Raw genomic sequence first — 115,343 nt, forward strand, 5'->3', positions numbered from 1 at the left:
CTCTGCCTGCGCCAGTCGAACACATTCTGGTAGGAGGCCGTGTTCGGCACCAGAGCTGGTGAATGGCTGTTCTCCTGCACCAGGCAGGTTATGGCCATGAGCTGTTCGCTGCGCGGAAAGGGCAGAGGCGCCAGCAGCACCGCGTGTACCAGGCTGAAGATGCCGGTTGTGGCGCCGATACCAAGCGCGAGCGTCAGGATGACGCTCATCGAGAACGCGGGCGTCTTGCGCAACTGGCGCAGCGCAAAGCGAAGGTCGGATGTGACGGCCACGGCTGCACCTCGAAATCAAAGAGTTCGGGGGAGTCAAAAGCACGCAGTCGGCCATCGCGCGAGCAGCAAAGTGCCTGCAAATGTGCGGCCGGCAGCCTCTACAAGTGTTCAGGGGCACTCACCGGTGTCCGAAGGTGGACAGCCGCCTCTTCAGCCCTTGGCCAGTTCGGCTTTCACGATCTCACTGACCAGCTTGCCGTCGGCGCGCTGGTCAAGAGCGGCGATCTTTGCCTGCACATCCTTGATGACCAGGCCCATCTCTTTCGGCGTGGGCCGCTTGCCCGCAGAGGCCATCTCGGCAATCGTCGTCTCGACCAGGGTGCGGACACTCGCCTCGCTCGCCTGCTGCGGCATGTAGGCTTCGATGACCACGATCTCCGCAGCCTCTTTTTCCGCAAGTTCCGGGCGATTGCCGCGCGTGAACTGCTCGATCGACTCCTTGCGCTGTTTGATCAGCGTAGTCAGCGTCTGCAGGACCTCGGCATCGGTCAGCGGCTCGCGCTTTTCAATCTCGCGATTCTTGATCGCCGTCTTGACCATGCGCAGCACTTCGAGCCGCAGCTGCTCGCGCTGCTTCATCGCGGTGATCGTGTCCTGCTGGATGCGCTCCTGGAGGGTCATCTCTTGCTCGTCTCCTCGCGTTCGCTGCTTCTGGAAGACGCAGGCGAAGGCCAACCACACAGTATAGAGAGCCGGCGTCGCGACGCCCTCCCATAGAATGAGACAACAATGATCCGCAAGACTCGCCTGTTCACACCCGGACCGACGCCTCTGCTGCCTGCCGCGCAATTCGCGATGGCCGCGGCCGACATGCACCACCGCACACCTGAGTTCCGCGCCCTCTACCAGAAGGTGCTGGAGCAAATGCGCGCCTTTATCGGCACAAAGAACGATGTGCTGCTGATGGCCTGTTCGGGCACGGGCGCCATGGAGGCCTCCGTCGCGAACATCACCTCGCCAGGCGATCGTGTGCTGGTTCTGGCCGCAGGCAAATTTGGCGAGCGCTGGACGGCGTTGGCGAAGGCCTACAACTGCGATGTCGACCTGGTGAGTGTGCCCTATGGGCAGACCTTCACGCTCGACCAGGTGAAGGCAGCGCTGCGCGTGGAGACGCGCGCGGTGTACATGCAGGGCACCGAAACTTCGACCGGCACGCGGCATGATGTGCAGGGTGTGGCGCAGCTGCTGAAGGATGTGAAGAGCGACGCGGTGCTCGTCGTCGATGGCATCACCGGCCTCGGTACGACGCACTTCGACCCGGATGGCTGGGGCGTAGACATCCTGATCGGCGGATCGCAAAAGGCGGTCATGATTCCGCCAGGTCTGGCCTACTGCTCGGTGAGCGAGAAGGCGTGGGACCTGATGGGCAACGCGCTGAACCCGCGCTACTACTTCGACCTCCGCAAGGAGCGCAAGAGCGCGGCCAAGGGCGAGTCGTCCTACACGCCCGCCACGTCCCTCATCGCGGCGCTGGGTGCCGCATTCGACTACATTGCAGCGCAGGGGAATGGCGACCTGGCGGCCGGCCGCGTGGAGCTGGTCGACAATGCAGAGACGATTGCCGCGATGACCCGCAGTGCCATGCAGGCGCTGGGGCTGAAGCTGTTCTCCTCGTCTCCAGCTGCGGCCGTCACGGCCGTGCTCCCGCCCGAGGGCATCGACTCCGGCGTGGTTGTGAAAGAGCTGAAGTCACGCTTCGGCGCGATCATCACCAACGGTCAGGGCGAGATGAAGGGCCAGCTCTTCCGCATCGCGCATCTCGGTTTCTTCGACTATCTCGATACGATTTCGCTGATCGGCGCGCTCGAACAGGTTGCCGCACGGTCACTGCATCTGCCTGGCTTCGCCTTCGGCAAGGCGCTCACCGCGGCGCAGCAGACCTTCGTCGATCGCACTCACTAGCGGCATCCGCCGCCTCGCTCATCACAGGAGCCCGACCGTGAAGATTGTGCTTGCAGAAAAGGTGTCTCCAGCCACGCTCGCCGTATTGCAGGCAGAGCCCGGCTGGACCGTCGTGACTCACGACCAGATCAAGGATGGACTGCCGCGCGAACTGGCGGACGCTGAGGGCCTGGTCGTTCGCTCGGCTGTGCAGGTCGATGATGCGCTGCTCGAACACGCGCCGAAGCTGCGTGTGATCGGCCGCGCGGGTGTGGGCGTCGACAATATTGATGCCGATGCAGCAACCCGCCGCGGCATCGTCGTTATGAATACGCCGGGTGCGAACGCGATCGCCGTGGCCGAGCTGACCCTCGCACTTATGCTTGCGCTTGCGCGCCAGCTGCCAAAGGCGAACGGGCTCCTACATCAGGGCAAGTGGGAGAAGAAGTCGCTCTCTGGCTCGGAGCTGCGCGGCAAGACGCTCGCGGTGCTCGGGTTGGGGCGGATCGGTCTCGAAGTCGCCCAGCGCGCTGCCAGCTTCGGCATGCAGCTCATCGGGCATGATCCATTCGTATCTGCTGCAGTAGCAAGAGAGCGGGGCATCGAGCTTGTCAGCATGGAGCAGCTGTTTGCCCGCGCTGACTACCTGACCCTTCACGTCGGCCTGACGCCACAGACCGCCAGCGTGATCAACGCAAAAAATCTCGCGCTGATGAAGAAGGGCGTCCGACTGGTGAACTGCGCACGCGGCGAGTTGATCGACGATGCCGCTCTGCTTGGCGCGCTCAACTCGGGCCAGGTAGCCGGTGCCGCGCTCGACGTGTTCCGCGAGGAGCCGCTGAAAGACTCGCCGTACTTCGGGCGGGATAACGTGATCCTCACGCCGCACATTGCCGGATCGACGGCCGAGGCACAAGAGGCCGTGGGCATCCAGATCGCGCGGCAGGTGCGCGAGTACCTGAAGCTCGGTGTCGTCCAGAACGCCGTCAATCTGCCCTCGCTGACGCACGAGGAGTATGTCGAACTCTCGCCGTATATCGACATGGCCGCGCGGCTCGGAGGATTTCTCTCCGCATCAACGGAAGGCAATCTGGAGAGCATCGCGCTGGTCTATCGAGGACGTCTGGCGCAGGGCAAGACGGAGCTCGTGCGCAATGCCGCGATCGAAGGTGTGCTCGGCCATGCAGAGCCGGTGAATCGGATCAACGCCGCCGCGGTTGCGGAGGAGCGAGGCATCCGCCTGCACGAGACCAAGGCAGAGGACGGTGGTCCCGCAGGTCTCACGCTCACGCTGCACACGCGCACTGGAGAGGCGACCGCGACAGCGACTGTGCTGCACGGCCGCTCGCCCCGCTTGTTGGCGAGCGATGGCATCGACATCGAAGTGCCGCTACACGGCACATTGGTCTCAATCCGCAACTACGACGTGCCGGGTGTGATTGGGCGTGTCGGCACCGTGCTCGGTGAGCACCAGGTCAACATTGCAAACTTTGCGCTTGGCCGCGGCCCTGAGCCGTCTTCCGCAAGAGAGCAGGCGCAGGCGATTGCGGTGGTGCAGGTGGATGGCGAGATCACACCGGCCGTGCTCGGTGCGCTTGAGGCCATCGAGGCGGTGCGTCGTGTCCGGCTGGTGCAACTCCCCGCGCTGGCCTAGCTGTGGCCAGCTACAATCGTCTCAGCGAGAGAAGTACCGAAGGAGTCGTGTTCCGTGCCGCTTTACGAATACCAGTGCCAGTCGTGCGGGCATCGCTTTGAAAAGATCCAGAGCTTCAGTGCGCCGGAAGAGAAGGAATGTCCCAAGTGTGGCGGCGCCGTGGAGAAGCTGATCTCCGCGCCGGCCTTCCAGTTCAAAGGCGCTGGCTGGTACGTGAACGACTACGCGGGGCGCAACAAGGCGCCATCGGGCAGCAGCGAGAGTTCTGGCAAGAGCGGCGAAGGCTCGGGCGATAGCAAGGGAACGGCTGCTACCGCAGACAGCGCAAGCAAATCCGCCAGCAACAGCGAGAGTTCCACCCCCAGCACCAAGCCCGCTTCCTCGTCTGATAGCAAATCATCCAGCTAGCGAGCGGTGTCGCTCGTGCTAAGCAGATGTCCTTGAACGGCTGCTCTTCGCGCGGGTAGTTCTGCGCCCCGTGTTCTTCTTCTGCGCGGTGCTCTTCTTGTGTCCTGCGGTCTTCCGCCCTGTGCTTTTGGAAGCACTCTTCTTAGCTGAGCTCTTCTTTGTCGAAACCTTCTTGCTCGTGGAACGGCCAGTGCTCTTCCGTGCGCCTGACCTTTTCGCTGCAGACTTCTTCGCGCCGGTTTTCTTCGCAGTGGTCTTCTTCGTCGCACTCTTCTTCTTGGCAGCGGTGCGCCCTCCCAACTTCCTGCTCGCTGCGCTGCCCGCAGGTGGTGGCGGCATTCTTGCGCCTTCCTTGCGCGCTTCGGACAGTGCAATCGCAATTGCCTGCTTCGGGTTCTTCACCTTGCGTCCGCTACCCGACTTCAGCTTCCCTTCCTTGAAGGCCTTCATTTCGCGTTCGACGGATTTGTGTGCCTTGGGACCGTACTTTGCCATAGCTGCCTCCGTTGTTTCTCCCTCGTTGTTTTCAGAGGCGGAAACGGCGCAGCTGGTTGTGACAACAACGGCAGTGACAGTCTATGTCTGCGCGAGTGCCGGCAGGATTTCGTCCACGTCCACCCACGCGGTTGGATAGTTCCCGGTGTAGCAGGCGACGCAGAACTTCGACTCGCCACCGCAAGCATCGAGCAGCCCATCCATCGAAAGATAGGCCAGCGAATCGGCCTCGATGAACCGGCAGATCTCATCCACCGTTTGGTTCGCGGCGATCAGATCCTTCTTGCTTGGCGTATCCACTCCGTAGAAGCATGGCGACGTGGTGGGCGGACAGCTGATGCGCAGATGCACTTCCTTCGCTCCCGCAGCCCTCACCATGCGCACGATCTTGCGGCTGGTGGTGCCGCGAATGATCGAGTCATCGATCAGGATGATCCGCTTGCCGGCGAGCAGATTACGCACGGGATTCAGCTTCAGCTTCACGCCGAAGTCGCGCACGCGCTGCTCCGGTTCGATGAAGGTGCGGCCGACGTAATGATTGCGGATCAGGCCGAAGTTGAACGGAATGCCGGATTCAGCGGCGTAGCCGAGCGCAGCCGTCACGCCGGAGTCGGGTACCGGGACTACGAGGTCGGCGTCGACGCCTGACTCACGCGCCAGCGCGCGGCCCATCTTCTCGCGTGATTCCTGCACCCAGCGACCGTAGATCCGGCTATCCGGTCGCGCGAAGTAGACATGCTCGAAAATGCAGCTCGTCTGCTGCACGCCGGTCGCGTATTTGCGTGACGTGATCCCGTCGGCGGAGACCATGACCAACTCGCCGGGTTCGACATCGCGGATGTACTCCGCGCGCAGCAAGTCGAAGGCGCAAGTTTCGGATGCGAACACGATGGTGTCGGGCGCGCCACCTTCTCCGACAATGCGGCCCATCGACAACGGCCGGAAGCCGCGCGGATCGCGTGCGGCGAAAATGCGATCGCGCGTCATCATCACGACGGAGAACGCTCCATCGACCTGTGAGAGTGAGTCGGCGATCGCATCGACCAGCGTCGTCGCCTCAGAGTGCGCGATAAGCTGCACGATGATCTCGGAGTCGGACGTGGTCTGGAAGTAAGCGCCCGCACGCTCAAGCCGTGTGCGGATCGTCCCCAGGTTCACCAGGTTGCCGTTGTGCGCAATCGCGATCAGGCCCTTGGTCGAATCCACGCGAATGGGCTGCGCATTCAGCAGTGCTGAGTCGCCAGTCGTCGAGTAACGCGTGTGCCCGATCGACAGATTCCCCGGCAGCTTCTGCAGCACTTCTTCCGTGAAGATGTCCGCAACCAGCCCCATGCCCTTGATGTTCGAAAGGTTCTGACCATCCGCTGTCGCGATGCCGGCCGACTCCTGCCCGCGATGCTGCAGCGCATACAGCATGAGATAGACCTGCCGCGCGGCCTCGGGGTGCCGGTAGATGGCCGCGACACCGCACTCCTCATGCAGGGTATCGCCCAGGGTGTCCGCATCCTGCTCGTGCGCGGCCACACTGGGCATGGAAGGAAGCTCTTCCGGTACGCCAGGCACGCCCTGGTAGAGGCGATGCGTCATGCGGTCACCAGGTCGGCCGCGAGCGTGGCCTGCAGCGCGCCCGCCCAGCCCGTCTTCAGATCACGCGTCGTTGCCTCGATCAGGGTGTTGTCTCCCCTGCGGATGCGGAATGTGCCGTTCGTCACCGTGCCGATCCGCCACACGCCCGGACTGCCCCCAGAGCAGATCTGCTCGATGCGCGACACCTCTTCCGGTGCACACGCAATGACCACCCGCGAGGCACTCTCGCCGAAGAGCGAGAGCACGGCCGGCTCAGCATCACTGGCCGAGAGCTGCACATCCACGCCGGTCCCGCAGGCAAAACAGCCCTCTGCGAGCGCAGCCGCCAACCCACCGTCCGAGATGTCGCGCGCCGCATGAATCAGTCCAGCCTTCGCGAGCGCGATCAGCCGCTGTTGTAGCTCGGCCTCGACCGCGAGGTCGAGCGCCGGTGGGGTTCCCCACGTTTGCCCAAGCACCACACGCGCGTATTCGGACGAGCCGAAGGAGCGCGATGCATCCGGCTCTGCTCCCGCGCTGAAGAGCAGAAGCACATCGCCCGGATGCGCGAAGTTCGCCGGAACCGCATTGTCGATCTCATCCAGAATGCCGACTACGCCAAGAACCGGTGTCGGATAAATCCCTTCGCCGCGGGTCTCGTTGTACAGCGAGACGTTGCCGCCTGTGATGGGCGTCCCGAGCGCGGTGCACGCTTCGGCGATACCGTCGATCGCTGCCGAGAGCTGCGCCATGATCTCTGGCTTTTCCGGATTGCCGAAGTTCAGGCAATTCGTCGCAGCTACGGGAAGAGCCCCCGTGCAGGCTACCTTACGGGCAGCCTCCGCTACGGCGAGCTTCGCACCCTGCTTTGGATCGAGATAGCACCAGCGACCATTCCCGTCGAGCGCCATCGCGAGTCCGCGTTGCGTGCCCTTCACGCGCATCACGCCGCCTTCGCTCCCGGGGCCCTGCACGGTGTTGGTCTGCACCATGGAGTCGTACTGCTCAAATACCCAGCGCTTCGAGCACATATTGGCGGAGGCCAGCAGTGTCTTCAAGTCCGCGGTGTAATCACGCGGCGTCTCGATCTGTGCAAGCACGTCCGCCGGCGCATCGCGTGGCAGCGGCGCCTTCCAGGTGCCGACCGGCCGGTGATACACCGGCGCATCGTCCGTAAGCGACTGGTTCGGAATATCCGCCACGATCTCGCCGTGGTGCCGGATGCGCATCTGCGAGTCGGCGATCACTTCTCCGACGATCACCCCATCGAGGCCCCACTTTTCGAAGACGCGGAGCACTTCCTCTTCGCGACCCTTCTCCGCCACCAGCAGCATGCGCTCCTGCGACTCGGACAGCATGATCTCGTAGCTGTTCATGCCGGTTTCGCGCTGCGGCACGTGATCGAGCTCGACATCGAGCCCCACGCCACCACGCGCGCCCATCTCGCATGTGGAGCAGGTCAGCCCCGCGGCGCCCATATCCTGAATGCCGACCACTGCACCCGTGTGCATCGCCTCGATGCAGGCCTCGAGCAGCAGCTTCTCCATGAACGGATCGCCGACCTGAACGTTCGGCCGCTTCTGCTCGGAGCCTTCCTTGAACTCCTCGCTCGCCATGGTGGCGCCGTGAATGCCATCCCGGCCCGTCTTCGCGCCGACGTAGATCACGGGATTGCCAACGCCAGTCGCTTTTGCGTAGAAGATCTCGTCCTTGCGCACCAGGCCCAGCGCGAACGCATTCACCAGCGGATTGCCTGAGTAGCAGGGTTCAAAGCGCGTCTCCCCGCCCAGGTTCGGCACGCCGAAGCAGTTGCCGTAGTGCGCCACGCCGGCGACAACGCCTTCCACGATCTGGTGGTTGCGTCGCACGAGCGAAGAGTCACGCTCACCCTCAGTCTGGGCCAGCGGGCCGAAGCGCAGCGAATCCATCACCGCAAGTGGTCGCGCGCCCATCGTGAAAATGTCGCGCAGGATGCCGCCGACGCCGGTGGTCGCGCCCTGGAACGGCTCGATGTAGCTGGGGTGATTGTGCGATTCGATCTTGAACGCGCATGCCCAGCCATCGCCGATATCGATGATGCCGGCGTTCTCACCCGGGCCCTGCACGACGGATCCGGGACCGCTGGTGCGCTCGCCGCGCGTGGGCAGCCGGCGCAAGTGAACGCGCGACGACTTGTAGGAGCAGTGTTCGCTCCACATTACGCTGTAAATACCCAGTTCAGTCAGGGATGGAGTGCGACCGAGCGCCTGCTCGATGCGCGCATATTCTTCGGCTGTCAGACTGTGCTGCTTCAGTAGCTCGGGGGAAATGCTGGCCGGCGCGGGCACCGCAGGGAGCGTCCTGGTTGTCATGGCGTACCTATATTGTCGCACGGTGAACGGTGCGTCAGGGTTCAACTGGCGACCGCACCCGCTACCGCCCGAATGTGATCCGGCGTGGTCCGGCAGCAGCCGCCGATCCAGTCCGCGCCTGCAGCACGCCAGGCCGCTGCCAGGGAGCCAAATCCGCCAGGATCGGAGCGCCCGGACCAGCTCCGTGTCTCACCCACCCAGGTCTCACCGGAGTTGGGGTAGACCGCAATGCGCTGTTGCGAGATCCCGCGAATGCGGCGGATCAACGGCTCAACGAACCGCGGCGCCGTGCAGTTGATCCCGATGGCAAGCACCTGCGTGAGATCGCGCACGAGCATCGCGCATTCCTCGATCGTTTCCCCATGGCCGGTGTGCCCCTCATCCTGGCAGGTGAAGCTGAGATAGGCGGCGAGCTCCGGGAATCCGGCGAGTGCCTCGACGATTGCCCTCGCCTCGTCGAGCGAAGGCAATGTCTCGAAAGCAAGGAAATCAGCCTGGGTGTACGACATCGCCGCAATCCTCTCCCGGTGAAAGGCGATCAGGTCGGCATGGCTGATGTCGTATTCGCCATGGAACTCCGCGCCATTGTGCAGCGCGGCTCCGTAAGCGCCGAGCGAACCGGCGATCCAGATCCTCCGCGGCTTGCGACCGGTGGCGCGCTCGGCCGCGTGATACTGATGCCGCGCCTCGACCGCGAGGTCGACACTCTTCCTGATTGCGGCTGCGGCGTCTCCCGCGGGCAGTCCCAGTTCGCGATAGCCGAGCGTGGAGACCTGATAGCTCGATGTCAGGATGCAATCAGCACCCGCGTCCAGGTAGCTGCGGTGGACCGCGACAATCTTCTCCGGCTGCGTGCGAAGCACCTCGCCCGACCACAGGGGGCTCGAAAGATCGCAGCCGGCCCGCTCGAGTTCAGTCGCGAGGCCGCCATCGAGCACACACAATCCGGTCAGGTCGAGCTGTTCGCGCGGAGTCATGAAGGATCTCTATTCGTCCAGCGCGGAGCTGGCAAGCTGGAACGGCGCGTCCGGACGCATCTGCTACACTCTTCCAAGTGCGTCCGCGTTGTGCGGCCGTCCCCACCAGGAGGATGGCTTCGGGCGTTTCCAACCCAAGCAGTCGGTCATCGGGGAGTGGCTCAGCCTGGTAGAGCACCTGGTTCGGGACCAGGGGGTCGGAGGTTCGAATCCTCTCTCCCCGACCATCTGCAGACGCCATTCTGGCGCAAATTCCGCGACTTACAACGAGATATTTCTTTCTAGGCAACCTCGCCTTTTTGCTGTTTGACCAGCAGGGTCGCAGCTTAGGCATCTTATCGTTTGCGCAGGCACTTTGAGCCTGCGACCGGAGGACCGATGAAACATATCTGGAAACGTGTCGCCTTCATGACGAGCCTGGCCATGCCCGCGCTCATTGTTGCCCCTGTTCTGACCACGCCCGCCATCGCCCAGGAACATCACGACGACGATGACCGTGCACGCGATCGCGCGCAAAATCAGAACAACCCGTACTACAACAACTCTTACTATCAGACGGGCAATCGCGAGGGCTACCAGGATTACCAGCGCAAGGAACGGCGCAAAGAGCACCACCATAAGTACCGCGGGGACGACGATCGCCGTGCTCATGATCGCGGCTACGAGGAGGGCTGGCAGGGACGCCAGTACCGGCCCGACAACGACCATGATCGCCACTAGGCCATAGAGGCCTGCCGTCTGAACGCCGCCGACGAGGTCACGAATAGCAGCGGGCATAACGGAGGCACACTCCTGGCGTGCCCGCTGGTTTTTCAGCGAAGGTGTCGCTCGCTTTCAGCGATCGGCATGTCATTGATGCTGGCATCGCGCCGCTGCATCAGGCCGCTCTCGGCGAACTCCCAGAGTTCCACGCCATAACTGCGAAACCAGTTGCCGGCGTCGTCGTGCCACTCGTATTCGAAGCGCACCGCCATCCGATTATTGCGGAATCCCCAAAGCTCCTTCTTCAACCGATAGTCCAGCTCGCGATTCCATTTTCGTCGCAGGAACTCCACGATCTGCTGGTGGCCCTGCAGGAACTCTGTGCGATTCCGCCACTCGGAGTCCTCTGTATAGGCGAGCGCTACTCGATCGGGATCGCGCGTATTCCAGAGATCTTCGGCGACCTGCACCTTAGCTGCTGCGGACTCGGGCGTAAACGGCGGCTTAATGATCTCGGGCATCACTCCTCCAGTAGTTGCGGCGTGCGGAGAAATTCCATTATCCGGCAAATTCATTCGTAAGCGGAGATTGCTACATCTCCGCGACGGAATCATCGGGTGACCGTCTTCACGCTGGCTTAACATGAGCCGGGGGAGCATTGGTTCATGCGCGTTCTCGTCGTTGAAGACGAACAGCGGCTGGCGGAAAACCTGGCGGCTGCCCTGCGTGAGGGGCCCGGCTTTGCTGTGGACTGCGCGGACGATGGCGAACTGGGGCTTCAATTGGCCGAACAGCGCTGTTACGACCTGCTGATCCTGGACTTGATGCTGCCCAAGCTCGACGGCCTCACTTTGTTGCGCCGGCTGCGCGCTGCGGAAGATGCAACGCCGGTGCTCATTCTGACTGCAAAGGAAGGGAAGGGCTCGACCGTCGAGCTGCTGAACGCGGGCGCGGACGACTACCTGAGCAAACCCTTCGACCTGGGTGAGCTGATCGCGCGCACCAAGGTCCTGATCCGCCGCGGCAAGGGAGCTGCACATCCCGTTCTGGCGGTGGCTGGCCTAGAGGTCAACACGCTCGAGCAGACCGTCCGACGGTCTGGCCGGCTGATCGATCTGTCACCGACAGAGTATCGTATTCTCGAGTACATGGTGCATCGCCCGCGCGCGGTCGTGTCGAAACGCGAACTGCTCGAGCATCTATACGACTACAACTGGGAGCACCACTCCAACGTGATAGAAGCCCACATTTCGAACCTGCGCCGCAAGCTCACCACCACCGGCCGCGATGGTGAGCCGCTGCCCCCAGTGCTCGAAACGCTGCGTGGTCGTGGGTACAGGCTTGCAGCGGAGCCCGGAGTTGAGGCGTGACTCGCACCCCAGCGCTCCGCTCCATCTCGCGCCGGCTGATTGTCTCCGTGCTGCTCGCCGAGTTGATCTTTGCTTTGGCGATGACGCTGCTCGCCATCGGCTATGAGCGCCATGAGCACTTCCACGCGCTCGGGATCGCGCTGATGGGCCGCACGGATTCGCTGCTCGGCGCGGTCCAGGACGCCGAAGATCCGGGCGACCACGTCATGCTGGATCGCACCGGCTTGCAACTGCCCCCTGAAGACATCTATGAAGTGCGCGACTCCGATGGACATCTACTCGGGCGCTCGCCAAACTGGTCGGGGCCAGGCAGCAACGCAGCAGAGTGGAGTGGCGACGGCTTCTACAACACCCGGATCAACGATCACGGCTACCGCATCCTGGTGCGCCATGGTTTGCGCGTGGTCGATCCTGGCCATAGCGACGGCGGCACGCCACGCCACGTCGTCATCTACTACGGTGCGCGCGTTGGTCCCGTGTGGCACGCCATCCGGCAGGCTGTCCTCTTCTTCTCACTCTCCAATCTTGCCCTGCTGGTCGGCACCGGGTGGCTGATGATGTGGCTGCTGCAGCGAGGTCTCGCACCACTCCGCGAGCTCGCCGCCAGGGCAGAGACCATCTCGATGCACCGCGCCAGCTTTCAGCCCCCGCAAGCGGCTCTTCGCACGCGAGAGTTGGCTCCGCTCGCGATCGCATTGGCAGCAGCAGTGGAGCGGCTGCAGGCCTCCTACGCCTTGCAGCAGCGCTTCACCGGCGATGCCGCGCATGAGTTGAAGACGGCGGTCGCGGTCGTGAAGTCTTCGCTGCAACTACTTAATCTGCGGCCACGCACGGCAGAAGAGTACCGCTCCGGCCTTGAGGTCACTCTGGAAGACTGCCAGCGTATGGAGGACATCGTGTTGCGCATGCTGCTGCTGGCGAGAGCAGAATCCGCCGCAGCTGATGACACGCTTTCCGCGTCAGCCGACCTGACTGCGTGCGCCGAGGCGACTGTGCGCCAGTTCCAGGCCTTCGCAACCGTGCGCAATGTGGCGCTGGTGTTTACCTCAGCCGGTGCCGCCTCCGTTCCGATCACGGCAGAGGAAGGGGCGTTGCTGTGCTCCAACCTCATCCTCAACGCTCTGCAACACAGCGCCGTTGGCACGGAGGTTCGCGTCCGTATCGAACCATCGTCCCGCTCCATTGTCTTGCTGGTCGAAGATCACGGAGATGGCATCACTCCGGAGTTGCTGCCGCATGTCTTCGAGCGCTTCTCGCGTGGTGATCCCTCGCGCAGTCGCCATACGGGCGGCACCGGACTCGGGCTCGCCATCTGTAAAGCGATTGTCGACCGCGCCGGCGGCACCATCCGCCTACAAAGCGTGCTGAATCAGGGCACCATCGCACGCGTGCAACTGCCCTGCGCACCTATGGCCAACGCCCCGATGCAAACGACTCCGCTGGAGCTTGAGAAGGTCCCTTCAGCTTGATTTAACGCGGCTATGCAAGACTCAGTATTGGCGCTGCTGCGCCGTACGGAGCCATATCGATGTCGAGTCTCTTCAGCCGGTCCGCAGTGCTCACACTCACCCTTGCTGCTGCTTTTACCGCGCCCCTGCTGGCGCAGAACTATCACGTGCTCACACAGTGGAAGGTTGGCGGTGAGGGTGGATGGGACTACGTCGCCGTCGATTCTCCCGCGCATCGGCTGTATGTCACTCATGGCACGCGCGTCGAGGTGCTCGACACGGAGAGCGGCAAGACTGTCGGCGCGATCACGGGGTTGACCGGTGTGCACGGTGTTGCGTTCGATGCCACCGGCAAGTACGGCTACATTAGCGACGGACACGCCAATACTGTTGTCGTGTTCGATCGTAAGACGCTCGCCAAGGTGACTAGCATTCCCGCGGGCAGCAACCCGGATGCTTTGCTGTTCGAGCCCTCTACCAGCACAGTCTGGGCATTCAACGGTCACAGCAGCAATGCCACTGTCATCGATACGAAATCCAACAAAGTGGTCGCCACCGTCCCTCTGCCCGGCCGGCCTGAGTTCGCAGTCGCCGATGGCCAGGGCAACATCTACAACAATCTCGAGGACAAGGGCGAGATCGCTCACATCGATGCGAAGTCGCGCAAGGTGGTCGCCACGTGGCCTCTCGGCGCGGAATCGCCCTCTGGCCTCGCAATTGACACGGCCGCTCACCACCTCTTCGCCGTCTGCGACGGCAAGAAGATGGCCGTGGTCGATGCCAACACCGGAAAGGTCCTCGCGACTCCGGCCATCGGCGACGGTCCGGATGCAGCCGGATTCGACTCCAAGCACAAGCTGGCCTTCTCCTCGAATGGTGACGGTACGCTGACCGTGATCGACGCCAGCAAGTCTGATTTCCCTGTGCTCGAGACCGTGAAGACGGAGCGTGGCGCTCGCACCATGATCTACGACGCTGCCAATGACCATATCTACCTGCCAACCGCGCAGTTCGGCTCACGTCCCGCAGCCACGGCGGAGAACCCGCGTCCACGCCCGTCCATCCAACCGGACAGCTTCACCGTCCTTGTGGTTGGCCGGTAAACGTAAACTCATCTGAAGCAAAAGGCCAGCGCATGCGCTGGCCTTTATATTTGCCCCTGTGCTTCGCGGGATTATGGCTGCAGCGGCTCGTGGTGGCGCGTCATCAGGTAGTAGATCACTGGCGTGACCAGCAAGCTGAGCACGATGGAGATTAGCAACCCGCCGATCACCGCGATTGCGAGTGGCTGCAGCATTTGCGAGCCAGAGCCCAGCGCGAATGCCAATGGCAGCATGCCGGAGATCGCAGCCACCGCGGTCATCACAATAGGGCGCAGTCGCCGCTGGGCAGCGTGCATCATCGCGTCGCGCGCAGGCGCGCCCTCCGCACGATACTTCTCATCCGCATCCAGCAGCAGGATCCCGTTCTTGGCCACGATCCCGATGATCATGATCAGGCCCATGAACGACGCAACGTTGAAGTTGGTCCGCGTGACGAGCAATGCGAGCACAACGCCGGAGATCGACAGCACGGACGACGTGAGAATGGCGACCGGTGCGGCGAAGTTGCGGAACTCTGTCAGCAGCACGCCGAACACTAACGCCAGCGCCAGGATGAGCACGCGCAGCAACTCACGGAACGACTGCTGCTGCTCCTGGTAAGTGCCGCCGTACTCCACGCGTACGCTGGCGGGCAGGTGCATCTGTTGGACCACCTGCTGCACTTTGCGGATAGCTGTGCCCAGGTCTGACCCCTCGAGACGGCCTGTGACCACCACCAACTGCTGCAGATTTTCTCGCCGGATCTCATTCTGCGGCGGCAGTTGCGTGATGCTCGCGAGCGAGCCCAGTGTCGCAAGTTTGCCAGTGGAGCTGTTGAACACCGTGTTCTCGATCGAGTCGAGTGAGCGGCGTGAGTCCGCGCCGAGCCGTACACGAATTGTGTACGGACGGCCGTTGGCGATCAGTGGTGTGGTGGCCTCCACGCCATCGAGGATGGAGGTCGCGTCCTCCGCAACCTCGGCAGGTGTGAAGCCCAGTCGCGCCGCAACCGTCGGGTTCACGTCGAAGCTTGTCGCCGGACCGCTGATCGTGTTCTCGATCCCATTCTGTACATCTACGACGCCAGGGATCTTGCCGATCGCATCGCCGATCTGCGGCCCAAGCTGGTGGAGCAGGTCTGTGTTGGTCGTGAACAGTTTTATCTGGATCGGCTCTGGCGAGTTTGACAGGTCGCCGATCATGTCCTGCAGCACCTGGGTGAACTCGACATCGAGCTCCGGCTCGGTCTTCTTCACCTCATCGCGGACGTCTGCGATTACCTCGTCGATGCCACGGCTCCGTTTGGCCTTGAGCTTCACGGTGAAGTCACCAGTGTTCGCCTCGGTCACGGCGGCAAGCCCCATCTGCAGACCGGTGCGGCGCGATGTGCTCTCGATCTCCGGTATGTCGCGCAGGATCTTCTCCACGTGATCGAGGACGCGGTTCGTCTCATTCAGCGAACTGCCGGCCGGCATGATGTAGTCGAGGACGAAGCCGCCCTCATCCATCTCCGGCAACAGATCGGAGCCGAGCTGTCCATACGCAAACCAAGCGCCCAGCGCGAGCAAGATGCAGAGCAAGCCGAGCAGCAGTGGACGGCTCAGCGCCCAGCTCAGCGCGCGTTCGTGCACCCGCATCACCCGCCCCATCATGCGGCCCGGCTTCTCATGCTCCGTCGGCGTCTGCTTATCACGATTGCGCAGGAGGACCAGGCTTAGTGCGGGCGTCCAGGTCAGCGCCAGCAAAAGCGAGGTCAATAGTGCGACAGTCATCGTGATCGCCAATGCGCGGAAGAACGACCCGGTCACCCCCGTGACTGCGACCAGCGGCAGAAAGACAACGACCGGTGTGATGGTAGAGCCGATCAGTGGTCGTGTCACCTCCGCCAGCGCCTTGCGCACCGCCTGCACCCGCGACTCACCGGAATCTCGATGCAGCACGATGTTCTCGACGACCACAATGGCGTCGTCGATCACGAGCCCCACGGCGGCGGCCAGTCCTCCCAGCGTCATGAGGTTGAAGCTCTCCCCGATAATGCGGAGGAAGATGAAGGTCACCGTTATCGTGACAGGTATGACTAGCCCTGCAATGAGCGACGAGCTCCAGTCCGAGAGGAACCAGAAAAGGATGACGCATGCCAGCAGCAGACCGATCAGGATCGCGTCACGCACGCTCTTGATGCTGTCGCGCACCAGCTGCGATTGGTCGTAGTAGGGCTCGAACTTCACGCCTGCCGGCAGTCGCTTGCGGAGTTGCGTGACTTCCTTATCGACGGCATCAGCTACCGCAACCGTGTTGCTCGTGGGCTGGCGCACGACGTTCAGCAGCACTGCCGATCTGCCGTTCGCCGTCACCACCGTGTAGACCGGCAGCACGTCATTCTGCACACTCGCGACGTCGGCAACGCGAACCGGCGCGCCATTCGGTGTCGTCTTTACGACCAGCTGACTAAGTTCCCGAGCATCGTGCACCTGCGCGCCGACCAGGCCCAGAATCAATTGGTGATTTGCCTCGTAGAGCCCCGGCGAGTCGATGATGTTCGATGTGTTGACGGCGTTCGCCAGGTCCAGGACCGTCACGCCTGCAGCCTGCATGCGCGCAAGGTCCGGCACCAGGTGATACTCCGGCACCTTGCCGCCCTGGACCGTGACCGTGCTCACGCCCTCCGTACGATTCAGCGGCGGTTTCAGCTCGTAGGTCGCCAGTTCCCACAGTGCCGTCTGCGACATGGTGTCCGATGTCAGGCTGTAGCCCAGGATCGGGAAGGTAGCAAACGTTAGCTTGTTCGTCGTGATCTTGGCCGTGGGTGGAAGCGACTGCTCCACCTTGCTCAGCGCTGCATCGACAAGCTGCAGCGTCTGATACATATCAGCGCCCCAGTTGAAGAACAGGCTCACTTCGGCCGATCCGCGGCTGGTGGTCGAGCGAACCGTCACCAGGCCGGGCACGCTGTTCACGGCGTCCTCGATCGGCTTCGTGATCACCACTTCCATCTGCTCGACCGGCATCACTCCGTTGTCGATGCCGATCACCACCCGGGGGAAATTTGTCTCCGGAAACACCGAGATCGGCACCTGCGTCGCAAGGTAAATTCCCGCGATCGCCGCAATGATGACAAAGAAGAAGATGGTGCTGCGGTAGCGCAGAAGCCAGAAGCGACGTTCGGCTGGCTGCTCTGCAGAGGCCTCAACGCTGGCCGGGGGCAGGGCGTGCGTCGTCACTTGTCGTCGTCCTTGTCTTTCGTGCCGGCCCCACTCTTCGCGCCTGCGGCCTCCTCATCGTCCGCTGCTCCCACCTTCACCTTGGTGCCCTCGTCGAGTGCGTAGTTCCCGGTCGTGATCACCATGTCGCTCGTGCTCAGACCGCTTGTGATCTGCACGTCTTTTCCATCGGTGATGCCGACTGCAACCGGCTTGCTATGGGCCGCACCATCGGGCCCGATCACCATCACGGTCCGGCTACCGTCCTGCTTCGTCAACAGCGCAGCCGTTGGCACCGTAAGCGCATGCAGCGCGCGCCGGCCCACGATGTTGGCATGCACCGGGGTGCCTACCTTCAGTGCGCTGCTCTTATTCTCGACGCGCAACCAGATCTCCACCGTGGTGCTTCCCGGATCGAGGGCCGGACTGATCAGTGACACCTTGGCGGGCACCGGATCAGCCACGCCGGGGACCGTGAGTGAAGCCGCATCGCCCAGCCTCATCTGCTGTGCGAGCTGCTGTGCCAGGTGCAGCTTCGCGAGCAACGCGGAGGTGTCCATCACCGTCAGCAACGGCGCTCCAGCCGCGGCCGTCTCACCAGCAAAGAGTGGACGGTCTGTGACCACACCAGCGATCGGGCTGCGGATCTCCGAGTACGACACCTGCGCGGCTGCGCCCAGATACTTTCCTTCAGCGGAAGTGAGCTGTCCCTTGGCTGCTTCGAGCGCGGCTTGGCGGCTCACACTCTGCATTGAGGCTAGGTGCTTGGTCGCCGCGTCAAAGGTCGCCTGCGCCTGCACTAACCCAGCCTGCGCCGTGTCCAGATCGCGCCCCGGGATGGCGCCTTCGGCGAACAGCTGCTTGCGGGCGTTCACGATGCTTTGGTTCAGGTCGAGGTTCGCTTTCGCCTGGTTCACGTCGAGCTGCGCCTTCTGGTAGTCCTCCGGTACTTGCGCCTGGGTAGCGGTCGCGTACGTTGCCTGGGCGGCGGTATAGGCGCCGCGGTTGTCAAGAGCCGCGGCACTCAGGTCACGATTCTCAAGTGTGGCCAGCAACTGTCCCGCTTTTACGTGTGCGCCTCGCTGTACATAGAAGCGCCGCACTGGCGCGCTGATCTTCGGCGCGATGGCCGACTGTGCCAGCGGCGCGAGCACCGCGTCCGCCGGAATCTGCTCTGCCAAGTCGGCGATCTCCGGATGTTCTGCTTGCACGGTCACCAGCGGTGCTGGCGTCGCTTCCTTTTTGCTACATCCGGTCAGCATGGAAGCTTGCAGCAGGGCGATGCCGAGCACGCTGCAGCCCAGCAAAAATTGTCCGGCTCTCGTCATGGTCACAGCGTTCCTGTCAGCGTCTGCAGCGTTGCCAGAGCCGTCTCGTAGCGAACCACACCATCTTCGCGCGCGTTCTCCGCACCCGTCAGCGCCGTCTGCGCGTCCACCACCTCAAGCACGGTCGCCTCACCGGCGGTGTAGCGCAGCTTCGTGAGTCGCAGGCTTTCGGCGGCTGTCTGCACACTGGTGGCGAGTGACGCAGCCTGGCGCTGTGCTTCGGCTGCTTCGGCGTAATCCTCTTCCAGCGCAGCCACAAGCCGCCGCTGCGTGTTCGTCAACACAGTCTTCGCTACATCGCGTCGGATTTCTTCCTGCTTCACGCGATGCGGCGTTGCCAGCCAATCCCAGATAGGTATATCGACGGTCGCTGTCACCGCGTAGCCGAGATTGCGGATGCCATTCGGCCCGTTTGCCGCGAACTGTGCCGCATCGATGCCATAGCTGTAGTTCAACTGCATGTCTGGCAGATACGCCGCCTGCGCCCCGAGGATGGATGCGCTGCTGCCACGCACAGAGGCGAGCGCACTCTCCAACTCAGGATTGTGCGCCGACGCTCGCGCCTCCACATCCTGCCGCTCCGGCATTCCAGGCAGTGCTGCCGCATCACTGACGGCGTAGGGCGTGCGCGGGTCCGGGAACAGCAGCACGCCCAGGTCCAGCCGCGACCGTTCAGCCGCCAGTCGTGCATCGGCCAGATCGCGCTCCCGTTGCTGCTGCTGCAGCTCTGCCTTCACCACATCCGCGTGCGCCGACTCCCGCGCGCTTTCGCGCTTCTGCGTCAAATCGGTGAAGCTTGCTGCCTCCTGTGCTGCGCGCTCCGCTACGTGTACTTTGTGCTCGCTCGCTGCGACCGTGTAGTAGAGGTTCACGACTGTCGATACAAGTCCGCGCCGTGCCACTTCCTGCTCCGCCCGCGCCCGCGCCGCCGCCGCACTCGCCAGCCGAAGATCCGCGATGCTCTTCAATCCAATCGTCTCCGTGACGGATGCTTGGCTGACGTACTCATGGACGGAGTTATTCGCGATGAAAACGACAGGCGTGGGGATCGCATTGTTCGCCGCCGTCGCCGCAGCACTTGCGCCGGTTCCTTGCGTGTAGAGAAACTGGTTGTGGTAAACCGCATTCGGCAGCAGTCCAGCGACGGCAATGGAGCGATCCAGACCCGCAATTCTGGCATCGGCACGAGCGATAGCAAAGTTAGGTTCGTTCACCTGCGCGCGCTTGATCGCGTCCTCAAGCGGAACGACATTTGCTGCGGACGCAGTTGCAGATGCTGGCGGAATCTGCGCAGGAGCGCTCAAGATTGGCAGGCACAGCACCGTGGCTGCTGCAGTGAGCGCGGACAACGCGCCGCGGCCGGATGTCCTGTAAAGCCGTTCCATCGAGATTCGACCTTAACCTAACCACATTAATTCAGCCTGAAGCCTGCCGCGTCGCTCACTGAGCGACCGACGCCGAGACGGGCTGCACATTCCAGCCCGTCAATTCGATCTGCAATTGCTTGCCGTGCGCCGACTCGAGCGCGTCAATTGTGATCTCGCGCGATTCGCCCGGCAGCAATGAGATGTAGTTATCGCTGTAATAGGCCGGCAGCACCGGCGAATCTGCTGCAGAAAGCAGCGTCACCTTGGCCGCGAGTGCCGGGGCGGTGCCGCTGTTGTGCAGTGTTACTCGCAGCGTGCCCGCCCTGTCTCCGCGCGCCGCGGCGATCGAGACTGGCGCGGCCGACATGCGTGTCATGGCCCGGTACCCGGACTCCTTTGCTGCCAGCCAATAAGTGTTTTCGGAGAGAAGGCTGCCGTCCGAGCCGCGCAGCTCCAACCGGATCAGCACCGCCGCATCTCCCATCAGCGGCGTCAGTTCGAGGGCAAAGCCCTGGGTCGCGACGTCTGCTGCGGCATCGATTTCCGCATCACGAGTCAGCAGCGCTTTGCCATCGAGGCTATACACCCGGGCCGAGAGCTTCAGGCCCGGTCTTGCCTCGGTCGTCAGATTCGCCACAGACACGGTTGCGTTTGCTGGATTGAGCTGCACATGCAGCGCTTCGCAGGCCTTCTTCGTCCCGTAGTACGAAGCCTGCGTGTCGTAGTCCGACGTATAGATCTCCCACATCGTGCTCGGCCACGCCGGATGAGTCATCCACAACAGACGTCCGCTGTTCGGCGTCCAAAGGTGCGCGCTCATACCTTCGAAGATGGCGCGATGATCGACGTAGTTCATCATCTGCGCCTTGCGCACGTAATCGTCCAGGCTCGTCGCCGCGCCGAACTGCGCCTCCATGTGTTCGTTGAAGGTGGACACGTCGCCGTTCCCCGCCTGGTGCCAGTCGTGATACGCCCAGTCATCACTGACTGGCCAGCGATCCGCCTGCGGCAGCCAACGATCAAACCACTGCCGCGTCGGCAGTGACGGCGTGCCCGTCTCGACAGAGAATCCAGCATTCAGCTTGGTGTAGTAATCGGCAGGATCCTGATAGGAGTACGGTCCGCTCTGCTGCAGGTTCACCTCGTTCGAGCTCGGCGAGTAGTAGCGAGTGCCGTCAAGCGTGTGGATCAGGTGAATCAGCCCCTCATTGATGACGGGCTGTGGCACGCCTTCGTTCCGCCCGCACCACAGCACGATCGATGGGTGATTGCGGTATCGCAAAATCGTGTCGCGCGCGTTGTCTAAGAAGAGTTCCGGGTCCTGCGCTTCGATGTTGTAGTTCTGCGTCGAGTCCCAAAAGTCGTTCCACACCATCAGCCCATATTCATCCGCGAGCTGGTAGAACGTCTCCTCCGTGCTCTGCCCCACCCAGTTCCGAATGATGTTCAGCCCGGCATCGCGATGCAGACGAAAGTAGGGCTCCAGCCGCTCTCGTGAAACTCGCTTGCGGGCATCGTCCATGCCCCAGTTGCCGCCGCGCGCCGCAATGCGCACCCCGTTCACGCGGAGAACAAGGTACGGCGCGGCAGCACGATCACTCATCTCGTGCAATGACGACGCGTCCTCTTGACCAGCAACGATCGATGCAATCCCCTGTGCCGTCCCGTGCTGGTGCGAGATCACGCGCATGCCCTCGTGCGAGACATCCACCGCTGGTCCTGCGCGGTCTGCGTCGTCTGCCGGTGTGTAGTCCACGCGGCGGATCGCGCCGTGCTCGTCGAACAGGCTCAGTTCGTAGCTCACCTCGCGCACGCCGAACTGGGATACCGTCGCGCTGCTTGCTCCGGCCTCGTCTGTAAACGTCACGCGCAAGTGATAGAGCTCTGGCTTGCCGTAACCGTTCGGCCACCATAGACGAGGGTGCTGCAGGTGAAGTTGCGGCGTGTCCTTCGCAGCAAAGCGAACTGTCTGCTCTCCGGGGCCAACGCTGACCTCGCGCGAGATCTCGGCACCTTCAAACGAAACAATCAGCCGTCCTTTGATCGTGTCGTGCCCGGCATTGTGCAGCGGCACCGTGATCGCAAGGTCCGCTTGCGTGGTGTCCAGCGCGCCTGTGGCCAGCCGCGGCAATCGCGTGATCACCTGGGGATCGCGGACTTCGACAGCGCCGCTTGGCAGGAGCCGCACGTCCTGCCACAGCCCGGTGTCGCGGTCCCGCTCTGCCGGGATCCAGTCCCAGCCTTCGGTCGCGACGAACGTCGGCCCGTCCAGGCACATCGCGCCGCCGTTCTCACCCGGTCCGCCGAGGATCGATTGCTCCTGCGGAATGCCGGGGTGCGGCGGAGGCGAAATGCGAATCGCCAGAGCGTTGGCTCCGCCGTCATGCAGCACGTCGGTGACGTCGAAGATGCCACGCTCGAACGCGCCAGTGACTTGCCCAACGCGCTTCCCGTTCAGCCAGACCTCGGCGTGATAGTTGATGCCCTCGAGCACCAGCGTGCGCCGCTCGCCTTTCACCTGCTTCGGCGCAGTGAACTCGCTGCGATACCAGTAGTCCTGCTTGTTCAGCGACTCGGGAATCGCGAGATTGTTCAACCCGTAGTCAGGGTCCGGATACACCCCGCGATCGACCATCGTCGTCAGCACCGTACCGGGCACAGTGGCGGCCCACCACTCACCCGCGTGGAAGCCGGGCTGCGCGATCTGCTCTGCCGCTGCGCTCACCTTCGGTGCAGGCGTCAGGCGCCATCCGCCTTCGAACGTCCATCCGCCATCGCCATCTTTTCGCAGTGTCGTATGCGCAGGCGGCTCCGGCGCAACATGCGGTTCCGAGTACGGAGCGGCGCTGCGCGGCAGCGTCGCTGCATCCTGGGGCGCACTATAGCCAGCCTGTCCGCGCGTCTGCAACGGCCATGGCTTCGACGCCTCTTCGAATCCGATGAGCGATGCATCCGGCGCATGCTGCGCCATCGCGCGCATCTCGTCCGCACTCCTGGCGCCACGTGCGAGCGTCAGCAGCGCGATTCGGCCGCCATACATGCCACCGCCCGGCAGGTCGGCGCCGTTGGGCGCGAGCACCATCTCTGGCGCGAAGCGTCCGTACAGCAGCGTGCCCTTCGCCACCTCAGCGCCATCGCAGTAGAGCCGCACCAGCGTTCCATCGAACGTCGCCGCCAGCAGATGCCATGCGCCCGCACCAATCGATGTTGTCGCGGTGAGCTGGTTGTCCTTGCCTGCCCACATCCCGGCGTGGCCATCGACCAACGCGAGATAGCGCGACTCCACGCCGAACGGGTCGCCCACGCCGCCCACCAGCACAGTTCTGCCTGCGGATGCAGTCGTGTCCACCCACGCAGAGAGCGTCCACGGCGTGGTTGCGCGCAGCAGAGGATCGCTCTCGGGCAAGGCCTTCACCACATCGGCGCCGCCTGCGAGTACATGCGCGCTGTAGGGGCCGTACTCCGGTGGCAGCACCTGGTACTGCGCTGTCCCGTGCTGCGCGTGAGTCGGGAATGCGGCAGCGGAGAGGATTGTCAGCATGAGCGCAGAAGCGATCCGGCGTGATCTCGAAAGCATGGTGCTCCTTGGCCCGGTGGGCGAACAGGGGATGTGTGAGGCTAGCGCGCTGGAGGTGCCGGAACGAGCTCGGAACTGAACGTGGAGGCGGGCAGCCCGGCGCTGTCCGTCAGGTTCGCGTCCGGAGCATTGCTCCACGCGTAGCGTACGTAGCGAGCCTCAGCCAGGGTTTCACTCTCCACCAGCACGCTGTTGCCGTCCGGCGCAATTGTCGCTGTTGCAGGCACGAATGTGTGGTCCGGTCCTGCCAACTCGAACCCCCGCAGTGCGCCATCCTTAGCCGTGAGCTTGCCCTCCGCACTTTCAAACCAGATGCGCAGACCATGCGGCTCCTGCGTGGCCTCGCGGAAGAGCGGCCCGCTCCAGTGCACGCGCTCGCCGTACACGCGCGCCTTGGCAGCAAGGGCCAGCCGATGCCCCACCGTCTGCTTGTCTGCGGGATGCACGTTGCCCGGGTCGCCCACATCGAGCGTCACTGCCATGGCCGTGTTGGTGACCGACAGAGTGCGCCGCTGCGCATCGCGCAGCGTGCCCCAGTCCTCGCGCGGCGAGGAGCGAAAGCTCGAGATCTGTGCGAAGAGAAAAGGGAAGTCGCCCTCCGCGAACTGGCGTCGCCAGTCACCGATCATCGCGGCGAACAGGTGATGGTAGAGCGGCGCGCGTCCCAGCATGCTGTTCGACTCGCCCTGGTACCAGATCACGCCGCGTATGGTGAGCGGCGTCAGCGGAGCGATCATGCCGTTGTAGAGCGAGGATGCAGCCCATGGCTCGACCGGCGGATGCCATGCGTGCTGCGGTGGTGTACGGCCGGCTGCCTTCGCGGCCTCATCCTCCTGCTTCTCGCGCGCAACGATCGGCTCCAGATCCGCCTGCTGGTCCATTTCTGCCGCGCGCTCGGCGAACACCGGCATGAGAGCGGCATCACTGCCGAGCGTATCGAGGCTCGTCCACGCCTCGGCCAGGGTTCCGCCCCAGTCCGCCTCGATTACGCCGATTGGCACCTTCTGGTCATCGTGTATCTCGCGCGCGAAGAAGTAAGCCACCGCGCTGAAGCTGGCGGCTGTCTCCGGCGTGCAGAGCTCCCAGCTTGCCGGCTGGTCGTCCACCGGGAACATCGAGGTCCGCTTCGGCTCATGCAGGATGCGAATCTCCGGATGGTTCGCGTTGCGGATCTCTTCCGGCCCGTTCTTCAGCACGGCAGAGTTGGGGAAGCCGGCAAGCGGCATCTCCATATTCGACTGGCCGCTCGCGACCCACACATCGCCCAGCAGGAGGTCGCTGACAGTGAGTGTGTTCGTGCCCTGCACCGCCAGCGTATATGGGCCGCCCCCGGCTGCATGCGGCGGCAGGGCCAACCGCCAGTGTCCGAGCGGATCGGTGGTCGCGCTCGCCGTGCCCGCACTTCCATTGCGCGGATCGCGCAACGTCACGGTCACGTGCTCCCCCGGCGCGCCCCAGCCCCACACCCGGATCGGCTGATCGCGCTGCAGCACCGCGTGATCGCTCCAAAGCTTCGGCAGCCGGACCTCGGCGTGGGCGAGCGAAGCGGCGGATCCGCATAGCAGAAGCAGGCAAACCGAACAGAGGCGAGCGCGAGTCCGTAGAGCAGCGAAAGAGCGTGGCAGCATCATGGGCTCCCAAGATGCCACAACCGCGGCCCGCTCCCAAAATCGGGGGCGTCCGGCGGTGCTTCGCTTAGGCAGGTTGACGTCCGATTCACCCACGAAGCCGACGTGAGCCTTGCGCTCACCGCACGAGGAGCTGAGTTAGTCCCTGGCGCTAACGGGTCAGTGCAGAGGATTCAGCCGGGTGGCTGCGCGCCGGATCGGCCACGGGCGCGCTGCGGCTGACAGTCGCCGCGCTCGGCGGCACCACGATCGTGTTCGCGACGGTGGGATCGTCGCGCAGACGCAGGTAGAGCTCGCCCGTCGCGGGACGCGGCACCGCCAGCGTCGGATTCGTGTAGCCATCCGGCACAGAGACGCTGTGGGTGAACTGCGGATCCGAGGCGATCGAGTCGATCAGGAAGAGAGAGGATCCGTTCAGCGTGCATTGCGCGTTCGGATCATTGGCCGGAGGTGGCGTCGCAGCATCTACCTCCGGCGCCGGACCGTGGCCTTCGCTTGTCTCCGGGGCCTCTGGCGCAGTGGCAGCGCGTGCTGCCGCGGCAGCAGTGGACGCACCTGCCCTTGTCGCGCGCTGGCACTTCACCGAGGCGACCTGCGGCAGCCGAACCAGCGTGCCCAGCGGCACCCAGTCACCCGGTGCGCCGCTCGCGTCGACGGCTCGCAACTGCAGCCTGCCGAACGCGGATGGCCCGAATAGCTTCAGCGGGTCGAAGGTACCCAGCATCGTGGTCGCGTCCTGCAGCACCAGGCCATTGCTGATATCGAGCGACGCATGCAGCGTCTGGTCTTCCGACGCGATATCGACCTTGTCCGCGCGCGTGAAGCCCGGTTGCGCGCCGGTCTTCAGCACAAATTTCACCTTGCTGCCGACTGGCAGCTCGTTGGGATCAATCAAATGCACCAGGTTGGCGGAGTCCGGGTCGCCATCGATGCCTCGGCTGGCCAGCAGCACCTGCGGGCGATGCCCGCTTACAGTGTTCTGCAACTCCAGTGTGCGGCCATCCTTCAGCAGCACATGCGCGGTCGCGTGCAGGTTCACCGGCAGAGCCTCGGCCGCTTTCGCGTCGACGGCCTGCAACGTCAGCGTGTCCTTGTCGCCGGCATGGGTCAGCGTTCCTGGCTTGAAGCGCACTTCATCCATGTCGACCGCCGCAACCTCGTCAAGGCGCGTCCCGACCAGCGATGCCGTGTTGTCGCCCGCGTGGAAGTGCAGTGCGTCCAGGTGACCCGCCTGCGCATAGGCCTGGATCGCGACCTGGTCCGGCGACTCCAGCCCGCGCTGGCGGATCAGCAGGCCCGCATCGCCACTGGCTGCTGCCGTCATCGGCACCTTCACTTGGAGCTCGTCCGGCTTCACCATGTGGAAGTCGGCCCGCGTCTCCTTACCCCTCGCATCGCGCAGTTGGATCTCCGCCACGCACGCCGCACCATCGCCATGGAGCCGGACTTCGTCATCGCGCCCCACCACCAGCGAGTTCGCGTCGGCCTTATCCAGCGTCCAGGTAGTCGGGTGCGGCACGTTCAGGTTGAACGACGGCCCATCCAGCCGCTCGAATCCCCACATGCCGACGATCTTGCCCACCACGCGCGGCTCCAGCTTCGCCTGTGCCACTGCCGAGGCATCCACCACCATGCCGCCCTTGGCCGCCATCGGTCGCACCGGCAGATCGATGCCGTGGCCCGACTTGCCCTCCACATGCAGCGACAGGGAATGCGCGTAGCCGGTCGAATAGACAAGCGGTGCGCCCTCCACCGGCAGCACGACACTGGGCCCTTGCAGACAGCTCACCTGCTTCGTGTCGATCGCATGCAGCGGCGGCAGCTTTGCCGTCTGCACCGGCGGCAGCGCCACCACGATCACCGACTTCGGATTGTGAAAGGACGGCGGATTGTTCAGCTTCAGTTCGAGGTTGTCGTCCTTTGCGGACGTCAGTGCCGGGATGTACTGATACTCCGCCGTGTGCAGCCCTTCGAGCAGGCGCGCCACATCGAAGATCGCGCCGACGTACGCGCTGTAGTAGCCGCCACCCGCCGTTGGCGTGTATGCCAGGTCCTTGACGAGATCGTTGCCTGCGCCAGTCGTCAGCGCCGCAACCGTGGACTGACTGTGCCCGTCATTCAGCACCAGCGAGTCGCTATTTTGGGTCAGGCACTGCTCCTGCTCCGTGGTCGGCCGCTCAAAGCAGTCCTGATTTACCTTCACGACCAGGCTGCGCGCGAGCAGCTTCGAGGTCGGTTCCAGGTCGGTTGGATTGGTCTCCGACGTCTCCCGCACGCTGTTGATGTAGCTCTGCAGGCGTGAGCGGTCCAGGCTCACCTGGTTCAGGTCCTGCGACGCACGCACAAACGATCCAGGCCGCCCGCGGACAGCATTGCGCAGAGTCCGAAAGTCGCCACCAGTCTCGGGCGCGAGAAACAGCAGGGTCTGTTGCGCATCGGGCGGCACAGTGAAGTGCATGCCCTCATCGGCCTTCTTCTGCCAGGTGGCTTCCTTCAGGAACCAGTCTTCCGGGGGCGGATTGGTCGCACCCCGCAGGAACGCAACCACCAGCAGGTAATGCGCTGCCTGGGACGAGGGCATCTCCGCATGCACCCAGACCTTGTCCCCGGGTTGCAGATTTGGCACCGCCGCGATGGGCAGCGTCTGGTTGCCGCGGGTGACCCGCATCTCGATGCGAGGACCCGTCAGGTCAAAGGGCGCCGTATTGGGCTGCGCATGTGCACGACCTGCCGCACCCAGCAGAAGGCCGGCCAGACACGCGCCCAGGCTCAGCGAAAAGCGCAACGTGATCCCTCGTCGTCTGTCGTCAACGCAGTCATTGTAATGAGGCTGTGTGACACAGATGTTCAGCGCTGGTGGAAAGGTTGGTGCGACTGGGAACGTTATCCGGTGACAGATGGAATCCCGGGCTCTGCCGGGAAGAGACCCTCTCTCGAAGCATTCTCATTTGGCACCCGACTCTTCCGGCTTGCAAGGGGCCCATGCACCTGCAGCGCTACATATTCGTGTGGCCCTGCCGCATCTCTTCGTTGAACTCCGGCTTGGTCAGCAACAGTCCGTGAGTCATCTTCGCCCGGAACTCCTCGCCCCGCTCGGCGAGCACAGATGTCGCAGCGGCGAAGTCGCCGTCCAGTGTCAGCAAGCCCTCAGCCGCCAGCGCCGTAGCCGCCTTCTGCAACTCTTCTGGTGTCGTGTTCAGGTACTGCGCGTCGTAAGGATCGGCGATCCACACCGGCTGATCTCCGCCCGTGGCATGCGACAGCCAGAACACCTTGCTGGCCAGGAAGTCATGCCGCATCGCCTCGTCCGAGTCGGTGAACACGAAGCGTTTGCCCCAGCGGCTCCAGTACCGGGTGGTCACCGGCACGGGCTGGCGATTGCCAGACTTCAGCATCTCCAACTGACCGTAGTCGAGCGTCTTGCGCACCGCGTTATAGACGAATGCCTCGGCATACGGCTGCTCCGGCGCCGCAACCACCTCGGCAAAGGTGACCGTCATGCTAGCCGAAACCTTGGCATGGAGTGGTGAGCCGGTGCCGTCTTGGATCCCGACCACACCGTGGACCAGGTACGTGTCCGCGCCGGAGGTCGACAGGTGAAACGGCCAGCGGAAGTCCCGAAAGCTGAGCGGTAAGCCGGCCACCGACACAGCCGCGTGCGGGTGGGGGTTGCGCAGCCGCTTCGCCGCCGCGGCCAGGTACTCGGCCAGACCCGTCTGCTGCTCCGGCGTAGCCGGGGCAAAACTATTGCTTAGCTCAACGGCAATGGTGCGCTCCGCTGGGGCGTCCGCGGCCAGCCCGATCCGGAAGACCGACGTAGGAAGGCCCTGAAAATCGTTGCCCGGCGTGGTCGAAAGCAGAAGAACGCCGGCGGTCCTGGCCGCCTGCTCCATAGCGCTTGCAAGGGTCTGCGGTGTAGCGAGGGTCATGCGGTACCTGTGGATAGAAGTTGTTGTCCCATTGTAACGGGACGGTGCGAAGGTCCTGTCGCCCAGCCGCGGCTGTCGCCACTCCCCTGGTCCGCCGAGATTGAGCTGCTGAGCCTCAACGGAGAAGGATCTGCAGTTTCCGGCGCAACCGCCAGAACCACATCCTTCCCCGGGCTCAGGTGGCCCCGGGAACGACCCAGACCATGGCCTTGTCGTCCCCGCTCCTGTCCTCGACCTCTGCCCCGCCAGGCCCTTAGGCCTGAGCGAAGTGTGCTGCGCCGTCACCCTGTCCGGGGAAGGGAAAGCCCCAGCTCTGGACCGGTTTCCCCGCGCGCACCTTGCGCTGCGTGATCAGGCGCTCCACGATCCGCAACTCTGCCTCCGCGGGGTTGCGATCTGCCGCCCAGCGCGCCGCCTCACGGAGATGATCCCGGGCCTGCTCCAGCCGGCCCGCCTTGCGTTCCAGCGCCGCCAGCAGAAACAGTGCGTCGCTGTGCCGCGGATCGAGCGCGAGCACTTCGTCATAAAGTGCCCTGGCATCAGCGAAGCGGCCGAAGCGGTGGTGTTCAGCAGCAATCTGGACAATCGCGGTCAACAACTGTGTGACTGGAATGTAGGAAGTGGGAAGAGCGCTGGTCATCGGATCACCTTGGGCAGAAGAATGAATCAGGGTTGCTGGCAAGAACTTACCTCGGGAAGGAGCGACCTTCACCAAATATTCGCGTCTCCTTTGGTTCGCTTTCCGCTGCCGGGAAGACCATCCTTCGCTGAAACTTCGCCCTGACGAAAGTTTGCCCACCCATTACTTTCCGATTGCCTATGGGTACTGAAACCCCCATCGGCTCCAGCTACCATGGACCCAATGTCCATGACCAAAGCCAAGCGCGCCTCCTCACAGGGCGCCCCTGCCGCCACGCCCCTCCTGCTTGCCGGTCATCTGCGCAACAACGAAGCGACCCAGGAGGTCCGTAACCCGTACAACGGCCAGATCGTGGCGAACGTTTGCCAAGCCACTGCCGTGGATGCCGTCGAGGCCATGAAGGCGGCGACTCACGCCTTTGCCGAGACGCGCGCCCTCCCCGCCTGGCGACGTGCCGACATCCTGACCCATATCGCCCGGCGCCTCGAACATGAGGCGCTCGACCTGGCTCGTGGCATCGCGCTCGAGGCTGGTAAGCCCATCTCCGCTGCCCGCACCGAGGTGACGCGTGCGGTCGAGACCTTCCGCGTCGCTGCCGAAGAGGCCCGCCGCATCGGGGGAGCGCTCTTGCCGCTCGATTGGACGAGCGGCACGGATGGCCGCGCCGGATTGATCCGCCGCTTTCCGATCGGCCCCATCCTCGGCATCACGCCGTTCAACTTCCCGCTGAACCTGGTCGCGCACAAACTCGCACCGGCGATCGCCTCGGGCAATCCGATCATCATCAAGCCCGCGCCGCAGACCCCGCTCACCGCGCTCCGCCTCGGCGAGATGGTGGTCGATGCCGGATGGCCGCGCGGAGCCATCAGCGTGCTGCCCTGCGCCAACGAGGTAGCGGCGAGCCTGCTCACCGACGAGCGCCTGCGCATGCTCACGTTCACCGGCAGCGCCGAGGTGGGCTGGACGCTGAAGGCGATGGTCCCGCGCCTGCGCTGCACACTCGAGCTCGGCGGCAACGCCGGCATGATCATCCATGACGACGCCGATCTCGACCAGGCCGTGCAGGCCATCCTGACCGGGGGCTTTAGCTACTCCGGGCAGAGCTGCATCTCCGTCCAGCGCGTCTTCGTGCACAAGACGCGCTGGCAGACGCTGGCTCAGCGCGTGACCGAGGGCATCGAGCAGATGATCGCGGGCGACCCTCTCTCCGAGACCACGCAGATCGGGCCCATGATCTCGACGGCTGCCGCCGAGCGCGCGGCCTCTTGGATCGAACGTGCCGTCGACGCCGGCGCTCGGCTGATCACGGGTGGAGAGCGTCGTGGCGCGCATCTCTCGCCCACCCTGCTGGCCAAGGTGCCGACCAACACCCCACTGTTCCAGGAAGAGGCCTTCGCGCCCATTGTGCTGCTGAACCCCTACGAAGATTTTGAGGAGGCCATCACCGCCGTGAACGACTCGCGCTACGGATTGCAGGCGGCGGTGTTCACGCGGGACTGGAACCGCATCATGCGCGCCTTCCACGAGATTGAAGCGGGCGCTGTGCTGGTCAACGAAAGCACCGCCTGGCGCGCCGAGCACATGCCCTACGGCGGCGTCAAGCAGAGCGGCTTCGGCCGCGAAGGCATCCGGTCAGCGATCGAGTCGATGACCGAAGAGAAGATGCTGGTCGCCCGCTTCTAGCGAGCTGGCACCGTTTGTGCCGCATCCTGACGCGCGCGCAGGATGGTCTTTCCTGCGTGTGCTCCGTGAGTAGAAGCAGCCAGTACGTTCCCGGAACGGATCAATCCACCACTCCCGTGCTACCCGTATCCACTTCCGGGGAATCCGTTTCTCGCCGCCAGCCGATCCATTCTTAAAGGAGCATGCGCGGTATCGATTGGCGTGATCGCGGCGAGCCAGCGCATGAAGACTACAGATGAACACCTTGTCTGCTGCTGTGCCTTCTGCCTCTTCTGTTCGCTGTCTCTTGCGAGCCTTGGTTCTCACCTTTACCGGCGTGCTCCTGCTCAGCTCCGCCGCGCATGCGCAGCGCCTGATCGTCCGCATCCTGAATGCGGAAACCGGCCTCCCCATGAGCCACCAGAACGTACTGGTGCAATGGGACGCGGATGCCGAGGAGTCGATCGTCTACGTAGGCGGCAGGGGCCGGGGTGAGCTGGCCCCGCTCGCCGGCAGCAGTACGTTCACTCTTCGTCCCGCCTTCAAGGATTACGGCGATCCGAACCGTCTCGCCTACTTCAGTTGCTCCGGCCCCGTGATCGCGGTCGATGTCACGACCGCGATCCGCTCCGGCTTCGTCGCGCATAACGAGTGCACCAGTCGCGCCCTCATCGCCGCGCCAGGCGAGATTGTCTTCTGGGCAAAGCCACTGCCACTCTGGAAGCCCGACTTCCAGTAGATAGCGCTTCCGTAAACGTGGAGGGCGCCGGCATTTGCTCACACGAGACTTACACGCGGGAGCGCTGCCGCCAGTATGGGCCAGTACCTAGCGCGCGGGGAGGATCGTGCCGCGGCACTCGCCGAAGCCGATGCGCCGCACGCCGCCGCGCTCGCAGGCTCCGCGCAGGATTACCGTGTCCCCGTCTTCGAGGAAGCGCCGCGTCTCGCCATTGCGCAGCACCACCGGTTGTGCGCCTCGCGCGGTGATCTCGAGCAGGCAGCCGCGCGCCGTGGTCGCGGATCCGGTCACCGTACCGGTCCCCATCAGGTCGCCAGTGCGCAGGTTGCAGCCATTGCTGGTGTGGTGAGCCAGCAACTGGGAGAGCGTCCAGTAGAGCTCGCGCAGGTTGCTCCGGCTCAGCAGAAACGGCGCCTCACCGGCCTGGTGCATGCGCGGCGTTTCGAGCAGCACCTCCAGGTGCACATCGAAGCCGCCGCGCTGCTGATCGTCACTGCTGGTGAGGTAGGGCAGCGGCGTGGGATCGTCGGACGCTCGCGTAGCAGCCGCCGTGCGGAACGGCTCCAGCGCGTCCAGCGTCACGACCCAGGGCGACACGGTTGTCGCGAAGCTCTTGCCCAGGAACGGCCCCAATGGCTGATACTCCCAAGCCTGGATGTCGCGCGCAGACCAGTCGTTCAGCAGGCACAGCCCGAAGATGTGCTCGCGCGCTTCTTCGATCCCGACCGGCTCGCCGAGCGGATTTCCTTGTCCCACATACGCACCTACTTCGAGTTCATAGTCGAGCAGGCGGCTGGCCACAAAGCTGGGCGGCTCATTCGTTCCGCCCGCCACCTGGCCACGTGGGCGCCGCACGGCGGTGCCGCTGGCGACGATCGAGGACGCGCGCCCGTGATAGCCGATCGGCACGTATTTGTAATTTGGCAGGAGCGGATTGTCTGGCCGGAAGAGCTTGCCCACGTTCGTCGCGTGATAGATCGACGCATAGAAATCGGTGTAGTCGCCGATCTTTGCCGGGACCAGCAACTCGATCTCTTGCTGCGCCACCAGGGCTGCTTCCATGGCAGTGCGAAAGCGCAATGCATCCACGCGTGCGGCTTCGAGCAATGCACTCAGCCGCTCACGCAATGTGCGCAGAGCGCTGCGCGGTTGCGCCATCAATGCGTTCAGGGTGCTCGCGCTACACGCGGCGGCCACTGCCTCAGGCACGCCGGTGAGCGCTCCCGCTGCTGCCACAGCATTTAGGTCGAGCGCACGATCCCCGATCGCCACCACGATGCGCGGCTCTGCCACGCCCGGGATTCGTGCCACGCCGAACGGAAGATTCTGGATGGGAAAGTCTGTGTCCGCCGACTGCGCCGATTTCACCCAACTCACCAGGCTCGGGTCGGTCGTGTTCACAGCCATCCCAGCGTCCTCAGGTCCTCAATCGGCTCCGTGAACGAGCAGGAGCCAAATGAAATGGCGAACTCCTGCCGCGCACGCCGAATCTGCTCTGCGCTCAGCACCACGCCACTGTTGTGCCAGGTGATCTCGTTGTCGCTCATAGTGATGGTGTCGGGGTCGCGTTCGTCCAGCAGCCATGCGGCTTCCTGCGCCTGCTTTGGCTCGTGCCACAGCAGGGCTGCGGCGCAGAAGACGTTCAGGAAGCCGTGCATCGTCGCACTCGCGCTGTCCGGCTTGTACGTAAGACGCTGCGAGCCGCGCAAGGGATGATGCAGGCCGGCAGTTGCCTTGAACGGGAGCCGGCGCTCACTCGCAGTGCGCAGAAAGCCGAGCACACGCGCTGACTCTGGAATGGCCTGCGGCACCTCGCCGCCGGTCCGCATCTTCGCTCGAGCACGCGCAACACCAATCGCGGGCAACAGCGAGGGCGCCTTCTCAAGCGGCACTTCGAAGTAGAGCTGGTATCTGCCGCCGAACGCCGGTGCCAGGTCCTGAATGTCGCGCGAGCTGTTCGCGCGCAATTCAAGTACATCGATGCTGCCGCAGCCGCCTCCGCCAGTTTCATCCGCACCGGTGTTGAAGCCCGCCAGCCGTTCCACGTCGTTCGGGCCGGCGAGCAAACTCAGGCTCCATGCGCTTGCATCGATGCCTGCGTTGCGTACCGCATCCTCGTATTCGGGCAGCCGAGCGGCCGGCACGATGAACCGGCCCAGCATCCATTGCTCGCTGCTGTTCCGGTAGCTATCGTAGTTACGAACAGCCGCATCCATTTCCAGACCCGCAGGTGGAAACAGTCCGGCATAGTCGATCAGCCCGGTGAGCAGATATTCGAGCGCCGTCATGCTCGCCCGGGCGGGGTGAAGCGGCGATTCAGGCCCTGCCAGCATTCGAAGTAGTTGCGCTGCAGCGTCGTGCTCTCGAGCGCATGCTTCGTCGTCTGGAGTGTGAAGCGCATCTCGAACATGAACGCCAGCGTGTTGTCCAGGTACACCGGCTTCAGCTCCGCGTTCGTGGCGCGCTCATATGTATCCGCGTCCGGTCCATGGCCGCTCATGCAGTTGTGCAGACTGCAGCCGCCGGGCACAAAGCCCTCGGCCTTCGCGTCGTACTGGCCGAAGATCAGCCCCATGAATTCGTTCATCACGTTGCGGTGAAACCAGGGCGGACGGAATGTGTGCTCGGCCACCATCCAGCGCGGCGGGAAGATCACGAAGTCGATGTTCGCGGTGCCGGGGATCTCGCTCGGGGCCGTCAGCACGGTAAAGATAGATGGATCCGGGTGATCGAAGCTCACCGTATTGATCGTGTTGAAGCGCGATAGGTCGTATTTGTACGGTGCGTAGTTGCCATGCCAGCCCACCACGTTCAGCGGTGAGTGCTCCATGCCGCTGCACCAGAGCACGCCGTTGTACTTTGCGATGACCTCGACATGCTCCTGCAGGTCTTCATAGGCCGCGACGGGGGTAAGGAAGTCACGCGGATTCGCCAGCCCGTTCGCCCCGATCGGCCCCAGGTCCGGCAGCCGAAACTGCGGCCCGTAGTTCTCACACACGTAGCCGCGTGCTTCACGCTCCAGCAGCTCGACTTGAAATTTGATGCCGCGCGGCAGCACGCAAATCTCACCCGGCGCGACCTCCAGTTTGCCGAGCTCGGTGAAGATCAGCAGCTTTCCAAGCTGCGGCACCACGAGAAGTTCGCCGTCTGCGTTCCAGAAGAAGCGCTTCTGCATGGAGCGCGTCGCGACATAGACGTGGATCGCTCCACCTGACTGCATCGACGCGTCGCCATTGCCGGCCATGGTCATCAGGCCGTCGACGAAATCGACCCCACCATGCGGGATCGGCTCCGGATTCCAGCGCAGCTGGTTTGGCGAGCTTAACGCCTCCGGACACGGCCACCCGCGGATCAACCGCTGCGAACGCGCCGGAGTGTACGGCTTGTGTACCGTCGATGGGCGGATGCGGTACAGCCACGATCGGCGGTTCTGCCCACGCGGTGCGGTGAACGGCGTCCCGCTGAACTGCTCCGCGTACAGGCCAAGAGGATGCCGCTGCGGCGCATTCTGCCCTACCGGCAGTGCGCCCGGCTCCGCCTCGGTCGCAAACTCGTTCAGGAACCCGGACTGGTAGCGCAACTCGGCCATGCCTCTCCTCCAAAACACACGTTTATACAGGAAAGGCCGTGCACACCGTCAGGCACATGGAGATAAGCGAGGCAGTAGCGTTCCTCCTGCTTCTGCCTCGCTCTCGCGCTCTGTCAGCTAGTCGTTGTCGCCGTCCCCATCGCTGTCGCGGCCCGCGGGCATCAAGCGGAAGGCGCGCGATCGTCCCTGGAACAGGCCGTAGCCCACGATCTCGCCGCGATCGTTGATCGCCGTTGCCGCCGTCAGGACCCAACCGGAACCCGGCTCGATCAGATCATTCAGATCCCACAGGTGCCCGTGCCAGTACAGAAACGGACGACTGCTGTAGCCGACCACCTCGCCGCGGTCGTTCAGCCCGGCGGCGGCGCTCTCGGTCGCGCCCGGCAGCACCCCAAGGTCAACGAAGCGCCCGAGCCGGTAGAGGAACGCATGCCTCGCTCCGCTCGCGTTCACCGTAGCGTCCCCGGCGATCTCTTCGTGGTTATTGATTGCCATGCCGACCGCATACGCGCCCGGACCGGTATACGGCGCACCCAGATCGTGTAGTTCCCGGTTGCGGTAGAGGTAGACATGTGTCCCGGATGGCGTCTGGATCCCGCCAGTAATCGCACCCTCGTTGTTGATGGCACTCCCAGTGCTCGACACATAGTGAACATTCGCCAGCGTGTTCAGGCTTTCGATCGTGCCGTTCTCGTCGAGGAAAGCCTGCATCTCGCCTGCCACATACACGTAGCCAGTGATCTGCCCGCGATCATTGATCGCTCTCGGCAGCGGATCATTCCCATCGAGAGGGGGCAACCGGGTGATGCTGTCGTCGGAGTAGTCGTAAAAGAAGCTTCCGCTCGCAGTCCGATAGCCGCCGATGAAAAAGCCGACGACGTCATCCTTGTTGTTGATTCCTGTCCCCTCGCTGTAAACGATCCTCGGAAACGATTCGATCAGCGCGCCGACGTCGGTGAGGTCGTTGGCACGTGCAACAAACGCATGCCCCAGAGTGAACGATTCGCCAGAGTAGCCGGAGATGCCTGTCGTGTCGCCACGCCCATTGATCGCCAGCGCCACATTATCCAGCCCACCCGGAAGCGGACTGATCGCGCTGACGGAGTAATGCGGCGCGTGTTGAGCCTGTGCCCAGGGCAGCGCACAGGTCAGGCAGAGCATCGAGAGCAGGGCGGAGCGGAGCCGTGCAGCAGAGTGGAGAGAGCGATCTGCCGACGCAGGCAGACTCAGAGAGGCCGGTAAGTTCGTCACGGGAGAACCTCGCATTTGTGGTGAGGGTCCACGCGGGCTGCTGTCGGCAGGGCGCGCACGGTCTGTGGGTGGGGGGTCCAGCGCGCACCATCATGAGCAAATGCATTTGGGCGGGCAAGCCGTTTCTGCGCCTATGTCGCGGCGAATCGAAAGCCTTGCCAACCATCCCGATGCAAAGAACGGTCTCGGTCTGTGTCGATGATGGTTCGCGGCGCAAACCGAAACACCTGTGGGAACCGCCACTTCCGCGTCCTTGCTGCACAATGGGCAGGTGCTCCGCGCCCGCTCCGCTCGTCCGTTCACCAGCCTGCGTCTGCAATGGCTGGTCATCGCCCTCCTCGCGCTGGCCCCGGGTTCGCTCGCGCAGTCGAGCGCGCACCTCAGGCTCATCCCCATGCCGCGCGAGGTCCGCGACGGACGCGTGCTGCCGATCGACCATGGGTTGCGCGTCAGCACGGTATCTCTCGATCGGGAAGACCGCTTCACTGCAGAGGATCTGCGCGCCGCCATCGAAGAACGTGGAGTGGCTACACAGCGTGGCGTCACCACGATTGAACTAGTTCGCAGCAACACCGCGGCGGCCCGCACTATGCTCGTCGCCGCGCACATCATCTTCGATCCCGCAATGCACGACGAGGGCTACGTTATTCTGCCGCGCCCGCATGGGCTTGCCGTGATCGCCGCCACCAGCGCGGGCCTCTTCTACGGTGCGCAAACCGCGAAGCAACTCATCCTGCCGCGCACCTCGACACAGGCTGCGGTTCTCACCACGCCGACCATCCGGGACTGGCCCGCGCTCGCGCATCGCGGCCTGAGCGACGATCTGTCGCGCGGCCCGGTGCCGACGTTGGCCTTCCAGAAACGCCAGATCCGCACCCTGGCCGCATATAAGCTCAACATCTACTCGCCGTACTTTGAGCAGTCACTCGCCTACTCAGCCTCACCCCTCGCGGCGCCGCCCGGTGGCTCCATGTCAGCAGCCGATGTCGCAGAACTGGTCCGCTACGCCGCGCGGTTTCACATCACCGTCATTCCTGAGCAGGAGGCATTCGGGCATCTGCACCATGTCCTCAAGTATCAGCAGTTCTCGCAGCTTGCAGAGACGCCGCACGGCCACGTGCTCTCGCCCGTCGAGCCCGGCTCGCTTGCGCTGATCCGGCAGTGGTTCACGCAGATCGCGCAGCAATTCCCATCGCCCTGGATCCACATCGGTGCGGATGAAACTGTCGAACTCGGCAAAGGACAGGCCGGCGAGTTAGTTGCGCAGCGCGGACTGGATGCGGTCTACGTCGACTTTCTGCGACAGATTCACGAGGCGCTACAACCCACCGGGAAGCGCATCCTCTTCTGGGGTGACCTCGCGTGGAACAAGCCAGAACTCGTTGCTTCCTTGCCGAAGGACATGATCGGCGTCCCCTGGCAGTACGACGCGCTGCCGGAGTTTGATCGCTACATCGAGCCGTTCACGCGTGCGGGCATGGAGGTCTGGGTCGCGCCCGGCGTGAATAACTGGAAGCGCGTCTACCCGGATGCGAACGTCGGCCTCATCAACATCCAGCACTTCGTGCGTGACGGTCAGCGCCTCGGCGCGCGCGGCATGCTCAACACCGTTTGGAACGACGATGGTGAAGGCATCTTCGACGAAGACTGGTACGGCGTTCTGTTCGGTGCCGCTGCTGCATGGCAGCCGGGCGAGAGCTCGATCCCTGACTTCGAAGAGAGCTACGGCGCGGTCTTCCACGGCGATGCCACCGGAAAGTTGAATGAGGCGGAGCGTCAGCTCATGGCCGCGCACCGCCTGCTCACGGTGCCGGGCAATCGCTTCGGCGCGTCGAACGCGCTGTTCTGGGAAGACCCGTGGAGCGCCGCGGGCCAGCAGCATGCCGCGCAACTGCGGCCAGTGCTCGACGAAGTGCGCCTGCATGCGGAGAAAGCGATCACGCTGGTCAAAGAGGCGCGCGCGGCCGCCCCTTTGCGCGAGACTGAGGCTCTCGATGCACTCGAACTCGGTGCCCGGCGCATCGATTTCATTGGAATGAAGTTTCAGTTCGCGGACGAGATGGCTCGCACGTACGCTGACGCCTACGCAGAGCGCTCCGTCTCACCGCACTCGCGTACGTTCTCCGATCTGGTGGACATCTCGAACGCGAACGGCCGCTGTCAGGACCTCCGCGATGGCTACACGTTGACTCGCGAACTCTTTGCAGCAGCGTGGCTGCGCGACAACCGGCCTTACTGGCTGGGCAACGTGCTCGCCGAGTTCGACATGGGAACCCAGCTCTGGATCGGCCGCGCGCGCCAGTTCGACACACTGCGCGCCCAGTGGCAGAAGACCCGCACGCTGCCACCACCAGAGGAGATCGGCGTGCCCCCTGCACCTGCTGTCCCCACTCCGCTGTCCCCATCCCACCACTCCGTTGATAATGAGCAGAAAGGATCCTGATGCGCTGCCTTCTCACCGCAGCCGCGCTTCTCACCGGGAAGCAGGCGCTGCCCGACCCGTGGCTGCTGATTGAAGACGGCCAGGTCCATAGCTTCGGCTCACAGAGTGCTGGCCTTCCCGATCACGAGGAGCGGCACGATCTCGGTTCCGCGCTGATTGCGCCGGCGATGCTCGACATTCACGTCCACGGCGCAGCCGGCCACGATGTTATGGAAGGCGCGGAGAGCGTCACCGCCGTCGCCTGCTATCTTGCGACTCGTGGTGTGGGCGCATTCCTGCCGACCACTGTCACTGCTCCTGTTGACGACACACTGCGCGCGCTGGACGTCATCGCCAGCAGCATCGAGCAAGCGGCGGGACAACCGCTCGCAGCAGACGGTGCAATCCCCTTGGGCATCCACCTTGAGGGACCGTTCCTGTCCCACGCGAAGCGAGGCGTGCATCCGCCATCGCTGCTGCAGCCAGCATCCGTAGAACTGTTCAAGCGCTTTTGGCAGGCCGCGCGCGGCACCATCCGCCTTCTCACCATCGCGCCAGAACTGCCCGGTGCACTCGAATTAATTCAGCACGCAACTGCGCGCGGAGTGCGGGTCAGTGTTGGTCACAGCGACGCCACGGCTGCCGAGACACGTGCCGGCATCGCTGCGGGCGCACGCTCCGCCACCCACACCTTCAACGCCATGCGCGGTCTCGATCATCGCGAGCCGGGGATGCTCGGCGTCGTGCTCGACGATCAGGACCTCTACGCCGAGCTTATTTGCGATGGCATCCACGTCGATCCCACGGCGGTGCGCTTGTTCGCCAGGCTCAAGGGGGCGGAGCGAGCCATCCTGATCACGGACGGTATGAGCGCTACCGGCATGCCCGAAGGCCGCTACAAGCTGGGCGGCTTCGATGTGGATGTGGCGAACGGGCGTGCCATGCGCGATGGCGTGCTCGCCGGCAGCATCCTCACCATGGATCGCGCCGTCGCGAACTATGCGCGCTTCACCGGGCTCTCGATCGCAGACGTCATGCCGCTTGCGACGCGCAACCCCGCGGCACTCACCGGGCTCGCAGAGCACGTCGTCATCGCGCCGGGCCATCGCGCCGATCTCGTCGCGCTCTCGCCTGTGGGCCAGCTCGTCGCTACCTGCATTGCGGGCCGGTTCGAGCGGCGCGCATGACCATGCTGCACATAGCAGGGTCGAACACGACGGGGGCGCGATGATAGACCAGCGCACGGTCGTCATCATTGGCGCGGGCCCCGCCGGACTCACCGCTGCCCTGGAATTGCTGCGCCGTGGCGGCACACTCCCCGACGGCCGCCCTGCGATCCAGCCCGTCGTGCTGGAAGCGGGCGAGGATGTCGGCGGAATCTCCCGCACCATCGAGTACAAGGGCAACCGTATGGACATCGGCGGTCACCGCTTCTTCTCGAAGTCGGACCGCGTCATGCAGTGGTGGCTCGACCTGATGCCGATTGCCGACGAAGGCGCGGGTCACGCCGTGATCTCGTACCAGAATCGTCACCGCACGCTGCACACTCTTCACACTGACACGCAGGCGGATGCCGATCCGGACCTGGTCATGCTGGTCCGTCCGCGCCGCAGTCGCATCTACTTCCTGCGCCGCTTCTTCGACTACCCGATCACGCTTACCTCCAGCACAGTCAGCAAGCTGGGCATGGCGCGAACGGCCCGTATCGGCGCAAGCTACCTCACGTCGCGCGTGCGCCAACGCAGTCCGGAAAAGACGCTAGAAGACTTCCTGATCAATCGCTTCGGCACGCAGCTCTACCGAACCTTCTTCCAGTCCTACACCGAGAAGGTGTGGGGCGTGCGCTGCGATCAGATCAGTGCGGAGTGGGGCGCGCAACGCATCAAGGGACTTTCGCTGACCACTGCGGCCGCACACTTCCTGCGCCGCACCTTTTCGTCGCGGCCGCGCGGCACCGACCTCTCTCAGAAGCACACTGAGACATCGCTCATCGAGCAGTTCCTCTACCCGAAGCACGGACCCGGCCAGTTGTGGCAGCACGTTGCTTCGCTTGTTCGCCGGCAGGGCGGCGAGGTCGCGACCGGCTGGCGTGTCGACCGCGTTCACACGGAGGAGAATCGCGTCACCGCCGTGGAAGCACTGAGCGCCACTGGCGAGCGCCGCTCTGTGACTGCAGATTACTGCTTCTCGACCATGCCGGTCACGGAGCTGGTCCGCGCCCTCGGCCCGACGCTGAGGCCGCCTCCAAATGTGCGCGAGGTGGTGGACGGTCTGATGTACCGCGACTTCATCACGGTTGGGCTGCTCGTCGATCGGCTGCTGGTCACCGAGCCGGAAGGCTCGCCCCTCAAGGACACCTGGATCTACATCCAGGAGCCCGATGTGCTCTTAGGGCGGTTACAGATATTCAACAACTGGAGCCCCGCCATGGTTGCCGATCCGACCAAGGTCTGGATCGGGCTTGAGTATTTCTGCTATCAGAGCGATCCACTGTGGCAGATGCCAGACGATGAGATTCGTAAGTTCGCAATCAGTGAGCTCGCGTCCATCGGCATCATCTGTGCTGACGAGGTGCGCGACGGGCACGTGGTGCGTGTGCCCAAGACCTACCCTGCGTACTTCGGCACCTATGACCGCTTCGATGAAGTGCGCGCGTGGCTCGACCCCATTGAGAATTTGTTCATGGTCGGCCGCAATGGCATGCATAAGTACAACAACCAGGACCACTCGATGCTGACCGCCATGACGGCGGTGGACAACCTCCTGGCTGGCATCACCGACAAGCAGAGCCTCTGGGACATCAACACCGAGCAGGACTATCACGAAGAGAAGCAGCACGAAGAGAGACCGCACTCACCGGAACTGACCAGGCAGGAGTAGCCACGTTCGCGCGGCTGACACAGACACGGCGTATGCTCAGGAGCACGCCGTCTGCGCTCTGCAGTTTCGGCAGGCATCGCATGACGATTCTCACCTTCACGCTCGCGGTGCTTGCCACATCCATCGTCGCTGGCTTGCTGGGCTCTCTGACTGGCCTTGGCGGCGGCGTCGTAGTCACGCCCGTGCTTGCGCTGCTCTTCCACGTCGACCTGCGCTACGCCATCGGTGCATCGCTCGTGTCCGTCATCGCTACCTCATCCGGTGCAGCGGCGACGTATGTGCGCGAAGGCTTCTCGAACATCCGCATCGGCATGTTTCTCGAGACCGCCACCACACTTGGCGCGCTGGTCGGCGCCTGGCTCACCTCCCGCGTGTCGACGCACGCCATCGGCATTGTCTTCGGGCTCGTGCTGCTCTACTCGGCCGTATCCGCTGTGCGGCTGCGGCACGAGGGCGCAGCGCCGGTGCACAATCGTTTCGCTGAACGCCTGCGCTTGGCCGGGAACTACCCGGCCCATGACCCGGGCACACCCGGCGAACGCTGCCCCTACATCGCGCAGCGGGTGCCCGGTGGTTTCGCGACCATGTTCCTCGCGGGGGGCCTCTCCGGGCTTCTCGGCATCGGATCGGGTGCGGTCAAGGTGCTGGCCATGGACCAGATCATGCGTCTGCCCTTCAAGGTGTCCACCACCACCAGCAATTTCATGATCGGTGTGACAGCAGCAGCAAGCGCCGGAATTTACATCAGCCGTGGATACATCATCCCGTCACTCGCCATGCCGGTCATGCTCGGTGTTCTTGCGGGCTCGCTGATTGGCACCCGCATCCTGATCAATGCTCGCGTGGCGACCCTGCGCCGTGTGTTCGCGCTGGTCATTGTCGTGCTCGGCATCGAGATGATCTATTCGAGCCTGACAGGCCGGCTTTGATGACTTCGTCCCCATCCGCGCCGACGGCAGAGCAGGATCAACAGATCGAGCTTGCCATCGGCAACCTGCTGCGTGTCGGCGTGCTGCTCGCGGCGGCGCTGGTGCTCGCGGGCGGCGTGCTTCTGCTGCGTCACCCGGCTGCACCCGCGCCAGACCTTACGCACTTCCGTGCACCGGCGACGTCGCTCCTCAACCCGCTTAGCTCGATCTCCGGCGTGTTTCGCCAGCTCGCGTCTTTCAGTGCCGCCAGCATCATTGAGCTTGGCCTGCTCGTGCTCATCGCCACACCGATCGTTCGTGTGCTCTTTGCCGTGGTGGGTTTCGCCCGCGAGCGCGATCGTCTCTATGTCTGGATCAGCATCGCCGTGCTCACCATCCTGCTTCTTAGCCTGGTGCGCGGCGGCTAATTCATTGGCCGTCCACATTGCACGCAGTAACGCACGCCCGCAGTCTGCACCATGCCGCAGTGAATACAGCCGACCATCGCGGCCGGCAGTGGAAAGGCGGCCGCGCCATGGACGACTGCGTTCGCCAGCAGCGCCGCCTGCTCCGCGTTGAAGCGCTCCACCCGGCCCGGCATGAAGAAAGCTTCGATGAATCCAAGAATCGCCGGCACACCGGTCCAGAAGAACAGCAGATACACCACACCCAGCCCATTCCGTCGCAGGTAGAAGTGTTGCGCCCCGAAGCTGCCCAGCAGGATGGCGAGCAGCACCCCGAGCAGCGGGTCGCGCTGCACGCCGGGATAGAGCACGGCAAACGTGGCGCGCTGCTGATCGGTCATAGGTGGCAGGACAAACGGGATCGTCATGTGCACTCCTTCTCGTGCTGCTGCTGCGGCGGCCGCGTCTGAGACGTCCGCTTGCGTCGCCTCTGCCTGGGATTTACGCAACCGCAACGCTCCCGGTTCCCCGGGTCGGCGAAGGCCAACTCGGCAGCAGCAGAGTGATCCGAAACTCTTCGCACCCCTGCTCGAGACCCGGGCATCGTATCGAGTATGAGCACTGCACCGACGCTTTCCGCACAATCCAGTGGCACCTTTTCGCTCGGCGGCAAGACCCCGGTTCACCGCCTCGGCTACGGCGCCATGCGCATCACCGGCGAGGGCATCTGGGGTCCGCCGAAGGACCGTGAGGAAGCCATCCGCGTCCTCAAGCGCACCGTCGAACTCGGCATTGATTTCATCGACACCGCCGACTCCTACGGCCCCTACGTCAGCGAAGAGCTGATCGCCCAGGCATTGCACCCCTATCCGAAGGGCGTGGTCATCGCGACCAAGGGAGGACTGGTCCGCACCGGGCCGAACCGCTGGCTGCCGGTGGGCCGGCCGGAGTACCTGGAGCAGGAAGTGGAGATGAGCCTTCGCCGATTGAAGCTCGAGCGCATCGACCTCTGGCAGCTCCATCGCATTGACCCGAAGGTGCCGGTCGAAGAGTCGCTCGCGCCTATCAAGAAGCTGCAGCAGCAGGGCAAGATCCAGCACGTCGGCCTCTCCGAGGTCAAGCCGCACGAGATCGAGCAGGCCCGCAAAGTGCTCGACATCGTCAGCGTGCAGAACCAGTACAACCTCGGTGATCGTCAGCACGAAGACGTTGTGAATTACTGCGAGCAGCACAACATCGGCTTCATCCCCTGGTATCCGGTCGCCGCCGGCAAGCTCGCGCGCGAGGGTGGTCCGCTCGACGCCGCAGCGAAGCGTCATGGCAACACGGTGGCGCAGCTCTCCATTGCCTGGCTGCTGCATCGTTCCCCAGTCATGCTGCCCATCCCGGGCACGTCGTCTGTCAAGCACCTCGAGGAGAACGTCGCTTCGGCCAGCGTCCAGCTTAGCCCTGAGGAGTGGAAGGCGATCGAAGACGACGCGGGCAAAAAGTAACTTCTCTCCACTCAAATACAGCGTGACCAGGAGGGCAGCCCAAGGGCTGCCCTCCTTCGTTTTGGCGCGATCTGGTGAGCAGTGCTTGACAGTCATTCCCGACCTTGTGCTACAGTCCGTAACATTATGAGCGGTAGCACATCTCAACCCGCCCCTCAGACCCACGACCCCGCCGGCCTCGGCGAACTGGAGCAAGCCATCCTTCGTACTGTCTGGCAGCAGCGCGAAGCGACGGCCGAGCAGGTCCGTGAGCAGCTTCGCGCCGCTGGCCGCGCGCTCAAGGAATCGACGGTTCGCACCGTCCTGCGCCGGCTCGAGGAGAAGGGCTACCTCGCCCACACTCTCAGCCAGCGCACGTTCGTCTACCGTGCCTCCGCGGATGGCCGCTCCGTCGCGGGGCGCGCGGTGCAGGGCATCGTCGATCGCTTCTGCGGCGGATCTGTAGAGGCTCTGCTGGTCGGCATGGTCGATGCCGAGGTTCTTACCGGCCGCGAACTGGAGCGGCTGGCCGCCAAGATCGCCCGGGCTCGCGAGAAGAACGTGCGGCCCCGGTAGTTTGATACGGCGCGGCGCACAAATCGCCGCAACCTTAAGCGTAGCAACCCAGGAGTTCACCCGATGCACTTCACCCAGATCCTCGGAGAGTCTGCCGTCCGCTCGCTCGCCCTTGCTGTCGTCGTTGCGCTGTTGCTGCGCGGCCTGCGCATCGAGCACGCACGCTTTCTGAAGCGCATCTGGACCGGTGTCCTCATGTTTTCGCTCGCCATGCCGCTACTCGTGGCCTTGCACATCCCACGGCTGACGCTCACATCGCCATGGTCCACGCCGCGCATGGTGATCGCTGCACCAGCACCGGCATCAGCGCGCATTCAGTCCGCGAGCTTCGATCTGCCGGCGCCGGCTCCGGCGACGAGCCCGACGACGCCCGGCCCCACGCTCCCAACCGAGCGCGGGTCGCGCCATTCGTCGCCAGCTGGAATCTCGATCCTGCCGCAGCTTCCTTCGATCCGGCTCTGGCAGTTTGGCTTGCTGGCATACATCGCAGTGACCGTCATACTGCTCGTCCGCGTTGTGCTCGGGCTATGGATGGCAGCCGAACTCTGGCGCACGGCGCAGCCCTTTGCGACGGACGAGATCACCGCGCCGGTGCGCCTCTCCCTGCAACTGCAATCGCCGGCCACTCTCGGCAGCGGCATCCTGCTGCCCCTCGACGCGCTTGGCTGGGACGCAGCGACGCTCACCGCCACGCTCGCGCATGAGGCTGAACATGTGCGCGAGGGCGACTTCTACCTGCAACTCGCCGCAACGCTGCATCTCTGTTTCTTCTGGATCAGCCCGCTCGCCTGGTGGCTGCGCTCGAAGCTGGCACACGTCAGCGAGATGCTCTGCGACCGCGCAGCGGTCGAGCGCACCGGCGATGGCCTGCGCTATGCCGAACTCCTGCTGCGCTTCGCAAACAGCGGCCACGCGCCTGCCGGCATGGTCGCGATGGCGCATGTCTCCGGGCTGTCGGAGCGCATCGAACGGCTGCTGGCCGACCCGCAGCTCACACGCATCATCATCCTCCGCCGTGGTCGCGCGGTGAGCGTCTGCGCTGCTTTGGTCATCTGCGCTCTGGCGTCGGCAGGAACCGTGAGACTTCTTGAGCCTCAAGTGGCGGTGCTCGCCGCCCCGCAGGCCCCGCCCGCACCCCCCGCACTAGTCGCGCCGTCCGCTCCTCCAGCCACGCCAGCTGCCAAGCCACCGGCCGCTGTAGCTGCCGATCGTGACATCACCGGCACAAGTGTCCCGGCCATCGCTGCAGACAAGCTCGCCGACGATGAGGACGCAAAGTTCGCATCGCTCGACGCTGACATCGACACGGATCATGAGTTCACCATCTGCGAGCCCGAAGGCACCGTCTGCTCCTTCCACGGTCGCACGGTTCCAGGCACGCACCCTGCTGGCGCCCTGCTATTCGAGCGCGATGGCAAGACCTACCTCATCGACGATCCCGCAACCGTGAAGCGGGTGCGCGAAGCGTTCGCGCCCCTGACCGAACTCGCGAAGCAGGCGGGGGAACTCGGCGCGCGTCAGGGACTGCTCGGCGTCGATCAGGGTGAATTGGGTGCGCTCACCGCAAAGCTCGCTGCTGAACAGGCGAAGATCGCAGGCGTTGCCGCGCAGTTCCAGAACCCGATCCACATCGAGCTGCCGAAGGATTTCTCGAAGGACGTACAGGCGATGACGGATGCTCAGGTGAAGCTCTCGCTCGAGCACGACACCCTCAGCCGCGAGCAGATCACAGCACTCGAGAAGCAGGCGAAGGAAGCTCAAGAACGCTTCGACCACGATATGCAGCAGTTCCGCTTCGACCAGAAGAAGTGGGACGAAGAGTGGACGAGCCATATGCGCGAGCAGACCGAACGAATGCGCAAAGAAATGGAGCCGCTCGAAAAGCAGATTCGCGAGCAGGCCAGCAAACAGGCAGCGCTCGGTGCGAAGCAGGCCCAGTTGGGCAGCCGGCAAGCAGAACTCGGCAGGGAACTACGCGCTCGCAGCCGGCAGGCGGAGCAGACCGTACATTCGCTGCTCGATCAAGCCCTGAAAAACGGCACAGCGAAGCCACTACCGTAACTGTTTCGGTGGCTATCTCGCTGGCGGTGCGGACGTGATGGTCGCGATGTGGAGCACATCGTTCTCCATGCGCCCGGTCACCCGCACCTCTTCCGCAGCAAACCGTCTGGCCCGTGACTGCGGCTCAAGCTGGTAGACGTGGTGGCCGTACCAGAGCCCATACTTTGAGCCCTTGCGCACGCACTCGCGCACACATTGGGCATCAGGCTTCATGTCGCTGGTGCGCTGGCAGTGTGTGCCACAATGCGTGTCGGTGATGAAACCTGTCCACATCGTCGGTGTCTCCGCACGGGCCACGCGGCACAGGACAGGACAGCACAGGACAAGAGAGACCATCGCAAGCAGCGGATACGCGCGCATACCAGACCTCCGCGGTGAGCGAGTGTAGCACCCAATTACCAAAACGCGCGCCTGGGGTGGTGGGCTGGGTCGCAGCCACTTGGCTCCATCGATTTGGACTTACCCGACCCGGAGTTGCGATCCGATCGGATGGTCGCGCGCATGAGACGATGAGCCCGCGAGGTGAGCCATGGCGGGCGGGGAACGAAGCCGAATCCTGTTCGCCACCATTGGCTCGCTGGGCGACCTGCACCCCTGCCTTGGCCTCGCGCAGGAACTCGAGCAGCGTGGCCACGCCATCACCATCGCTGCCGCCTCGTTCTACCGGAGTCACATCGAGTCGCTTGGCTTCGGCTTCCGCCTGCTGCGGCCCGACTGGGACCCGACGGACAGCGAGATGATCGCCCGCTGTTCCGATCCGCGCCGCGGCTACGAAATCCTGATGCGCGAGCTCATCCTGCCGGAGCTCGCCGGTACTGCCGACGACCTGCTTCGCGCGCTCGACGATCAGGACCTGCTGATCTCCGGGGAGCTTGTCTTCGCGACGCCCCCCGTCGCTGAATCGCTGGGCGTGCCCTGGGTCTCGCTGATCCTCTCGCCCTGCTCGTTCACCTCGGTGTACGACCCGCCTCTCTACGCGAACGCACCAGAGCTCTACCGCTTCCGCAACGCTGGTCCATTTATCAATCGCGCGTTGCTCAACCTGGGCAGGGCGGCGACACGGCAGTGGTGGCAGCCCGTGCGGGCGCTGCGGCGCCAGCTTGGCGTGCGCGAACAGTGCGATCCGCTGTTTGTGGACAAGCTCGCTGCGTCGCTCGTGCTCGCGCTTTTCTCGCGGGCGCTCGCGATGCCGCAGCCAGACTGGCCAGCCGACGTCGTGCAGCCGGGCTTCGTCTTTGCGGAGGCAGCCAATGGCGTGGTGCGCGATCCGCAGATCGCGTCGTTCCTGGCTGCGGGGGAGGCGCCGCTGCTATTTACGCAAGGCTCAACTGCGGTGCATGACGCTAGAGATTTCTTCAGCGTTGCCGTTGTCGCCGCCCGCGCGCTCGGACGCCGCGCTCTGCTCATCGGGCCGAAGACACCGCGCGAAGAACCCGATGTCCTCGCCATTCCGTATGCGTCCTATGCCGAGGTGTTTCCGCACGCCGCGGTCATCGTTCACCAGGGCGGCTCCGGGACGACGGGCGAAGCGATGCGCGCAGGCAAGTCTCAGCTAATCGTGCCGTACGGATGGGATCAGTTCGACAATGCCGCGCGAATCGCTCGTCAGGGTGCCGGCCTCTGGCTTGCGCGCAATCGCTTCACAGCGGCGACTGCCGTCACCGCGCTAGCCAAACTGCTCGCCAATCCGTCCTACGCACAGGCAGCTACATCTATGGCTGAGCGAGTGCGCACCGAGCCTGGCGTTCCCGCCGCGTGTGACGCAATCGAAGCATTGCTCGCGCAAAGGAAAAGGGGCGAACCCATCGGGCTCGCCCCCTGTGCCGAACGCACGTAAGTGCGCTGACTAGACTTCCTTCACGCCATCGACGAACGCCTTCAGCCGGCGTGAACGCGACGGGTGCCGCAGCTTGCGCAGGGCCTTGGCTTCGATCTGCCGGATGCGCTCGCGCGTCACCTGGAAGCTCTGGCCCACTTCTTCCAGCGTGTGCTCGGAGCCGTCCTCGAGGCCAAACCGCATCTTGATCACGCGCTCCTCGCGCGGGGTCAGGGTACGCAGCACCTGCGAGGTGTACTCCTTCAGGTTCACGCTGATGACCGCCTCGGATGGCGAGACCGCCTGCCGGTCCTCAATGAAGTCGCCCAGGTGCGAGTCCTCCTCTTCACCGATGGGCGTCTCAAGCGAGATCGGCTCCTGCGCGATCTTGAGCACCTTGCGCACCTTGGCCACCGGGATGTCCATGCGCTTGGCGATCTCTTCGGAGGTGGGCTCGCGGCCCAGCTCCTGCACCAGCTGCCGCGACGTGCGGATCAGCTTGTTGATCGTCTCGATCATGTGCACCGGAATGCGGATGGTGCGTGCCTGGTCGGCAATAGCGCGGGTGATCGCCTGGCGAATCCACCAGGTCGCGTAGGTCGAGAACTTGTACCCGCGACGGTATTCGAATTTGTCGACCGCCTTCATCAGGCCGATGTTGCCTTCCTGAATCAGGTCAAGGAACTGCAGGCCACGGTTCGTGTACTTCTTCGCGATCGAGACGACGAGGCGCAGGTTGGCCTCGATCAGCTCTCGCTTCGCGCGCTCCGCGTCCATGTCGCCCTGGATCATCTCGCGCTGTGTGCGCTTCAGGTCCGCAATGGAGACACCGATCTCGCTCTCCAGCCGATCGAGATCCGTCTTGCAGTTCTTCTGCTGGCGGCGATACTCCTTGCGCAACTCCTCGCTCTTCGACGAGTCGTGCTTCTGGTCGAGCGACTTGATCTGCCGCTCCAGCGTGCGCATGGAGTCGACCGTCTTATTCACCTTGTCGAGCAGGCGCTTGCGCTCGGCGTTGGTGTACTTCAGCTCGCGCACGATGCGCGACACCTGCACACGCTCCCGACCCATCAGCCAGCGCGTCTTGCGGTACTCCTTGGCCTTGGTCTTCGGATTCAGCGTGTCCAGCTTCTCGAGCAGGACCTGCGCCTTCTTCTGGTGCTTGACAAGCGTGTCGATGCGAACCGCCGTCGCCTTCACGCGCGCCTGCAGCACCTCTTCGGTGATCTCTTCTTCGTCGAAGATCACCACTTCCTTGATATTGCGCACGCCGCGTTTCAGGTCTTCGCCAAGCGCGACCACTTCGCGGATCACGATCGGCGACCGCGAGATCGCCTTCAGCACGCGCAGCTGTCCGCGCTCGATGCGCTTCGCGATCTCGACCTCGCCTTCGCGGGTCAGCAGCGGCACCGTGCCCATCTCGCGCAGGTACATGCGGACGGGGTCGTTGGTCTTTTCGAGCGTCCCCGGCGTCAGGTCCAGCTCGACGTCATCGCCCTCTTCGGCGTGCTCCGCGTCGAACTTTTCGGCCCCGAACTTGGGCTCGCCCTCGAGCAGGTCAATGCCCTGGGTATTAATGGTCGTGATCAGGTCATCAAGGTCGTCCGCCGAATGCATGTTGTCCGGCAGCAGGTCGTTCACCTCACCGTAGGTGAGGTAGCCCTTCTCCTTGCCCTGATCCATCAACTTCTGGATATCGTCTTCGTACTTGTCGTCGATTGCCAAAGCGCGTTCCGTCTCCCGCGTTATCTCGCCGCTGACGCAGCCCTCTGTCGTAGGCCGCCGCAGTAATGTTTCGATCTCTATGGGTGAAGATGCGCTGTAAAGGCCACTCAGTGGCTGGTGCCCACGGTCGCAAGACCTTAGCGGGCAAATCGACGCAGTCTCCTGGACAGAGAGGGTCAGGATATCATGTGGGGCTCGTCACCCTCGGGGTATCCCGCATCCCCTACTCTCCGTTAGATGTGCTTGCCGGCAATTCGTTTCAGGGTGTTTGCGCCTGACGCAACGACGACAACAGCGGCTACGAACCGGGCGCCAGCGCCACCTGCCGCTCCGCCAGCGAGCGCAGCCGCATGTCAAGCGCCATCCGCTCCGTAACTAACGCCGTCACGGCCGCCAGGTCGCCCTTTCGCTCCGCATCCGCGATCGCCGCTCGTGCCCTCCGCTGCCGCCGCTCCAACCAGTGCTGCTCAAGCGTTAAGAGAGCCCCGTCCAACTCCTCCCGGGTCACTGGCTCAGTCTCCCGCATCAGCACTTGGGCCACCAGGGCCCGTGCTTCGGGCGCCTCAAGCGCGTCCAGCGGCGCTCCCCCGGTGCGTTGGCGCAGCAGTTCAAGCGTCGACCGCACCCCGAGCCCCTCAAAGTGCTCCGGCTCGGCCGTCAGCGCCTCGGCAGCGTGGCGGAAGGTCGCGCCGTCCACCGGCCCCGTGAGCGCTCGCACCAGCAGCCGCTCGCACTCGGACAGTCCGGACGCGGACGCCGGCACCGCGACCTGCTGCGCGCGCTTTGACGCAGCCTGTTTCAGCTCCTGTCGCAGCAGGGCCGAGTCGATGCCCAGCTTCTGCGCTGCATCCTGAGCGAACTCATCCCGGGCAATCGCATGGGGCAGCCGCCGGATGTGCGGCAGCAGGTAGTTCACCGCCTCCACCTTGCCCTGCGCCGTCCGCACCGGATAGAGCTTGCGCGCCCGTTCAATCAGGTAATCGGTATGCCGCAGTGCGCCCTTCAGCGCCTCCGCGTAGGCCTGCACCCCGCGCTCGCGCACAAAGCGATCCGGATCGAGACCGCCTTCGAGCGTCACCACCCGGACCTCGAAGCCCTCTTCCGTCAGAAGTGCAATCGACTTCTCCGCTGCGTTGGCGCCTGCCGTGTCCGGGTCGAAGTTCACCACCAGCCGCGTCGTGTACCGCCGCAGCAGACGCGCCTGGTGCTCGGTGAAGGCCGTGCCGCTGGTCGCAATCACCGGGGTTACCCCTGCCGCAAAGACCGAGATGCAGTCCATCTGGCCTTCCACCAGCAGGGCGAAGTTCTGCTGCCGGATGGTCTGCCGAGCCTTGTCCAGGTTGAACAGCACCTGGCCCTTTGAATAGAGCGGCGTCTCCGGCGAATTCAGGTACTTGGGGCCGCTCTTCTCGTCCGAATCGAGCGAGCGCGCCGTGAAGGCGATCACCCGGCCCTGCTCATTGCAGATAGGAAAGGTGATGCGCTTGCGGAAGCGGTCATAGGCGCGGCCGCCGCCCGTCTCGCCCTCCTGCTCCTTGTAGCTGAACAGGCCCGAGACCCTCAGCGCCTCAACCGGCCCTGCGCTGCTCAGCCGGTCGCGCAGTCCGTTCCAGCCCTCGGGCGCATAGCCGATGCGAAACTTCGCGATCGTCTCTGGCTTCAGGCCGCGACCAGTCAGATATTCGCGTGCCCTCGCTCCCTCTGGCGCCTTCAGTTGGCCTTCAAACCACGCCGTTGCCTGCTCGTGCAGCTCCAGCAACTGCCCGCGCAGCCTGCTCTCGGCGGCCTCTTCCGGGGAATGAAACTCTCGCTTCGGCAGCGGAATGCCGCACTTCTGCGCCACCAGCTTCACCGCCTCCGGAAAGCTCAGCTTGTCGATCTCCTGGACAAACTTGAAGACGTCGCCCGATACCCCGCAGCCGAAGCAGTGATAGAACTGCCCGCCCACATGTACCGAGAACGATGGCGACTTCTCGCCATGAAACGGGCAGAGCCCGGAGTAATTCTGGGCGCCAGACTTCTTCAGCGTGATGTACTCGCCGATCACGCGAACGATGTCCGCCTGCTGTTTGACTGTCTGGCTGAAGTCCGACATGGGGTGTGCAGGTCCATTCTCGCCTGTCGCACGCACAGGTCAACCTGTCGTCGGTCACGTCAGGTGTGGAAAGACGGTCCGAACGTCACACTATGTGAACTCAATGGGAGCCGAAGAGGCCGCGTTTCGCGTCTCGGCGTCCGACAGGGCCTGGCCGGCAGAGCCGTGTCGCCGGTCGGGTAGAGATCTGGCTCTGGGACGTGAAACGCGCCATGCCGCAGACCGGATCAATGGCTCTGCGAGATGGCGTTGGCCGGCCGCTTCAGCGCCCGGCCAACGCTAAGTCCTTACCTGCCGCCGCCCACAAAGATCTGCTCCGCCGCCTGTGTCCGCGTGTTCGGTGCCGAGACCTGCACCCGCAGGTTCACCACGTTCTTCGCATTCGGGGGCGGCGTCACCCGCAGCTCGTACTGGTTCGCCAGCTTGCGGTTGATCTCCTGGAGATACGGCGTGAAGTTCACCGGGTTTGAGAAGCCCTGATAGAAGAACTCGCCGCCGATCGCCTGCGACAACTGCGTCAGGTAGTTCTGCCCGCTGTCCACGCCAGCCGCGGTCCGGTCGGCGAAGCCCGCATCGCGGTAGTAGATCGAGTACACCACCACCTCGTTGCGCACCAGGTCGCGGATCGTGTTGTTGATGTACGGGCTGTTCGGGTCATAGCGCAGGCCAGCGTAGCGATCCACTCCGTCGGTGATCATGACCACCTCGCGCCGCACGTCAGGGCTGTGCTCCGGCCAGCGCTTCAGCAGGTCGCTCAGCGCGAAGTAGGGGCTGCTGCTGGCGCCCGGCACCGCGCTCGTCATGCGCAGCGAGCCGGCTACCTTGGCGTGGTCGGTGGAGAGCGGAGCCGCGAACTGCGCTGTGCCGTTGCGCATGTAGGCCACGCCGACCTCGGTCGTGGGCGGCTGCTGGTTGATAAAGTCCGCCAGCTCTTTCTGGTGCAGGCTCAGGCTCGTGCGTGCGCTGTCATCGATCAGCACGACAAGCTGCAGATCCGGCCGCGTGCCCTGCCCGGTGTAGTGACGCCACTCCGTGACCGGCGCGTCCTTGCCCAGCACCTTTGCGTGCACCGCGCTCTGCGGCACCGCCTGCATCGCCTCGCCGCCCTTCTTTGGGACAACGGTCACCACGGTGCCTGCACCGGCACCTTCCGCTGATCCCGTACCCGGGCCTTCGCTCTGGGCAGAGAGCGCTGGTGACGCCGCGAACGCGACGCCCAACGAAAGAGACAGCAATGAAGTAAGTGTCCAACGGTGTTTCATATCGTGAGTTCCTCTGTCTTCCTACTAAACAAGATGAAGCTCCACCCCGGTTCGGCGCGGGTGTTTTTCACCCTTTGTTACTCTGAACCCCAGTCGGGGAATGGAGTCTCCCCGCGCGGGCAATCGCGGAAACCGCCACACTGGCTGATGACTCCTGCCCATACCAGCCGCACCGCGCGCCCACGGCCGCCTGCGGTCGAACGACCGGAGGCAGGAGTGGTCCTTTACCTGTTAGTTGCCCTGGGCAGCGCCATCGGCGGATGCCTGCGCTATGGCATCACCCGCGCCCTGCTCAACGTCAGCCCCGGCACCACTCGCGCCACCCTGCTGATCAACGTGCTCGGCTCCTTTGCCATCGGCTACCTCGGCAATCTCACGGTCTCCGGCAGCCGCTTCCAGAGCTCTGAGGCGGTCCGCATCTTCCTGATGGTCGGTATCTGCGGCGGCTTCACCACGTTTTCGTCCTTCAGCCTGCAGAACTTCTACCTGCTGCGCTCGGGCCTTTGGGGGCGCGCGCTGCTGAATGCCGGGCTCTCCGTCCTGCTCTGCCTGGGGGCTGTCGGAGTGGGATATCTCCTGGCCCAGCGCACCACCCACCAGCTCGCCATTACGCAGACCAGCACGGAAAAGACCGCGGGCTGACACTCGCCACTCACCCGCCGTCCCGGGGCGCTGGCCGCGGGTGAGAGTTCCTGCTCTGTGTTGCTCACCGGGCCCTCCACCTCGCTTTGATATTCTTGCGGCGAAACAGTCGATACGAACAGGACATCGAAGCACGCATGGCGACCTCCGCACCTCCTGCCCTCGAGCGCCCTCTCTGCGTGGACCTCGATGGCACCCTGGTCAAATCGGACACCCTGGTCGACTCGCTGCTGCTGCTCGTTCGCACGGAGCCGCTGAACGCGCTACAGAGCCCGCTCTGGGCGCTACGCGGCAAGGCCCATCTCAAGCGCGAGGTCACCAGCCGTGTCTCGCTCAACGTCGAGCACCTGCCCTACAACCGCTCGCTGCTTGAATATCTGATGGCGCAGCGTGGCCAGGGCCGCAAGCTCTATCTCGCCACTGGCGCCGACTCCGCGCTCGCTCATCGTGTCGCTGACCATCTCGGCATCTTCGAGGGCGTGCTCGCCTCCGACGGCAGCACCAACCTCACCGGGTCCAACAAGCTGGCCGGCTTCCGCGAGCGCTTCGCCGGCCCCTTCGACTACATCGGCAACGCGCATCCCGATCTGCCACTGCTCGCCGCGGCGGAGACCCCGATGTTGGCCAACCCCGACCTCCGGCTGCGCGTGGCCCTGCGCTCGAGCGGCGTCAAGGCCGAGCGCACGTTTACCGACCGGGCCTCCACCGCGCGCGTCCTGACCAAGACCATCCGCGTGCATCAGTGGGCGAAGAACGCGCTGATCTTCCTGCCCGTGCTGCTCGCGCACCGGCTCGGTATGCGCCCCGTGCTGGCGGCCGTGTTCGCCTTCCTCTGCTTCTCGCTCTGCGCCTCGGCCACCTACATCGTCAACGACCTGCTCGACATCGAGGCCGATCGCCAGCACCCGCGCAAGCGCCTGCGCCCATTCGCCTCGGGCAATCTTTCGGTGGCGACAGGTGTCGCGATCTCGGCCGTGTTCCTGCTCGCCTCATTCACCGCCGCCGTCCTGCTGCTGCCATATGCGTTCCTTGGCTGGCTTTCGCTCTACCTGGTGACGACGCTTGCGTACTCGCTTGCGCTCAAGCGCATCGTCATCCTCGACGTGGTCGTCCTGTCGACGCTCTACACCCTGCGCATGCTCGCCGGCGCCGCCGCCACGACAACGCACATCTCCCCCTGGCTGGCCGCGTTTTCGATCTTCATCTTCCTGTCGCTCGCCATGGTCAAGCGCTTCAGCGAACTGCAGAACGTGCGCGATGCCGGCTCGCAGATCACCAACGGCCGCGGCTACCTGCTGAACGACATCGAGCAGGTCCGCTCCTTCGGCACCTCGAGCGCCTTCGCCTCCGTCGTTGTCTTCGCGGTCTACATCGGCCAGCCCGACGTCTTCGGGCTCTACCCGCACCACCAGCGCCTGTGGCTGATGCCGCCGCTCATGATCCTCTGGCTGTGCCGTGTGTGGCTGCTGGCCTCGCGCGGCGAACTCGATGAGGATCCGGTCGTCTTCGCCCTGACCGACCGCATGAGCCTACTGATGGGCCTCGGCGCTGTGCTGATCGCGCTCGCCTCTTTGTAGCGCGCGTCCTGATCCCTCTTCGTGAAAATGTTCCCTCTCGTGCGTCGAATCGCCGGGACCGGTGTCTAAGGGCACAGGCTTCCGTCCACTCTTACGTTTGCCGTCTCTGCCGAAGGAGATCTCCGTCGCATGCGCACTGCTCTCTCTGTCCCGACTCTCGTTCTCCTGCTCGCAACGTCTGCCCTGCACGCTCAGCAGGCCGCGCCGGTCTCGCTCACGATCTACAACCAGAACTTCGCCCTCGCGCGCACCACGGTTGACCTCGCTCTCAAGCCGGGCACCACGGAGGTCACGACGACCGAAGTCACCAGCCAGCTCGAGCCTGACTCGGTCGTGCTGCGCGACCCTGCCGGCAAACACAGCTTTTCCGTGGTCGAGCAGAACTACGACGCCGGCATCGTCAATCAGGATTGGCTGCTCCAGAAGTACGAAGGCAAGACGATCGACTTCGAACTGGGCAGCTATCAGGACGAGAAAACTCACCAGCAGATTCCAGTGATCAAACCGGGACGCATCCTGCGCGCGTCTCCCCCGCTGGTCGAAGTGGACGGACGCATGCAGTTCCAGCTTCCCGGGACACCGCTCTTCCCCGCGACCACCGACGGCCTGCTGCTGAAGCCCACGCTGCGCTGGCAGATCGCGAGCGAGCAGCCCGCCTCCTTTCCCGCGGAGCTCAGCTACATCACGCGCGGCTTCACCTGGTCGGCGACCTACAACCTCCTCGTAGGCAAGGGCAACGGCGGCAGCGCCACCGAGTCGATGGACCTGGTTGGCTGGGTCACGATGAACAACGAATCCGGCGTGGACTTTCCGCAGGCCGCCATCAAGCTGATCGCTGGCAACGTCGCACGAATCCAGCCGGCGGTCATGGCTGGCGCTGCCGTGAATGGAAAGGTCTACGAGCAGATGCAGACTGTGACCCAGGAGAACTTCGACGACTTCCACCTCTACGACCTGAACCGGATCACGTCCCTGCGCAGCGGCGAGACCAAGCAGATCGAGTTCCTGGCAGGCAGCTCCATACCGATCACGCGCAGTTACGAGTACGAGCCTGCCCCCGGCTTCGCGCCCATCGAGGGTGGCGGAGTCGCCAGCCTCGATCGCAACTTCAATCCCGCAAACGGCCCCGGACGCGTCACCATCGTGAACGAGTTCACCAACTCCGCGGCCAATCACCTCGGCGTGCCCATGCCGGCTGGCAGGCTGCGCCTCTACCGCCGCGACTCGCATGGAGCCGTCCAGTTGGCTGGCGAAGCCGAAATCCCCCACACACCGCGCAACGAGACGGTTCGCTTCGTCACCGGGGACGCCTTCGACATCAAGGGCAAGCGTACCCAGACCGACTTCCACGTCGACTCCACGCACCGCTTCATCGATGAGAGCTTCTCGATCGAGATGAAGAACCAGAAGGACCAGCCCGTCACCGTGCACGTCATCGAGCACCTCAACCGCGCGGCCAACTGGAAGATCATCGACCGCTCGAAGGAGTACCAGAAGCGCGATGCGTGGACGGTCGATTTCCCCATCACCATCCAACCCGAATCGACCGGCAGCGTGGCCTATACCGTCCACTACACCTGGTAGACGCCTAAGGAGCCGACTTACCCGCTCATTCAGGGGCCCGGGGGGAACTCCTTGGTCATCAGGCTGGCCGTTGCCCCTGATACCCTAAGACCATTCATGGCAGCCAGCACCACATCCCCCGAGTCCTCGCCCGCACCCACGCCTGCGAGCACGCCAGCGCGTGCGCCCGAGTTTGAGTCCTGGGGACGCTACCCCCGGCATGTCGCCGAGGTGGCGCCGCTCTTCTGGCGCAGTGACTTTCCGCTGCGTGTGCCCCGCGAGACCATGCTGGCCGTCGGCCTCGGCCGCTCCTATGGCGACTCCTGCCTGCTCGATGGCGGTACCCTGCTTGGCGCGCGAGGCCTCGATCGCTTCATCGCCTTCGACCAGGCCACCGGCCTGCTGCGCTGCGAGGCTGGCGTCTCGCTCGCAGAAATCCTCGCCTTCGCGGTCCCCCGCGGCTGGTTCCTGCCCGTCTCGCCAGGGACAAAATTCGTCACCGTTGGTGGTGCGATTGCCAACGACGTCCACGGCAAGAACCACCACGTCGCCGGCACCTTCGGCTGCCACGTGCCGCGCTTCGAGCTCGTTCGCTCGAATGGTGAAAGCTACGAGTGCACCGCCACGCAAAATCCATCGCTCTATGAAGCGACCATCGGCGGCCTCGGCCTCACCGGCCTGATCACCTGGGCCGAGGTGCAGCTCCGCCCTATCGTCTCGCGCAAAATTCGCCAGGACTCGATCAAGTTTGTTGGCCTCAATGAGTTCTTCGCGCTGTCACGCGCGTCGCAGCACCTCGAGTACACCGTCGCGTGGATCGACTGCGTCTCCACCGGCAAGAACTTCGCCCGCGGCATCTTCATGCAAGGCGATCACTCCGCCATTCCCGAGCCGCTCACGCCCTCCGGCAAGCCGAAGCTCACCATGCCCTTCGATCTGCCCGAGTTCCTGATGAACAAGGCCACCATCGGCGCGTTCAACACGGCCTATTACGGCCGGCAGTTCGCGAAGCAGAAGACCGGCCTCATCGACTACGAGCCGTTCTTCTACCCGCTCGACTCCATACACCAGTGGAACCGCGCCTACGGCAAGAGCGGCCTCCTGCAGTTCCAGTGCGTGATGCCCTGGGAATCAGGCGACTTCCAGGAAGGCTTCACCCGCCTGCTCAAGTCCATCACCGCCTCCGGCCTGGGCTCGTTCCTCGCCGTGATCAAGATCTTTGGTGACGTGCGCTCGCCCGGCATGATGAGCTTTCCCGCGCCCGGCCCCATGATCGCGCTCGACTTCCCGGTGCGCGCTGAGCGCAGCTTCGACCTCGTCGACCGCCTCGCCGATATCACCGCCGAATGTGGCGGCAAGATGTACCCGGCGAAGGACGCCCGCATGTCGCCGCGCCACTTCCAGCAGTTCTATCCGCAGTGGCAGGACTTCGCCCGCTTCATCGATCCGGCCTTCTCCTCGGCTTTCTGGCAGCGAGTGACCGCCATTGGCTGATCGCGTCCCCTATCCGCCGCGCACCATCCTCGTGCTCGGAGCCACCTCTGCCATCGCCATGGCCGTGCAGCGTCAGCTCGCGACGCCAAACGCGCACTTCTTCCTGGTCGCGCGCTCGAAGGAGAAGCTGAACGCCGTCGCACAGGACCTGCTGGTCCGCGGCGCCGCTGCGGTCGACATGGTCGTCACGGACCTGGACGACACCACGCAGCATCCCGCGCTGCTGGCGAGTGCGCTATCCCGGCTCGGCACACTCGATCTCGCGCTGCTCGCACACGGCGTGCTCGGCGATCAACTTGCTGCGCAATATGACTACGCAACGGCCGAGCGGGTGCTGGTCACGAACTTCCTCTCGCCAGTCTCACTGCTCACGTGGCTCGCCAACTGCTGCGAGCAGCAGGGACGCGGCACGCTCGCCGTCATCAGCTCGGTCGCTGGCGATCGCGGACGCAAGAGCAACTACGTCTACGGCGCCTCGAAGGGCGCGCTCGATACGTTCCTCTCCGGGTTACGAAACCGGCTGGACCGCCGCGGTGTGCACGTGCTCACTATCAAGCCCGGCTTTGTGGCCACGCCGATGACCGCGCACATCCCACGCAACCGGCTCTTCGCCACCCCCGAGGCCGTTGCGGAAGGCATCCTGCGCGCCATCCGCACCCGCAAGGATGTGCTCTATGTGCCGTGGTTCTGGTGGCCCATCATGAGCATCATCCGCGCCGTTCCCGAGCGCCTCTTCAAGACGCGCGACCTCTAACGACTCACCTACCGCGCGATCCACACCACTGCCAGTCCGTTCGGTGGGACGGTGATGTCCAGGTTGCCTTCCTGTAGGCGGCTCTGCTCCTCCGGCTTCTCGATTGCGATCGACCTGAGCTGCTGCACCTGCGCCTGCGTGGGGTTGGGCGGCGAGCCCATCTTCTGCCAGGCTGTCTGCGTGTCGCCGTGTTCGGCATCCACGCGGCGAATCGTCACCGCCGCAGTGCTCGACCCGCGCACGGCCAGCCGGAACTGCCGCGGAGCCCCGCTCTGGCCCGGTTCGACGCCATTCCACAGCGCGATGCGCAGGCTGCCATCCGCTGCGCGCGTCACCAGAGCATCCTGCCCGCGGTCGCTTGCCAGCCGCTCCGTGCCCAGCGCATGCAGCAGGCTGAACGCCCGCAGCGCCGGCTTCGGAATGCCCAGCTCTGCGACCAACCCGTAGCCGCCGTAGAACGGCGTCTTCACCACGCCCTGCTCTTCGAACACATCGGAGAAGGCCCAGTAGGACATCATCTGCGCCTTATCGCCGCACTCCGCGATGCTGCGCGCGAGCCACGGCCCCATGTAGATCGAGTCGGTGATCTCCGGCTGATTCATGTACGTCGCGTTGTACTCACTCCAGATCAGCGGCATCTGCGGCATGGCCGAATGCGCGATCTGCTGATGCACCTTCTCGACCGCGGCGCACACCATGCCGTGTGGCGCGATCGTCGGGTGCGGCCCTGTCCCGAACACATCGGCGGCCGTGTCGTTGCCGTAGACGTGCGTCGAGACGAAGTCGAGAGGCACATGCTCAGCCGCGGCATGGGCAATCATTGCGTCCACCCACGCGGCCTGCGCGGTCGCCGGGCCGCCCACCCGCAACCGCGGATTCGCCGTCTTCACCGCGCGTGCGGCGTGATCGTAGAGCTCGAAGTAGGTTGACTGCGCCGGGCGGCCGGTCCAGAAGTCGATGTTCGGTTCGTTCCAGACCTCGAAGTACCAGCTCGCCACCTCATCGATGCCGTAGCGCTCGACCAGGTGCCGCGTGAACGCCTCGACCAGCGCGCCCCATTGGTTGTAGTCGGCGGGCGGAGAGACGACCTGCTTGTACCAGAACGCATGCAGATCCTGACGCGCGGCCATCTTCTTCGGCATGAAGCTCAGCTCGATAAACGGCTTCACGCCATTCGCGAGCAGCGCGTCGTAGATCTGGTCCACGTACGACCAGTTGTAGACCGGCTTGCCGTCCTTGTCCGTGTCGTACACGCCGACTTCGTCATCGAAAATGGCGTGAAACCGCACATAGGTGAAGTCAGTCGCGGCCTTCACGGTGCGCAGATCGAGCTGATAGCTCTCACGGAGCGCAAGAATGGCACGCCCGGAGCCGAACATCTGCTCCCAGTTGTGCGGCAGCGGCGTCCCCGCAGCCTTCGCATCGATTGTGACTGTCTCGGTGGCAGAGGGCGAGGAGGGCTGCCCGGCAGCGCTGCCTGTGGCGAGGAGAGACACGAGCAGGCCAGCACCGCAGAGCAGGGAAGCGCGGGTGTTCACGTGCGAATCGATCAAGAGAGCCTCCGGCAGTTCTCTAGATGCAGAGAACCAGCCGCGTGCGCCGCCCAACCGTGGCTAGAGCTCCTTGACGTACACCTTCCGCGCGAGCCCGAGCTTCTCCATCAGCCAGATCGCGTAGTAGTTCGGATCGAACTCGTACCAGGCCAGGCCGTGCCGTGCGCTCACCGGGTGCGCATGGTGGTTGTTGTGCCAACCCTCGCCGCCGGTCAGCAGCGCCACCCACCAGTTATTGCGGCTGTCGTCGCGCGTGTCATACCGCCGCGAACCCCACAGATGCGTCGCCGAATTCACCAGCCAGGTCACGTGCAGGCCGATAACGGCTCGCAGGAACACACCCCACAGCACCGCGCGCCAGCCGCCCCACGCCAGCAACCCGATCCCCGCCAGCGTGACTGGCACGAAGTGGAAGCGATCCAGCCAGCGGTAGTACGCATGTTGCGTCAGGTCCGGCGTGTAGCGCTGCAGTGACGGGTCCTGGTTGTGCAGCGTGCCGTGCAGGATCCAGTCCATGTGCGCCCACCACGTGCCCTCGCGCGGCGAATGCGGATCGCCCGGCTTGTCCGTGAGCTGGTGGTGAAGCCGATGCACGCCCACCCAGTAGATCGGGCCGCCCTGCAGCGCCATCGTGCCGCAGGTGGCGATGAAGTACTCCAGCCAGCGTGGCACCGCATAGCCGCGGTGCGTCAGCAGCCGGTGGTACCCGATCGCGATCCCCAGGTTCTGGCCGAAGATCCACATCACCGCGAACGCGATCAGCGCCTTCCATGACGGAAAAAACAGCGCGACGATCGCCAGCGCATGGAACACACCCAGGGCGACCGCAAACACCCACTTTAGCGGCCCGTGGTGCTGCTCGGGGCGGGGCAGGGCATTGGAGTTGCCGGCGGCGTTCAGGATGGGTAGGTCGGTCACGGAGGTGTCCGGACCGGAGGCATCGGGAGCCGTCGCAACGTCAGGGAGAGGAGTTGTCTGCATCACGTCTCAGCTTACCGTCGGTCGCCCGGGCCGCCTTGTAAGAGTTCCGTCACCGCGCGCCCCGTCCACGGGGCTGCCCGGCAGATTTCACTTCCTGCAAAAGTTGGATAATTATTAGCGTTCAGGCGTCCTCCGCCTTGAATGTGGGGGTAGCGGCTCCTATACTGGAAATGCGACCGTAAGGGTACGAGTTTCACCCCAAGTGGGGCGGGACCCCTCTCCCGGCGCTTGCCATCATGCTCCGACTGACCAAAAAAGCCGACTACGGACTCATGGCGCTCAAGTACCTAGCCGAGCACCGCGACCGGCCCTCGCTCAGTGCGAAGGACATCTCCGAGGCTTACGGCATTCCGCCCCAGTTGCTGGCGAAGATTCTGCAGCGGCTCACCAAGGTCGGCCTGCTGCGCTCGCACGCTGGCATCAACGGCGGTTACTCACTCTCCCGGGACGCGGACGCCATCACGGCCTTCGAAGTGATCCACGCCATCGACGGCCCTCTGTTCATTACTTCCTGCGGCGGACCGACCACGGGCTCCACCCGCTCCTGCGACCTTCTTGAGAGCTGCACCATCAAAGAACCGCTCAGCAAGGTCAACGACAGCATCTCGGATCTGCTCAAGGCGATCCGTATCGCCGATCTGGTGGACAGCGTCCCCTTCGACCTCCGGAAACAGAATCGGCGGCATCACCCTCAGCCCAGCGGCGAACAACACCCTCTGGTCACACTCGGCTAGACGCAACCAATAGCAAGGGACGACATCATGAGCAGGAACACCTTCGACGACGACTCCACCGCAGTACCAGCCGCTACCGCAGCGGTTGCGGCCGACGGCAATGCCAACACCACGACCGGCCCGCACGGCGTCAAGCTGCCCATCTACATGGACAACCACGCCACCAGCCCGCTCGACCCGCGCGTGCTCGAGGCCATGATGCCCTACCTGACCGGCATCTTCGGCAATGCGGCCAGCCGCAACCACGCCTTCGGCTGGGAAGCGGAAGAGGCGGTCGAAACCGCCCGCGGCCAGGTTGCCAAGCTCATCGGCGCCACGGCGAAGGAGATCATCTTCACCTCCGGCTCCACCGAGAGCAATAACCTCGCCCTGAAGGGCATCGCGGAGATGTACCGCGAGCGCGGCAACCACATCATCACGCAGGTGACGGAGCACAAGGCTGTCCTCGATACCTGCAAGCGGCTCGAAAAGTCCGGTTACCGGGTCACCTATCTGCCAGTGAAGGCTGACGGCCTGATCGATCTCGAAGACCTGAAGCGCGCCATGGATGACAAGACCATCCTGGTCAGCATCATGTTCGCGAACAACGAGATCGGCGTCATCCAGCCAGTCACCGAGATCGGCAAGCTCTGCCACGAGCGCAATGTGATCTTCCACACGGACGCGGTCCAGGCTGTCGGCAAGATTCCGGTCGACGTGCAGTCGATGAACATCGACGTGCTCTCGCTGACGGCGCACAAGCTCTACGGCCCCAAGGGTGTTGGCGCGCTTTACGTTCGCCGCCGCAACCCGCGTGTCCAGATCTCCGAGCAGATCAACGGTGGCGGCCACGAGCGCGGCATGCGCTCCGGCACGCTCAACGTTCCGGGCATTGTTGGCCTCGGCAAGGCCTGCGAGATCGCCGGCCAGGAGATGGCGAAGGAGGCCGAGCGCCTCAGCCATCTGCGCGACAAGCTCCAGGCGAAGCTCGAGGGTGCGCTCGACTATATCCACGTCAACGGCTCCATGGATCACCGTCTGCCCAACAACCTCAACATCAGCTTCGTCTACGTTGAGGGTGAGTCTCTGCTGATGGGTATCAATGACGTCGCGGTTTCAAGCGGTTCGGCCTGCACCTCCGCGACGCTTGAGCCATCGTATGTATTGAAGGCGCTGGGCCTGGGCGACGACGTCGCACACAGCTCCATCCGCTTCGGGCTGGGTCGCTTCAACAGCGAAGCCGAGGTGGACTACGTGGCCGACAAGGTCATCGACATTGTGCAGAAGCTGCGTGAACTCTCGCCGCTCTACGAGATGGTCAAGGAAGGCATCGACATCTCGAAGATCGAGTGGCAGGCGCACTAAACCGATTCGGATACACGTTTCACAGGAGAAGCAAATGGCATACAGCGACAAGGTAATCGACCACTACAACAATCCCCGCAACGTCGGACAGATGGATAAGTCGAGCGAGTCGGTGGGCACCGGCCTGGTCGGGGCGCCCGAGTGCGGTGACGTGATGCGCCTGCAGATCCGTGTCAACCCGGAGACGCAGGTCATCGAAGAAGCCAAGTTCAAGACCTTCGGCTGCGGTTCGGCCATTGCCTCCTCGTCGCTCGCGACCGAGTGGGTTAAGGGCAAGACCGTCTCCGAGGCGCTCGAGATCAAGAACACGGACATCGTGAAGGAGCTCGCGCTTCCCCCGGTGAAGATCCACTGCTCCGTGCTGGCCGAGGACGCGATCCGCGCCGCGATCGGGGACTGGAAGAAGAAGAACGGCGTGCCTGACACGGAAGCCGTGCCGGCCACGGCGGCGAAGTAACAGGAACGATGGCAGATACCGCAGCAGATTCGGGAACGCAGCCGGTGGTGGGCATCACGCCGGCTGCAGAGCAGGCTGACGCGCCGGCACCGGCCAGCAGCAGCGGACCTCGCAAGCCCGGCATCGAGGTCACGCCTCGCGCCGTTACGCGCATCCGCAGCGCCATGGCCAATGAAGGCATCTCGCCTGCAGAAGGCGGGCTGCGCCTCGGCATCTTGGGCGGCGGCTGCTCCGGCCTGTCCTACTCGATCCGCTTCGATACCCAGCCGCGCGAGCGCGACCGCGTCTTCACCTACGACGGCGATGTCCGCGTCTTCATCGACCCGAAGTCCTTCCTCTACCTCAGCGGCATGATCCTCGACTACGAGGAGACGCTGATGCGGCAGGGCTTCAACTTCATCAACCCGAACTCCAAGAAGTCCTGCGGCTGCGGCACATCTTTCTCGGCCTAGCTTCCCCGCCCAGTCCGGAGCGCCAGTCAGGACTCGGCTGCCATTCCGCGGGCCTTCGCTTCAGTTTGTACGCCTATGCAGACTTCGCCCCCTACCCCTCAGCCCGCGCACGCCCCTGAGCTCGAGACCTATTTCTCGCTCTTCCAACTCCCGCGCAAGCTGAACGTCGACACCGCAGCACTCGAGCGTGACTTCTACCGCCTCAGCCGCAAGCTGCACCCGGATCTCTACGCACGCAAGAGCCCGGAAGAGCAGGCCTGGAGCCTCCGCCAGAGCTCGCTGCTGAACGACGCCTACCGCACGCTCAAGGATCCCGTCGCGCGCACCGCGTACCTGCTCAAGCTCGAAGGGCTCACCGTCGAAGACGAGAACACCGAGTCGCGGGAGACCGCGAAGAAGCAGAACCGCGTGCCCGCCGACCTGCTCGAAGAGGTCTTCGAGCTCAATATGCAGCTCGAAGAGATGCGCGCCAACGTCAAGATGGGTGAAGACGACCCGACGCTGCGCGGCGATCTCGAACGCGCGCAGCAGCAATTCCAGTCCATGCTCGCCGCTGTTGACAGCGACCTGCGCACCGCGTGGACCGCGTGGGACGCCGCGCTTGATGCGCACGACACCGCCACGCTCGATCAGCAGAAGACCGTTATGCTCGCCCTGCTTGATCGTCGCAGTTATCTGCGCAACCTGTTGCGCGAAGTTGAATCCGTGCTCACGCCCGCAGCGAGCGGCCACACGCTTTAGGAGACCATGCCCACACCAGAGACAGCCCGCGTCGTCGGCATCGACCTCGGCACCACCAATTCGCTCGTTGCCTTCATGCAGGGCGATCAGCCGCAGGTCATCCCCGGTGAGGACGGCTCAAAGCTCGTCCCCTCCGTCGTCGCCATGCCGGCCAGCGGCAAGGAACGCATCATCGTCGGCAACGCTGCGCGCACATCGCTGCTCACCACCCCCGAGCGCGCCGTCTACTCCGTAAAGCGGCTCATGGGCCGCGGCGTCGAGGATGTCAGCGACGAGATCAAGCTCTTCCCCTTCCGCCTCGCGTCCGACATTCAGCCGGGCGAAGTGCTGCGGCTCGACATCGGCGACCAGCAGTACACGCCACCCGAACTCTCCGCCTACATCCTGCGTCAGCTCAAGCGCAACGCGGAGCGATACTTCGGCGCGCCGGTCACGCAAGCCGTCATCACGGTGCCCGCCTACTTCAACGATGCGCAGCGCCAGGCCACCAAGGACGCGGGCCGCATGGCCGGCCTTGAAGTGCTGCGCCTGGTCAATGAGCCCACCGCGGCCGCACTCGCCTACGGCCTCGATCGCCAGCGTGATGGCATCGTCGCTGTTTATGATCTCGGCGGCGGCACGTTTGATATCTCGATCCTCAAGCTGCACGAGGGCATCTTCGAAGTGATCGCCACGAACGGCGACACGCATCTTGGTGGCGACGACTTCGACAACCTGCTGCTCGCCATCGCGCTCGACGAGATTGAGAGCGAAGAGAAGATTCCCGCGCGGCAGAACCCCGAGCTGGTGCAGGCGCTGCGCAAAGCCGTCATCGACGCGAAGATCGCGCTCTCCTCAGAGGAGATGGCGCGCCTCGATGTGCCGCTGCCCAATGGCACGCAGTACCGCCGAGAGATCGCGCGCGCGCAGTTCGAGCAGCTCATCACCCCGATTCTCGACCGCACCATCGAGCCCTGCCGCCAAGCCCTTCGTGATGCCGGCCTTAAGCCAGAGGAGATCGGCGAAGTCGTCCTCGTCGGCGGTTCCACGCGCATTCCACGCGTGCAGCAGCTCGTCGCCGATCTGTTCGCGCTGCCCTCACGCGGCAAGCGCCCGCACACCGAGATCAATCCCGACGAAGTCGTCGCGCTCGGCGCAGCGGTGCAGGCCAACATCCTTGGTGGCGGCTCGGCCGCAACAGAAGAGATGCTGCTGCTCGATGTCACACCGCTCTCGCTCGGCATCGAGTCGCTCGGCGGCGTGGTTGCGAAGATCATTCAGCGCAACTCCACCATCCCTGCCTCCGCAACCGAGCACTTCACCACAGGCGTCGATGGTCAGACCAATGTCGCCATTCACGTCGTGCAAGGGGAGCGCGAGCTCGCGAAGGATTGCCGCTCGCTCGCCCGCTTCGACCTCAAGGGCATACCGCCCATGTCGGCTGGCCTGCCACGCATCGAGGTCAAGTTCCTCATCGACGCGAATGGTCTGCTCCATGTCTCTGCGGTCGAAGCACGCAGCGGGCAGCAGGCCGAGATCGAAGTAAAGCCTACCTACGGCCTCACCGACGAGCAGGTCGAATCGATGATCCTCGAATCCTTCGACAATGCCGAGCAGGACTTTCAGGAGCGGCAGCTCATCGAAGCGCGCAACGAAGCGGCCACCATCCTGGCCGCGGTGGGCAAGGCGCCGTCGCATCCTGCCTGGCAGCAGCTCACCGATGACGAACGCGCCAGCATCACGCGGCTCACCGCGCAACTCGAGCAGTTGCGCGAGGGCAGCGACCTCGACGCGATCCGCCACGGCACCGAGGCGCTCGATAAGGCAACGCATCGCTTCGCCGAACTGATGATGGACTCCGCCGTGTCCGGCGCCCTCCAGGGCGAAACCATGACCGCGGCTGGTGCGAAAATTGGGGAAGGGCCTGCAGCGCCGCACCCCATCGCTCCCGCTGACTTCCGCTAGCCCTACAGATCAAGAGAGCCAACACTTATGTCCGAGCCGAATCACAAGCCCGAGCCCGTCATCGATTTATCCAAGCCGCCTGCGCCGAACATGGTCCGCGTCACCTTCATGCCCGAGGGCCGCACGGTCGAGTTCGAGTACGGCACCATGCCATGGGACCACCACGGCAAGCCGATGTCCTTCCTCGACGTCGCCGAGAACTACAACATCTTCCTCGACCACGCCTGTGGCGGTGTCTGCGCCTGCACCACGTGCCATCTCTGGATCAAAGAGGGCGAGCAGAAGCTCTCGGAGCCCGAAGACGAGGAGCTCGACCGCATGGAGACCGCGGCTGACGTGCAGCTCAACTCGCGCCTCGGCTGCCAAGCCGTCATTACCGGCCCCGGCACTTACGTCGTCGAGATACCCGCGTGGAACCGCAACTACGTCTCCGAGGGCAAGCCGCTCACCCTTGCCGAGTCGAAGTCCTAACCGCGCCGATTCGTCACCGGAGGGAGCACATATGCCGCAGGAGATCACCTGGAACGATGCCGAAGAGATCGGCATCCAGCTGCAGGAGAAGCACCCTGAACTCGACCCGCTCGCGGTCCGCTTCACTGACCTGCATCGCTACGTCGTAGAGCTAGCCGGCTTCGCCGACGACCCGAACAAGTCGAACGAGGGCAAGCTGGAAGCTATCCAGATGGCCTGGTACGAAGAGTACAAAGACGCCAAGGGCTGAAGTGTATGTACTAGTTCCAGCGGTGGGCCGGCTCGGTCCAGCTGAACGCTGCCGGGATCACCCGTAGCTCCGCTGACGCCAGATCGTCAAACGATACTGTCACGATGTCGAATCGCACCTGGCGGGGCTGCTCGCGCAGGCTGCTCATGTAGAGCCGCGCCATGCGCCGGATCGTCCGCCGCTTGTCTGCATCGACTGACGCCTCAGCGGTTGCCACCTCGAACCGGCTGCGCGTCTTCACTTCGACAAAGCAGAGCGTGTCGCCCTCCCAGCACACCAGGTCCAGGTCGCCGGGTTGCCGGCTGGAACGCCAGCGCCGCGCCACCACCATGCATCCCTGTCGCCGCAGGTGCAGGTAGGCTGCTTCCTCGCCCTTGTCGCCCAGCGACAGGTGCGCGTGCGCATCCGCCACGCCGCTGGCGTGTCGTCCCGACCAGCGGTCGATCGCCGGCAGCAGTAGCTCCAGCATCCGGATTCGGGTCGTGGCGAGGCGTGCCATGCACGCATCATGCGCGCAACTCCACACGGAGGGAACGTTACTTCTGTCGTAGAGGAACGCGACCGCAGAGGAAGTTCCCAATCGGGCCGCTAACAGGGTCACTGACCAGCCCGCCGTCACGCCCAATTCGGAACAGATCGGCCGCGTCCACCTGTGTGTCATTACCACCGGCACCCGACTCCCCCGGCTGGTGCATGAGGTTTCTGCAGCCGCCGCTGCTAGGCTCCTCCCCATGCAGACGTACCACGCTCTCGTCGCCGGCACTGTGCTCTGGTTGCTCGCGTCCGCCGGGTCCGCCGATGGGCGACTTCCCCTCCTGTTCGCTGCTAGCCTGACGATAGCTCTCTTGCTGTGCAGCCGGGCCCTGCGCCGCCGCCGTCAAAAGCTCTAGGACCGGCGCCCTGCCCCGGTCAGGAGTCAGATGGCCTCGCCGAACTCGCTCTCGTCAAAGACGTACTGGATCTGGTTTGCCGGCGCTCTTGTCTGGTGGATCAGCGCCGCGCTCGCCGTCCACTACAACCACAGGCTCCACGCCCTGCTCTCGCTCAGCGTCTCCGCGCTGTTCTTCATAGCCGGCATCGTGTGGATGCGCATGCCGCCCCCACCCCGCCGCCGCTGATCGTGCCAGACACACGCAAAAACGCCTTCGCTCCAGCCGATCTGGCGGAGTGAAGGCGTTCTCTGTTCCGGGCGCTACAGCTTAGCTCAGGTGTGGCGGATCGCCCGCCGGCCCCGTGTCTTCCTGGTGCGCGCTCTCGCTCAGCGGCTTGCCCTGCGTCGCCCAGACGACACAAGAGATAAAGATCAGCACCCCGATCGCGGTTTCAATCAGCCTTCCCGTCATCGTCCTTCTGGCTCCTCAGCGGCAATCAACTCTGCCCCCACTCTATCTGGTCCCGGTGGCAGCCTCAAACGCGGCACGGTGCCCGCTTAGTTCAGGAACCGTATATCCAGCAGGTCCAGCTCGCGTTCCAGCTTGCGCAGTACGTGATCACTCATGCGGTCTTCCGCCCGCATCCGGTCCAGGGCGTGGCGTTCCACTGTTCGTACTCGCGCGTTCAGATCGCGCGTGCTGCGCCACGCCGTGAGCTTCGCGTCCCCCGGCGCCTCGCCACCCTCGCAGAGCGCATAGAGCTCCCGGTAGTGATGCACTGCATCTTCCCAGACCTCTCGGTTGGCCCCGCCCTCCTGGTCCTCGACTGACTCCAGGTAGTCGAGAGCCGCCCGCAGCACTCGTTCGCGCGCCACTCGCTCTGCTTTGAGCAGCGGGTCCGCCTCGCACAGCCCCAACTGCCGGATCAACGAAGGCAGCGTCAGCCCCTGCAGCACCAGCGTCACCAGAATGACCGCAAAGGTCAGGAAAATGATGACGTTTCGCTCCGGAAACGGGGCACCGCTCTCTACCTCGCGCGGCAGAGAGAAGGCCGCCGCCAGCGCCAGGACGCCGCGCATGCCGGTCCAGCCGATGACGAATACGGCCCGTGTGCTCGGCCGCGGGTAGTGCTGCCCCAGCACGCGTGTGCGGATCGCATACGCGATTCGAGCCCCGGGAAACATCCAGAGCATGCGCAGCACGATCACCGCTGCGGACAGGATCGCCGCATCGCGCAGCAGCTCCAGGTGCCGCATCTCGCGGATCCCGTCCAGGATGAACGGCAACTGCAGTCCGATCAGGATGAACACCACGCCATTCAGCACAAAGTCCAGCGTGTTCCAGACTGCCGAATTTTCGAGCCGTGCCTCCGTCGTGAACACCTCTGACCGCTTCTGCCCCAGGTAGAGCCCGCACACCACGGTGGCCAGCGGGCCCGACGCATGCAGCGACTCCGCCAGCAGGTAAGAGATGTATGGCGCCATCAGGCTGAGCGTGATCTCGATCGGCGGGTCGGCCAGCCGCAGTTGCAGGCGATGGAGCAGCCACGCGGAGACGAAGCCGGTCAGCAGGCCGCACCCGACCAGCAGCACCAGCCGCAGTACGCCCTCACCCATGCCCGGGCTACGTCCGCTCACCACCAGGCCGGCAGCGAATTCGAGCGCCAGCAAGGAGCTCGCATCGTTTACCAGGCTCTCGCCTTCGAGTACGTCCACGATCGCGCGCGGCAGCCCCACTCGCGAGGCAATCGCGCTGGCAGCAATCGCGTCCGTGCTGCACACCACCGCGCCCAGCACCAGGCCAAGCCGCCAGTCGAAGCCGGGCAGAAGATAGTGGCTCGCCGCTGCCACCCCGGCCACCGTGAACCCGACCAGGCCGAACGCAAGCATGGTCACGCTCACCAGGTTGAAGCGGAAGTCGTGCCACGACGTGTTGAACGCGGCAGCGAACAAAAGCGGGGGCAGCAGGACAAGAAAGACCAGGTTCGGATCGAGCGAGATCCGCGGCAGGTTCGGCACAAAGCTCAACAGCAGCCCGCCGATCACCAGCACGATGGGGTACGGCGTGTGGAAACGGCGCGACAACGTCGTAAGCGCGCCCACCAGGAAGAGCAGCAACAGCAGGATCAGCTCGATGTGGTGAATGCCGCCGGCGTGCATCCTGCGCCCTCCCGCCCCGCGTCAGTCTAGCTGGTTCCGTCGCACGCCGGATCACAGTTCGGCGAGCGCTTACAATCGCAACGCATGCAACTCGATCGCATTCAGGCAGCGCTTGCGGAGGCCGGGCTCGATGGCTGGCTCTTCTACGACCACCACCACCGCGACCCCATCGCCTACCGCGTGCTCGGCCTGTCGCCGACGCTGCACGTCTCGCGGCGCTGGTTCTACTTCATCCCCGCGCAGGGTACACCGCGCAAGCTGGTTCATCGCATCGAGAGCCACCATTTGGACCCGCTTCCCGGCTCTGTTCGCGCCTACAGCACGTGGCAGGAGCTTGAGGCCGGCCTCGCCGAGCTGCTCACCGGCGCAACCCGCATCGCCATGCAGTACTCACCGCGCAACGCGATCATTTATGTCTCGATGGTCGACGCCGGCACCGTCGAGGTGTTGTGCGAGCTCGGCAAGACGATCGTCTCGTCCGCGGACCTGGTCAGCCGCTTTGAAGCCGTGCTCACCCCGGCGCAGGAGGCCAGCCATCGCGCCGCGCAGCAGGCGATCGACCCCATCCTCGATGAGGGCTTCCGCGAGATCGGACGTCTGGTTCGCAGCGGAGCTGCGGTCACGGAACACTCCATGGTGCAGTGGTTCCAGCGTGAGCTCGAAGCCGCTGGCCTGGCTTGGGACCATGGTCCGAATGTCTCCGTGAACGCGAACGCCGCCGACTCGCACTACGAGCCCAGTGCCGAACGCCACTCACCCATTCGCTCGGGTGACTTCCTGCTGATCGACATCTGGGGCCGCCCCCAGAACGCCGCGCCCGAGGCCACCTGCTTCTACGACATAACCTGGACCGGCGTCATCGATCGCGAACCCACCGCGGAGGAGCAGTCGGTCTTCACTGCTGTCCGCGACGCGCGCGACGCGGCGATCCAGGTTGTGCAGCAGGCGTTTGCCGCAGGCCGTCCCATTGCCGGCTGGGAGGCCGACGAAGCCGCCCGCCAGCTCCTGCGCGAGCGCGGCTATGCCGATCACTTCACGCACCGCACAGGTCACAACATCGGTGTCGAACTCCACGGCAGCGGCGCTCACCTCGACAACTTCGAGACGCACGACGAGCGCCTCCTGCTGCCGCACACCTGCTTCTCGGTCGAGCCTGGCGTCTACCTCGATACCTTCGGCTTACGCAGCGAAGTGAACATGCTCACCACGGAGCACAGCGCCGAAGTCACCGGCCGCGTGCAAACAGAGCTGGTGCGGGTGTAGGAGGGCAAAGCCGCTCCCGCCCGCTGGTACACTCAACGGAGACCCCGATGGCCACCACTCCTCCGGTCAAGACCACCACCGCCGGCACCCGCAGCGTTCCCGCCGCCGACCGGACCAAGTCCGCGCGCTTGCCGCTCGTCTCTGCAGCGCTGCTCGCCGGCTGGCTCATTCCCGGTGCAGGCCACGTGCTCACGCGCCGCTACGGCCGGGCCGCACTGCTCTTCGCTTCCATCGCGCTCATGTTCGTGCTCGGCCTGCTGATGCAGGGCAGGCTCTACGTCGCCAACACGGCCGACCCGCTTACCGTGCTTGGCTTCCTCGGCGACCTCGGCGCGGGTCTCCTCTATCTGGGTGGCCGCCTGTTCGGAGCGGGGCAGTTGCCGGCGCAGGTCGTCACCGCCGATTACGGCACCAAATTCATCGTCGTCGCCGGCCTGCTTAACGTGATCGCCGCAGTCGACGCACACAACCTCCGCATCGGACGCAAGCAGTGACTCTGACGCCCTCGCACTTCACCGCCGTGCTGCTCTTTGCGCTCTTCGCGTCGACCGTCTTTGGCATCACGCAGCGCAGCGACACCCGCGCGATGGTGCGCTACGGTGTCTACTGCTTCGTGCTCTTCATCGGCTCGGTGATCGCAGCCAGCTGGCTGATGTTCCTCGTTCATCGATAGAGCACGCACGCGTGCCTCAGCCGCTCTCCATCCTGCCGCTCCCGATCCTTACGCTTGGCGACCCGCGCCTCAAGACGCCGTGTGCGCCCGTTGTCGAGTGGAGCTCGACACTCGCCGGGCAGGTAGCCGCGATGCACGCGACACTGGCGGACTTCCGCACCCGCGCAGGCTACGGCCGCGCGATGGCCGCGCCGCAGGTCGGGCTCTTGCTGCGCATCGTGGTGATGAACCTGGGCGACGGCCCCCTCACGCTGCTCAATCCTGAGATCACGTTCCGCAGTGACGAGCAGTTCGAGCTCTGGGACGACTGCCTCAGCATTCCGGATCGCATCGTCCACGTGCGCCGTCACGCGAGCATCTCGGTCCTCTTCCGCGATCCTGACTGGCGCGAGCACACCTGGCCGCATCTGCCACGCGACTGCGCCGAACTGTTGCAGCACGAGATTGATCACCTCGACGGCATCCTGATGCTCGACCGCGCCACCAGCCCCGACGCCGTGCGCCCCCTTTCAGAGCGCGCCGCGTTGATCGATGCAGTGCGCAGGAATGAAGTGGGAGCACGGAATTGTCAGCAGCTCCTTCGCTTCGCTCAGGATGACACGCTGTGAGGAGGGCGTGGACTGCAGGAGTTTAGCCAGACATCCGAAGCTAGAAGCTAGAAGCTAGAAGCTAGAAGCTAGAAGCTAGAAGCCAGAAGCTGCCTTGCTACCTCTGCCACACCATCGCGTCGAACTCATGCCGCTGCTTGAATCCGAGCCGGCGGTAGAGCCCTACCGCCTCGTCGTTGCCCCCCGTAACGGTGAGCGACATATACGTGAGCCCCGCGGCCGCCAGCGCGCCCATGCACTGCTCGAGCAGCAGCCGACCCAGTCCCCCGCGGCGCAGCGCCGGCTCCACGCACAACTGCGTCACGTGGCCGGTGTCCGCGCTGACGCGTGAGCACAGCACCACGCCCGCAACCTGATCCGTGTCGCCGCGTGTCAACACCAGCGATCGCTCTGCGTCGAACTGTCCGCAGCCAGGAAAGCGAACGATGTTGTGCAGAAAGCGCAGCGAGCCGGTCGTAGTGCGGTACTGGTCGTTGATGACGCTGTCCAGGTGGCCCTGGTAGGCATTCGAAATCAGCCGGCCGGCCGCGGTGAAGTCGCCCTCGCGCCAGCTCCGGAGCCTCAGTCCTGCCGGCAGCGCTCCCGGCGGCGTGCGCGTCACGCCGGCCAGGGTACGCTCCATGAACAGCCGCGGATGCACGTCGAAACGGGCACGCCGGAACAGGTCAGTGAACTGGCCGCTCGGATGCAGCAGCAGCTGCGTTTCGATCCGCGCCGTGCCCGGCGTGTTCTGCAGCAACTCGACGGTGTGGCTCAGCAGCCGCTGCTCGATCCGAACCTGCGGCTCCTTCGCGCCCGCGCTCGCGAACACATCACCGATCACGGCCTTGTGCTGCTCGTAGACGCAGAAGACGTAACCGACAGGGCGACCATTCTCCGTCGCAACAAAGCCGGGCAGGATGCGCGAGTCGAGATAATCCAGCAGCAGGCCGGCCGAGGCGCGGTAGTCCCAGCGCAGCCGCGCCAGCCACAGATCGGTCTCTTCCCCCAGCAGTTCGCGCAAGGAAACAGCCGGGAAGTGGCGCAGGTCGAGCACATCCTGCTGAACCATCGAGCTTCTCGTCAACGACGCCAAACCGGGCCCCCGCGGTACCAGCGAGTGTAAGCGGAAGCTTCCCAGGGGCGCAAAGCCGAAACGCGCCTCTGCCGTGGTTACCGCCGCGGCGCGTTCAGCAGATCATCCGTGCCCAGCGCATCCACCTGGTACACCGACACCTTCTGCGCCGGATACGCGAACAGTGGATGATACGAGCGCGTCGCCAGCAGTGTCGCCATCGCTGGTTGTGCGATGTCGCGCACCACCAGCAGGTGGGCCTGCGGGGGCACGCCGTCCTTGTCGTAATCCAGCACTCGTTCGTTGCGATAAAACGACAGTCCGTATTCGAGATCGCGCCGCACGCGCAGCACGGCCACTGGTTCGTGTCCCGGCGTCATCTGGCTCAACTGCCGGGCCAGGGGGCGGGCCGAATACGTGAGGTCGATCAATTGGATCGTGCGCTTGGTGCGCGCAATCGCCGGGATGCCGAAGAACGGACCCACGCCGAACAGGAACAGCACCAGCACGACCAGCGGCACCATGGTGGCCGCGCGCAGCCGGGTCACACCCCAGCGTCCAACCGCCACCAGGATCAGCAGGGCGCTTCCCACCCCGGTGACAGCGGCCGAGAGCATCAGCCGCAGCGGCGGCCAACCCTGTTGCCCGCGCCACCCCTGTGCGTGCGCGATCAGCCATGGCAGCATCAGGACCAGCGACACCGTTACCCCGGCAAGCACGGCATGGAGTATCAGCAGCCAAGACCGGATGCCCTTGTCCCCATGCCGCAGCCGGTTCAAGTAGTCGCCCGTCAGGATGGTGAGCGGCGGCACTGCGGGCAGGATGTAGCCCGGCAGCTTCGAGCGCGAGAGCGAAAAGAACACCACGGGGAAGAGTGCCCACAGCACCAGGAACTCAGGAAACGCATCCCCACAGCGCGCATGGCTAACGTAGCGGTTCTTCGCCCAGCGCGCCCGCCACTCCCGCCCGCTCTCAATCGCCGCATCGACCAGCGCTCGCATGGCGACCACCGTCCACGGCATCAGCGCCAGCAGCATGACGATGATGTAGAACCAACCCGGCTGCTCGTGCTCGTAGATGTTCGTGGCGAAGCGCTCGAGATTGTGCTCGAGAAAGAACACGCGCAGGAACTGCGGATTGCGCTTGGTCACGGCGATGTACCAGGGCAGCACCATGGCGAGGTAGAGCGCCACGCCCGGCCACCAGATCGTGCGCCGCAACAGGGACCACTCCCGGCGCAGGGCGATGAAGGTCAGGATGATGGCGAGCGCCAGAAACGGGGCAACCGGCCCCTTGGCCAGCGTGGCCGCGCCATTGAAGAAGTAGAGGTCGAACAGCCAGAACTTCTTGTCGGTCTCATACCAGGCATACCAGCCCAGCATGCCGATGCAGAAGGGCGCCGCGAGCTGCATGTCCGTCGAGGCGCCGCGCGCGAACGCGATGATGCCGGCGCAGCTTGCCGTGATCAGGGCCGCGTCCAGCTGGCCGCCCGGCCGGAAGCGCCGGATGTGCAGATAGATCAGCGCGACCAGCACGAACGCGAAGCTGGCCGAGGGCAGGCGCGCTGACCAGTCATGCACGCCGAACTCGCGAAAGGAGAACATCGCGCGCCAGTAGTAGAGCGCCGGCTTCTCCAGCCATGCTTTGCCCCACAGCACGGGGGTGATGTAGTCGTGGCGGCCCAGCATCTCGCGCGCAATCTGCGCGTAACGCGGTTCATCGGCGCCGACCAGCCCCAGGCCGTCGCCGCCGAAGATCGGCACTAATCCATAGAAGAGGAAGAAAGCAGTGAAGACGAAGCAGACTGCGGTCTCGACAGAGAGACCAAGCGATGGAAAACGCGTCCACAGCGCTCTGGCCGGTCGCTGCCTCTGTCCCTCAGTCTCGTTCACGGTGGCTCGGCCTAAAGGCTATCAGATGGCCGTGAACGGCGTTGGAAGGAGCAACTAGGGATCAGGGACGGGCTGCAAACTCTCTCTCGCCTGACGCGAATTGCATTGCAAGGGAGTGAAGCTCTTGTTCACTGATCCTTATCCCCGATCCCTGCTAGATGTGACACGAGAGCGCGCCGCGCTTCTCCAGATACTTTTGGTGGTAGTCCTCGGCGCGCCAGAAGGTCGTCGCGGGCACCACCTGCGTCGCGATTGGCCGCATGTAGTGCTTGCTTGCGTTCAGGCGGGCGATGGTGTCCGTCGCTGTCCGCTCCTGCTCCGCCGAGTGGAAGAACACGACGGTCCGATACTGCGTACCCCAGTCGGGGCCCTGGCGATTCACCTGGGTCGGGTCGTGCAGCTCGAAGAAGAGGTCCAGCAGCGCCTGGTAGCTGACCTTCTCGGGATCGAACTTCAGCTCAACCACCTCGGCATGTCCCGTGCGGTCGGTGCACACGTCCTTGTAGCTCGGGTTGTCGACCGTTCCGCCCGCGTAGCCTACGGCTGTCTCCAGAACGCCTGGCACCTGCTGAAAGCGCGCCTCCACACCCCAGAAGCATCCTGCTCCAAACGTCGCTGTTTCCACCTTGTGTTCGTGATCCACTTCGTCCCTCGATTCGGTGTTGCCCGTAGCCATCTGATGCGCAGGCCCACTCACGGGTCTCAGCGGCCGCGGCCGCCCTGCGCACGCTCGGTTCGTTTCTTTGTAGTCCCGCGAAACTTTCGTTTCGTGGCTGCCGGCGGCAGGTTCCGCTCTTCGACTTTTCGCAACGCCTTGGGTGGTACCGGCGCCTTCTTGCGCGGACGCCCGGCGCGCTCGAGCCCCGCGACTTCCTTCGCATCCAGCTCACGCCACTCACCCGGTTCCACGTCCAGCACCAGCGTGCCGTAGCCCACCCGGCGAATCTTCTCCACGTGGTGACCGATCTCTTCAAACAGCTTGCGAATCTGGCGGTTGCGCCCCTCGGTCAACACCACTTCGTACCACGGGTTCTCTGCGTCCCGCATCAGCCGAATCGTTGCCGGCTCAGTCAGGACGCGGCCCGCGCCCTCACCCGGGCGCCCCCGTTCGATCATGATGCCGCTACGGATCTGCTCGATGGCCCGCTCCGTCGGCTGCCCGCTGACCTTGACGAGGTATGTCTTTTCGACCCGCGCTGCCGCTCGCGTCAGGGCATTGGCCAGCGCGCCGTCGTTAGTCATCAGCAGCAGGCCCTCGCTCTGGAAGTCCAGCCGGCCCACGGGAAACACGCGCGTGCCCACCCGCTCGAAGAAGCGCATCACGGTCGGCCGCTTCTCCGGGTCGGAGACGGTCGTGACGTACCCCTTCGGCTTGTTCAGCATGTAGTAGCGCGGTGCCTGTGGCCCTTCGAGCAGCTTGCCGTCCACCCGGATGTGATCCTTCGCCGCGTCGGCCTTGGCGCCCAGCTCCGTCACTATCTGGCCATTCACCTTCACCCGGCCTTCCGTGATGAGCGCCTCTGCCTTACGGCGTGAGGTCAGCCCGGCGGCGGCGATGATCTTCTGCAAGCGCTCCCCGGCTCCACTCCCTTGCCCGCCGGTCTTCTGGCCGCCACTGGCCTCGCTGTGGTTCTCCGATGTTGCGGTTTCGGGCTTTTTCTTCCGCTTGGTCACTCTGCCTCCGGCGCACGCGTGTCTGCCGTGTCATCTGCAGGCGGCTGTCCATCGTTCTCGGCCCCCGTCGGCGCCTCGCCCACCACAATCTCTGCTGCCTCGTCGATCAGGGCCGCGTTCTCTGTCGCCGGCACCTCCGCGGCAAGAGGATGTCCGGTCGTCTGATCGAACGGCTCGTCAGCCTCGGTCTCCATCTCGGCTCCTTGCTCGGATCTTTGCTCTTCCGATTCCGGATCCCTGGTCCCTGATTCCTCGCCGGCGAACCCCTGATGCCTGACCTCTGACCCCTGTTCCTCCACCCTCTCCGCCTCCGCCAGTTCGCCCGCCATCTTCTCGAACTCCTCCATCGACGGCAGCTCGTTCAAATCCTTCAACCCGAAGCGCAGCAGAAATTCCTTCGTCGTCTTGTAGAGGATCGGCCGCCCGATCACCTGCTTGCGTCCGGCAGTCGCGATCAGTTTGCGGGACAACAGGCTGCCCAGAACGCCGCCCGACTCGACGCCGCGAATTTCCGTGATCTCCGGCGCCGTCACTGGCTGCTTGTAGGCCACGACGGCCAGCGTTTCGAGCGCCTGCAGGCTCAGCTTCATTGGCGGTTTTAGGCTCTTTACGAAGGCGCGGATCGCGTCGTGATACTCCGGCTTTGTCGCCATCCGGTAGCCGCCCGCGATCTCGCGAATCTCCACCCCACGATCGGCCGCTGCCAGCTCGGCCATCAGCCCATCGAGTTCCTGCCGCAGGTAGTCGCGAATCGCGCGCTCCTGCTGCCGGACTGCGCGCTTCGCTTCGGCCTCGCTCGCCTCGGCACCGGGGGGAGCCGCCTCGGCCACGGCCTCCGCCGGCATTGTCGCGTCGGTGTCGCCCGGGAGGGTCGCCGCGCCATCGCCATCGCTCGCCGGCTCGCTGACTGCCGCAGCAACCTCTGCCAACGCCATGTCCAGCTCCCCGGTGGCCTCTGGTGCGTCCAGCCCAGGGATCACCTCTGGGGCGTCCGGCCCCCCGATCGCCTCTGGCGCGTCGCCATCCGCCGCAACGGCTTCATCCCTGGGACCTGGCGCCTGGGCCTTCTCGGCCAGCAGCTCGCGGACTTCATCCCCAAACACCGCGGCCAACTGAGGTAAGGTGACCGGCTCTTCGGCCGCGTACACCACTGATTCGATCTTTGCCCGTAGGCTCATTCCGTCCTGGTCATTCCGTGCTGAATAGCAGGGCGCGACAGCGCCTGTCTGCCTCCGTTCATACTAGCCTGCCGTGCAGCAGCTTCCAGCCAGCTTGCCTGCGCAGCGGGCCCTGGTGGCGAGCCATCGTGAAAGCCTCGCAGCGGCGGAGCTGTCCTCAAAAGCTGTTAGCGCGGCGGGCGCACCCAATGCAACGCCCTGGGGAAAAGCCGCGTCTGACAAGGTCTGGCTGCACCAGCACCGCTGCAATCGCCGGTCGGACGACGCGAACACCCCCGGAAGCTGCAGCAGAAATCAGAGATTCTCGTGCGACGACAGTCTGTAGTCCCTCTGCTCTGCCTGGCTCTCGGCGTCCTGATCCCCGCGATTGGCTGCCGCAGCAAAGACGCCACCGCCGAGATCCCGCCGCCCACTGCCGATCCGGTGCCCCCGCAGGTAAAGCCCGCGCCCTCCACCCCGCTCGATAAACAGGCTGCCCAGCTCGGCCAGCCGACGTGGAACAAGCAGTGGGATGTGTTCATCGAGCGCTCGCTGCCCAACGAACTGCTCAGCCACGAGGTGCCGCACGATGTACGCCGCTGGTGCCCGGCCTTCTACACCATGAGCGAGACCGACAAGCGTGCCTGGTGGGCCTACTTCTTCCAGGCCGTTGCCGCCGCTGAAGCCGGACTGAAGCCGACCACCAATGTCCGGCACAATGATCCGGAAGTCGCCATTAAGGACGACGTCACGGGCGAGATCACCCACCAGCAGGGGCTTCTGCAACTCACCTACCGCGACAGCGAGCGCTACGGCTGCGACTTCGACTGGAAGGCCGACCAGAAGCTGCCGCCACACGATCCGAACCGCACCATCCTCAACCCGGAGCGGAATCTCGCCTGCGGCATCCGCATTCTCGATCACCAGATCATCGAGCAGCACAAGCCTATCTACACCCGCACCTCGTACTGGGCCACGCTGCAGCCGGCGAACGCCAGCTTTCGTGTCTTCGAGAAGCAGATGACCAACCCGCCCGCGGCCTGCGGCTACAGTGAGCACACCCGCAGCACAGCCGCGCGGCCGCCGCATCGGGATCAGCAGTTGGCAGCAAAATAGCCACGCCATCTCATTGCTGCGCAGCCGCGGGCAGTGGCGCGCCTTCGAGCGCGGCGCTCCGCTGGGGCGCGCAGCAGGCTTTCGCCAGCCGGCGGCGGTCGGCTTGCATGGACGGCTCCTGCTCGAGCGCAGCCAGCGTCGCTAAAAGGATGCGCTGCGCTCCAGCATGCGGCGGTGTCACGCACCGGTAGTGCATCCATCGGCCCTCGCGCCGCGCTGCGACGATGCCTGCGCTTCGCAGATAGGCAAGATGCCGCGAGATCTTCGGCTGCGGCTGGCGGAGCACCTCGACGAAGTAGCAGACGCAGATCTCCTGCTCGCCCATCAGGTGCAGCAGGCGCAGGCGCGTGCCATCGCCCAGCGCTTGGAAGAAGCGCTCCAGGTCGAACTGGCGACTCTTCGGCATGGCTGTCATATTCGCATTGACAGATGCGAACGGGCAAGGATACATTCGCTGAAACAGATGTATTGAGGGTTGTCGCCATGTCCGAGCCGATTCTTGAAGCGGTCCGGTCGAAGTACGGAGCCATTGCCGCCAGTGATCTCTCCGGCCAGCACGCCGGTATTGAGGCCGTCGCTGCCGCCTTCGGCTACACGCCGGAGGAGCTCACCTCCATTCCGACCGGCGCGAACCTCGGCCTCTCCTGCGGCAATCCCACGGCGACCGCGCATCTGCGCGCGGGTGAGGTCGTCGTCGATCTCGGCTCGGGCGGCGGTCTCGATGTCTTTCTCGCTGCGCAGCGCGTTGGTCCGACGGGCCGCGCGATCGGCATCGACATGACCGAGGCGATGATCGAGCGCGCGCGTGCCAATGCCGCGACCGGTGGCTACACCAATGTCGAGTTCCACCACGCCACCATTGACGCGCTGCCGCTTGCGGATGCCTCGGTCGATTGCGTCATCAGCAACTGCGTCCTCAACCTCGTGCCCGACAAGCCGGCAGCCTTCCGCGAGATCTTCCGCGTGCTCCGGCCTGGCGGCCGCCTCGCCGTCAGCGACATCGCGCTCAAGGCGGAGTTGCCGGCCGCACTTGCAAACAGTCTTGCCGCGTATGTTGGTTGCATCGCGGGTGCGATCCCGATCGGGCAGTATCGCGATGGACTGCTCGCCGCCGGCTTTGCCTCGGTCGAGATCGTCGACAGCGGCTCTGATCTGAATGCCTACGCCAAAGTCGAGGGTCAGGCCGCGTGCTGCGCTCCGTCCGGCGATGGCGCTGCGTGCTGCGCGCCTGCGGCCACTACGGTGCACGAAGATCTTGCGGCGCTGCTGGCTGCTTACGACGTTAATCAGGCCGCGGCCAGCGTCCGCGTCTACGCGCTGAAGCCCGATGGAACGGCCATGCGCGAAAGGCCGTCAGCCGCCCCCTGCTGTGGGCCGGGTTGCTGCTCTTGAGCGAGCTGCGGATGTACCTCTTCGCCTGCGTGCACAACGCCGGTCGTTCGCAGATGGCAGCCGCGTTCTTCAATCAACTCGCCGATTCGATGCGTGCGCGAGCGATCTCCGCGGGAACGCACCCTGCCGAGCAAGTGCATCCCGTCGTGGTTGACGTCATGCGCGAGCTCGGCATCGAGCTTGCAGCGCAGCTCCCACAGAAGCTGACGCCCGCGCTCGCGGAGCAGGCCGCTATACTCATCACGCTCGGCTGCGGTGAAGAGTGTCCCTTCGTCCCCGGGTTGCGTCTCGAAGACTGGCCCCTGACCGACCCGCGCGATCAATCGATCGAAGCAGTGCGCGAGATCCGTGAAGCCATCCGTCAGCGTGTGCTCACGTTGTTGACAGAGGACGGACTGCTCCGAGCCTAGTTGGCGTGCTGCGATCGTTTGCTGCCGCTGTCTACCCCGCTTCGCACACTCCCATCGCGAAGCACAGCCGGCCCTCGCGAAGGTTGAGGCCGACATTGGCGACTGCCTTCAGGAAGGCTGCCCGGTCTACGCCGGGCAGCACCGTGACATTCGCGTTCGGTGCGTTGGGCGTCATCTGTGCCATGGAGGCAGCGACCTTTGGGGTCTCATCGCTCCATTGCCGCACTGCCAGGCCGCTCTGCTCATAGACTTGCCGCGTCGCCTCGGGTGTCAGCAGAAAGCTCGTCGCTTCGGAAGCCGCCCATGGTAAAGGAAACACCAGTGGTGACGTATTCGGTCCGGCAAGAATGTCGTAGAACGCAAAGTGCCCGCCCGGCTTGAGCACGCGCCGTAACTCACGGTAGAGGCTAGCGCGGTCGCGGATGTTCATGACCACGTGCTGCGTCCACACCAGGTCGAAGTGCGCGTCCGGGAAGGGAAGTGCGAGCAGGTCGCCGATCTGGTACTGCACCTGCTCCGCCAGCCCCACCCGCTCTGTAATCAGGCTTGCGCCCGCGACGAATGCCGGTGTCAGGTCGACGCCCGTGACATGGCAGCCGTAGGTCTCTGCCAGGAACCGCGACGGGCCGCCCAGCCCCGATCCCGCGTCGAGCACGCGCATCTCTCGCGTCACCCCGGCCATCTCGGCCAGCTCCCTGGTCGCAGCCAGCCCACGCACGTGGAACTGATCGAGCGTTGCGAGTTGCGCCGCTGTGGGAGAAACCGGTGCGCCGTCCTTGTGACCGAACGACGCGAGCGTCTGCCGCACCTGCTCGAGCATCGTTGCTTCGCTCGCTTCCGGCTCGTAGTGCCGGCGTACCGCATCCGCGCTCTCTGTCATTGCATCCCCCGCTGATCACCGGCAGGATAGTACGGCAGCACATGGAACAGGGGAAAATGAGCCGTGAACCGGCGTTCTCATTGCGTTCGCGGGTGATCGGTGGAGTTCTGCTCCGGCGCGGTCAGTCCAGCCGGGGCAGCGCCTCCAGCCGCAGATCCTCGCCCGTCACAAACTCGCTCAGACTCAGGCAGCGCGCGTTCATCCGCTCCGCAAGTTGCCGGGTAGAGCCGGCCTGCTCCTCGCGGACGCCGGCTTCGATCACCACGGCAGCGCAGCGCAGCCGTGCCGCCGCGGCCAGCGCATCTTCCCACGCATCTCCCACGTCGAGCGGCACATTCGCACCACCATCCGTGAACAGCAGCAGGAGCGTCGTCGGCGTGACGTATCCAGCCGCTAACTCGAGCGCATGAGCCAGTGGCGTGCGGCCGCCCGTCGGCAGATATTCAAATGCCGCGAGCGCTTCATCGAGAGCCCGGGTCGGTTCAAGCACCACCTGCGCCGCCGTCCCGCGAAACGCGATCACCATCACCTCGTCATCCCTGGTGAGCGAGCGCTCGAGCAGCGCAGCCGCCGCGCCCTTCACCCGACGCATTCGCTGCTGCGCGGCCTGCGAGCCGCTTGCGTCCACCACGAACAGATAGCGCGTGCCGGTCTTCGGTGCGCGCATGCGTTCATGCAGATCCAGTCTCCTCAGCTTCACGTCGCCGGTCTCTCGCAACGCGTGCTGCAGACTCGCGCGCAGATCGAGCTCGCGCGGCGACTCTGCTGCTCGGCTGCCGACAACCACGCCACGCTCACCCTCGCTGGCTGAGGCGCTACCACCCGGCGCGCGCTGGTCTGTGAAGCTGCCGCGCACCGCCGGAGCCTCGACCGCAAGCGGCGCAAACACCCGCTCGCCCTGCTCCTGTGATCCGTTCTTCGACTCACCCGGCGTCGGCTGCTGCTGCGGGGTGGGCGGCGGAGGTGTCTGCCGCTGCCGCCGCTGCATGCGATGCGCCAGCACCAGAGGGAGCACTGCGTCCACATGCGCCGGCGTGACTGCGGGCTCACCACACAACGCTGCATAGGCGAGCGACGCGCGGGTCGCCGCCAGGTCGGCGCGCAGCGAGCGCACGCCCGCCTCGCAGATGCTGCGGCTGATCTGCTCCAGCACCTCCGGCGGGCATGCCACGCTGGTCAGCGCCGCTCGCGCAGTCATAATCTGTAACCGCAGCGCTTGCTCTTCCTCGGACCATGTCTCTGCACATCGCTGAGGATCCCGATCGAAGGCCAGGCGCCGCTCCAGCACGAGCTGCCGTTCCGCTGGATCGAGCGGCGCTGCGATCTCCACCGAGAGCGCGAAGCGGTCCAGCAGCTGCGGCCGCAGCGATCCCTCCTCCGGATTCATGCTGCCCAACAGGACGAACTCCGCCGCATGCGACGCGCTTAGTCCTTCGCGCTCCACCGTATGCACACCGCTCGCAGCCGCATCGAGCAGCGCATCGCCTAGATGCGCCGGCAGCAGGTTCACTTCGTCCACGTACAGCACACCACCATGCGCCTCGGCCAGGAGGCCAGGCTGCAGCGCCGGGTCACCTTGCATCGTGCGTTCCAGGTGCAGCCCACCCAGCAGCCGATCCTCCGTCGCACCGATCGGCAGATTCACAAAGCGAGCTGGTGCGGGGAGCAGCGCAGCCAGCGCACGCGCGGTAGTGGTCTTGCCAGAGCCCTTGTCGCCGCGCAGCAGCACGCCTAGGTGCCAGTCGACCGCAGCCAGCAGCAGCGCCAGCTTCATCTCCTGCTGGCCGACTATGGCGGCGAAGGGATACGCAGCCGGCCTCATTGCGACACCTCGCGTGTCTGTTCGCCACGCATCTCGAGCAGCGTCTCCGTCTCTGCTGCGATGCGTCGCAGTGCATCGATCGTCTCCGGCGCCGGCTGCTCCCACAACTCGCGTTTCGCTGCTTCGAGCAGCCGTTCCGCCATCGCCTGCAGAGCCCACGGATTCGACGCGCGCAGAAACTCCTGCATCTCCTTCGACAGGGCATACTGCTCTGCAAGCCCCTCGTAAATAAAGTCGGGCACGATCTGTGCCGTCGCATCGAAGCCGAAGATGTAATCGACAGTCGCGGCTAGTTCAAGCCCACCCTTGTAGCCGTGCCTCGTAATGCTCTCAATCCATTTCGGGTTGATCACGCGCGACCGGTACACGCGCAGAGCCTCCTCGCGTAGATCGCGCACCTGCGCCGACTCCGGCTGCGAGCTGTCGCCCACATACGCCTTCGGCTGCCGCCCCGTGAGCGCGCGGATCGAGGCGATCATGCCGCCATGAAACTGGAAGTAGTCCTCTGAGTCGAAGATGTCATGCTCGCGGTTGTCCTGGTTCTGCACGGCAACCTGGATCGATTCGAGCCGTTCCGCAAACACGGCCTGCGCCTCCACCCCATCCGTGCCCTGGCCATACGCATAGCCGCCCCACGCTACGAATGCGCGGCTCAGATCATCGTCACTCGCCCAGTTACCTGTTTCCATCAAGGGCAGGATGCCAGCGCCATACGACCCCGGTTTGGCTCCGAAGATGCGATAGCGCGCCTGCGCCTCGGCCTCGTGCGGCGCCAGATACTGCTTACGCTCCAGTTCGGCAAGGTAGTGCTTGCGCGGAGAGTTCTGCGCCACCGGCTCGTCCAGCTCCATCACACGCGCCACGGCCTGATCGAACAGGTCGATGAGGTGCGGAAATGCATCGCGGAAGAAGCCGCTGATACGCAGCGTCACATCGACGCGCGGTCGTCCCAGCTGCTCGAGCGGTGTCACGGTGATGCCATCGATGCGCCGCGACTGCGCATTCCATACTGGCTCCACACCCAGCAGTGCAAACGCCTCCGCGATGTCGTCGCCGTGCGTGCGCATCTGCGACGTGCCCCACACGCTCAGCCCCATCATCTCCGGATAGTGGCCCTCTTCGTTGCGGAAGCGCTCCACGGCCGCCTCGGCCAACTGTTTTCCCACGCGCCACGCCGCTGGCGATGGCAATGCACGCGGATCGACTGCATAGAAGTTGCGCCCGGTCGGCAGGATGTGTGCCATGCCGCGCGTCGGCGCGCCTGCCGGCCCCGCCGGAATGTACTTGCCTTCTAGCGCGTCGAGCAGGTGCGTCACCTCATCGGTCGACTGCTCGAGCTTCGGCACCAACTCCACGCATGCGAAGTGCAGCACCTGTGCGATGTTGTCCGACTCGAGGCCAAGCACCGCCCTCTGCACCTCCGGGATTGCATCAGCCCGGAACCCCAGTGTCTCCAGCATCGTGAACAGGTCGAGACTCGCGCGCTCCAGCGCTTCCAGCACATCGGCATGCGAATGGCATACCCGCCCCAGCAGCTCGCGCACAGCATCGAGCCGCGCCCCCGGCTGCTCGCGCAGCCTGCCATGCTCGAACCCGAACGCCTTGGCCAGGCTCGCGGGCAGTCCGGGCACACTCAGATTCGCAAGCCGCGTCAACGCAGAGAGCATCTGCGGCAGTGGCGGCACCTGGCCCAGCACATGCAGACCATCGCGAATCTGCGCCATCCCGAGCTCGCACAGGTAGCCGTCGAGATCCTCGATCAGGTGTGCGACCTCGTTGCCATTCATCGATGCAAGCGTTGCGGGTACACCCTCGGGCGTCAGCGCATCGTCCCACTCGTGCGTGTGATCGCCGCGCTCGCGCGTCAGCATCGTCTTCAGATCCAGATCGGCTTTCAGGTTCGTCTCTTCGACCAGCTTCCAGATCTGCTGCTGCACCGCGATGACCTTGGTCGGATCGAGTGTCTCCACCGCGTAGTACTCATTGACGAGCTGGTTCAGTTCAGCGAGCGCGCCATACGTCTCGGCTGACGTCATCGGCGGCGTCAGGTGATCGACAACTACCGCATGCCCGCGACGCTTCGACTGGCTGCCCTCGCCCGGATCGTTCACGATGAACGGATACACCAGCGGCACATCGCCCAGCAGCAGATCCGGATAGCACTCACCGGACAAACCGATACTCTTGCCCGGTAGCCACTCCAGCGTTCCATGCTTGCCCATGTGCACGATTGCGTCTGCGCCCCAGCCACCGTCCGATTGCGGCGTTGCCAGCCAGCGGTAGAACGCAGCGTAGTGATGCGTGGGCGGCAGGTCGGGCGTGTGATAAATCGCATCCGGATCGAGCCCGTAACCGCGCGGCGGTTGCAGCGCGATCAGCGCATTGCCCAGCGGCAACGCCGCAAACAAATAGTCGTGCTCATCGCCCCACGGCTCTTCCTGCTCGATCGAGACCACCTTGCCCCCGATCGTCGGCAGCAGCTTCTTGTCTGTCTTCTTTGCTGGCAGAATGCTGGTGCCGCGGTCCTGGGGCTGGCCCCAGAAGTCCTGCATGCGCCGGTTTGCTCGCGCAGGAAAGCCCGCGAAGATGCCACGATATGTCGCTCGCGAAAACCGCATCGCACGCGCAGGATCCAGGGGGTAGCGATCGTCATACGTCCCACGCTCGATCAGCGCCTGCATCAGCCCGTCCGACGTCTCCGGCAAAGGTGCGATGCTGTACCGCCGTCCACGCATTGCTTCGAGCGTGGTCAGCAGGCTGGCTGCCGAGTCGAGCCCCACCGCACCGCCGATCTGCGAAGCCTTCGCCGCGGAGTTGGTCAGCACGAACGCAATGCGCCGCTCGCTGTTTGGCATCCGCCGTAGTCGCGCCATGCGCGCAGCGATACCCGCCACGCGTTGCGCACGCTCCGGATGCGCTACGTAAAGCGACTCCTCGCCCGCGCCGCTTCGCTCTTTGAACGAGATCGGCACCGTGATGATGCGGCCATCGAACTCCGGGATCGCCACATTCACCGCGGTCTCGAGCGCGTTCAGTCCACGCCGCGATCCCTCCCAGGCTCCTCGCGGCATCCCGCTCGCCATCGCCTGCAACACCGGGATGCCGACCCGCTCAAAGCAGCCCACGCTCTGTCCGGCCAGCGTCACCGTGCCAGTGTTCACCTCGCCCAGCGCAAAGGAAAGCGTCGAGATCAGCACCTCGGCTCTTCCTTCGATCCACGCGAACGCAGCCGGACGGCCATTCTCCATGGCCTTCAGGCTCGACGTGTAGATGCAGAGCGCGTTCAGCCCCTGCGCGTCGAGCGCATCGCTCAGCGCATCAATGAATGCCGTATTGCCGCTCATCGCATGCGCGCGATAGAACAGCACGGCCGCCGTGGCCCGCGTGCTATCGGCCTGGCGCTCCCAGTCTTCGAGCGTTGCTGCTTCGACATCGCGCAGGTAGATGCCATGCTCCGCCATCGGCTGTGCGGCCGCGTAGCCATACCCTGTCATCATCAGGCGGTCGGAGAGCATTCGCAGCAGCTCCGCCATGTTGTTCACGCCGCCCAGGGCCAGGGAATGTGCCGTCGCCTGTGTCACATCGGCCGGTGCGTACAGGCTCTCTGAAAATTCGGAGGTGTTCTCACCACACCCACTCACCAGCACCAGCGACTGCCCGCGCTCCGCGCACTTTGCCTTCAGCCTGTCGAACCCCGGAATGCAACTCAGCGGCCCATGGCAGCGCACCACGATCACGCGTGCCTCGCTCATCTCGCCGGCAAGCAGCACATCCATCTGCTCCGCAGTGCGCAGCGCATTCAGAGAGAAGGCCTGTGCCTCCAATCCCTCTGGCAATAGTTCGCTCGCCCTGCGCAGCGTCAGCACATCCGTGTCTGCATGCGACAGCAGCAGGATGGAACCCTGCGGCGGTGCAGGCTTGTTCTGCGTCTCCACGTCCACGGCGCTCGGCTCACGTACATCCCAGTCGTAGTAGTTGAAGACGAACTCACTCAACTCGGCGGGCGGCTCGAGAAAGCGATCTGCCTTGAGCATCGCGTCGATGTAGTCATAAATCTGCTGCACCTGCCACGCGCTGTTCACCGAGTGGAACCACACGCTCTTGCCATCGAAAACCAGGCTTGCCACATTGGCGAGTGAGCACGGCCCCAGGCACCCCGCCCGCGTCAGATGCACGTCCGCGCGGATCTTCCGCTTCAGCCACTCTTCTTTGTAGACATCGTTCGGCACTGCCGCATAGCCGCGCTCCGTGATGCCGCAGCAGCAGCCCGTGGCGCAGTAGCTGAGGTGGGCGCGATGCTGCACGATGTTGAAGGCGCGGCCGTCGGCCCGGATCACCCGCTGGCGATGTGTGTTCGACATCAGTGCCTCTCCTCCATGCCCATCTCTTGCTGGACCACGCTCATAGCCATCACCTCGCGCTGTCTTCTATAAGCAACGCATGCAGTAACGAAACTGCCGGAGATCGTCGGATTCGACGCCCAGTGTCCATGCACGTACGAACCAACCACGTTCCGTCCGTAGCAGTAGCCCTCGTGCTCCGTCGCGCCCGGGCGACGGCGGCGGATCTCAAACGCGCGCTCCGTGGTTGCTTCCAGGCCGCACAGCTCCGAGTAGCGAAACTGGTGACCGCGATACAGCAGCCCCGCCGGACCCAGAATGGTGTCGGCTGTCGTCGTCACCTCGACGTACCCGAGCGCCTGCAGCCGATCGCGCATCACTGCCTCGCCACCGATCAGTCCTACCATCGGGAAGGCCGCGCCGGCATTCACGCGAATGCTGGAGCAGAGATACATCAGCCCCCCACACTCGCCGTACACCGGGCCACCCTCATCCGCAAATTGCCGGATGCTCGCCAGCATCGTCGCATTCGCCGCCAGAGCCTCGGCGTGGACCTCCGGGTAGCCACCGCCCAGGTAGAGGCCATCCACCTCAGGAAGCACCGCATCATGCACCGGAGAGAAGGGAATCAACTCTGCACCGCATGCGCGCAGCCGCTGCAGATTATCCTCGTAGTAAAAGTGAAACGCCTCGTCGAGCGCGTAGCCGATCCGGCAGCTTCGGGGCGCGTCGGATATCGTAGCCATAGCAGGTACGTGAACCGGAGGAGCCTCTCGCGCCAGCGCGAGCACCTGGTCCACCTGCGCCCATTCCTCGATGCGCGCTGCCCAGCGGTCCATCTGCTGCTCTGTCACAGTGCTCTCGTCTGCAGTTCGCAGGCCAAGGTGCCGCTCCGGGAAGGCGAGCTCTGGTTCCCGCGGCAGGCCGCCCAGCACGGGTAGATCCGTCACGGCTGCTCGCAGCAAGTCAAGGTGTCCGCGAGAGCCGACACGATTGCACAGCACGCCCGCGACACGCAGTGCCGGGTCGAACGTCCGGCAGCCATGTACCACGGCCGCGAGTGTGCGCGCCATGCCGCCCGCATCGACCACCAGCAGCACCGGCGCGTCCAGCCACTTCGCTACCTGTGCAGTCGATCCCTCATCCGACAGCGGCCCTACGCCATCGAACAGGCCCATCACGCCTTCGATCAGCGCAATGTCCGCTCCCTCCGCGCCCGCGGCAAAGGTGCGCAACAAGGAGTCGCGGCCCATCATCCATGCATCCAGGTTGTGGCTGCGCGTCCGCGTAGCCCGCGCGTGATACGTCGGATCGAGGTAATCCGGCCCTGCTTTGAACGCGGCGACACGGAGTCCACGCTGTGTCAGCGCACGGCATAGCGCGACCATCGCGGTTGTCTTGCCGCTGCCGCTCGAGACGCCGCCGATCACCAGGCGAGGCATGGTCAAGATGTTGGTCATCGCGCAGTATCCGTAACGATGGGCTCGCCCGCTTCAGTTACGTCATCCTGTCGCGCACGTGTTTTCTCGGAAGTGGCTTCCCTCGGGAACCAGGACAGCACCCCGCTGTGCCCCACGACTCGGCCCACCAGCAAAATCGCAGGCGCCTCCGCATCCAGCGCGGGAACATTCTCCGCAAGCGTTGCAATCGTGCCCCGGATTACCTGCTGGCGTGGCGTCGTCGCGCTCACCACGAGTGCCGCCGGCGTGTCTGCTGCGTAGCCCTCATCTAGAAGCCGCTTCAGGTTGGCTGCCAGCCGTCGTGCCGCCATGTAGAGCACCGTCGTTCGCTGCTCCAGATCTTCTTCACGTCGCCCGCTCTTTTCCGGCTCGTGCCCCGCGCCCAGCAGCACCTCCGCCGCTTCGCCGCGGTGCGTCAGCGGAATACCCGCGTACGACGCAGCTCCCAACGCCGCCGTTACGCCCGGCACGATCTCGTAGGGGATGCCCGCATTGCGCAGATCCTCGGCTTCTTCACCGCCGCGTCCGAACAGCAGCGGGTCGCCGGACTTTAGCCGCACCACGGTCCTGCCGGCGCGCGCCTGCTCCAGCACCGCCGGATGTAACCGGTAGCTCGTCGCTCCCATGCCATCGCGCCTGCCTACCGGGATCAGCTCCGCTGTCGCTGGCACTTGCGCCATCAGCTCGGGTGAGATCAGCAGGTCATACGCCACCACATCGGCCTGCGCGATCAGCTCTGCCGCACGTAGCGTCAGCAGCTTTGGATCGCCAGGCCCCGCGCCGACCAGGTACACCGTCCCGGGCGTCACGTCACGCATGGACATCTGCAGCGGATCAAGCACCGCCTTCGTCCAGTGCACGCGATCGTCCAGGCGTCGCAGCGTTGGAGGTAAGCGGTGAAGTTTGGCTGGGTCAAGTGCGCGCGTCAGCAGTCCTTCGAGCAGGACCTGGTAGCGAAGCTGCAGGTACGGATCCCGTGCGCGAACGCCGTCCTGCTCATACGGCAGCACGCCCCAGGGCAGCAGGAACACAGCGTCGTAGCGCGCCAGCAGGCGAGCCGCGTCGCTCAGCAAAGCATCCTCGCTGCGCGGACTGAGGCAGCCGTAGTAGAGCGCGTACGCAGCGAAATCCAGCGCGCACTGATCTGCGACGAAGCCCTCGAGCACTGACTCCTTCGCCGCTCGCGCTGTCCACAACTCCAGCAGAATGTCCTCGAACTCGGACGCCGGCAAATCCTCAGGCCTCTGCTGCGACTGCTCCAGATAGGCGCGCATCTCCTCTTCGATACACGGCACTCCAAGTTCCCGCGCCAGAGCGTGCGCCAGCGTCGTCTTCCCCACACTTGCCGATCCGCAGATGCCGACGCGCAGTGCCCGCCGCTTCACTTCAACGCTCTCCACGGGGCCCCTCCTCTCTGCTGGCACGGAGGGCATCCGGGCTCCGCCGCAATATGTAACAGTCCATAATCCATCCGTGCCGTGCGCGCGCCTGTGCACGCGCTGCTGCGATCTCGACCGCAACCGAGGCCAGCGGCCCCGCGATCAGCAACTCCTGCGGCATGCCCACATACGCGCCCCAGTAGATGTTCAGAGACTCGTCGATAAGCCCCTGAAACGCGCACTTCCCGTCAAGCATCACGGCGACAGTTTCAGCGCACGCCAGCTGGCCCGCGTTGAGCCGCCGTCCCGTCGTGATCAGCACCGACTCGCCGATGCCGTTCAGAGGAATCTGGTGCGCCGCCATCAACGCCTGCAGGCTGGTAATGCCGGGGATCACCTCACACGCAAACGCAACCCGTCCACGCGTCCGCACCCGCTCCAGAATGCGCAGCGTGCTGTCGTAAAGCATCGGATCGCCCCACACCAGAAACGCACCCTGCCCGTCCTCGGCCAGTTCCGTCTCTATCGCTTGCTCGTAGAGCGCGGCACGCTGCTCGTGCCACTGCTCCACACGTGCTGCATACGTTGCGATCTCCGGATCGCGCACCGGGTCCTGCATAGCGACGATGCGATGGTCCCTGCCCGCGTAGCGCGCACACAGCTCGCGCCGCGCCTCCGCCATGTCCTGTCTCTCGTCGCCCTTATCGTGCACAAAGAACACGCTCGCGGCACGCATCGCTTCGATCGCCTGCAGCGTCAGGTGCTCTGGATGACCAGCGCCAATCCCGATCACGGCAATCGTCCTCACTGCGTCACCACTGCCCGGCGCAAGCGTTCGGCGAGCACGCGATCGAGCGCCGCGCTGACCTCATCGACGGAGTGCAGCGCTGCGGCAGTGTGCTTCCGCGGGCGATCGATCATCACCACGGGCAGGCGCAGTTGCCGCGCCGCTGCGATCTTCGCGTAGGTCGCCTCTCCGCCGCTGTTCTTCGACACCACCAACTCGATTCCGTGTTGTTCGAGCAGCCGCAGCTCGTCGTCGATTGCAAACGGGCCGCGGTCGAGCAGCAGCGTGTGCTGCGCTGGCAGCGGCGGCGCCGGCGATTCGATCGAGCGAATGACAAACGCCGCCTGCGAGCAGTCTGCGAACGCAGCCACCCCCTGCCGACCGATCGACAGCAGCACCTTGCCTGAGCACGCATGAACGAAGGCCGCCGCCGCACCCACATCCGCTACTTCGTGCCAGAGGTCGTCCGCTGTCTTCGTCCACGCCGGTCGGGCCAGTGCCAGCATTGGCAAGCCGAGCGCTTCGCACGCAAGCTCGGCATTGCGGCTGATCTGCGCTGCATAGGGATGTGTCGCGTCCACCACCGCAGCGATCGCCTCGGTCTCCAGGTACGCGATCAGGCCGGCAACACCGCCGAACCCGCCCACTCGCACCTCTCCTGCCGGCAGCCGCGGCTGGCTCACCCGGCCCGCCAGGGACGAGATCATCACAACATCCGACCGCTTCCCCAGCCGCTGCGCGAGCTCCAGCGTGTCCGCTGTGCCTCCCAGGATGAGCACGCGTGCAGTAGCACGCTCTGCCTCGACAAAGCAAAGGTGCCCGTTACGGAGACGTGTATTAATCATGCGATCGCGTCGCCTCCCTGTCCGGGCTTGCAGAATAGAGATAGCTCTCCCCAAAGCCGTCGTTGCCCAGCCCTCGTCCGACAAGGATCAATGCGTTCGCCCGGATGTCCATCTCGCGCACCCGTGCTTCGATCGTCGCCAGAGTCGCGCGTACGATCTGTTCCTCAGGCCAGCTCGCGCGATGCACCACAATCGCGGGACAATCAGTTCCGTAGATCGGAGCAAGCTCCGCAACGACCTCTGCGAGGTTGCCGATGGAGAGATGAATCGCCATCGTCGCCTGCGACCGTCCCAGGGTCGCAAGGTCTTCTCCCTGCGGCATCGCCGTTGAGCGAGTGGCGGTACGCGTCAGGATCACAGTCTGCGCCACGCAGGGCAGCGTCAGCTCCTGCGCGATGGCCGCTGCTGCCGCAGCGAATGAGGGCACGCCCGGTGTCACATCGAACGGAATCCCGAGTTCGCGCAGCCGCCGCGTTTGCTCTGCCATCGTGCTCCAGATCGACAGGTCTCCCGAATGCACACGCGCCACGTCGAGACCGTCACGATGACACTCCGCCAGCAACGCGATGATTGCGTCCAGCGTCATCTCTGCCGAATCGATCAGCCGAGCGCCCGCCGGTGCATGCGCCAGCACTCCGGGCGGCACCAGCGACCCTGCATACACGCACACCGGCGAGCGATGAATCAGATCGCGCCCGCGTAGTGTCAGCAGGTCGGCCGCGCCCGGTCCGGCGCCGATGAAGTGCACAGTCACGACAGCACCGCCACAGCGCACGTGCACAACCGGCCGGTGCGGCGCGGGATCAGCAGGCGAGCATGCTCGCCCAGAGCGGCCAACGCCGCCGCCTCCGCCACGCTTGCCGTTCCGACCGCATCCTCCGCGATCTCGGACATGCTCTCCACGCCATCGACTTTCGCCAGCCGATTCGAAGGCAGCAGCACGAGCTGCAGCCCCAGCACCTGCGCGACCGAATGAGCCAATGCTGCACGCCGGTCAATCGTCGCCAGCAGCGTCTCTCTCGTGCGCTCTGCGAACGTCTGCTCAATGAGCGCGAGGAGGTCCTGGCGTGTCGCACGCGAGGACGCGCCAAACCCGATCGCGATGCGCGTGCTCATGGCTTCACCACGCTCCACTGCGTCACCGGCATCAGCGGCCGCCATCCCACGGTCTTGCCGATCGACTCTGCCCGCTCGATCCCGATGCGTACCAGCTCGCCTCCGTGCTCCTCGTGCAGCGCAAGCAACTTCGCCTCGCTCGCAAGTGTCACAGCAGTGGCGACGAATCTGCCACCACCACGCAGGCTCCCCCAGCACGATGCGAAGACCCCTTCTTCGCTGAGCCCTCCACCCACGAAGACCGCATCCGGCATTGGCACTCCCGCCAGCACGCCCGGAGCCCGCCCTTCGACGACCTGCAGTCCCGGCACGCCCAGGCAACGCGCATTCGCGCGAATGCGCTCCGCACGCTCTGGCTGCGCTTCGAACGCGATTGCTCTGCAGGTCGGGTGTGCGCGCATCCACTCGATCCCGATCGACCCAGAGCCCGCGCCCACATCCCACAACATCTGTCGTGGCAAAGGCGCCAACCGCGCAAGCGTCACGGCGCGCACCTCGCGTTTGGTCAGCTGGCCGTCATTCGCGTACGCGCTATCCGGCAGGCCCGTCACAGGCGAGAGCACGCGCGCTTCCGCGTCTGCAGCGCAATGCACGGCGATCACATTCAGATCTGCACAGCGCTCCTCACACCATTCCCCTGCTGCACGCGCGATGCGTCGCTCTGCCGTCCCACCAAGGTGCTCCAGAACGGTCATCGTGCTCGTGCCGAAGCCGCACGCCGTCAGCAGTCGCGCCACAGCCGCTGGCGTGCTGCCATCCTCGGAGTAGACGATCAGCCGCTCACCCGGCCACAGCACGCGGCGCACCTGTTCGATGGGGCGATGCACCAACGAAAGCAGCGTCGTCTCCGCCGCCGCCCAGCCCAGCCGCGCGCACGCCAGCGACATCGCCGAGATCTGGGGGATCACGTGAAACTCCGCCGCGGGCAGCTCGAGTGTCAACGTCACGCCTACGCCGTAGAGCATCGGGTCGCCGCTCGCCAGCACCGCTACGCGCCGACACCCGCGATCTTCGGTCAGGATGCGCGCAACCGCGGAAGCCATCGGCGATGGCCAGCACTGCCGTACTCCGGTTCCTCCCGGCAGCAGCGCCAGATGACGCGCCCCGCCATACACCACCTCGGCCGACGCGACGGCCTCCTTCGCCTCGGCGCTCAGTCCAATCCAGCCGTCCTCACCGACGCCCACGATGGTCAGCCAGCGCTCGACAGGTGCCCGCAACTGTGGCGTATCCGTCATGACGCGCCTCCGTAGCTCCGCGGCGTGTAGAGCACGGTGCGTCCATTCGCCATCTCGATCGCGCGTGTTGTCGACGAGCCCACCAGCAGCACGGTCTGCATGTCGACCATCTCTGCGTCGAACGAGCCAAGGTCGGCGACGTGCACGCACTCATCCGGTCGGCCCACCGCGCGCGCCAGCACGACGGGCGTCTCTGCGGCGCGATACTCCGCCAGGATCGATCGTGCCTCGTCCAGTTGCCATGTGCGTTCGGAGGACACCGGGTTATAGATCGCCAACGCGAAATCACCCGCGCCTACTGCGTGCAGTCGCTTCGCGATCACGTCCCATGGCTTCAGCCGGTCAGACAGCGACACCACGCAGAAATCGTGACCGAGCGGCGCGCCCACGCGCGAAGCGGCCGCCTGCATGGCGGAGAGCCCCGGCACCATGCGAATGTCGAGAGCACGCCAGGACGCCGGCCCATGCTCCACTGCTTCGAGCAGCGCCGAACCCATCGCGAAGATCCCCGGATCGCCCGACGACACCACGCACACACGCCGACCCGACTCAGCCAGCGCCAGCGCATGGCGCGCGCGATCCAGCTCCACCTTGTTGTCCGAACCGTGCCGCTGCTGCCCGGCGCGCACCGGCACACGCGCGAGATATGTGTGATAGCCGACGAGGTCCGTTGCGTCCTCAAGGCACATCTGCGCCTCCGGCGTCATCCAGTCCATCGCTCCCGGCCCCAGGCCCACCACCGCCAGCGATGCCGGACCCGTGTCGTTGCTTGCATGTGGCGTCAGCCCTACATCCGGAACAAGAATCAGCGAAAAGTACGGAGCGCGCTCCGCCTCCACTTCGTCCAGCCGCAGCACGCGCTCTGCCTGCATCGTAGCCCGCTCGATGTAGAGCGCGCGCTCGGCCACGCCCGCTCGTTCGAGCGCGCGCTTCACCTTCGCAAAATTGCGACCCAGCTTCATGATCGCCACTGCCTCCGCACTCCGCAGTCGTGCGGTCAGCTGCTCTTCGCTCAGCGTGCCCGGCAGGATGGTCAACTCTGTGTCGCGCCTCACCAGCGGCGCTCCCAGGCGTGCGGATGCCGCCATCACGGACGGCACTCCAGGAATCACCTCTGCCTCGAAGCGCGTCGCCAGCCGGTCGTGCAGGTACATGTACGAGCCGTAGAAAAACGGATCGCCCTCGCACAGCACGGCCACATCGCGTCCCGCTTCGAGGTGCGCCGCAATCTGCGCTGCCGTCGCGTCATAGAACGCGCACATGTCGGCCTCGTATCCGCCCGGGTGCTCGCTTTTTTCCGTCGTCACCGGGTACACCATCGCAAGCTCGATCTGCCCGCGTCCCAACTCGCCATCAAGAATGGCGCGCGCCACGCTCTGCCCGTGCTTCGCCGTCGGATACGCGATCACCTGCGCCTGCCGGATTACGCGCAGTGCCTTCAGCGTGATCAGCTCCGGATCGCCCGGCCCCAGCCCGACGCCGACAGCCGGCCCCTGCGCGCATCGCTCATTCGTCTTCACTCGCCAGCGCATTCACCGCTGCCGCCGCGATCGCGCTGCCGCCGCGCCGGCCCAGCACGGTCACATGCGGCAGCGCCTCGCCGCGCGTATGCAGCGCTGCCTTCGACTCCGCCGCGCCAACGAAACCCACCGGCACACCGATGACCACCGCTGGTCGCGGTGCGCCCGCGTCCAGCATGTCCAGCAGGTGAAACAGAGCAGTCGGCGCATTGCCGATCACCACGACAGCGCCCGCCAGCCGATCCCCCCACAGTTCCAGCGCCGCAGCACTCCGTGTCGTCTCGTGCTGGGCGGCCAACTCGCGCGTGCGCAGGTCGTGCAGCGTGCAGATCACTTCGTTGTTCGCTGGCAGGCGTGAGCGCGTCACGCCATTCGCCACCATCTCTGCGTCACATAAGATCGGCGCGCCTTGCTGCAGCGCCTGGATCCCTGCCTGCGCGAAGCTGGCCGTCGCTGCGACCGACTGCGCCAGGTCCACCATCCCGCACGCATGAATCATGCGCACCACCACTCGTTCGAGCGGCGGCGGAAAGGCAGTGAGGTTCGCCTCCGCGCGAATGATGGAAAACGACTCGCGGTAGATTGCGGCGCCGCTCCGTTCGTAGACCTGGCTCACCCGTGCACCTCTGCGAACTGCAGGTCCAGCACGCGCTCGGCGTGCAGGCGTGTGATCGCCTCGATCGCCTCTGCGGACGAGCAGCTTGCGTTCACCATCGCGCCATCGACGTGCATGGAGTAGCTCCCGTCACGCGCCACCAGCGCCACTGTCGCGGGCGTTCGCATCGCGCACTGCTTCTCACATCCAGCCAGGCTCACGCGCCATCCTGTAACCGGCTCACGCCCCTGCAGTGCCTGTGCCAGTGCAGCCGCATCGCGCCGCACATCCGCCAGGGCTGCATCGCAACCCTCCATGCCCGCGCATGCCGCAATTCCCGCATAGCCGTCGCGTGCGTCCAGCGAAAGCCCCACTGACCGCAGCACGCGGCAGACCTCGTCTACATCGCACGTGCGTACGCCGCCCAGCACGATGCCTCGCCACCCAGCCAGCCGCAGATCGAGCACATGCGCGGTTGCGAGTTCCGCAATTGCCGCAGCCTGGTCTGCACGCAGCCTGCCCAGCGGCACAGACGGAATCACCATCACTGCGTCTGCGTTGTTCGCCCGCACGAAGCCCAGCGGAGCCTCCGCCGTTGCACGGCTGCGATTCGTCAGCGGGGCAGGGAAGCACCATGGCTCGACTGTTCGCAGCGCATGCGCCCATGCCGCCGGATGCGCTGCCAGCGCGCGCCCACGCGCCGCGATCCCGTACCCGTCACGCGCTGCCAGGCACGCGCGTGCTATCGCGAGCAGCACCGTGACTGCGGATTCGGTCCGCACAGCAAGCCCGGTCGCCACTCCACCGATCGCGAGCTCCCACCCGATCGTGACACCGTCAGCGAACGCGCGCAGCGCAATGTCATCGGTTTCGCCGCTGAACCACCGACCGCCGCCATCGAGTGCCATGGCAAACTTCGGCGGCAGCGTTGCCAATGCAGAGTCGGCAAGCAGTGCCGCATCGAGCGCACGGATCAGCGGACGCGTATCGCACAGCTCGTTCGCATCCAGGCCAGCCAGTGGACTGGTCGTGATATTGCGCACGCGATCATGTGCCGCGTCGGGCAGCAGACCAGCAGCGGCCAGTCTCTCCACCACCGCTGGCAGATTCTCGTTGCGCAGCGCGCGGAGCTGGAGATTGGCGCGAACCGTGATCTCGAGCTCGCCGTCGGCATAGCTCTCCGCCGCGCTCGCCACAGCCGCAAGTTGGTTTGCCTCGATCAGGCCGCCGGGCACGCGAATGCGCATCAGCAGGCCATCTTTTGCTGGTACGGCATGCAGGATGCCGGGGCAGAAGCTCTCTCCAACTCTCATCCCGCATCCCTCTCGCAAGCTCGAAACCGCAAAAGGATGGTGAGAGATTCCGGATCACAAGGCCGCAGCAGAAGGACAACTCTGCTCGCTCGGCAATGGATGCAATCGCCCGACCCTCCCCGCGGAGTGTCCGATCTCTGTCCACACAGGACAGACTCGCGGCAGGTCTTCGGACTTGCAGGCGACCTACTTGCTCCAGCTTCCCAGTTCCGCGGAGGAACCAGTGCTTCGGAGGAGCGTTCGTTCCTGCTTACCGCTGCGGGGCAGTTCCGGATTCACACCGGATTCCCTTTTCAGCCTGCTTTCAGCGAACACAGGCACCGTGAGCAGATTCAGTATAGGCCAAGGCCCTGCTGGCGCAACACGCGCCCCACCGCTGCCACCAGCCGGTCGTTCTGCTCGTCGCGCCGCACCGCCACGCGTAGATGACCGGGCGACAGCCCCTCAAAATTTGCACACGAGCGCGTCAGCACATGCTCAGCAACGATCAGCTCCCGCCACACCTTCTGTGCATCCACCGCCGCCGGTAGCCGCAACAGCAGGAAGTTTGCCGCTGACGCATAGGTCACGATGCCCAGCTCCCGAAGCTGCGCTTCCATCCGCGTCCGTCGCTGCTCGTTGCTATTGCGCGTGTCAGCAGCATAGCTTTCATCGGCGAGCGCCGCAGCGGCAGCCAGCGCAGCCGGCGTGCTCACCGCCCAGATGGGAATAGCTCGCGCCATCTCCTGCGCACGTTCGGCGGAGCTCACCGCGTAGGCCACCCGCAGCGCTGGCATGGCAAAGAATTTCGTAACCGACCGAAACACAGTCAGGTTCGGCAACGAAGGCGCATACCGCACCAGCGAAGTCGCCGGCGCGTAGTCCACGAACGCTTCGTCCAGCAGCACAGTCGCACCCCCTGCCGCAGCGTCTTCCACGATCGCGAGCAGCGTCTCCGCACCAGCCAACGCGCCGGACGGATTCTGCGGATTCGCCAGCAGCAGCACACATCGCGTTCCCGCCGTGCGCATGAGCTGCGCCAAAATCTCGCGGTCATACGCGAACCCATGCGGCTCCATCGGCCAAGGCACCACCTCCATGCCGGCCTGCTCTGCGCACGCGCGATACTCGCTGAACGCCGGCACCGGCAGCACGCATCGCTGTGCTCCCAGCGTGTTCAGCGCCGCCTGCAGCAGCGGCACAAACCCATTTCCGACCAGGACGCACTCTGCCGGCACATCCAGCCTCGCGCTCGCCGCTTCCTTCAGCGCGCGATATTCGATATCCGGATACGAGCCCAGGTCGCGAGCCGCGCGATCCAGCGCCGCAACCACTCCCGCCGGCGGCCCGTCGGGATGGATGTTCGCACTGAAGTCGAGCAGCGTCTCCGCCGCCACCCCGAAGCGCCGTGCAATTTGCGAGGATTGGCCCCCATGCCGCGGAATCGGGTCGTTCATCGCCTGCGTCCTCTGCGGCCGCGCACCAGCAGCAACGCGGCGATGGTCGTCATCGCTGACGTGAGCACCATCAGGCGCGTTGCCGCTCGCGCATCCACTCGCGAAGCTCGAGCGAAATCAGCGCCCAGCTCCGGCGTCTGCACCACCTCGCCGCCATACGTGTTCGTGCCGCCCAACCGCACCTGCAGCGCACCCGCCATCGCCGCCTCCGGCTGCCCGGCATTCGGGCTACGGTGCCTGCTCCCATCCGCGATCCACGTTCGCGCCGCAGCCGCTGCGCTCGCTTCCCGCAACAGGCCCGAGGCCACAACGATCCCCAGCGCCGCTACTCGTGCCGGCAGAAAGTTCGCAGCATCGTCCAGTCGCGCCGCACACTTCCCGAACCACAGGTAGCGCTCCGTCGTGTGACCAATCATCGAATCGAGCGTGCTCACCGCCTTGAAGGCCATCGCCAACGGCACGCCGCCAAGCGTCAGGAAGAACAGCGGCGCCACGATGCCATCGCACGTGCTCTCGGCCACTGTCTCGATCACTGCTCGGCTGATCTCCGGCTCAGTCAACTCGTGCGTGTCTCGCCCCACAATGCGCGCGAGCCGCTGCCGCGCCCGCGGCAGGTCCCCTGCCTCCAGCGCATCGAGCACCGCAGATGCTTCGTCGTAGAGATTGCGCGACGCCAGGCAGCTCGCGCCCAGCCAGACCTCCGCCGCTGTGCCCAGCGCCGGATGCACGCGATGCATGCAGCGCAGCAGCAGCCATGTCGACCCAAACGTCAGCCCCACCACAGCCGTGGTTGTCACTGCTCCTGCGACAAACTGCCGCGCCCGCGTGTCCGTGGGTCGGTACAGCACGCGCTCGGCTGTCGTGATCGTGCTTCCTATCAGGCGCACTGGGTGTGGCAGCCACTCCGGGTCGCCCATCCACCAGTCGAGAGCAGCTGCCCCCAGCAGCACGCGACGCCTCACACGTACTCCAGCGCGGAACGTACCGGCTCATACGGGAGTCCGACCCACGCAAGAATTGTGCGCAGATCAAGCGCAGCCTCCACGTGGTCCGCCAGCCGGTCAAGCGATGCCTCGCGCATCTGCTTCCACGCGCTCCTCTCTCGCGCCGGAGCGAGCCCATGAAACGCACGCGCAGCCTGCACCACAGCATGGCGGAACACATCTTCGTCGAAGATGCCGTGCACGTACGTGCCCCACACGCGTGTCGACGCATCCACAGCGCCGTCCAGCTTGCCCGTGCTCAACCTCGCGAGTGCCGCGTCCGCCGCGACATACGTCGTCTCTCCCACGTGAATCTCGTACCCGCGCACGTCGACCGGCTCCATCGTCTGACCGAAAAGACAGCGCGCTGCCAGCCGGCCCGTCGTCAGCATCGTCGTCTTCTCCGCCTGCATCACGGTGCGGATCGGCAGCAGCCCCAGCCCCTCCGCCATGCCCGCACGCTCCACGCCACCAGGATCGGCAATCGTCTGCCCCAGCATCTGCATGCCTCCGCAGATGCCCACCACCAGTCCACGTTCCGCATGCGCGCGCACTGCTTCCGCCAGCCCCTGCTCACGCATCCACTCCAGGTCCGCCACCGTCTGCTTACTGCCCGGAAGCAACACCACATCGGCATGTGCGCACGCACTCGCTGTGCGACACAGCCGCACCTCCGCCGACGGTTCGGAGCGCAGCGAATCGAGATCGGTGAAATTCGAAATCGACGGCAGCGCCACCACCGCAATGCGCAGCCGCCGCTCCGGATCGTCCGTCGCCGCAGGCCAGCCATCCCCGGTCTCGATGCGCGGCAGCCCCAGGCTGTCCTCCTCTTCGAGCGCCAGCCCGGGCAGATACGGAACCACCCCGAGACATGGCTTGGCCACGCGTTGCTCGATGGCAACGATCCCGGGCCGCAGCAACTCCACATCCCCACGAAATTTGTTGATCACGAACCCGCCGATGCGATCGCGTTCGTCACGGTCCAGCAACTCGAGCGTGCCCAGCAGCGACGCAAATACTCCACCCCGATCGATGTCGCCCACCAGCAGGCACCGCGCATCCGCCATGGCGGCCATCCGCATGTTCACAATGTCGTTCTGCTTCAGGTTGATCTCGGCCGGCGATCCCGCACCTTCCAGCACAATCACGTCGTGCGTCGCTGCAAGCTCGGCGTAACTCTCTTCGACCAGCGGCAGCAGCTCCGTCACGCGCCGTTGGTAGTAGTCCGCGGCTGACAGCTTCTCCCAGATGCGCCCGCGCACTACCACCTGCGACGTGCGGTCGCCCGCGGGTTTTATCAGGATCGGATTCATATGCACGGACGCTGCGATCCCCGCGGCCTCCGCCTGCAACGCCTGCGCCCGCCCGATCTCCAGCCCCTCCGGCGTTGCCGCCGAATTCAGCGACATGTTCTGCGACTTGAATGGCGCCACGCGCACGCCGTGTCGCGCCAGGATGCGGCACAGCGCTGCGGTCAGCAGCGACTTGCCCACGTGCGATCCGGTGCCGAGCACCATGATGGCCGGCGTCCTCATCGCTCGCCTCGCACTCTGCTGGTCCCGGTCACCAGGCCCGCGACCACCGCGGCCCGCCATGCGACTCATCGCGCAGCCGCGCGTCCACGCCTGCGCTGTGCTCGATGCGCCGAGCCAGCAGCCACAACAGGTCCGACAGCCGGTTCAAATACGCCAGGATCTCTTCCTTCACCACTTCGCCCGCTTCGACCAGCCGCACCGTATTCCGCTCGGCGCGCCGGCACACCGTGCGCGCCATCTCGAACGCCGCGGACTGCGTGTGCGCCCCCGGCAGTGACCAGTCCGCCAGGATGCCCTCGATTGCCTCCGTCTTGTGGACCAGTGATGTGACAAACTCCACGTCCTCGGCAGAGATCACCGGCGGCACCTTCTTGCTGTTGGGCGGTGTCGCCAGCGCGGAGCCAAGCCGGAACAGCGTCCGCTGCAGCGTCTCCACCCATCCCACAATCTCCGCATCCTCACAAATGCTGCGCGCAAAGCCGAGCACCGTGTTCAGCTCATCGACCGAACCGTAAGCCTCCACCCGCACATTCGCCTTCGACACACGAATCCCGCCTGCTAGCCCCGTCTGTCCGCCATCGCCCCGCTTGGTAGAAATGCTCATCGTCGCTGCTCTCCTGCCGCGCGCTACTGCTCCCTGGCCGGAGAGCCGCGTCGGTATCGTAACTAGTTTGGTGACAAAAATGATTCGAATGGTCGCCAAGTACCCCGTCCTGCGGCGCCCGTGTCAGTTGTTCCAGAATCAGCAGTGTGCACCAGGCGGTCGGGCGGGCACAAGAAAAGGTCGGGTCGCCACTTGCGCCCGCGAAAATCCACAGCGGGCAGGTTGCATCTCGGAAGCAGCGGCTTTGGTTGGGAAGAAGTCGCCACGGGAGAGCACGTGTTCTGAACGGAAGCGACCACCGCAAACGTCTTCACACGCTCGCGTGGGCCAGCAACAACTTAGTGCCAGTCGTCGCGCGCAGCCAGCGTGTCGTTCATCACCTGCTCGAAGGCGCTGTGTTTTTTCACTAGGATGTCGCTGAAGCTGTGCTCCTGTCGCAGCAGAATCGCCTGCAGCCGCACCAGTTCGAGCAGTGCAAGAAACATGCAGATCACCGCTCGCTCGGAGCGCGCATTGCGCAGCATCTGGCTCAGCGGCACGGGGTGGTCTTCCATGGTGAGCCGCCGGCGCAGATAGTCGATCATCTGCCCCACCGTCACCGTCTCCTCATCCATGTTCAGGATCGGCCGCTGCTTCACTCGTTCCAGCACTTCACGGAACACGCGCACCAGGTCCATCGTGTCCGCAGCAATCTCGCGCTCACCTGTCTCTTCGTCGCGAAACTCCGCTGCCAGCGACGGCCGCGACCACGTCGCTTCTTCGATCTGCTGCTTCTGTCGCAGCATCTGTGCCGCATTCTTGAACCGCTCATGCTCGAGCAGCCGCTCCACCAGCTCGCGCCGCGGATCCTCGCTTTCACCCTCCGGCTCAGCCGGCGAGCGGGGCAGCAGCATGCGGCTCTTGATGTGGATCAGCAGCGCTGCCGTGTAAATGAAGTCCCCGGCCGCATCTACATCCGTCTGCTTCAGCCGCTCCACATAGCCCAGAAACTGCGCCGTGATCGTCGCAATCGGAATGTCGTAGATATCGATGTCCTGCTTGCGAATCAGGTCCAGCAGCAGGTCGAGCGGGCCGTCGTATACCTCACCGACGACAACCGAAAACGGCGACACGCTCTCTACCGCATCTTTTTTGCGCGCTGGCTTGGCAGCCGCTTTCTGTGCCGTATCGAGCTGCGGATCCCCGGGAACACTCTGCATCCCGCAAGCCTACCGCGAAACGCGGAGTCTGGCGCACTCTCCGGGAGCTCGAAGCTCGCACGCAGGACGATCCGCGTGCAGGGGCTACAGGCCGCCTGACGGCAGCAGGTGCATCGCGGCATTCACCTCGACCATCGTCGCGGCCGCCCGCAGCCGCGCCTTCGCCGCACCCGCATCCAGAATGTCCCGCACCAGCGCCTCTCTGAACTCCGCACGTCGCTCCTGGATCGGCACCAGCTCTCGCGCAATCGAGTCCGCCGCCCAGCCCTTGCACTCCAGGCAACCGATGCCGGCCGTGCGGCAGCCCTCGTACACCTTCAGCAGCGTCTCCTCGCTCGAGAAGACCTTGTGCAGATCACCTACCGGGCACTTGTCCGGATCGCCCGGATCCTTGCGTCGCACGCGCGCCGGATCTGTCACCATCGGCCGCAGCTTCTCGCGGATCACCGGCTCGGGGTCAGTCATCAGGATCGTGTTGCCGTAGCTCTTCGACATCTTGCGGCCATCCGTACCCGGCAGCTTCGGCGACGGCGTCAGCAGCGCCTGCGGCTCCGGCAGGATGTTCGCGCTCGCCTCGGTGTGCTCGCTGTCCCGCCCCTGCGTCGCGGCCACATGATTGAAGCGCCTCGCCACCTCGCGCGTCAGCTCGATATGCGCCACCTGGTCCGCACCCACCGGCACATCATGCGCCTGGTAGACCAGGATGTCCGCAGACTGCAGCAGCGGATAGCCGAGAAACCCATACGTGCTCAGGTCCTTGCCGGTCAGGTTCTCCTGCTGCTCCTTGTATGTCGGCACACGCTCCAGCCAGCCCAGCGGCGTCATCATGCTCAGCAGCAGATGCAGCTCAGCATGCTGCGGCACATGGCTCTGCACAAACAGCACGGACTGCTCTGGATCGAGCCCCGCGCCCAGCCAGTCCAGCGCCACGTCAAGTGTGTTCTGCGCCACGTTCCGCGGGTCGGCGTAGTCCGTCGTCAGCGCGTGATAATCGGCGATGAAGAAGTAGCACTCGTAGCGCCGCGCCTCGTCCGGCGTGCGCTCGTTCTGCAGCCGCACCCAGTTCTTCAGCGCGCCCATGTAGTTGCCCAGGTGCAGCTTGCCGGTGGGCCGCATGCCGCTCAGTACGCGGCGCGGCGACAGGAACTTGGACGGAGAGACAGCAGCATCAGTCAGTGGCATGGATAGGAAGGACGCGCGGTTGCTTTCGCGATTGTACCGGGGCAGCAGCAGCCCGCTTAGCGCAGACCCGATCCGTGCAGCAGCAGCCCGACGAACAGCCCCAGGATCGGCGACACGATCCGCATCGTCACCCAGCCGCCTACGAGGAACGCGAGGAAGAAGCCGAGGTAGCCCATCCTGTCGTACGCTGCCGCCGCGCGGCCGGAGATCATGTGCCGCACCAGGTGCGATCCATCCAGTGGCGGAAACGGCATCAGGTTGAACACCGCGAGCACCAGGTTCAACTCGACCGAGATGAAGAACACCAGCGTCAGCGGAAACACCACCGGGGCCGCAGCCATCAGGTCCGGGTTGAGCGCACCGCTGATCACACCGATCACGCACTCACGGCCCTGCGGCGCATAGCGCTCGACGATCAGCAGCAGCACGAGCGAGATCACCGCGAGCAGCAAGTTGCTCCCCGGTCCGGCCAGCGTCACCAGCGTGTCATCGCGTTTGTAGTTCTTGAAGTTGCGTCCGGTCACCGGCGTTGGCTTCGCCCATCCAAACAGCACGCCACCGCCGAACAGTCCCAGCAGCGGCAGCACAATCGTGCCGAACGGATCGATGTGCTTCATCGGGTTCAGCGTCACCCGCCCCAGCATGCGTGCCGTCGGATCGCCCAGCCGCGACGCCACCCATGCATGCGCCGCCTCGTGAAACGACAGAGCAAACAGCAGCACAATGAACTCAAACACCTTGTAGGCGAGCTTCGGATCCATGATGAAAGGCTATGCGTGGAAAGCCCAGCGTAACAGAACGTGATCAGGGAACCGCTGTGACAGCAAAGAGAGCCGGTTGAGGAGGTAAACGTTCGAGAGTGACCTATCTAAAGGGGTCATCCTGAGCGACGCGAAGGATCTGCAGTTCTATCCAGCTAACAGCACAAGCAGACCAGGGCACTAACCCCCTGATCCCTGATCCCTAATCCCTGACCCCTGCTGTTGCCATCCCTCATCCCCGACATCGCTCTTCTTCTTGATTTCTTTGGCCGGCACTCCGCCCGCGATCACGCCGTCGCCAACATCTCGCGTCGCCACGGCCATCGCGCCCAGGATCGCGTCCTCGCCCACATTCACGCCCGCCATCACCGACGAGTGATACGTCACGCGCGCCCGCGGGCCCAGCACTACGCGCCGGTTCTCAATGTCCTTTGAGTTCTTCGCGTGGTGCGCATGCGAGTACACCGCCGCGTAGTCGCTGATTGACGTGCCTTCGCGCACGATGATCTCGCCGCGATCATCCAGCATCACGTACTTGTGAATGGTGCAGTTGTCCTCGATCGTCAGGTTGTAGCCGAATGAGAACTCGATGCCGTGAAACAGCTTCACGTTCTTGCCCAGCGACTTGAAGATGTGCGACCCCAGCACGCAGCGGAACCGGAACCCCAGCCAATGATTCAGCGCCAGCGGCGAACGGTCGAACATCTGCCACAAATAGATCAGAGGCTTGCGCTCGGCATACTTCTGCTCATCGATATCGCCGTAGTACTCCGGTTCGAGCGTCACGTTCGCCGGATCGAGCGCAAGCTCCACGCAGTTGAACGGCAGCTCCGACACGAGCTGGAAATTCAGCTTGCCCCCGTGCGGCCGCGCAAAAAGCAGCTGGTGCAGCGTGTCCCGCACAATCTCGTTCCGGAGCTTCGGCTCCTTGTGCTTGGTGAACTCTTCGTTCAGAAAACGCAGCCACCGCCGGTAAACATCTTCGGCCTCGGCTGTGGGCTTCAACTCGCGATACTTGTATTCAGGCATAAAAACTCAATTCACCTTGGATGTCCGGGCCCGGCGAAAGTCTCGCGACTCATTCCATCGCATCGAGGACCCCAGAAGCATCGAGGACGTAAGTAGCAGAAATCGCGAACGACGCCCGGATCCCGACGCTGATTCACCGCCCGGCAGCAGCAACGTCATGCTTCTCCAGACCGGCCGAACACGCCGCCTCTTTGCACCCGACGTCATCGCGCGCTCCCTCTCTCCTGCCCCGCGTTGAGAACAACTCCGTCCTGCTCCTGCCCGAAGCGCCGCAGCTCGGCCAGCAGGGTCGCGGTCGCGCCACGCTCGATCACGGCCAGCGCCCGCTCCACACCTTCTCGCAAATCCGCCGCCACACCGGCCACCGCCAGCGCCGCCGCCGCATTCAGCGCCACCACATCGCGTCGTGCCTCGGCCCCCGGGCTCTTGTCGCGGGACGTGATCACCGCCTCCAGCAGCACTGCATTCTCGGCCGCTGTCTCGCCGCCCAGCAGCGCCTCGAGCGGCGCGCGCTCCAGCCCCACCTGCTCCGGCACAAACTCGTACTGCTGCACGCGACCCTCGCGCACCTGCGCCACCGTTGTCGCGCCGGTCAGCGTTAGCTCGTCCAGCCCATCCGAGCCATGCACCACCATCCCGTGCCGCACGTTCAGCCGCGCCATCGCCGCCGCCACCAGCTCCACGCGGTCCCGCGCATACACGCCCATCACCTGCGCCCGCGCGCCTGCCGGATTGCTCAGCGGCCCCGCCATGTGGAACACGCCGCGAAACCCCAGCGCGCGCCGCACCGGCTGCACATGCCGCATCGCCGGATGCGCCGCCGGCGCCAGCAGAAACACAAACCCGAGCGCGCGCAGGCACGCCGCCGCCGCGTCCTCCGTCAGGTCCACCGGCACGCCCAGCGCTTCCAGCACGTCCGCCGATCCGCACTTCGACGTCACCGCGCGATTGCCATGCTTGGCTACGCGCGCGCCCGCCGCCGCCGCCACCAGCGCCGCCGCGGTCGATATATTGAACGTCCCGCAGCCATCCCCGCCCGTGCCGCATGTATCCACCAGTGCCGCGCGTTCGCCGTCGTCCAGCGGCAGCAGCCGCATGCGCTCGCGCAGCGCCCTCACGAACCCCAGCAACTCCTCCGCCGTCTCGCCACGCACCGCCAGTGCGGTCAGCAGCGCAGCGATCTCCGCATCGTTTGCCTGCCCATCGAGCATCGCGCCCGCCGCGGCCTGCGCCTCCGCCGCATCGAGCGTGTGCCGGCCCTCGACCACACTCTTCAGCAACCGCCGCAGATGGTGCGTTAACTCCGCCATATCGTCTGCCTATCCTAATCCGCGCATCATCCCGACCGTTCGCTCGATGGCGCGCCGGCTTGCTACTATCAGGAGTTGCGTTCTCGATCCCTATGAAAATTCACGAATATCAGGCCAAGGACATCCTTGCGAAGTACAGCGTCGCCGTGCCGCGCGGCGAGGTCGCCAACACGCTCGATGAGGCCCTCGAAGTCGCGCGCCGCCTCTTCACCTCCGGCGCCTCCGGTGTCGTTGTCAAGGCACAGATCCACGCCGGTGGCCGCGGCAAGGGCGGTGGTGTGAAGGTTGCGAAGACCTTCGCCGAAGCCGAAGAGGCTGCCAAGAAGATCCTCGGCATGCAGCTCATCACGCATCAGACCGGCCCGCATGGACAGAAGGTGCAGCGCCTGCTCGTCGAAGAGACTGCGCCCATCGATCGCGAGCTCTATCTCGGCATCGTCCTCGACCGCGCCGCCGCGCAGCTCGTCTTCATGGCCTCGCAGGCCGGTGGCATGGAGATCGAAGAGGTCGCCGCGAAGGACCCCGACGCGATCTATAAGGAGTACATCGACCCCGCCGTCGGCTTCCAGCCCTACCAGGCGCGCAATCTCGCCTTCAAGCTCGGGCTCAAGCCCACGCAGATCAACGAAGCCGTGAAGTTCATGACCGGCCTCTACAAGGTCTACACCGACACCGACGCCTCGCTGCTCGAGATCAATCCCTTCATCACCACCAAGGACGATCGCCTGCTCGCGCTCGACTGCAAGATCAACTTCGATGACAACGCCATGTTCCGTCACAAGGACCTGAAGGATCTGCGCGACGTCGCCGAAGAAGATCCGCTCGAAGTCGAGGCCTCGAAGTACGCCCTCAACTACATCAAGCTCGACGGCAACATCGCCTGCATGGTTAACGGCGCGGGTCTCGCCATGGCGACGATGGACATCATCCAGTACGCCGGCGGCTCGCCAGCCAACTTCCTCGACGTGGGCGGCGGCGCAAACCAGCAGCAGATCGAACAGGCCTTCGGCATCCTGCTCTCCGATCCCAATGTAAAGGCGATCTTCATCAACATCTTCGGCGGCATCCTGCGCGTCGATGTGCTCGCCCAGGGCGTGGTCGCCGCTGCTAAGAACCTCGGCGTCAAGATCCCCATCGTCCTCCGCCTTGAAGGCACCAACGTCGAAGAAGGCCGCAAAATCCTCAAGGACTCCGGCCTCAACTTCCAGGTCGGCGAAACCATGAAGGACGCAGCAAAGCTCGCGGTGGATGCCGCCAAGGGAGTCACGCGCTAATGGCTGTATTGGTAGACAAGAACACTCGCCTCATCGTGCAGGGCATCACCGGCAAGGAAGGCACCTTCCACGCCAAGGGCGCAGCTGAATACGGCACCAAGGTCGTCGGCGGCGTCACGCCCGGCAAGGGCGGGCAGACGCACGAAGGCTGGCCCGTATTCGACACGGTGGAGAAGGCCGTCAACGAAACCGGCGCCAACGCGACCGTCATCTTCGTGCCGCCGCCATTCGCGGCCGACGCCATCCTCGAAGCCGAAGACGCGGGCCTGCCGCTCATCATCTGCATCACGGAAGGCATCCCGGTCAACGACATGGTGCGTGTCTGGGCCAAGCTCAGGCACTCGAACTCGCGCCTCGTCGGCCCAAACTGCCCCGGTGTCATCTCGCCCGGCAAGGCGAAGATCGGCATCATGCCCGGCCGCATTCATAAAGAAGGCTCCGTCGGCATCGTCTCGCGCTCCGGCACCCTCACCTACGAGGCCGTCTACCAGCTCACGCAGCGCGGCATCGGCCAGTCCACCGCTATCGGCATCGGCGGCGACCCCATCATCGGCACCACCCACGTCGATGCGCTCAAGCTGCTCAACGAAGATCCCGAGACCGAGTCCATCATCCTCATCGGCGAGATCGGCGGCACCGCGGAAGAAACCGCCGCGGCCTACGTCAAGGAGCATGTCAGGAAGCCGGTCGTCGGCTTTATCGCCGGCCAGACCGCACCGCCCGGCCGCCGCATGGGCCACGCCGGCGCCATCATCTCGGGCGGGCAGGGAACCGCCGCCGACAAGATGAAGGCCCTCACCGAAGCCGGCATCCACGTCGTGCAATCGCCCGCGGAGATCGGGGAGACCTTAGCCCGCGTGATCGGCAAGGCATAACTTCGAGATCAGGGGAGGCCAGTCCGATGAGGCAAGCCTTTCGTCAACTGGCCTTCTTTTGCTTCATCCCGCTCGCCACGTTCGCAGCGCTTGGCTCGATGTACCCTTTCGCGCTGGGAGTCGAACCTGCGTCGGTCCAGTCGCTGGCGGATTCCACAGGAAATCGCTACCGCGCCTCCGTTTTGGAATCGGGAGGCGATCTGTACGTCATTCTTGAACGCGCCGCATGGAAGCTGAGCCTTGGGCGTGCCGCTCTTGTGACGACTGCTTCACCCGGCCAGTTGCGCGTGCAATGGACCGGATCGAAAGATCTGACAGTTACATGTCACCAATGCGATCGCGCACGGACCACCATCTCTGCAATGCCGAAATGGCGTGAGGTGAATCTCCACTACGTTTTTGACTGGAATTAGCGGTTGTTCTTTCGCAAGTAAATGCTTGCGGTCCGCGGCGACGATTCGCTGCCGTAAACTGAACTTAACCAGCACGCACACATTCAGGAGACCGCTTTGCCCGCAGAACGCACCTTCAGCATCCTCAAGCCAGACACCATCCGCAAAGGTCAGGCCGGCGCCGTCCTTGCAGAGATCGATAAGGCCGGCTTCAAGATCATCGGCATCAAAAAGCTCTCGCTGTCGAAGACCCAGGCACAGGGTTTCTACCATGTACACGCGCAGCGGCCCTTCTTCGATTCGCTGACCACCTTCATGTCGTCCGGCTCCATCATCGCGCTCGTGCTCGAGAAGGACAACGCGATCGCCGACCTGCGCAAGCTGATGGGCGCCACCAACCCGGCCAACGCCGAAGAGGGCACCATCCGCAAGAAGTTTGCCGGCTCCATCGAAGAGAACGCGATCCACGGCTCCGACGCAGCCGACACCGCTGCCTTCGAGATCGGCTACTTCTTCGCCGGCCTCGAACTCGCCTAAGCCACACACACTGCGACAAATAAGAAGGGCGGCCCAGTGGCCGCCCTTTCCTCTTCACCCTTATCAGCTCACCCACCCAACTCAGCGCGCGCGACCACCGGGAGCAAGCCCTACACCCCGCGCTACCGGCGCCTCCGCCCGTGCGGTTAGCACTAGCGAAGCTTCGGTGCCTTGCCCATACCGAGGCGGTACACAATGCCGACCGAAATGCCCAACTCCGACTGCGATTGTGTCACCAGCTTCGACGGCACATTCGATGGCGTGAAGTAGCCGCCATACCGCGTGTAGATCCACTCCGGCGAAATACGCAGCGCCAGCCGCGGTGACCGGTTCAGGTCCAGCGACCCACCCGCCACGGCAGCGAACGACAGCCCGCTCTGGTACAGACCCACATCACGCGGCTGCACCGTGCCGCCGCTGATCGGTGCGCGTCCCAGCGCGTGGTCGAACACACCATCCGCGCCGCCCGCAAGCCCGTGCACGCTCAGCGCCGCATGCTCCGCCGTCGCCAGCCGGTAGGTCGCGCCGCCCAGAAACATGTGCTCGAAGACGAACGGACCGCTCACGCCATACCGATTGGGATTCACGCCCTGCGTCCCGTAGTAGCCGCGTACGCTCGCGGTGGGCCCCAACCGCTTGCGCCACCACCAGGTGCCGCGCAAATCGAAGCCGCCCAGGTTCGCACCCGCCGCAAGGTCCGGCCCCGCCTTGAAGTGACGAAACCCCGCCAACCCCGCCACCTCGTACCGGTTGTCGTAGTGCACATCGTTCAGCGTCTCGTTCCGGTTGACATTCGGATCGATCGTGGGTGGCGGCGGCAGCCTCTGACCAGTTCTTGTTGTCGTTCCGGCATTCCCGCTCGTGGACGTGCTCTGCGCGCTCGCGCCTCCCACCAGCCCCACGCACCCCAGCAGAAGCACCACGCCCCTGCACACCGCCAAAGACTGAGACAAAACCAACTACCTCC

Annotated in this window: 101 protein-coding genes, 1 tRNA gene and 2 riboswitches (1 of these 104 only partly in view); of the genes, 44 read left to right on the top strand and 58 right to left on the bottom strand. The window is 64.7% G+C overall.

Annotated elements, in window-relative coordinates; all coding sequences use genetic code 11:
• Together AC5IJH_RS01225 and AC5IJH_RS01230 are read right to left on the bottom strand one after the other, a co-directional pair.
• Positions 1-272: the 5' end (the start) of an ABC transporter permease gene (locus AC5IJH_RS01225; RefSeq protein WP_491900966.1), read on the bottom strand. It extends 2,200 nt beyond the left edge of the window; 272 of the gene's 2,472 nt are visible here — the first part of the coding sequence; it begins with the start codon at positions 270-272; the stop codon falls past the left edge of the window.
• 150 nt (positions 273-422) lie between these two features.
• Positions 423-893 (bottom strand): GatB/YqeY domain-containing protein, encoded by a 471-nt coding sequence (locus AC5IJH_RS01230; protein WP_491900967.1) that lies wholly within the window; start codon positions 891-893, stop codon positions 423-425.
• 108 nt (positions 894-1,001) lie between these two features.
• Here AC5IJH_RS01230 and AC5IJH_RS01235 point away from each other — a divergent pair, with 108 nt between their 5' ends.
• Genes AC5IJH_RS01235 through AC5IJH_RS01245 form a run of 3 tightly spaced genes read left to right on the top strand, consistent with a single transcriptional unit; the run spans position 1,002 to position 4,215 of the window.
• A complete protein-coding gene (locus AC5IJH_RS01235) occupies positions 1,002-2,174 on the top strand; it encodes a pyridoxal-phosphate-dependent aminotransferase family protein (RefSeq protein WP_491900968.1) in 1,173 nt (390 codons plus the stop codon).
• Between the two features lie 37 nt (positions 2,175-2,211).
• Positions 2,212-3,807, top strand: coding sequence for a phosphoglycerate dehydrogenase (gene serA / locus AC5IJH_RS01240; protein WP_491900969.1), 1,596 nt, complete (start codon positions 2,212-2,214; stop codon positions 3,805-3,807).
• Between the two features lie 54 nt (positions 3,808-3,861).
• Positions 3,862-4,215 (top strand): FmdB family zinc ribbon protein, encoded by a 354-nt coding sequence (locus tag AC5IJH_RS01245; protein ID WP_491900970.1) that lies wholly within the window; start codon positions 3,862-3,864, stop codon positions 4,213-4,215.
• An 18-nt stretch (positions 4,216-4,233) separates the two neighbouring features.
• Here the strand turns inward: AC5IJH_RS01245 and AC5IJH_RS01250 are convergent, their stop codons facing one another.
• The 4 genes from AC5IJH_RS01250 to mmuM form a co-directional block, all read right to left on the bottom strand.
• Positions 4,234-4,710 (bottom strand): DUF6496 domain-containing protein, encoded by a 477-nt coding sequence (locus AC5IJH_RS01250; protein ID WP_491900971.1) that lies wholly within the window; start codon positions 4,708-4,710, stop codon positions 4,234-4,236.
• A gap of 81 nt (positions 4,711-4,791) precedes the next feature.
• Positions 4,792-6,243, bottom strand: a complete 1,452-nt coding sequence (gene purF, locus AC5IJH_RS01255) for an amidophosphoribosyltransferase (protein WP_491901080.1) — start codon at positions 6,241-6,243, stop codon at positions 4,792-4,794.
• Between the two features lie 50 nt (positions 6,244-6,293).
• On the bottom strand, positions 6,294-8,627 hold the full coding sequence (purL, locus tag AC5IJH_RS01260; RefSeq protein ID WP_491900972.1) for a phosphoribosylformylglycinamidine synthase subunit PurL: 2,334 nt from the start codon (positions 8,625-8,627) through the stop codon (positions 6,294-6,296).
• Between the two features lie 41 nt (positions 8,628-8,668).
• Positions 8,669-9,604: a homocysteine S-methyltransferase gene (gene mmuM, locus AC5IJH_RS01265; protein ID WP_491900973.1), complete on the bottom strand. Its 936-nt coding sequence runs from the start codon at positions 9,602-9,604 to the stop codon at positions 8,669-8,671.
• A gap of 150 nt (positions 9,605-9,754) precedes the next feature.
• Between mmuM and AC5IJH_RS01270 the strand changes: the two genes are divergently transcribed.
• Both AC5IJH_RS01270 and AC5IJH_RS01275 read left to right on the top strand, forming a co-directional pair.
• Positions 9,755-9,831, top strand: a tRNA-Pro gene (locus AC5IJH_RS01270).
• A 151-nt stretch (positions 9,832-9,982) separates the two neighbouring features.
• The gene (locus tag AC5IJH_RS01275) at positions 9,983-10,324 is read left to right on the top strand and encodes a hypothetical protein (protein ID WP_491900974.1); all 342 of its coding nucleotides are present in this window, start codon (positions 9,983-9,985) and stop codon (positions 10,322-10,324) included.
• A 92-nt stretch (positions 10,325-10,416) separates the two neighbouring features.
• Here the strand turns inward: AC5IJH_RS01275 and AC5IJH_RS01280 are convergent, their stop codons facing one another.
• Positions 10,417-10,827, bottom strand: a complete 411-nt coding sequence (locus AC5IJH_RS01280) for a nuclear transport factor 2 family protein (RefSeq protein WP_491900975.1) — start codon at positions 10,825-10,827, stop codon at positions 10,417-10,419.
• A gap of 144 nt (positions 10,828-10,971) precedes the next feature.
• Here AC5IJH_RS01280 and AC5IJH_RS01285 point away from each other — a divergent pair, with 144 nt between their 5' ends.
• From AC5IJH_RS01285 to AC5IJH_RS01295, 3 genes are read left to right on the top strand one after another with little or no spacing between them, the layout of a single operon-like run.
• Positions 10,972-11,676, top strand: coding sequence for a response regulator transcription factor (locus AC5IJH_RS01285; RefSeq protein WP_491900976.1), 705 nt, complete (start codon positions 10,972-10,974; stop codon positions 11,674-11,676).
• Positions 11,673-13,145: a sensor histidine kinase gene (locus tag AC5IJH_RS01290; RefSeq protein ID WP_491900977.1), complete on the top strand. Its 1,473-nt coding sequence runs from the start codon at positions 11,673-11,675 to the stop codon at positions 13,143-13,145. The genes AC5IJH_RS01285 and AC5IJH_RS01290 overlap by 4 nt, the downstream gene beginning before the upstream one ends.
• Positions 13,146-13,204: 59 nt before the next feature.
• On the top strand, positions 13,205-14,227 hold the full coding sequence (locus AC5IJH_RS01295; protein WP_491900978.1) for a YncE family protein: 1,023 nt from the start codon (positions 13,205-13,207) through the stop codon (positions 14,225-14,227).
• A gap of 71 nt (positions 14,228-14,298) precedes the next feature.
• Here AC5IJH_RS01295 and AC5IJH_RS01300 read toward each other — a convergent pair whose 3' ends face one another.
• The 8 genes from AC5IJH_RS01300 to AC5IJH_RS01335 all read right to left on the bottom strand — a co-directional run bounded on the left by AC5IJH_RS01300 (position 14,299) and on the right by AC5IJH_RS01335 (position 29,947).
• Positions 14,299-17,427: an efflux RND transporter permease subunit gene (locus AC5IJH_RS01300; RefSeq protein WP_491900979.1), complete on the bottom strand. Its 3,129-nt coding sequence runs from the start codon at positions 17,425-17,427 to the stop codon at positions 14,299-14,301.
• A complete protein-coding gene (locus AC5IJH_RS01305) occupies positions 17,424-18,734 on the bottom strand; it encodes an efflux RND transporter periplasmic adaptor subunit (protein WP_491900980.1) in 1,311 nt (436 codons plus the stop codon). The genes AC5IJH_RS01300 and AC5IJH_RS01305 overlap by 4 nt, the downstream gene beginning before the upstream one ends.
• 2 nt (positions 18,735-18,736) lie before the next feature.
• Positions 18,737-20,119 (bottom strand): TolC family protein, encoded by a 1,383-nt coding sequence (locus AC5IJH_RS01310; RefSeq protein ID WP_491900981.1) that lies wholly within the window; start codon positions 20,117-20,119, stop codon positions 18,737-18,739.
• Positions 20,120-20,174: 55 nt separating this feature from the next.
• Complete coding sequence (locus tag AC5IJH_RS01315; RefSeq protein WP_491900982.1) at positions 20,175-23,678, bottom strand: glycosyl hydrolase 2 galactose-binding domain-containing protein; 3,504 nt, start codon at positions 23,676-23,678, stop codon at positions 20,175-20,177.
• 41 nt (positions 23,679-23,719) lie between these two features.
• Positions 23,720-25,171 (bottom strand): sialate O-acetylesterase, encoded by a 1,452-nt coding sequence (locus tag AC5IJH_RS01320; protein ID WP_491900983.1) that lies wholly within the window; start codon positions 25,169-25,171, stop codon positions 23,720-23,722.
• Between the two features lie 286 nt (positions 25,172-25,457).
• On the bottom strand, positions 25,458-28,091 hold the full coding sequence (locus tag AC5IJH_RS01325; RefSeq protein WP_491900984.1) for a hypothetical protein: 2,634 nt from the start codon (positions 28,089-28,091) through the stop codon (positions 25,458-25,460).
• A gap of 211 nt (positions 28,092-28,302) precedes the next feature.
• Entirely contained in the window at positions 28,303-29,235 is a 933-nt protein-coding gene (locus AC5IJH_RS01330; protein ID WP_491900985.1) for a hypothetical protein, read from the bottom strand.
• Between the two features lie 253 nt (positions 29,236-29,488).
• A complete protein-coding gene (locus AC5IJH_RS01335) occupies positions 29,489-29,947 on the bottom strand; it encodes a tetratricopeptide repeat protein (protein WP_491901081.1) in 459 nt (152 codons plus the stop codon).
• Positions 29,948-30,097: 150 nt separating this feature from the next.
• Between AC5IJH_RS01335 and AC5IJH_RS01340 the strand changes: the two genes are divergently transcribed.
• Both AC5IJH_RS01340 and AC5IJH_RS01345 read left to right on the top strand, forming a co-directional pair.
• On the top strand, positions 30,098-31,558 hold the full coding sequence (locus AC5IJH_RS01340) for an aldehyde dehydrogenase family protein (protein ID WP_491900986.1): 1,461 nt from the start codon (positions 30,098-30,100) through the stop codon (positions 31,556-31,558).
• Positions 31,559-31,844: 286 nt separating this feature from the next.
• Positions 31,845-32,276 (top strand): hypothetical protein, encoded by a 432-nt coding sequence (locus tag AC5IJH_RS01345; RefSeq protein WP_491900987.1) that lies wholly within the window; start codon positions 31,845-31,847, stop codon positions 32,274-32,276.
• Positions 32,277-32,363: 87 nt separating this feature from the next.
• Here the strand turns inward: AC5IJH_RS01345 and fahA are convergent, their stop codons facing one another.
• The 4 genes from fahA to AC5IJH_RS01365 all read right to left on the bottom strand — a co-directional run bounded on the left by fahA (position 32,364) and on the right by AC5IJH_RS01365 (position 37,116).
• A complete protein-coding gene (fahA, locus tag AC5IJH_RS01350; RefSeq protein ID WP_491900988.1) occupies positions 32,364-33,683 on the bottom strand; it encodes a fumarylacetoacetase in 1,320 nt (439 codons plus the stop codon).
• Positions 33,674-34,564: a hypothetical protein gene (locus AC5IJH_RS01355; RefSeq protein WP_491900989.1), complete on the bottom strand. Its 891-nt coding sequence runs from the start codon at positions 34,562-34,564 to the stop codon at positions 33,674-33,676. Before AC5IJH_RS01355 ends, fahA begins: the two co-directional genes overlap by 10 nt.
• Positions 34,561-35,865, bottom strand: coding sequence for a homogentisate 1,2-dioxygenase (hmgA, locus tag AC5IJH_RS01360; protein ID WP_491900990.1), 1,305 nt, complete (start codon positions 35,863-35,865; stop codon positions 34,561-34,563). The genes AC5IJH_RS01355 and hmgA overlap by 4 nt, the downstream gene beginning before the upstream one ends.
• A gap of 117 nt (positions 35,866-35,982) precedes the next feature.
• On the bottom strand, positions 35,983-37,116 hold the full coding sequence (locus AC5IJH_RS01365; RefSeq protein ID WP_491900991.1) for a hypothetical protein: 1,134 nt from the start codon (positions 37,114-37,116) through the stop codon (positions 35,983-35,985).
• Between the two features lie 271 nt (positions 37,117-37,387).
• Between AC5IJH_RS01365 and AC5IJH_RS01370 the strand changes: the two genes are divergently transcribed.
• The 5 genes from AC5IJH_RS01370 to AC5IJH_RS01390 all read left to right on the top strand — a co-directional run bounded on the left by AC5IJH_RS01370 (position 37,388) and on the right by AC5IJH_RS01390 (position 43,754).
• Complete coding sequence (locus AC5IJH_RS01370; RefSeq protein WP_491900992.1) at positions 37,388-39,559, top strand: family 20 glycosylhydrolase; 2,172 nt, start codon at positions 37,388-37,390, stop codon at positions 39,557-39,559.
• Positions 39,559-40,725: an N-acetylglucosamine-6-phosphate deacetylase gene (gene nagA, locus AC5IJH_RS01375; RefSeq protein WP_491900993.1), complete on the top strand. Its 1,167-nt coding sequence runs from the start codon at positions 39,559-39,561 to the stop codon at positions 40,723-40,725. Before AC5IJH_RS01370 ends, nagA begins: the two co-directional genes overlap by 1 nt.
• A gap of 40 nt (positions 40,726-40,765) precedes the next feature.
• Entirely contained in the window at positions 40,766-42,418 is a 1,653-nt protein-coding gene (locus AC5IJH_RS01380; protein ID WP_491900994.1) for an NAD(P)/FAD-dependent oxidoreductase, read from the top strand.
• Positions 42,419-42,498: 80 nt separating this feature from the next.
• Entirely contained in the window at positions 42,499-43,347 is an 849-nt protein-coding gene (locus AC5IJH_RS01385; protein ID WP_491900995.1) for a sulfite exporter TauE/SafE family protein, read from the top strand.
• Positions 43,347-43,754, top strand: a complete 408-nt coding sequence (locus tag AC5IJH_RS01390) for a DUF1634 domain-containing protein (RefSeq protein WP_491900996.1) — start codon at positions 43,347-43,349, stop codon at positions 43,752-43,754. The genes AC5IJH_RS01385 and AC5IJH_RS01390 overlap by 1 nt, the downstream gene beginning before the upstream one ends.
• Here AC5IJH_RS01390 and AC5IJH_RS01395 read toward each other — a convergent pair.
• Positions 43,751-44,158: a TM2 domain-containing protein gene (locus AC5IJH_RS01395; RefSeq protein ID WP_491900997.1), complete on the bottom strand. Its 408-nt coding sequence runs from the start codon at positions 44,156-44,158 to the stop codon at positions 43,751-43,753. The two genes, AC5IJH_RS01390 and AC5IJH_RS01395, sit on opposite strands and share 4 nt — an antisense overlap.
• Before the next feature lie 186 nt (positions 44,159-44,344).
• Between AC5IJH_RS01395 and AC5IJH_RS01400 the strand changes: the two genes are divergently transcribed.
• From AC5IJH_RS01400 to AC5IJH_RS01410, 3 genes are all read left to right on the top strand, one after another.
• On the top strand, positions 44,345-45,223 hold the full coding sequence (locus AC5IJH_RS01400; protein WP_491900998.1) for an aldo/keto reductase: 879 nt from the start codon (positions 44,345-44,347) through the stop codon (positions 45,221-45,223).
• 126 nt (positions 45,224-45,349) lie between these two features.
• Positions 45,350-45,778 (top strand): BlaI/MecI/CopY family transcriptional regulator, encoded by a 429-nt coding sequence (locus AC5IJH_RS01405; RefSeq protein ID WP_491900999.1) that lies wholly within the window; start codon positions 45,350-45,352, stop codon positions 45,776-45,778.
• A 63-nt stretch (positions 45,779-45,841) separates the two neighbouring features.
• Entirely contained in the window at positions 45,842-47,839 is a 1,998-nt protein-coding gene (locus AC5IJH_RS01410; RefSeq protein ID WP_491901000.1) for a M56 family metallopeptidase, read from the top strand.
• A 12-nt stretch (positions 47,840-47,851) separates the two neighbouring features.
• Here AC5IJH_RS01410 and AC5IJH_RS01415 read toward each other — a convergent pair whose 3' ends face one another.
• A complete protein-coding gene (locus AC5IJH_RS01415) occupies positions 47,852-48,199 on the bottom strand; it encodes a hypothetical protein (RefSeq protein ID WP_491901001.1) in 348 nt (115 codons plus the stop codon).
• Positions 48,200-48,368: 169 nt separating this feature from the next.
• On the opposite strand from AC5IJH_RS01415, the gene AC5IJH_RS01420 reads away from it, so the two are divergent.
• Complete coding sequence (locus AC5IJH_RS01420) at positions 48,369-49,676, top strand: glycosyltransferase (RefSeq protein ID WP_491901002.1); 1,308 nt, start codon at positions 48,369-48,371, stop codon at positions 49,674-49,676.
• A 9-nt stretch (positions 49,677-49,685) separates the two neighbouring features.
• Here AC5IJH_RS01420 and rpoD read toward each other — a convergent pair whose 3' ends face one another.
• The 3 genes from rpoD to AC5IJH_RS01435 form a co-directional block, all read right to left on the bottom strand.
• Positions 49,686-51,338, bottom strand: a complete 1,653-nt coding sequence (gene rpoD / locus AC5IJH_RS01425; RefSeq protein WP_491901082.1) for an RNA polymerase sigma factor RpoD — start codon at positions 51,336-51,338, stop codon at positions 49,686-49,688.
• Between the two features lie 340 nt (positions 51,339-51,678).
• Positions 51,679-53,475, bottom strand: coding sequence for a DNA primase (dnaG, locus tag AC5IJH_RS01430; RefSeq protein ID WP_491901003.1), 1,797 nt, complete (start codon positions 53,473-53,475; stop codon positions 51,679-51,681).
• A gap of 287 nt (positions 53,476-53,762) precedes the next feature.
• Positions 53,763-54,737, bottom strand: a complete 975-nt coding sequence (locus AC5IJH_RS01435; RefSeq protein ID WP_491901004.1) for a vWA domain-containing protein — start codon at positions 54,735-54,737, stop codon at positions 53,763-53,765.
• A gap of 87 nt (positions 54,738-54,824) precedes the next feature.
• A riboswitch (Fluoride riboswitch) is annotated at positions 54,825-54,901 on the top strand.
• On the opposite strand from AC5IJH_RS01435, the gene AC5IJH_RS01440 reads away from it, so the two are divergent.
• The 5 genes from AC5IJH_RS01440 to AC5IJH_RS01460 all read left to right on the top strand — a co-directional run bounded on the left by AC5IJH_RS01440 (position 54,885) and on the right by AC5IJH_RS01460 (position 60,767).
• On the top strand, positions 54,885-55,379 hold the full coding sequence (locus AC5IJH_RS01440) for a fluoride efflux transporter FluC (protein ID WP_491901005.1): 495 nt from the start codon (positions 54,885-54,887) through the stop codon (positions 55,377-55,379). (Overlaps the previous riboswitch by 17 nt.)
• Positions 55,380-55,516: 137 nt before the next feature.
• Positions 55,517-56,956 (top strand): UbiA family prenyltransferase, encoded by a 1,440-nt coding sequence (locus AC5IJH_RS01445; protein ID WP_491901006.1) that lies wholly within the window; start codon positions 55,517-55,519, stop codon positions 56,954-56,956.
• A gap of 129 nt (positions 56,957-57,085) precedes the next feature.
• Positions 57,086-58,540, top strand: coding sequence for a DUF4139 domain-containing protein (locus AC5IJH_RS01450; protein WP_491901007.1), 1,455 nt, complete (start codon positions 57,086-57,088; stop codon positions 58,538-58,540).
• 96 nt (positions 58,541-58,636) lie between these two features.
• A complete protein-coding gene (locus AC5IJH_RS01455) occupies positions 58,637-60,013 on the top strand; it encodes an FAD-binding oxidoreductase (RefSeq protein ID WP_491901008.1) in 1,377 nt (458 codons plus the stop codon).
• On the top strand, positions 60,006-60,767 hold the full coding sequence (locus tag AC5IJH_RS01460) for an SDR family oxidoreductase (protein WP_491901009.1): 762 nt from the start codon (positions 60,006-60,008) through the stop codon (positions 60,765-60,767). Before AC5IJH_RS01455 ends, AC5IJH_RS01460 begins: the two co-directional genes overlap by 8 nt.
• An 8-nt stretch (positions 60,768-60,775) precedes the next feature.
• On the opposite strand, the gene AC5IJH_RS01465 is transcribed toward AC5IJH_RS01460, so the two are convergent.
• Together AC5IJH_RS01465 and AC5IJH_RS01470 are read right to left on the bottom strand one after the other, a co-directional pair.
• Positions 60,776-62,320, bottom strand: a complete 1,545-nt coding sequence (locus tag AC5IJH_RS01465; protein ID WP_491901010.1) for a GH39 family glycosyl hydrolase — start codon at positions 62,318-62,320, stop codon at positions 60,776-60,778.
• Positions 62,321-62,380: 60 nt separating this feature from the next.
• Positions 62,381-63,301, bottom strand: a complete 921-nt coding sequence (locus tag AC5IJH_RS01470; protein WP_491901011.1) for an acyl-CoA desaturase — start codon at positions 63,299-63,301, stop codon at positions 62,381-62,383.
• 236 nt (positions 63,302-63,537) lie between these two features.
• Between AC5IJH_RS01470 and AC5IJH_RS01475 the strand changes: the two genes are divergently transcribed.
• The 8 genes from AC5IJH_RS01475 to iscX all read left to right on the top strand — a co-directional run bounded on the left by AC5IJH_RS01475 (position 63,538) and on the right by iscX (position 69,694).
• Positions 63,538-64,035, top strand: a complete 498-nt coding sequence (locus AC5IJH_RS01475; RefSeq protein WP_491901012.1) for an RrF2 family transcriptional regulator — start codon at positions 63,538-63,540, stop codon at positions 64,033-64,035.
• 27 nt (positions 64,036-64,062) lie between these two features.
• On the top strand, positions 64,063-65,379 hold the full coding sequence (locus tag AC5IJH_RS01480) for an IscS subfamily cysteine desulfurase (protein WP_491901013.1): 1,317 nt from the start codon (positions 64,063-64,065) through the stop codon (positions 65,377-65,379).
• Between the two features lie 34 nt (positions 65,380-65,413).
• On the top strand, positions 65,414-65,836 hold the full coding sequence (gene iscU, locus AC5IJH_RS01485) for a Fe-S cluster assembly scaffold IscU (RefSeq protein WP_491901014.1): 423 nt from the start codon (positions 65,414-65,416) through the stop codon (positions 65,834-65,836).
• 8 nt (positions 65,837-65,844) lie between these two features.
• Positions 65,845-66,288, top strand: a complete 444-nt coding sequence (locus AC5IJH_RS01490; RefSeq protein ID WP_491901015.1) for a HesB/IscA family protein — start codon at positions 65,845-65,847, stop codon at positions 66,286-66,288.
• A 75-nt stretch (positions 66,289-66,363) separates the two neighbouring features.
• The gene (hscB, locus tag AC5IJH_RS01495) at positions 66,364-67,029 is read left to right on the top strand and encodes a Fe-S protein assembly co-chaperone HscB (protein WP_491901016.1); all 666 of its coding nucleotides are present in this window, start codon (positions 66,364-66,366) and stop codon (positions 67,027-67,029) included.
• A 6-nt stretch (positions 67,030-67,035) separates the two neighbouring features.
• Entirely contained in the window at positions 67,036-68,973 is a 1,938-nt protein-coding gene (gene hscA, locus AC5IJH_RS01500; RefSeq protein WP_491901017.1) for a Fe-S protein assembly chaperone HscA, read from the top strand.
• Between the two features lie 27 nt (positions 68,974-69,000).
• A complete protein-coding gene (locus AC5IJH_RS01505; RefSeq protein WP_491901018.1) occupies positions 69,001-69,444 on the top strand; it encodes a 2Fe-2S iron-sulfur cluster-binding protein in 444 nt (147 codons plus the stop codon).
• Positions 69,445-69,475: 31 nt separating this feature from the next.
• Positions 69,476-69,694: a Fe-S cluster assembly protein IscX gene (gene iscX / locus AC5IJH_RS01510; protein ID WP_491901019.1), complete on the top strand. Its 219-nt coding sequence runs from the start codon at positions 69,476-69,478 to the stop codon at positions 69,692-69,694.
• Positions 69,695-69,704: 10 nt separating this feature from the next.
• On the opposite strand, the gene AC5IJH_RS01515 is transcribed toward iscX, so the two are convergent.
• A complete protein-coding gene (locus tag AC5IJH_RS01515; RefSeq protein WP_491901020.1) occupies positions 69,705-70,193 on the bottom strand; it encodes a YraN family protein in 489 nt (162 codons plus the stop codon).
• A gap of 421 nt (positions 70,194-70,614) precedes the next feature.
• Here AC5IJH_RS01515 and AC5IJH_RS01520 point away from each other — a divergent pair, with 421 nt between their 5' ends.
• Positions 70,615-70,812 (top strand): hypothetical protein, encoded by a 198-nt coding sequence (locus AC5IJH_RS01520; RefSeq protein ID WP_491901021.1) that lies wholly within the window; start codon positions 70,615-70,617, stop codon positions 70,810-70,812.
• Positions 70,813-70,893: 81 nt separating this feature from the next.
• On the opposite strand, the gene AC5IJH_RS01525 is transcribed toward AC5IJH_RS01520, so the two are convergent.
• Positions 70,894-71,037, bottom strand: a complete 144-nt coding sequence (locus AC5IJH_RS01525; RefSeq protein WP_491901022.1) for a hypothetical protein — start codon at positions 71,035-71,037, stop codon at positions 70,894-70,896.
• A gap of 86 nt (positions 71,038-71,123) precedes the next feature.
• Complete coding sequence (locus tag AC5IJH_RS01530; protein WP_491901023.1) at positions 71,124-72,725, bottom strand: Na+/H+ antiporter; 1,602 nt, start codon at positions 72,723-72,725, stop codon at positions 71,124-71,126.
• A gap of 84 nt (positions 72,726-72,809) precedes the next feature.
• Here AC5IJH_RS01530 and AC5IJH_RS01535 point away from each other — a divergent pair, with 84 nt between their 5' ends.
• Genes AC5IJH_RS01535 through AC5IJH_RS01550 form a run of 4 tightly spaced genes read left to right on the top strand, consistent with a single transcriptional unit; the run spans position 72,810 to position 75,269 of the window.
• Positions 72,810-73,988, top strand: a complete 1,179-nt coding sequence (locus AC5IJH_RS01535) for a M24 family metallopeptidase (RefSeq protein WP_491901024.1) — start codon at positions 72,810-72,812, stop codon at positions 73,986-73,988.
• Positions 73,989-74,035: 47 nt separating this feature from the next.
• A complete protein-coding gene (locus AC5IJH_RS01540; RefSeq protein WP_491901025.1) occupies positions 74,036-74,482 on the top strand; it encodes a DUF6677 family protein in 447 nt (148 codons plus the stop codon).
• Positions 74,479-74,661, top strand: a complete 183-nt coding sequence (locus tag AC5IJH_RS01545; protein ID WP_491901026.1) for a hypothetical protein — start codon at positions 74,479-74,481, stop codon at positions 74,659-74,661. The genes AC5IJH_RS01540 and AC5IJH_RS01545 overlap by 4 nt, the downstream gene beginning before the upstream one ends.
• An 11-nt stretch (positions 74,662-74,672) precedes the next feature.
• The gene (locus AC5IJH_RS01550) at positions 74,673-75,269 is read left to right on the top strand and encodes a peptide deformylase (protein WP_491901027.1); all 597 of its coding nucleotides are present in this window, start codon (positions 74,673-74,675) and stop codon (positions 75,267-75,269) included.
• Positions 75,270-75,366: 97 nt separating this feature from the next.
• Here AC5IJH_RS01550 and AC5IJH_RS01555 read toward each other — a convergent pair whose 3' ends face one another.
• The 5 genes from AC5IJH_RS01555 to scpB all read right to left on the bottom strand — a co-directional run bounded on the left by AC5IJH_RS01555 (position 75,367) and on the right by scpB (position 81,067).
• Positions 75,367-76,320: a GNAT family N-acetyltransferase gene (locus tag AC5IJH_RS01555; RefSeq protein ID WP_491901028.1), complete on the bottom strand. Its 954-nt coding sequence runs from the start codon at positions 76,318-76,320 to the stop codon at positions 75,367-75,369.
• Positions 76,321-76,421: 101 nt separating this feature from the next.
• Positions 76,422-78,215, bottom strand: coding sequence for an ArnT family glycosyltransferase (locus tag AC5IJH_RS01560; protein WP_491901029.1), 1,794 nt, complete (start codon positions 78,213-78,215; stop codon positions 76,422-76,424).
• Positions 78,216-78,369: 154 nt separating this feature from the next.
• Entirely contained in the window at positions 78,370-78,891 is a 522-nt protein-coding gene (msrA, locus tag AC5IJH_RS01565) for a peptide-methionine (S)-S-oxide reductase MsrA (protein WP_491901030.1), read from the bottom strand.
• Between the two features lie 26 nt (positions 78,892-78,917).
• Positions 78,918-79,889: a pseudouridine synthase gene (locus tag AC5IJH_RS01570; RefSeq protein WP_491901031.1), complete on the bottom strand. Its 972-nt coding sequence runs from the start codon at positions 79,887-79,889 to the stop codon at positions 78,918-78,920.
• Positions 79,886-81,067 carry an SMC-Scp complex subunit ScpB gene (scpB, locus tag AC5IJH_RS01575; protein ID WP_491901032.1) on the bottom strand — a complete coding sequence of 394 codons (1,182 nt, stop codon included), beginning with the start codon at positions 81,065-81,067 and terminating at the stop codon, positions 79,886-79,888. The genes AC5IJH_RS01570 and scpB overlap by 4 nt, the downstream gene beginning before the upstream one ends.
• Positions 81,068-81,373: 306 nt before the next feature.
• Here scpB and AC5IJH_RS01580 point away from each other — a divergent pair, with 306 nt between their 5' ends.
• On the top strand, positions 81,374-82,162 hold the full coding sequence (locus AC5IJH_RS01580) for a hypothetical protein (RefSeq protein WP_491901033.1): 789 nt from the start codon (positions 81,374-81,376) through the stop codon (positions 82,160-82,162).
• 10 nt (positions 82,163-82,172) lie between these two features.
• On the opposite strand, the gene AC5IJH_RS01585 is transcribed toward AC5IJH_RS01580, so the two are convergent.
• Positions 82,173-82,568 (bottom strand): ArsR/SmtB family transcription factor, encoded by a 396-nt coding sequence (locus AC5IJH_RS01585; protein ID WP_491901034.1) that lies wholly within the window; start codon positions 82,566-82,568, stop codon positions 82,173-82,175.
• Positions 82,569-82,645: 77 nt separating this feature from the next.
• On the opposite strand from AC5IJH_RS01585, the gene arsM reads away from it, so the two are divergent.
• The gene (gene arsM / locus AC5IJH_RS01590; protein WP_491901035.1) at positions 82,646-83,554 is read left to right on the top strand and encodes an arsenite methyltransferase; all 909 of its coding nucleotides are present in this window, start codon (positions 82,646-82,648) and stop codon (positions 83,552-83,554) included.
• A 5-nt stretch (positions 83,555-83,559) separates the two neighbouring features.
• Complete coding sequence (locus AC5IJH_RS01595; protein WP_491901083.1) at positions 83,560-83,964, top strand: arsenate reductase ArsC; 405 nt, start codon at positions 83,560-83,562, stop codon at positions 83,962-83,964.
• Between the two features lie 31 nt (positions 83,965-83,995).
• Here AC5IJH_RS01595 and AC5IJH_RS01600 read toward each other — a convergent pair whose 3' ends face one another.
• The 22 genes from AC5IJH_RS01600 to trpD all read right to left on the bottom strand — a co-directional run bounded on the left by AC5IJH_RS01600 (position 83,996) and on the right by trpD (position 111,298).
• The gene (locus AC5IJH_RS01600) at positions 83,996-84,844 is read right to left on the bottom strand and encodes a class I SAM-dependent methyltransferase (RefSeq protein ID WP_491901036.1); all 849 of its coding nucleotides are present in this window, start codon (positions 84,842-84,844) and stop codon (positions 83,996-83,998) included.
• 121 nt (positions 84,845-84,965) lie between these two features.
• Entirely contained in the window at positions 84,966-86,666 is a 1,701-nt protein-coding gene (locus tag AC5IJH_RS01605; RefSeq protein ID WP_491901037.1) for an ATP-binding protein, read from the bottom strand.
• On the bottom strand, positions 86,663-91,027 hold the full coding sequence (locus AC5IJH_RS01610; protein WP_491901038.1) for a cobaltochelatase subunit CobN: 4,365 nt from the start codon (positions 91,025-91,027) through the stop codon (positions 86,663-86,665). The genes AC5IJH_RS01605 and AC5IJH_RS01610 overlap by 4 nt, the downstream gene beginning before the upstream one ends.
• Positions 91,027-92,466: a cobyrinic acid a,c-diamide synthase CobB gene (locus AC5IJH_RS01615; RefSeq protein ID WP_491901039.1), complete on the bottom strand. Its 1,440-nt coding sequence runs from the start codon at positions 92,464-92,466 to the stop codon at positions 91,027-91,029. The genes AC5IJH_RS01610 and AC5IJH_RS01615 overlap by 1 nt, the downstream gene beginning before the upstream one ends.
• On the bottom strand, positions 92,463-93,866 hold the full coding sequence (gene cobA / locus AC5IJH_RS01620) for a uroporphyrinogen-III C-methyltransferase (protein ID WP_491901040.1): 1,404 nt from the start codon (positions 93,864-93,866) through the stop codon (positions 92,463-92,465). Before cobA ends, AC5IJH_RS01615 begins: the two co-directional genes overlap by 4 nt.
• Entirely contained in the window at positions 93,853-94,653 is an 801-nt protein-coding gene (cobF, locus tag AC5IJH_RS01625; protein WP_491901041.1) for a precorrin-6A synthase (deacetylating), read from the bottom strand. The genes cobA and cobF overlap by 14 nt, the downstream gene beginning before the upstream one ends.
• Positions 94,650-95,477, bottom strand: a complete 828-nt coding sequence (locus AC5IJH_RS01630) for a cobalt-precorrin-6A reductase (protein ID WP_491901042.1) — start codon at positions 95,475-95,477, stop codon at positions 94,650-94,652. Before AC5IJH_RS01630 ends, cobF begins: the two co-directional genes overlap by 4 nt.
• Positions 95,470-96,231, bottom strand: a complete 762-nt coding sequence (cobM, locus tag AC5IJH_RS01635; protein WP_491901043.1) for a precorrin-4 C(11)-methyltransferase — start codon at positions 96,229-96,231, stop codon at positions 95,470-95,472. Before cobM ends, AC5IJH_RS01630 begins: the two co-directional genes overlap by 8 nt.
• Positions 96,228-96,593: a cobalamin biosynthesis protein gene (locus AC5IJH_RS01640; RefSeq protein WP_491901044.1), complete on the bottom strand. Its 366-nt coding sequence runs from the start codon at positions 96,591-96,593 to the stop codon at positions 96,228-96,230. The genes cobM and AC5IJH_RS01640 overlap by 4 nt, the downstream gene beginning before the upstream one ends.
• Complete coding sequence (cbiE, locus tag AC5IJH_RS01645; RefSeq protein WP_491901045.1) at positions 96,590-97,831, bottom strand: precorrin-6y C5,15-methyltransferase (decarboxylating) subunit CbiE; 1,242 nt, start codon at positions 97,829-97,831, stop codon at positions 96,590-96,592. Before cbiE ends, AC5IJH_RS01640 begins: the two co-directional genes overlap by 4 nt.
• Positions 97,828-99,351: a precorrin-2 C(20)-methyltransferase gene (locus AC5IJH_RS01650; protein WP_491901046.1), complete on the bottom strand. Its 1,524-nt coding sequence runs from the start codon at positions 99,349-99,351 to the stop codon at positions 97,828-97,830. Before AC5IJH_RS01650 ends, cbiE begins: the two co-directional genes overlap by 4 nt.
• Entirely contained in the window at positions 99,338-99,967 is a 630-nt protein-coding gene (locus AC5IJH_RS01655) for a precorrin-8X methylmutase (protein ID WP_491901047.1), read from the bottom strand. The genes AC5IJH_RS01650 and AC5IJH_RS01655 overlap by 14 nt, the downstream gene beginning before the upstream one ends.
• Positions 99,964-101,259, bottom strand: a complete 1,296-nt coding sequence (gene cobG, locus AC5IJH_RS01660; RefSeq protein WP_491901048.1) for a precorrin-3B synthase — start codon at positions 101,257-101,259, stop codon at positions 99,964-99,966. Before cobG ends, AC5IJH_RS01655 begins: the two co-directional genes overlap by 4 nt.
• 143 nt (positions 101,260-101,402) lie before the next feature.
• A riboswitch (cobalamin riboswitch) is annotated at positions 101,403-101,599 on the bottom strand.
• Positions 101,592-102,695 carry a pyridoxal phosphate-dependent aminotransferase gene (locus tag AC5IJH_RS01665; protein WP_491901049.1) on the bottom strand — a complete coding sequence of 368 codons (1,104 nt, stop codon included), beginning with the start codon at positions 102,693-102,695 and terminating at the stop codon, positions 101,592-101,594. Its footprint overlaps the riboswitch before it by 8 nt.
• Entirely contained in the window at positions 102,692-103,657 is a 966-nt protein-coding gene (cbiB, locus tag AC5IJH_RS01670; protein ID WP_491901050.1) for an adenosylcobinamide-phosphate synthase CbiB, read from the bottom strand. Before cbiB ends, AC5IJH_RS01665 begins: the two co-directional genes overlap by 4 nt.
• Entirely contained in the window at positions 103,654-105,213 is a 1,560-nt protein-coding gene (locus AC5IJH_RS01675) for a cobyric acid synthase (protein WP_491901051.1), read from the bottom strand. The genes cbiB and AC5IJH_RS01675 overlap by 4 nt, the downstream gene beginning before the upstream one ends.
• Before the next feature lie 28 nt (positions 105,214-105,241).
• Positions 105,242-105,817 (bottom strand): cob(I)yrinic acid a,c-diamide adenosyltransferase, encoded by a 576-nt coding sequence (locus tag AC5IJH_RS01680; protein ID WP_491901052.1) that lies wholly within the window; start codon positions 105,815-105,817, stop codon positions 105,242-105,244.
• Positions 105,818-106,155: 338 nt separating this feature from the next.
• Positions 106,156-107,016 (bottom strand): segregation and condensation protein A, encoded by an 861-nt coding sequence (locus AC5IJH_RS01685; protein WP_491901053.1) that lies wholly within the window; start codon positions 107,014-107,016, stop codon positions 106,156-106,158.
• 84 nt (positions 107,017-107,100) lie between these two features.
• Positions 107,101-108,198, bottom strand: a complete 1,098-nt coding sequence (trpS, locus tag AC5IJH_RS01690) for a tryptophan--tRNA ligase (protein WP_491901054.1) — start codon at positions 108,196-108,198, stop codon at positions 107,101-107,103.
• Between the two features lie 56 nt (positions 108,199-108,254).
• Complete coding sequence (locus tag AC5IJH_RS01695; RefSeq protein ID WP_491901055.1) at positions 108,255-108,959, bottom strand: site-2 protease family protein; 705 nt, start codon at positions 108,957-108,959, stop codon at positions 108,255-108,257.
• 180 nt (positions 108,960-109,139) lie between these two features.
• On the bottom strand, positions 109,140-109,988 hold the full coding sequence (locus tag AC5IJH_RS01700; RefSeq protein ID WP_491901056.1) for an acyltransferase: 849 nt from the start codon (positions 109,986-109,988) through the stop codon (positions 109,140-109,142).
• A 203-nt stretch (positions 109,989-110,191) separates the two neighbouring features.
• Complete coding sequence (gene trpD / locus AC5IJH_RS01705) at positions 110,192-111,298, bottom strand: anthranilate phosphoribosyltransferase (RefSeq protein ID WP_491901057.1); 1,107 nt, start codon at positions 111,296-111,298, stop codon at positions 110,192-110,194.
• Positions 111,299-111,390: 92 nt separating this feature from the next.
• Here trpD and sucC point away from each other — a divergent pair, with 92 nt between their 5' ends.
• The 4 genes from sucC to ndk all read left to right on the top strand — a co-directional run bounded on the left by sucC (position 111,391) and on the right by ndk (position 114,376).
• The gene (sucC, locus tag AC5IJH_RS01710; protein WP_491901058.1) at positions 111,391-112,572 is read left to right on the top strand and encodes an ADP-forming succinate--CoA ligase subunit beta; all 1,182 of its coding nucleotides are present in this window, start codon (positions 111,391-111,393) and stop codon (positions 112,570-112,572) included.
• Entirely contained in the window at positions 112,572-113,447 is an 876-nt protein-coding gene (gene sucD / locus AC5IJH_RS01715; protein ID WP_491901059.1) for a succinate--CoA ligase subunit alpha, read from the top strand. Before sucC ends, sucD begins: the two co-directional genes overlap by 1 nt.
• A 26-nt stretch (positions 113,448-113,473) precedes the next feature.
• The gene (locus AC5IJH_RS01720; protein WP_491901060.1) at positions 113,474-113,860 is read left to right on the top strand and encodes a hypothetical protein; all 387 of its coding nucleotides are present in this window, start codon (positions 113,474-113,476) and stop codon (positions 113,858-113,860) included.
• 96 nt (positions 113,861-113,956) lie between these two features.
• Complete coding sequence (gene ndk, locus AC5IJH_RS01725; protein ID WP_491901061.1) at positions 113,957-114,376, top strand: nucleoside-diphosphate kinase; 420 nt, start codon at positions 113,957-113,959, stop codon at positions 114,374-114,376.
• Between the two features lie 152 nt (positions 114,377-114,528).
• Here the strand turns inward: ndk and AC5IJH_RS01730 are convergent, their stop codons facing one another.
• Positions 114,529-115,299: a hypothetical protein gene (locus AC5IJH_RS01730; RefSeq protein WP_491901062.1), complete on the bottom strand. Its 771-nt coding sequence runs from the start codon at positions 115,297-115,299 to the stop codon at positions 114,529-114,531.
• Positions 115,300-115,343 lie beyond the last annotated feature (44 nt).

Source organism: Candidatus Dedyshia acidiphila, from assembly GCF_051025295.1.
In the GTDB taxonomy this organism is placed as follows: Bacteria; Acidobacteriota; Terriglobia; order Terriglobales; family Acidobacteriaceae; genus KBS-83.

What these genes read in the sequence shown, in the direction of transcription:
- sucD (WP_491901059.1), top strand. Translation starts at nt 112,572, where the DNA reads ATGGCTGTATTGGTAGACAAGAACACTCGCCTCATCGTGCAGGGCATC.
- AC5IJH_RS01435 (WP_491901004.1), bottom strand. Translation starts at nt 54,737, where the DNA reads ATGAAACACCGTTGGACACTTACTTCATTGCTGTCTCTTTCGTTGGGC.
- AC5IJH_RS01315 (WP_491900982.1), bottom strand. Translation starts at nt 23,678, where the DNA reads ATGCTTTCGAGATCACGCCGGATCGCTTCTGCGCTCATGCTGACAATC.
- AC5IJH_RS01540 (WP_491901025.1), top strand. Translation starts at nt 74,036, where the DNA reads ATGGCCACCACTCCTCCGGTCAAGACCACCACCGCCGGCACCCGCAGC.
- cobG (WP_491901048.1), bottom strand. Translation starts at nt 101,259, where the DNA reads ATGAGAGTTGGAGAGAGCTTCTGCCCCGGCATCCTGCATGCCGTACCA.
- AC5IJH_RS01720 (WP_491901060.1), top strand. Translation starts at nt 113,474, where the DNA reads ATGAGGCAAGCCTTTCGTCAACTGGCCTTCTTTTGCTTCATCCCGCTC.
- AC5IJH_RS01455 (WP_491901008.1), top strand. Translation starts at nt 58,637, where the DNA reads ATGGCAGCCAGCACCACATCCCCCGAGTCCTCGCCCGCACCCACGCCT.
- trpS (WP_491901054.1), bottom strand. Translation starts at nt 108,198, where the DNA reads ATGCCACTGACTGATGCTGCTGTCTCTCCGTCCAAGTTCCTGTCGCCG.
- arsM (WP_491901035.1), top strand. Translation starts at nt 82,646, where the DNA reads ATGTCCGAGCCGATTCTTGAAGCGGTCCGGTCGAAGTACGGAGCCATT.
- hscB (WP_491901016.1), top strand. Translation starts at nt 66,364, where the DNA reads ATGCAGACTTCGCCCCCTACCCCTCAGCCCGCGCACGCCCCTGAGCTC.
- iscU (WP_491901014.1), top strand. Translation starts at nt 65,414, where the DNA reads ATGGCATACAGCGACAAGGTAATCGACCACTACAACAATCCCCGCAAC.
- AC5IJH_RS01235 (WP_491900968.1), top strand. Translation starts at nt 1,002, where the DNA reads ATGATCCGCAAGACTCGCCTGTTCACACCCGGACCGACGCCTCTGCTG.
- AC5IJH_RS01340 (WP_491900986.1), top strand. Translation starts at nt 30,098, where the DNA reads ATGTCCATGACCAAAGCCAAGCGCGCCTCCTCACAGGGCGCCCCTGCC.
- purL (WP_491900972.1), bottom strand. Translation starts at nt 8,627, where the DNA reads ATGACAACCAGGACGCTCCCTGCGGTGCCCGCGCCGGCCAGCATTTCC.
- AC5IJH_RS01470 (WP_491901011.1), bottom strand. Translation starts at nt 63,301, where the DNA reads ATGCAGACAACTCCTCTCCCTGACGTTGCGACGGCTCCCGATGCCTCC.
- AC5IJH_RS01355 (WP_491900989.1), bottom strand. Translation starts at nt 34,564, where the DNA reads ATGACGGCGCTCGAATATCTGCTCACCGGGCTGATCGACTATGCCGGA.
- AC5IJH_RS01395 (WP_491900997.1), bottom strand. Translation starts at nt 44,158, where the DNA reads ATGACGATCCCGTTTGTCCTGCCACCTATGACCGATCAGCAGCGCGCC.
- AC5IJH_RS01555 (WP_491901028.1), bottom strand. Translation starts at nt 76,320, where the DNA reads ATGGTTCAGCAGGATGTGCTCGACCTGCGCCACTTCCCGGCTGTTTCC.
- AC5IJH_RS01520 (WP_491901021.1), top strand. Translation starts at nt 70,615, where the DNA reads ATGGCCTCGCCGAACTCGCTCTCGTCAAAGACGTACTGGATCTGGTTT.
- AC5IJH_RS01415 (WP_491901001.1), bottom strand. Translation starts at nt 48,199, where the DNA reads ATGCGCGCGTATCCGCTGCTTGCGATGGTCTCTCTTGTCCTGTGCTGT.
- AC5IJH_RS01610 (WP_491901038.1), bottom strand. Translation starts at nt 91,027, where the DNA reads ATGTCGAACACACATCGCCAGCGGGTGATCCGGGCCGACGGCCGCGCC.
- nagA (WP_491900993.1), top strand. Translation starts at nt 39,559, where the DNA reads ATGCGCTGCCTTCTCACCGCAGCCGCGCTTCTCACCGGGAAGCAGGCG.
- msrA (WP_491901030.1), bottom strand. Translation starts at nt 78,891, where the DNA reads ATGGCTACGGGCAACACCGAATCGAGGGACGAAGTGGATCACGAACAC.
- AC5IJH_RS01585 (WP_491901034.1), bottom strand. Translation starts at nt 82,568, where the DNA reads ATGCCGAAGAGTCGCCAGTTCGACCTGGAGCGCTTCTTCCAAGCGCTG.
- AC5IJH_RS01515 (WP_491901020.1), bottom strand. Translation starts at nt 70,193, where the DNA reads ATGGCACGCCTCGCCACGACCCGAATCCGGATGCTGGAGCTACTGCTG.
- cbiE (WP_491901045.1), bottom strand. Translation starts at nt 97,831, where the DNA reads ATGACGGATACGCCACAGTTGCGGGCACCTGTCGAGCGCTGGCTGACC.
- AC5IJH_RS01310 (WP_491900981.1), bottom strand. Translation starts at nt 20,119, where the DNA reads ATGGAACGGCTTTACAGGACATCCGGCCGCGGCGCGTTGTCCGCGCTC.
- AC5IJH_RS01390 (WP_491900996.1), top strand. Translation starts at nt 43,347, where the DNA reads ATGACTTCGTCCCCATCCGCGCCGACGGCAGAGCAGGATCAACAGATC.
- AC5IJH_RS01405 (WP_491900999.1), top strand. Translation starts at nt 45,350, where the DNA reads ATGAGCGGTAGCACATCTCAACCCGCCCCTCAGACCCACGACCCCGCC.
- AC5IJH_RS01535 (WP_491901024.1), top strand. Translation starts at nt 72,810, where the DNA reads ATGCAACTCGATCGCATTCAGGCAGCGCTTGCGGAGGCCGGGCTCGAT.
- AC5IJH_RS01695 (WP_491901055.1), bottom strand. Translation starts at nt 108,959, where the DNA reads ATGGATCCGAAGCTCGCCTACAAGGTGTTTGAGTTCATTGTGCTGCTG.
- iscX (WP_491901019.1), top strand. Translation starts at nt 69,476, where the DNA reads ATGCCGCAGGAGATCACCTGGAACGATGCCGAAGAGATCGGCATCCAG.
- AC5IJH_RS01700 (WP_491901056.1), bottom strand. Translation starts at nt 109,988, where the DNA reads ATGCCTGAATACAAGTATCGCGAGTTGAAGCCCACAGCCGAGGCCGAA.
- AC5IJH_RS01275 (WP_491900974.1), top strand. Translation starts at nt 9,983, where the DNA reads ATGAAACATATCTGGAAACGTGTCGCCTTCATGACGAGCCTGGCCATG.
- hmgA (WP_491900990.1), bottom strand. Translation starts at nt 35,865, where the DNA reads ATGGCCGAGTTGCGCTACCAGTCCGGGTTCCTGAACGAGTTTGCGACC.
- AC5IJH_RS01330 (WP_491900985.1), bottom strand. Translation starts at nt 29,235, where the DNA reads ATGACCCTCGCTACACCGCAGACCCTTGCAAGCGCTATGGAGCAGGCG.
- AC5IJH_RS01305 (WP_491900980.1), bottom strand. Translation starts at nt 18,734, where the DNA reads ATGACGAGAGCCGGACAATTTTTGCTGGGCTGCAGCGTGCTCGGCATC.
- scpB (WP_491901032.1), bottom strand. Translation starts at nt 81,067, where the DNA reads ATGAGCCTACGGGCAAAGATCGAATCAGTGGTGTACGCGGCCGAAGAG.
- AC5IJH_RS01490 (WP_491901015.1), top strand. Translation starts at nt 65,845, where the DNA reads ATGGCAGATACCGCAGCAGATTCGGGAACGCAGCCGGTGGTGGGCATC.
- AC5IJH_RS01640 (WP_491901044.1), bottom strand. Translation starts at nt 96,593, where the DNA reads ATGAGCACGCGCATCGCGATCGGGTTTGGCGCGTCCTCGCGTGCGACA.
- AC5IJH_RS01450 (WP_491901007.1), top strand. Translation starts at nt 57,086, where the DNA reads ATGCGCACTGCTCTCTCTGTCCCGACTCTCGTTCTCCTGCTCGCAACG.
- AC5IJH_RS01420 (WP_491901002.1), top strand. Translation starts at nt 48,369, where the DNA reads ATGGCGGGCGGGGAACGAAGCCGAATCCTGTTCGCCACCATTGGCTCG.
- AC5IJH_RS01605 (WP_491901037.1), bottom strand. Translation starts at nt 86,666, where the DNA reads ATGAGGCCGGCTGCGTATCCCTTCGCCGCCATAGTCGGCCAGCAGGAG.
- rpoD (WP_491901082.1), bottom strand. Translation starts at nt 51,338, where the DNA reads ATGGATCAGGGCAAGGAGAAGGGCTACCTCACCTACGGTGAGGTGAAC.
- AC5IJH_RS01665 (WP_491901049.1), bottom strand. Translation starts at nt 102,695, where the DNA reads ATGAACGACCCGATTCCGCGGCATGGGGGCCAATCCTCGCAAATTGCA.
- sucC (WP_491901058.1), top strand. Translation starts at nt 111,391, where the DNA reads ATGAAAATTCACGAATATCAGGCCAAGGACATCCTTGCGAAGTACAGC.
- AC5IJH_RS01600 (WP_491901036.1), bottom strand. Translation starts at nt 84,844, where the DNA reads ATGACAGAGAGCGCGGATGCGGTACGCCGGCACTACGAGCCGGAAGCG.
- AC5IJH_RS01410 (WP_491901000.1), top strand. Translation starts at nt 45,842, where the DNA reads ATGCACTTCACCCAGATCCTCGGAGAGTCTGCCGTCCGCTCGCTCGCC.
- AC5IJH_RS01525 (WP_491901022.1), bottom strand. Translation starts at nt 71,037, where the DNA reads ATGACGGGAAGGCTGATTGAAACCGCGATCGGGGTGCTGATCTTTATC.
- AC5IJH_RS01480 (WP_491901013.1), top strand. Translation starts at nt 64,063, where the DNA reads ATGAGCAGGAACACCTTCGACGACGACTCCACCGCAGTACCAGCCGCT.
- AC5IJH_RS01445 (WP_491901006.1), top strand. Translation starts at nt 55,517, where the DNA reads ATGGCGACCTCCGCACCTCCTGCCCTCGAGCGCCCTCTCTGCGTGGAC.
- purF (WP_491901080.1), bottom strand. Translation starts at nt 6,243, where the DNA reads ATGCCCAGTGTGGCCGCGCACGAGCAGGATGCGGACACCCTGGGCGAT.
- AC5IJH_RS01530 (WP_491901023.1), bottom strand. Translation starts at nt 72,725, where the DNA reads ATGCACGCCGGCGGCATTCACCACATCGAGCTGATCCTGCTGTTGCTG.
- dnaG (WP_491901003.1), bottom strand. Translation starts at nt 53,475, where the DNA reads ATGTCGGACTTCAGCCAGACAGTCAAACAGCAGGCGGACATCGTTCGC.
- fahA (WP_491900988.1), bottom strand. Translation starts at nt 33,683, where the DNA reads ATGGCTGTGAACACGACCGACCCGAGCCTGGTGAGTTGGGTGAAATCG.
- AC5IJH_RS01400 (WP_491900998.1), top strand. Translation starts at nt 44,345, where the DNA reads ATGAGCACTGCACCGACGCTTTCCGCACAATCCAGTGGCACCTTTTCG.
- AC5IJH_RS01680 (WP_491901052.1), bottom strand. Translation starts at nt 105,817, where the DNA reads ATGAGCATTTCTACCAAGCGGGGCGATGGCGGACAGACGGGGCTAGCA.
- AC5IJH_RS01615 (WP_491901039.1), bottom strand. Translation starts at nt 92,466, where the DNA reads ATGACCAACATCTTGACCATGCCTCGCCTGGTGATCGGCGGCGTCTCG.
- AC5IJH_RS01380 (WP_491900994.1), top strand. Translation starts at nt 40,766, where the DNA reads ATGATAGACCAGCGCACGGTCGTCATCATTGGCGCGGGCCCCGCCGGA.
- trpD (WP_491901057.1), bottom strand. Translation starts at nt 111,298, where the DNA reads ATGGCGGAGTTAACGCACCATCTGCGGCGGTTGCTGAAGAGTGTGGTC.
- AC5IJH_RS01440 (WP_491901005.1), top strand. Translation starts at nt 54,885, where the DNA reads ATGACTCCTGCCCATACCAGCCGCACCGCGCGCCCACGGCCGCCTGCG.
- AC5IJH_RS01280 (WP_491900975.1), bottom strand. Translation starts at nt 10,827, where the DNA reads ATGCCCGAGATCATTAAGCCGCCGTTTACGCCCGAGTCCGCAGCAGCT.
- AC5IJH_RS01685 (WP_491901053.1), bottom strand. Translation starts at nt 107,016, where the DNA reads ATGCAGAGTGTTCCCGGGGATCCGCAGCTCGATACGGCACAGAAAGCG.
- AC5IJH_RS01250 (WP_491900971.1), bottom strand. Translation starts at nt 4,710, where the DNA reads ATGGCAAAGTACGGTCCCAAGGCACACAAATCCGTCGAACGCGAAATG.
- AC5IJH_RS01230 (WP_491900967.1), bottom strand. Translation starts at nt 893, where the DNA reads ATGACCCTCCAGGAGCGCATCCAGCAGGACACGATCACCGCGATGAAG.
- AC5IJH_RS01475 (WP_491901012.1), top strand. Translation starts at nt 63,538, where the DNA reads ATGCTCCGACTGACCAAAAAAGCCGACTACGGACTCATGGCGCTCAAG.
- AC5IJH_RS01675 (WP_491901051.1), bottom strand. Translation starts at nt 105,213, where the DNA reads ATGAGGACGCCGGCCATCATGGTGCTCGGCACCGGATCGCACGTGGGC.
- AC5IJH_RS01385 (WP_491900995.1), top strand. Translation starts at nt 42,499, where the DNA reads ATGACGATTCTCACCTTCACGCTCGCGGTGCTTGCCACATCCATCGTC.
- mmuM (WP_491900973.1), bottom strand. Translation starts at nt 9,604, where the DNA reads ATGACTCCGCGCGAACAGCTCGACCTGACCGGATTGTGTGTGCTCGAT.
- AC5IJH_RS01630 (WP_491901042.1), bottom strand. Translation starts at nt 95,477, where the DNA reads ATGATTAATACACGTCTCCGTAACGGGCACCTTTGCTTTGTCGAGGCA.
- AC5IJH_RS01295 (WP_491900978.1), top strand. Translation starts at nt 13,205, where the DNA reads ATGTCGAGTCTCTTCAGCCGGTCCGCAGTGCTCACACTCACCCTTGCT.
- AC5IJH_RS01505 (WP_491901018.1), top strand. Translation starts at nt 69,001, where the DNA reads ATGTCCGAGCCGAATCACAAGCCCGAGCCCGTCATCGATTTATCCAAG.
- hscA (WP_491901017.1), top strand. Translation starts at nt 67,036, where the DNA reads ATGCCCACACCAGAGACAGCCCGCGTCGTCGGCATCGACCTCGGCACC.
- AC5IJH_RS01285 (WP_491900976.1), top strand. Translation starts at nt 10,972, where the DNA reads ATGCGCGTTCTCGTCGTTGAAGACGAACAGCGGCTGGCGGAAAACCTG.